This window comes from Cellulomonas terrae, assembly GCF_007990265.1.
GTDB classification, from domain to species: Bacteria; Actinomycetota; Actinomycetes; order Actinomycetales; family Cellulomonadaceae; genus Cellulomonas; species Cellulomonas terrae.
Window position 1 is genome coordinate 1 of the sequence record NZ_BJWH01000004.1, and the last position, 115,343, is coordinate 115,343.

The following is a 115,343-nucleotide window of genomic DNA, read 5'->3' on the forward strand; positions in this document are numbered from 1 at the left end:
CCGCGACCGTGGTCGCGGCGGGACTGCAGGCTCACGCGGGCGAGACCGTCGACGTGTAGACGTCGTTCGCCTCCGGATCGGCGCGGGTGTGCGCCACGGTCATGTGCAGCAGGTCGGTGTCGTACCCCGCCACCGAGACGCGCACGAGGTCGCGGGCGGTCGTCGAGCTCGTCGACGGCCGGAACGCGAACTTGTCACCGGGCGAGACCCGGGGCGTCGTCGCCGAGTGGGCGGGGACGTCCCCGAAGAAGGCTCCCGAGATCGTGAACGAGCTCTGCCACGGGGAGTTCACGCCGTTGCTGCGGACGAGGGTGCCGTTGAGCCCCTCGACCAGCAGGCTCAGCTGGTTGGCGTCCAGCGGGCCCGAGTTGGCCACCTGGATGCGGAAGAGGACCTCTTCGAGCGTGTTGATCACGGACCCGGGCGGGTCCACCTGGACGATCTGGACGTCCAGGAAGTCCCTCGGGTAGGTCTCGAACTCGTTGGCGAGGTCGGTGAGGATGGTCATGATGGTTCCCCCTGCTGTGCGGTGCGGACCGGCTCTCGGTCCGACCCCCCGAACGTAGGTCGGCAGGGGTGCGGCCCTACAGCGGGGAAACCCCTGACGACACCCCAGACCGCGCCACCCGGCGCGACAGCTCGGCGCGGTTGCGCAGCCCGAGCTTGCGGTAGGTCCGGGTCAGGTGCGCCTCCACGGTCGACTCGCTGACGAACAGCCGTGCGGCGATCTCCCGGTTGCGCAGACCGTCGGCCACGAGGGCTGCGATCTCGCTCTCGGTCGGCGTCAGCTCGTCGTCCGTCGTGCCCCGGACCCGGTCGAGGAGCTCGACGACCACCGCGTCCCAACCCCGCACGCCCGCGTCCAGGAAGGTGGCGAGGTACCGCTCGCCGTGCTCGCGCGCCCACTGCCGCCGACCTGTCCGCAGCGCCGCGGCCAGCGCGAACGAGCCGGTGCGGGCGGCGTCCAGCCCGTACCCGAGGCCCGCGAGACGGTCCTGGGCCCGCTGGAGGGCGTCGAAGGCCTCCGGCTGGTCCCGCAGGAGCAGCAGCTGCCCCGTGGCGGCCAGCACCTGGGCGTCCGCCCAGGGGGACGCCAGGGCGGCGCACTGGTCCCGCAACCGGTGCGTCAGCTGCTCGACGAGGTCGGTCGCGCCCGCGAGGCTCGCCACCTGGATCGCCTGCGGGAGCACAGGCACGGGCCCGGGGTGCGCGTAGCCGAGGGTGTCGAGCACGCCGAGCGCACCCTGCAGCGTGTCGAGCGCCGCGGGCCAGTCGCGTCGGGCGGCCGCCGCGACCCCCCGCACGTGTCCCGCCATCGCCAGCCGCGGTCGCTCCCCGACGCGCGCCGCCCACGCGTCGAGCCGGTCCGCGTGCGCGTGGGCCGCGTCCGTGTTCCCCCGGAGACCGGCGAGCAGGCCCGCGGGATAGGCCAGCCACGCGAGGGCCCGGTCGTCCGCGCAGTCCCGTGCCGCCTCGGACCCGTCCTCGAGGTGGTGCGCGGCGACGTCGAGCTCGCCCGCGGCCAGCGCCACCTGCGCCAGGTCGTACAGCCGGTACGACCGCTGGAACTCCGCGCCGTTGCTCCGTGCGCTGCGGTGCATGGACTCGAGGTTCGTCCGCGCCCAGGCGAGGTGGCCGTCCCAGAGCTGCTGGCGACCCTGCAGGACCCGCGGCCACAGGGCGAGCTGCGACTGGACCACCTCGCTCCCGACGGCCACGGCCTCCTCGATCAGCCCGTCGGTCCGCCGGCCGAGCAGCAGTGACGTCGTGGACACGGCGGACGCCGCCTGCGCGATCAGCACCGCGTCGTCGAGAGACCGACCGGTCTCGAGCGCTGCCTGTGCACACGCCAGCCCTTCGTCCAGGCGACCGAGGTGGATGCCGAGGAGCCACCCGAGCAGCCCGAGCACCCGGCCGCGCAGGCTCGCGTGCGCGACCGACCCGTCCTCCGGGACCTCCTCCAACGCCGTCCGCAGCACAGCCTCCGCGTCCGTGAAGTCGAGCACGACGCGGCCGGTGACGACGGACGCGCGCAGCGGCCCCGGCTCGAGCCGTTCCAGCAGGCCGTCCGCGAGCCGCAGTGCCGTCGGGAGGTCCCCGGCGGTGGCGCACTGCATCATCCGGGCCAGGGTGCGTCGCACGGAGGCGTCCTCGTCGTCGGGCGGGGTCAGCCGGGCGCTGTCGCCGAGCAGGTCGGCCGCGAGCCGGGGGGCGCCCCGGCGCGCGAGCCGCAGGGCCGCCGACTCGATCTCGTCCGCGGCGGCGGCATCGGTCCCGTCGACGGCACGGGCCAGGTGCACCGCCCGGGCGTCGGGATCCTCGAGGGTGCGTGCCAGCGCCGCGTGCAGGCCCCGACGGTCCAGGGCGTGCATCCCGGCGAGCACCGCTGTGGAGATCAGCGGGTGCGTGAACCGCAGGCCGAAGTCGTGCTCGAGCACGACCACCTCGGCATCCAGGGCCGGGCGGACGGCGTCGTCGACGCTCCGGAGCCCGGCGGCCGACGCGAGGCCCCGCAGCGGCGACGGTCCCGCGAGCGCGAGCAGCCGCACGAGCCGCAGCGTGTCCGCGGGCAGCTCGGCGACGCGGTGACCGAGCGCGGCCAGCGGGGACCCGTCGGGCGGGCACCCGGTCCCGAGCTGGTGGGCGCGGGCGAGCTCGAGCGCGAAGAAGGGGTTCCCGTGCGCCAGCTCGCCCACCTGCGAGACCGCCGGGAGGCTCAGCGTGGGGACCGCGGCGGACACGATGCGTCGCAGGCTCAGGCGTTCCAGCCCGGGCAGGTCGAGCCGCTCGACGCCGCCGTCGAGGCCGGGTGCGGGGATGGCGAGCTCCTCGGGGCTCCAGGTCCGGGCGGTGGCCAGCAGGGAGACGGGCTCGTCGCCGAGCCGGCGCAGCGCGAAGCGCAGGGTGTGCCGAGTGATGTCGTCCAGCCACGGCAGGTCGTCGACGGCGACCACGACGGGAGCCTCGGCAGCCAGGGCGCGGAGCTGGTCGAGCAGCCAGCGGGACCGTTCGACGGCCGGCAGGTCGGCCGCCAGCTCGGTGGACGCCGGGAGACGGTCGAACAGGTCGTGCAGGCCCTGCGCAGGGTTGTCGCGGTCCTCCTCGCTGGGCCGAGCCACCAGCACGAGCGCCTGCGCCGCCCGGCAGCACTCGACCCCGTGCTCCCACAGGGTCGTCTTGCCGATGCCCGCCTCGCCGACCAGGACGAGGGAGCGCCCGCGCGCGGCGAGCCGGACGTCGTCGGCGAACGACTCCACCCGCCGGAGCTCGGCGTCGCGTCCGACGATCCGCGGGAGCCTGCGGCCGGAGACGTGCAGGGAGGGGCCCCGCGGCTGTGCCGTACCGAGGAGATCCACCACGAGGATCAGGAGCGGTGCCCCCCGCGGGCTGATACGGCCGCGGGTGCGCGCTCCGCGACGCCCGGCGGCAGCGGTTCGCCCGGCGAGGTGAGATGGCGGGGCCGGCGCGGCACCGGGACGTCGGTGAGCAGCGGGGCGGGGAGCGCCTTGGCCAGCTCTCCGACGAGCGCGCGCCAGGACTGCTCGGCAGCCCGCAGGTGCGTCGCCACGTGCTCGGGGGCGACGTGACCGATCGCGCCGATGCCGTCGGCTGCGTCGAGCGCGTCCAGACCGCGCTCGATCGCGGCCCGGGACGTCCGGTAGTTCGCCGTGTCCCGTGCCGTCGGCGGGGTCAGCACCTCCAGGACCGCGGCCGCGTCGTCGAACATCGAGCGCAGGAGCGCCACCGCGTGGGGCCTGTCGCCCATGGAGAGGCGGTCCGCAGAGTCCGTGACGGCCGCGACGATCGTCGAGTGGGAGAGCCGGTCGACGGTCGCCGACAGCACACCGGGCGCGATCTGGATCTGCAGCAGGAGCGCGACGGTCCGCCCGAGGACCCGTTCCGAGCGCTCCCGCCGCACCCGCCGCCGCTCGGCCGCCCGTCGCGCTTCGTCCTCCGCGCGCAGCTCCAGGGCGAGCGCCTCGCGCTCGCGGCGCTCGGCCTCCTGCCGGGCCGCGTTCGCACGTCGGGACACCTGCTCCGTGGCCGCGCGCACGTGGTGCTCGGACTCGGTCTGGGCGCGGTGCACGAGCTCGACCGCGACCGGGTTGGCGGGGCTCGCGTAGCCGGTGTCGGTGTAGCCGAAGAGGGCGATGTGGTGCTCCTCCGCCCACAGGACGGCGGTCTTGGTGAAACCGGAGCGCGAGTAGAAGACGGCGACGAACGAGCCGGCCGCGACGCGGAGGTCCTCGAGGTCGCTGCGTCCGACGGGGCTGCGGCGGTGCTCGACGCGACCGGCGAAGTCGATGCCGACGAGGTCCAGCTCCGTGGCGGATCCCGGTCCCGTGACGCGGACGTCGGTGCGGGCGAGGACCGTGCGGGCGTGCCGTTCGGCGAACCGCTCGGCGTCCCGCCACTGCGGGTCCTTGCCCGTCGCGCTCACGTCCACCTCCTCCACCGCAGCTGGGCCGGTCAGGCACGCCTTGACGGTAGTGACCACGCACCAGCGCGGAGTCGACCGTCCGGGTGACCCGAGCGGCGCAACCCGACACCCCGGACGATTCGACCGGGTGAAACCGGGGCGCCCACGGGGCGGGCGGTGGCAGGGTGGGCGTCATGACGGCACGGTGGCCGGCGTTCGCCCCGGCGCTCGACCGCGCGGTGCACCATGCGCGCGACTGGCTGACGTCCCTGGCGGAGCGACCCGTGCACCCGCGGGCCCGACCGGACGACCTCGCGGCCGTCCTCGGCGGGCCTCTCCCGGACGGGCCGACCGCACCCGAGACCGTCGTCGACGAGCTCGCCGCCGGCGTCGAGCCCGGGCTGATGGGGATGCCGTCGGGACGCTTCTTCGGCTGGGTGATCGGAGGGACGCACCCGGCCGCGCTCGCGGCGGACTGGCTCACGAGCGCATGGGACCAGAACACGGCGATGCGCCACTCGACGCCGGGCGTCGTGGCGGTGGAGGACGCGGCGGCGGCGTGGGCGCTCGACCTCCTCGGCCTGCCGCCCGACGCCGACGTCGGGTTCGTCACCGGCGCCACGATGGCGAACTTCACGGGGCTCGCGGCCGCCCGGCAGCACGTCCTGGCCGACGCGGGCTGGGACGTCGGCCGCGACGGGCTCGCGGGCGGCCCGCGGGTCCGGGTGCTGGTCGGGGCGGAGCGGCACGAGACTCTCGACCTCGCGCTGCGCTACCTCGGGCTCGGCACGCCGACGGTCGTCGCCGCCGACGACCAGGGCCGGCTCGTCGTCGCCGACCTCGACCGCGCTCTGGCGCAGGGCGGTGGCCCGACGATCGTCTGCCTCCAGGCGGGCAACCTGCACTCCGGCGCGTTCGACCCGATGGCCCAGGCCGTCGACCTCGCGCACCGGCACGGCGCGTGGGTCCACGTCGACGGCGCCTTCGGTCTGTGGGCGGCCGCGTCTCCTCGGTTGCGGGGCCTCCTCGCCGGCGTCGAGCACGCCGACTCGTGGGCCACCGACGCGCACAAGACCCTCAACGTGCCCTACGACTGCGGTCTGGCGATCGTCGCGCACCCCGAGCCGCTGCGCCGCGCCTTCGGCATGCACGCCGACTACTTCGCGACGTTCAGCGGGTCGGGCGACCCGCTGGAGAAGGTGCCCGAGCTCTCCCGTCGTGCACGCGGCGTGCCGGTGTGGGCGGTCCTGCGGTCGCTCGGGCGCAGCGGGGTCGAGGACCTGGTCGACGGGCTCGTGGCGAACGCCAGGGCCATCGCCGACGGGATCGCGACGATCGACGGCGCCGAGATCCTCAACGACGTCGTGTTCACCCAGGTCTGCGTCGGGTTCGGCTCCGACGAGCGCACCCGTGCCGTCACCGCACGCGTGCTGGCCGACGGGGTGACGTGGATGTCGGGATCGCGGTGGCAGGGTCGCGACGTGCTGCGCGTGTCGGTGAGCAACTGGTCGACGGACGCCGAGGACGTCGCCCGCTCGGTCGACGCCGTCCGGCGGGCGGCGTCGACCGGCTGACGTCAGCGGCTGGTGCTGGTGGGGGTCGACGGGCGGCGAGGGCCGCATCGTGACCGCGCCGCGCTCGTGCTGCTCAGAGGGCGTACGCGGCCGAGGTCCAGAGGTGCACGGCCGCGTAGGCGCGCAGAGGGCGCCAACGCTCGGCCAGTCGCGTGACGTCCGCCGCGGACCCCACCCCGAGAGCGCGGCGCAGCACGAGGTCGCCGACGGGCATCGCGTCGCGGTCGCCCAGCACGCGCAGGGCGAGGTAGTCCGCGGTCCACGGACCGATCCCGGGGAGGGCGACGAGGTGCTCCCGCGTGCCCGGCCCTCGCAGGTCGAGCCCGTCGGCGCACGCCCGCGCGAGGGCGTGCAGGGTGCGCGCACGGGAGTGCGTGATGCGCACGACGCTCTGCAGCTCCACCGGGTCCACCGCCGCGAGCCGCTCCGGCGTCGGGTAGGCGGTCAGCCCACCGGGTCCGGGCTCGCCGTACGCGGCGGCGAGCCGTCCGCCGAACGTGCGGGCCGCGGCCAGCGAGACCTGCTGGCCGAGCACCGTCGTGACCGCTGCCTCGAAGCCGTCGGGGTGGCCGAGGATCCGCAGCCGCGGGCGGGCCCGGACCAGCGGCCCGAGGACCTCGTCGTCCGCGAAGGCGCCCACGACGGCATCGAGGTCGTCGGCGAGGCCGAACCACGCGACGGCGAGCGCGCTCAGGTCCGCCTCCGACCCGGCGCTCGCGCGGAGGGCGACCCGGTCCGGTCCGAGCGTCGCGGCGACGAGGGCCGGTCGGTCGCCCAGCAGCACGACACGTGTCACCGTGCCGGCGTCCACGACCTCCACCCCGGGCACCGCGTGCGCGACCAGCGAGGCGAGCGCCGGCGCCGGGTCGAACGGCTGCCGCAGGATGAGGGAGGCGCTCACGCGACGACGGTAACGTGCTGGACGCTTTACCAAGTCAAGGTATTTCCATGGAGCGGATGCGCCCCTGGCGTGGCAGTGCTAGAACTGTTCTAGCTGATCGCACCGGGAGCCCGGGGCGACCAGCCGGTCGCAAGTTGGGCCGCGTTGCCGAGGGCCACGGCGAGAGCCGGGCCGCCCGTGAGGGTTCAGGGAGTGCGCCAAGCCTCGTGCCGGCGAGACGCCTCTCCGTGGCGCCCCGTCCCCGAGAACAGGGGACGGGGCGCACCTACGTCCGGCACTGCCTACGCTGAGGGGCGTGCGCCCCCACCTGCTCCCCGGCGCCGTCGACGAGTCCGTGGCGGACGATGTCCAGGGCTTCGTCGTGCCGACGGTGTCCCTGCTGGCTGCGATCGTCATCGCCTTCCTCGCGGCAACCCTCATCTCCGTCGTCGTGCGGCGGCTCGCCCGTCGCTCCACCGTCGCCGCCGACCTCACCCGCCGCTCGCGCAAGCCGATGCGCGCGGTCCTGCTCGTCGTCGCGGTCTGGATCGCGCTGCGCCTGAGCACCGACCCGTCCGACTGGACCCGCACCGTCGAGCACGTGCTGCTCATCGCGTTCATCGTCACCGTGGCCTGGCTGATCGGCAGCCTCGCCTTCGTGCTCGAGGACGCCGCCCTCCAGCGGTACCGGATCGACGTCGCCGACAACCGGCACGCCCGCCGCGTCCGCACGCAGGTGCAGGTGCTGCGGAGGATCACGGTCGCGATCCTCGTGCTCTGCGCGATCGCGGCCATCCTGCTGACGTTCCCCTCGGCGCGCGCGCTCGGTGCGAGCCTGCTGGCGTCGGCGGGTCTCATCTCGATCGTGGCCGGCCTGGCCGCGCAGAGCTCCCTGGCCAACGTGTTCGCCGGGCTGCAGCTCGCGTTCACCGACGCGATCCGGGTGGACGACGTGGTCGTCGTCGCCGACGAGTGGGGCCGGATCGAGGAGATCACGCTCACCTACGTCGTCGTGCACGTCTGGGACGACCGTCGCCTGATCCTGCCGTCCACGTACTTCACGACGACGCCGTTCGAGAACTGGACGCGCCGCGCGGCCGACCTGCTGGGCACCGTCGAGCTCGACGTCGACTGGGAGGTCCCCGTCGAGGCGATGCGCACCGAGCTGACGCGGCTGCTCCAGGACACCGACCTGTGGGACCGCCGCGTCGGCATCCTGCAGGTCACGGATGCGGTCGGCGGGCTGGTCCGCGTCCGCGCGCTGGCCAGCGCCGTCGACGCCCCCACCCTGTTCGACCTGCGGTGCTACGTCCGCGAGGGGCTGGTCGGCTGGCTGCAGCGCGAAGCGCCGGAGAGCCTGCCGAAGACGAGGTTCGAGGGCGGAGCGCCCGTGTCGGGCCGCCGGGCGGCCACGCGCCCCGACTCGGCACCGACGCCCGTGCTCCCGGTCCCGGGGGCGTGGTCCCCGGACGACACGCAGACCATCACCACCGGCGGCCAGGACGCCCGGCTCTTCACCGGCAGCATCGAGGCACTGGAGCGGTCGCGGAACTTCTCCGGGCCGGGTCAGGACGTCATCGACGAGCGCGAGCAGACCGCGGACGACCACGGTGAGGGGCGGCAGCCCTGATCGAGCCGGTCACGCCCGACCTGCTGGTCGACCGGCTGGTGCGACTGGTCGCCTCACACGACGGCAGGGTCCGCGTCCTCGTCGACGGTGCCCCGCCGACGCGGCCCGCCGACCTCGCGGACGCCCTCGTCGACCCGCTGCGAGCGCTCGGCAGACCGGTGTCCCGGGTGCACGCCGACGACTTCCTGCGGCCGGCCTCCGTGCGGTTCGAGCACGGGCGGCACGACCCGGACGCCTACCTGGAGGACCGGCTCGATGCGGGTGCGCTGGGGCGGGAGGTCCTCGACCTCTTCGCCTCGCGCGGCCGCTTCCTGCCGACGCTCTGGGACGCCGTGGCCGACCGGTCGACCCGCGCCGCGTACGTGGACGTGCCCGGACGAGCGGTCCTGGTGCTCGACGGGAGCCTGCTGCTCGGGCGCTGGCTCGACGCGGACCTCACCGTGCACCTGACCGTCCGCGCGGCGACCCTCGCGCGCCGGACACCTGAGCAGGACCGGTGGACCCTCCCGGCGTTCGCCCGCTACGACGCGGAGACGACGCCGACGCAGGTGGCGGACGTCGTGGTCCACGTCGACGACCCCCGCCACCCCGCGCTGGCGTCCGGCGGGTGGTGAACCCGGCCTGGGGTGACGGTTCGACCGCTCACTCAGGGACCGCTGCCGTCAGGCGGGCCGCCAGGCGGTGCATCGCGTCAGCCAGCTCGGGAGGACCGACGACGCGCAGCGGCACGCCGAACATCGCGAACCGCGCGGCGACACCGTCCCACGACCAGGCGCTGAGGACCGCACGGCAGCTGTGGTCGCCGAGGGGCTCGACGAGGGCGTCCCGGCCGGCCCACTGCGCGACCTCGGACGCCGCCATGTCGACCTCGGCCTCGCCCCGGCAGGGCCAGGGGTTCACGGTGCTGAAGCGCTCGGCGACGAACGCGGCGACGTCGGCGGCGGGCAGCGGCCGGGGTGCGAACCGCGGCCCGGACCCGGTCTTCGGGGTGATGCGGTCGACCCGGTACGTGCGCCAGTCGGCGCGGTCGAGGTCGTAGCCGACGAGGTACCAGCGCCCGCCCCACGTCACCAGGTGGTGCGCCTCGGCGCGGCGGGGGAGCCGGGTGTCGCTGCCGCCCTCGTAGTCGAACCGGAGCACCTCGTGCGCGCGCACGGCCGAGCCGACGGCCATCAGCACCTGCTGGTCGACCTGGGGACGCGTGCTGCCCCCGCGCGCCACGGCGGTGACCTGCAGGGCGTCGGCCGCGGCGCGCAGCCGCGCGGGCATGACCTGGCGGAGGGTCGCGAGCGCGCGCACGGCGGCCTCGTCGACCCCCGCCACGCCCGTGGACGCGGTCTGCAGGGCGACGACGAGGGCGACCGCCTGCTCGTCGTCGAGCAGGAGCGGGGGCATCTGGGTGCCGGCGTCGAGCCGGTACCCGCCGTCGGGTCCCTTGCTCGCGTGCACGGGGTAGCCGAGCTCGCGCAGCCGGTCGACGTCGCGGCGCACGGTCCGCGGGCTGACGCCGAGCCGGTCCGCGAGCACCTCGCCCGGCCAGTCGCGGCGGGCCTGCAGCAGCGACAGGAGCGCGAGGAGGCGGGAGGACGGCGTGGACACGTCCTCAGGATGCCACGCAGTAGAGGACAGGGCCTGACCGCTATCCCCGACAGGCTGGCTCTTGTACCCACTCGACGAGGGAGAGACATGATCCAGACCCGAGGACTCACCAAGGACTTCGTGGTGAGCAGCTCCGAGACCGTGCACGCCGTGCGCGGCATCGACCTCGACATCGCCCCGGGCGAGCTCGTCGCCGTGCTCGGGCCGAACGGCGCCGGCAAGTCGACGACGATGCGCATGCTCACCACCCTGGTCCGCCCGACCTCCGGGTCCGCGACGGTCGCGGGCGTGGACGTCGTCGCGGACCCGGCGGCGGTCCGGCGGAACATCGGCTACGTCGGCCAGGGCAACGGCGCCGGGCACCAGCAGCGTGCCGGCGACGAGCTGACCCTGCAGGGCCGGGTCTACGGGCTCGACCGCGCGGCGGCCCAGCGGCGCACGGCCGAGCTGCTCGACGCGCTCGACCTGACCGCCCTGGCCAGGCGCAAGGTGTCGGACCTGTCCGGCGGCCAGCGGCGGCGGTTGGACGTCGCGCTCGGCCTGGTGCACGCGCCGCGCCTGCTGTTCCTGGACGAGCCGACCACCGGCCTCGACCCGCACAACCGCGCCAACCTGTGGGAGCACATCTCCCGGCTGCGCACCGAGCACGACATGACGATCGTGCTCACCACGCACTACCTCGACGAGGCGGACACCATGGCCGAGCGCGTCGTGGTCGTCGACCACGGGCAGATCATCGCCGACGACACCGCGGACGGCCTCAAGCGCACGCTCGCCGGCGACCGCGTGGTGCTCACCGTCGCAGTCGGGGGGACCGCGTCGCGGGTCGCGTCGATCGTCGAGGCGCTCCCCGGCGCGCGGGACGTGACCATTGCGGGCGACCGGGTGGAGGCCAGGGTGGCCGACGCCGGTGCGGCCGTGCCCGAGCTGGTCCTGGCCGCGTCCGGCGCCGGGGCGCCCCTGCTCGAGGCGCTCGCGGTGCGGCCCACGCTCGACGACGTCTTCCTGGCCCTCACGGGCCGCAGCCTGCGCGACGGCGCCGACACCACGACCACCGAGGAGGCCGCAGCATGAGCACCGCCACGATCGACGCACCGACCCGCACCCTGACCCCTGTCCGCCGCTCGTGGCTCTCGGACGTCTGGCTCGTCATGACCCGAGAGCTGCGGCCCGTGGTCCGCGAGCCGTTCTCCGTCGTGTTCGGCCTGATCCAGCCGCTCGTCTTCCTGGGTCTGTTCGGGCCGCTGCTCGTCGGCTCCGTCGGGGAGACCGGGGGCCTGAGCTCCACGGACGTCTGGCAGTGGTTCGTGCCGTCGATCCTGGTCATGACCACGCTCTTCGGGACGTCCACGACCGGCTCCAACCTGCAGTTCGAGATGCAGACCGGGGCGCACGAGCGGTTGCTGGTCACCCCGCTGTCCCGGTCCTCGCAGCTCGTCGGCCGGTCGCTGAAGGAGATGGTGCCGCTGGTCGCGCAGGCGGTCATCCTCGTCCTCGTCATGCTCCCGTTCGGCTTCCGTGCCGACCCCGTCGGTGCCCCGATCGGGCTCGCGATGCTCGCGGTGCTCGGCGTCGGGCTGGGGTCGCTCAGCTACGCGCTGGCGATCGCGGTGCGCAAGCAGGAGTGGATGTTCTGGGCGGTGCAGCAGACCGTGCTGTTCCCGCTGCTGATCCTGTCCGGGATGCTCCTGCCGCTGGAGACCGGTCCGCACTGGATGAAGGTCGCCTCCGCGTTCGACCCGCTGCGGTGGGTCGTCGAGGCCGAGCGGGCGCTGTTCGCCGGCGACCTGACCAGCAGCGCCGTGGCGGCAGGCTGGCTCGCGGCCGTCCTCACGGCGGTCGTCGGTCTGGCGGTCGGGGTGCGGACCCTGCTGCGCAGCACCGACTGAGCACCTCACGCCGAACCGCCGTCGCGCGTCTTCTCCTCGAGGGCGCGCGACGGGCGGGCCGTGTCAGTGGGTGGGGGAATGATGACGGTCATGACCGTCCTGGAAGAGGTCCGTGTGGTGCACACGGTGGTCCCGTCGCCGCTCGGCCCGATCACGCTCGTCTCCCACGACGGGGGCCTGTCCGCGCTGCTGCTGCAGAGCTCGAAGTACGAGGCCGTCCAGGGCCCGTTCGGCGAGCGGGCCGACGACGAGTTCGACGAGGTGCAGACGCAGCTCCACGAGTACTTCGCCGGGACTCGCACGCAGTTCGACCTCCCCCTGCACCTCGTGGGGACCACGTTCCAGCGCCGCGTGTGGGAGGGGCTGCTGCGGATCCCGTACGGGCAGACGCGGTCCTACGGTGAGCTCGCCGCGGAGATCGGTCTGGACCCGCGCACGTCGTCGCGCGCCGTCGGGGCGGCCAACGGGCGCAACCGGATCGCGATCGTCGTCCCCTGCCACCGCGTCATCGGTGCGGACGGCACGCTGACCGGGTTCGCCGCCGGGCTGGAGCGCAAGCGGTTCCTGCTCGGGCACGAGGCCAAGGGCCGGCCGCGCGAGCACCTGCTGTTCTGAGATCACCGTGGGGTCTGCCCCACCACGGCTCGGGGGAGTGCTCCATGGTGGGCGGCGGCTGCGCGTCGACAGGCTGAGATCACCCGACATCGAGGAGATCTCATGACGAGACGACACAGCAGGGCCCGTACGGCTGTCACGATCGCCGCCGTCTGCACGGTCGCGGTCGGTGCCGTGATCACCGGCACCCCGGCGTACTCCGAGGGCCGCGCGCCCCGGGACGTCGTCCAGCGCGAGCTCGACGGCCTCGTCCGTGACGCAGGCTTCCCCGCCGCGCTGGCCACCTACCAGGACCCACGCGGACGCAGCCGCGACTACACCGCGGGCGTCGGCGACCTGGAGACGGGCGCCCGGGTGCCGCTCGACGGGCAGGTCCGCATCGGCAGCAACACCAAGACGTTCGTCGCCGTCACGCTCCTGCAGCTGGTCGACGAGGGGGAGGTCGAGCTCGACGCCCCGGTCGAGACGTACCTGCCCGGGCTGGTGCACGGCGACGGCGTCGACGGCACCCGCATCACCGTCCGGCAGGTGCTCCAGCACACGAGCGGTGTGCCCAACTACACCGCGGTGATCGACCCCGACTTCTTCGCGACGCGCCACCAGTACGTCGAGCCGCACGAGCTGCTCGACCTGGCGCTGACCCAGCCGGGCACGCCGCCGGGGACCGGGTGGTCGTACAGCAACACCAACTACGTCATCGCCGGGCTGATCGTGCAGAAGGTCACCGGACGTCCGCTGGCCGAGGTCGTCACCGACCGTGTCATCGAGCCGCTGCACCTGCGGGACACCTACGTCCCGGACCGCGGCGAAGAGGAGCTCCGCGGACGCCACCCCCTCGGGTACCACGCGACGGAGCCCGGCGGTGAGCTGCGCGACATCACCGTGCTGGACCCGGGCTGGGCCTGGGGCGCGGGAGACATCGTGTCGACCCCGAGCGACCTGAACGCGTTCTTCGTCGCCCTGCTCGACGGGGAGCTGCTGCCCCCGGCGCTCCTTGCGGAGATGCAGACGACCGTCGAGACGGCGCCGGAGCTGGACGGCATGCGCTACGGGCTGGCCCTCTTCAGCACGCCGCTGAGCTGCGGCGGGGTCGCCTGGGGCCACGGCGGCAGCATCCCCGGGTACGAGACCGGCGGCGGCGTCGGCCCGGACGGCCGGTCGGTGACCGTCGCGGTGACCGCGCTCCCGGCGGCCACGGCGGACCCCGAGGGGGCGTGGCACCGGATGACCGAGGCGGTCGACGCGGTGCTCTGCGCGTAGCCCTCACGTCGCCGGGTGCAGGTCCGGGCGCTGCGACGGGCGGCCCGGCAGGTCGGGGGAGATCTGCCGGTAGCCGTCGCGCAGCCGGACCGCGCCCGGCTCGACGGCCGCCACGTCCTGCCAGTGCACGAGGAACGTCCCGCGGTGCCGCCACCGCAACCAGCGCGCCACGAGCGCAGGGGACCGCACCCCCGTCCGCTCGTAGCCGAGGAACGACGTCCCGGTCCGCGGGCTGACCAGCAGCCCGTGCAGGCGCGGTGCGGCGAGCGGTCCGACGAGCGGGCCGTCGAGCACCAGCCGCACGTCCACCACGTAGCCGAGACGCTCGTCGGCGGGGCCCCGCACGGGGGTGTCGAGCAGGTCACCCAGGATCATGGCGACCTCCCGGCAGGCGTCCGATCACCCGGTCGCGGACCCAGCGCTCGGTCCACGTCACGTCCAGCGTGTCGCCGCGCACGCCGAGCGCCACGGTGGTGCCGACGTCGGCGACGTGGGACCAGCGGATGCGGTGCCAGCTGGACGACGGCGGCCGGCCGCCGAAGACCCGGGTGGCCAGCACGGCGCCGCTGAGCAGCGACGTCACGACGGCCGTCTGGGTGCCGTCCGGCCGGTCGCTGCCGTCCATGCCGTGCACCTCCAGGTCGTCGACGGTGCAGACGGGGACGCCGTCGACGTCGAGGACCTGGCGGTCGAGCAGGTGCAGCCGGGCGTCGAGCACGAGCCCGGGCAGCCGCTCGTCGGGGGGAAGGGTCATGAGCCCGCTCCGGTCGCGATCATCAGGGGGATCGCGGCGACGGATGCCGTCACGATGATGACGAGGTATACGAGCGCGAGGGCGTTGGTGGCCCGTCCGTTGACGTGCTCGCCCATGTACTCCGGGTCGTTGGCGACGATCAGGATGGGCAGGTACGTCAAGGGCAGCGCGATCGCGGAGAACACCACCGAGAACTCCGTGATCTTGATGGGGTCGACGCTGGTCATGAGCACCGCGCCCGCCACCAGGATGCAGACGATCATCGTCAGGTGGAACCGGGCGGCCTGCGCGGGGCGGCGGAACTTCCCCCACGACCAGCCCATGAACTGGGCGAGCGTGTACCCGCTGGACAGGGACGTCTCCAGCGCGGCGCCGAAGGTCGCGGCGACGATCCCGACGATGACGACCGCGAGCGCGAGCTTGCCGCCCGCGAGCGCGACGGGGAGCACGATCTGGGACAGCGACGACACCTCGATGCCGGCGGGCAGGAACACGATCGCGGCGCACGCGGCGATCGCGACGGACAGGATCCCGCCGAGCGGGAAGCCGACCAGCACGTTCATCCGGGACTGCGCCAGGTCCTTGACGGTCCACCGCTCCTCGACCGCCCCGGAGGAGAAGAAGAAGACCTCGTAGGGCGTCATCGCGGCACCGAACAGGGCGATCGCGTAGTACCAGTAGACGGCGTGCCCCTCGGCGGCGGGCACGGTGGGGGAGAGTGCCTGGTCGGCGAGCTCGTTCCAGTCGGGGCCGAGCAGGAACACCGCGACCGCGAACACGACGAGGGTGAGCCCGACCAGCCCGGTGACGTTCTCCATGATCGAGAACTTCGCGCGCCACACGACGAGCCACAGGGCGAGCGCGGCGACGGGGATCCAGAGGCGCGGCTCGACGCTGCTGGCCAGCTGCAGCGCGAGCGCGATGCCGCCGACCTCGGCGGTCAGGGTCAGCAGGTTGATGAGGAACGAGGCCGTGAGGTTGGCACCCGCCGCGCGGGGTCCGAGGCGCTCCCGGATGATCTCGAACGTCGCCCGGCCGCTGACCGCCGCGACCCGACCGGACATGCTGGCGAACAGGCAGATGCCGATCACGCCGACGACCACGACCCATGCGAGCGAGAGCCCGAACCGGCTGCCGACGACCGCGTTGGTGACCATGTCCCCGATGTCGAGGAACCCGCCGATCGCCGTGAGGATGCCGAGCGCGACACCGAGGACCCGCTTCACTCGCCCGTCACCTCGTCGAGCGTGGCGGTGAGGTCGTCCAGCGCGGTCGCGCTCGCGTCGAGGGCGGCGACGACGGTCCCCTCGTCGGAACCGGCACCGTTAGCCCAGCCGCGGGCAGCCGCGACCGCGACCTGCGCGTCCCGGACCGTGGTCAGGGCGTCGGCCTGCCACGCCGCTCCCGTGCGGTCCGCGGGGACGAACGTCGCGACGGCGTCGGCGGCCTCCTGCAGCACGTGCACCTGGTCGAGCAGCGCGGTGTCCGTCACGGCGGCCGTGCTGCGGCCGTCCCCGAGGAGCTCGGCGGCCAGCGTCGCGGTCCCGACCGCCGACGACGCCTGCTCCAGGGGCGACGTCAGCGCGCGTGCCTCGTCGACCGGCGTCGCGTCCAGGCCCACGGCGCACCCGGCCGCGGCCGCGACCGCGGCGAGCCCCAGGAGCGCCCGAACGACCCGCATGGACGCATCGTGGCTCGCGGCACGCGACGGCGCGCGTCGAGCAGGGATGCGGGCTGCCGCATCTGGTGCGAGCGTGGGTCCATGAGGGTCGTCGTGGTCGGTGCCAGCGGAAACGTCGGCACGGCACTGCTGCGGCGGTTCTCCGACGACGAGACCGTGACCTCGGTGGTGGGCGTCGCCCGCCGCGTGCCCCGCGGGACCCCGCCCGCTCCGTACCGCGTGGCGTCGTGGGTCGGGTGCGACGTGACCGACCCGGGTGCGGTCGACACCTTGGCCGCGGCGTTCGCCGGTGCCGACGCGGTGGTCCACCTCGCGTGGGCGATCCAGCCCAGCCACGACCGGCGCCGGCTGCGCGACGTGAACGTCGCCGGGACGCGCCGGGTCCTCGACGCGGCGCGTCGGGCGGGGGTGCCGCACGTGGTGGTCGCGTCGAGCGTCGGCGCGTACTCGCCCGCCCCGGACGATGTCCCGCGGGGGGAGGGCTGGGCGACCGACGGGGTGCGGTCGTCGTCGTACAGCCTCGACAAGGCCTCCGTCGAGCGGGTGCTCGACGAGGTCGAGGACGCCAGCCCCGGCCTGGCCGTCGCCCGGCTGCGGCCCGCGCTGGTGTTCCAGCGCTCCGCCGGGCACGAGATCTCGCGGTACTTCCTGGGCCCGTGGGTGCCGAAGCGGGCCGTCAGCGGGTACCTCTCGGTGCTGCCGTGGCCGGAGGGTCTGCGGCTGCAGGCGGTGCACGCCGACGACGTCGCGGCGGCGTTCCGGGAGGCCGTGGTGCGCCGGGTGCGCGGCCCGTTCAACGTCGCCGCCCCCGACGTGCTGCGGGGGCAGGACCTGGCAGACGTCGTGTCCCGCGGGCGGCTGCTGGAGGTGCCGGTGGCGCAGGCGCGAGCGGCCGTCGCGGTCGGCTGGCACGCGCGTGCGGTCCCGGTCGGCCCGGGGTGGCTCGACATGGCACTGGCCGCGCCGCTGCTCGACACGTCGCGCGCCGAGCGGGAGCTCGACTGGCGGCCCACCCGGTCCGGCATCGACGCCGTGCGGGACGTGGTCGCGGGGATCGCGTCCGGCGCGGGGACCGCGAGCCCGCCGCTGCGGCCACGGCGCCGCTGAGCCTGGCATCCTCGACGCATGACCGATCCTGAGCGGCACGTCTACGGCCGGCCCGACGCTCCCGTCACCGTGCTGGAGTTCGGTGACCTCGAGTGCCCGTACTGCCGCGCGACGGCACCGGTGCTGCGCGAGCTGGTCGACACGTCCGACGGGCGGGTCCGGCTGGTCTGGCGGCACTTCCCGCTCTTCGAGGTGCACCCCTACGCGCTCGCGGCAGCGCTGGCCGCGGAGGCGGCCGGGGCGCACGGGAAGTTCTGGGAGATGCACGACGAGCTGCTGAGCCACCAGGACCGGTTGGCGGACCAGGACCTGCGGGCGGCCGCGCTGGCCCTCGGGCTCGACCCCGACGAGGTCGCCGGGGACGGGGCCCAGGGGTACGCGCCCGGGATCTCCGACGACTACACCGCGGGCATCGAGCTGGGCGTGCGGGGGACGCCGACACTCTTCGTCGACGGGGTCCGGTTCCACGGCAAGCCCACGCTGGAGCGGCTGCGCGAGGCCGTGGCGGTGGTCGCGTGAGGACCGCCCTGGTGACCGGGGCCGGGCGGGGGATCGGGCGCGGGATCGCGCTCGGGCTGGCGCAGGCGGGGTACGCGGTCGGCCTGGTGGGCCGGACCCGGGCGCACCTCGACTCCGTCGCCGAGGAGATCGGTCGCGACGTGTGCGTCGCTGCCGCCGACCTCGTGGACGCCACCGCGGTGCTCGACGCCGTCGCCCGCGTGGAGGAGGAGCTCGGCGGGATCGGGCTCCTGGTGAACAACGCCGGCGTCATCGAGCGCGCCGAGGTGCCGTTCGTCGAGGACGACGTCGAGGACTCGTGGCGCGTGATCGAGGCGAACGTGCGCGGTCCGCTGCTCGTCACCCATGCCGTGCTGCCCGGGATGCTCGCACGGGGTGACGGCCGGGTGCTGAACATGAACTCCGGTGCGGGGCACCGCGCGATGACCGCGTACACGGGCTACGCGATGAGCAAGGGCGCGCTCGCCCGGTTCACCACCCAGCTGCACACGCAGTACCGCGACCAGGGGATCCGCGTGCTCGACCTGGCCCCCGGGCACGTCGAGACGGCGATGACGACGTCGATGGCCATGCACGACGGCAGGACCGAGTGGACGCCCGTCGAGGCCGTCGCCGAGCTGGTCCGGGCGTTCGGCGACGGGGAGCTCGACGCGCTCTCGGGCCGGTTCGTGCGCGCGGGGACGGACACGGTGGAGTCCCTGCTCGCTGCCCTGCCCCAGATCCTCGCCACCGACGCCCGCACCCTGCGGCTCTCCGCGTACGGCGACGAGGACCCGGTCGCCTGATGGGACCGACCCGCCACCAGCTCGTCGTCGCACGATGACCGGGGTCGCGGTGGCGGTGGCTCCCGACCCCGGGTCGACCGGGGTCGAGGTGACCCCCGCGCCCACCGAGACACCCCCGGAGCCGACCCCGACCCCGACCCCGACGGACGCACCGACCACACCCGCACCCGAGACGCCCGTCGCCCCGACGGAGACGACGCCGGCGGAGCCCGTGCCGACCGTGACGGTCACGCAGGAGCCGCCGTCGCCGGAGCCGGTGCCCACGGAGACGGTCGTCGTGCATGTGCCGTGGACGCGCGAGCCCGCGGCCGCGACGTCTACGATCCCGCTCGGTGCGGTCGTCACCGCCCTGCTCGTGCTGGTGGTCGCGGCGACCGCGCTGGTCCTCGCCCTCCGGCGCACCCGCGGAGCGCGGCCGACGGGGGTGGTCGCGGCGTCGGCGCTCGAGCCCGCCGCGTCGACGACCGAGATCGGCATCCTGGACGACCGGCACGCCGTCGCGATGCCGGGGGACGTCCCGGCCGACACCGCGCGCAGCACGGAGACCGTCCGGTTCCTCATGGTGCTGGGCGAGGCGATGATCGACTCCAGCGCTCCCGTGGTCCAGGTGACCCGGACGCTCGAACGGGTCGCGGCGATCAACGGGGCCGCGGACGTCGAGGTGATCGCGCTGCCCACCGCGCTGCTCGTGTCGGTGCCGGGCCGGACGACGACCCAGACGGCGGCGTCGTCGGCGGGCTGGCGGCAGCTCCGCCTGCACCAGGTGCAGGACGTGCTGGGCGTCGCCGACGACGCCGAGGCCGGCCGGGTCGGTGCCGTCGAGGGCGCGCAGCGGATCGAGACGGCCGTCGCCGCGCCCCCGCTGTACGGCGGCCCGGCCCGCGTCCTCGGCTACGTCGGCGTCTCCGCGGGCCTGGCGATGATCCTGGGCGGGGGGCTGGTCGACGTGCTCGTCGCCGCCGTGCTCGGAGCCGCGATCGCGTGCCTGCAGGTCGCCACGGTGCGGTTGCCCGCCGCATACCAGGCGCTCGTGGTGCTCAGCTGCGCGTTCGTGGTGTCCGCCGCGGTGTTCTTGCTGTCGCGCACCGGGATCGACGTCGGGATGCTCGCGCCGCTGGTCGCACCGCTGGTCACGTTCCTGCCGGGCGCGCTGCTCACCACCGCGGCGATCGACCTGGCCACCCGGCAGATGATCGCGGGGTCGGCGCGGCTGGCCGCGGGCGTGATGCAGCTCGTCCTGCTCGCCCTCGGCATCGTCGGCGCCGCCGCCCTCGTCGGCGTCCCCGCGTCCGAGGTCGGCTCCGCGGCGGTCCAGCCGCTGGGCTGGGCGGGGCCGTGGATCGGGGTGCTCGTCTACGGCACGGGCGTCGTGTTCCACAACTGCGCCCGCCGTCCGGCGCTGCCGTGGATCCTCCTCGTCCTCGTCGTGGCGTACGCCGGCCAGGTGGTGGGCGGGCTGTTCTTCGGCGGGGTGTTCTCGGCGTTCATCGGCGCGCTGCTGATGACCCCGGTCGCGATGTTCGCTGCGACCCGCCCGACCGGACCGCCCGCGCTCGTCGGGTTCCTGCCGGGGTTCTGGCTCCTGGTGCCCGGTGCGCTCGGCCTGGTGGGCGTGACCTCGATCCTCGGCGACGAGGCGCAGGCGCTCGGCACGGTCGTCACCGCCGGGACGACGATGGTCGCGATCTCGCTCGGTGTGCTCGCGGGCATCGCGCTCGGCTCGGCGGTCGGGCGCCGCGCGGGCCTGGCGGTCACGCGGTTCTAGGGGCGCGACCCTGGTCGAGCCGGAACACGGGCCAGCCGATCTCCGTGCGCCACCGGTGTGGGTCAGGTGTGTCGCGGGCACCGACGAGGTACGTCTCGCGCACCGGCCCGCGACCGTGGTGACCCACCGTCTGGAGGGCGACTTCCCCGGTGGCGTCGTCGTGCTCGACTGCCGCTTCACCCTGGCCGACGAGGTCATGGTCTCGCTCGTCATCGCTCCCTGAGGCTCAGGCGTGCACGACCGACCCGTCGGCGGTGATCTCGTCCGCGTCGGCGTCGTCGAACCAGCGGCCCTGCTCGCCGAGGTAGCGGAACCGGACGGTCTCGCCCACCGGCACGGTCACCGACGTGCTCGCCGTCCCGTTGGAGCGTCGACGCAGCGGGTGCAGCCCGGGCGTCCAGTCGTTGAAGGAGCCGACGACGCTGACCGTTCCGTCGAGCGCGGTCGTCGGCAGGAAGAACGTGAGCGTGCAGGTGGCGGAGGAGGCGGAGCGGGACTTCTTGAGCACGGGCGGGGCCACACTTTCCCTCGAACGGGTGAGACACCGGGCATCGTGGCGCACCCATGTTCCGGGCGGGCTACGGCGACGTGATCACGACGTGACGGTCCGGTGCGTCTGCCCGAACGCGCGGCGGTGCTGGTCCTGCGCCCGGTTCGTCCGCAAAGATCCAGGTGAACGCGCTGTGCTCCGCTCACCTCGTCGGAAGGAACCCGATCGTGACTGAACAACGCAGCAGCCTTGCCGTCGGCATGACCGTCTTCGCGGCGACGATGCTCATCGTCATCGGCGTCCTGCACGCCCTCCAAGGGCTGGTGGCCGTCATCAACGACACCTTCTACGTGGTCGGCGCCGAGTGGGTGTTCGAGTTCGACGTGACGACGTGGGGCTGGATCCACATCCTCGTCGGCCTGCTCGTGGCCGTGGCCGGCTTCTTCGTGCTCAGCGGCGCCGTGTGGGCACGGACCGTCGGTGTGATCGTGGCGAGCCTCAGCCTCATCCTCAACTTCGTCTGGCTGCCCTACTACCCGGTCTGGGCGGTCGTCATCATCGCGCTCGACGTCTTCGTGATCTGGGCGCTGACGCTGCACGGGCGGGACATCGTCGCGGAGTGAGCCGACACCGACGCGCCCTCACCCGTCGCCGACCGGCGCCCGCCAGGGCAGCGGGGGCAGGGGTGGGGGCGCGTCGCTGAGCGGGGAGCACAGCGGCAGCTTCTCGCCGAGCCAGCGCAGCAGGACCGAGCCGAGCACGGCCGCGGTGAGGGACCCGGCGAGGATGCCGATCTTGGCGTTCTCCAGGTGCTGCGGGTCGTCGAACGCGAGCTCGGCGATGAACAGGGAGATCGTGAACCCGATGCCGGCGAGGACGGCTCCGCCGAGCAGGTGCCCCCAGCGCACGCGCCCGGGCAGCTCTCCGAGGCCGAGCCGCAGCGCCAGCGTGGCGGCGCCGGTGATGCCGATCGCGTTGCCGAGCACGAGGGCGACCGCGACGCCGATGGCCAGGCGCGACTGCGCAGCCGCCTGCAGGGACTCGAGGTCCAGCTGGATCCCGGCGTTGGCGAGGCCGAACAGGGGCACGACGACGAACGCGCTCCACGGGTGCAGCAGGCGCTGCAGCCGGTCGTTCGTCGGGACCGCCGCACGCGCGGCCAGCTCGGCGAGGTGCTCGCGCTCGGCGGTCGCGTCGGCGATCAGCTTGCGGCCGTACCCCGCGACCTCCTCGATCGTCTCCCGGGACGCCGGGCGGGCCGGGACGAGCAGACCGACGATCACGCCCGCGAGCGTCGCGTGCACGCCGGAGGCCTGCACGGCGAACCACAGGGCGATCCCCGCGACCACGTACGGCGCGAGCTGCCACACCTTGAGCCACCGCAGCATGAGGATCCCGGCGACGATCCCCGCCGCGAGGGCGAGCGCGGCCATGTCGACCTCGTCGGTGTAGAAGATCGACATCACGGTGATCGCGCCGATGTCGTCGACGATCGCGAGGGTGAGCAGGAACAGCCGCAGCCGGTCGGGGCACTTGGGGCCGAACAGGGCGAGGATCCCCACGAGGAACGCGGTGTCCGTCGACATCACGACACCCCACCCGTGCGCGGCGTCGGTCCCGCCGTTGAACGCCAGGAAGATCAGCACGGGGACCAGCAGGCCGCCGAGGGCGCCGAGCGCGGGGACCGCGACCGTCCGCTTGTCGCGCAGGTCTCCCGTGGTGGCCTCGCGGCTGATCTCGAGGCCGACGACGGTGAAGAAGATCGCCATCGCCGCGTCGTTGACCCAGTGGTGCAGGTCGAGGTCGATGCCCCACGTCCCGATGTGGAACCCCGCCGTCGTGTGCCAGAGCGCCTCGTACGAGTCCGCGAACGGCGAGTTGACCCAGACCAGGGCGACGACCGTGGCGGCCAGCAGGTAGACGGCGCTGCCGGCCTCGTTGGTGAGGAAGTTCTTGACGGAGGGCTGCAGGCCGGGCAGTGACACCCGCAGGTTGGGTCCGGGGCTGGTGGACGTGGCCGACATGCCGCTCAAGGTCGCAGGTGATCGACCGTCGTGCAACGCCCGTCCGCCAGGGGACGTCAGATGTACTCCTCCGGGTCCCCGAGCAGCTTCGCCACGTGGTTGGGGACGTACGTCGACCGGTCGCGGGAGGGACGCTGGTACCCGGTGCTCGCGGCCGGCCGGTCCGGGAGCGTGACCTTCTCGTGGGGCACGTCCACGTACGGGAGGGTGGAGAGCAGGTGGCTGATCATGTTGAGCCGCGCGTGCTTCTTGACGTCCGACTCGACGACGAACCACGGGCTGCCCGCGGTGTCGGTGTGGACCATCATGTCGTCCTTCGCCTTCGAGTAGTCCTCCCAGCGGCTGATCGACTCCAGGTCCATCGGGCTCAGCTTCCACTGCCGCAGCGGGTCGTTCAGGCGGGACCGGAACCTCTTGAGCTGCTCCTTGTCCGACACGGAGAACCAGTACTTGCGCAGCAGGATCCCGTCCTCGATGAGCATCTGCTCGAAGGCCGGGGTCTGGCGCATGAACCGGTCGTACTCCTCGTCGGTGCAGAAGCCCATGACCTTCTCGACGCCCGCGCGGTTGTACCAGGAGCGGTCGAACAGGACGATCTCGCCGGCCGTGGGCAGCTGGGCGACGTAGCGCTGGTAGTACCACTGCCCCTTCTCGCGCTCCGTCGGCGTCGGCAGCGCCGCGATGCGCACGATGCGGGGGCTGAGGTACTCGGCGATCCGCTTGATCGTGCCGCCCTTGCCGGCCGCGTCGCGGCCCTCGAAGATCACGACCACCCGCGCACCGGTCTCCTTGGCCCACAGCTGCACGCGCACCAGCTCGGCCTGGAGGCGGGACAGCTCCGCGTCGTAGACGTCGTTGGGGATCTTCTTCTTGAGCTTCTTGCCGGACTTCGTCGCCATGCCCGGACGCTACCGCCCGGATCGGTGCGCCGCCCGACATCCGCATCCGCGGATCGCACACGCTCGTTGCACCGCGTCTGCGGCACTATTGTCGCCTGTGTGACGACTTATCGGATCAGCGAGGCAGCCGAGCTCCTGGGCGTGAGCGACGACACCGTGCGCCGGTGGGTGGACTCGGGGGTCCTGGCCGCCTCCGACGACGACGCGGGCAGGAGCGTGATCGCGGGAACCGACCTGGCAGCGTTGGCCGTCGAGCGCGCGCGGACCCCCGACGACCCCGCCGCGGGCTCCAGCTCCGCGCGCAACCGGCTGCCCGGCCTGGTCACGGGGATCCTGTCGGACACGGTGATGTCGCAGGTCGAGCTCCAGGCCGGACCGTTCCGGCTGGTGTCGCTCATGTCCACGGAGGCCGTCCGTGAGCTCGGGCTCGAGGTCGGCTCGCGTGCCGTCGCCGTCGTCAAGGCCACCACGGTCCTGGTCGAGACGCCGCGGGCCCAGCGATGAGGGTCCGCGCGGTCGCCGGAGGTGCCGCCGCGGTCCTCGCGCTCGCCGGCTGCACGGCCGCCCCGCCGCCGGCCGAGGGTCTCGCCGGTGAGCTGACGGTGTTCGCCGCGGCCTCGCTCCAGGGTGCGTTCGACGCGCTCGGCGCGGAGTTCTCGGCGCAGCACCCGGGCGTCACGGTGCACCCGACGACCTACGACGGGTCCGCCACGCTGGCCACCCAGCTGGTCGGCGGGGCGACGGCCGACGTCTTCGCCGCGGCGGACCTCGAGACCATGGGCACGGTGACGGACGCGGGCCTCGCCGACGGCACCCCGACGGTGTTCACGACGAACACGCTCGAGATCGTCGTCGCACCGGGCAACCCGCTGGGGATCGACTCGCTCGCCGACCTCGCGACGCTGTCGACGTCCGGCGGCAAGGTCGTGCTCTGCGCGGCGCAGGTTCCCTGCGGGTCCGCCGCCGGGGCGGTCCTCGACGGGCTCACCCTGAGCCCGGTCAGCGAGGAGCAGAACGTCAAGGCCGTGCTCACCAAGGTGCAGACCGGGGACGCCGACGCGGGGCTGGTGTACTGGACCGACGTGCTCGCGGCGGGCGCCACGGTCGAGGGCGTGGAGTTCCCGGAGGCAGCCACGGCCGTCAACGAGTACCCGGTCGTGGTGCTCGAGGACACCGCGGTGGCGCGGGCGTTCGTGGACCTCGTGCTCTCCGCCGAGGGGCAGCGGCTCCTGACGGACCTGGGGTTCACCGCCCCGTGAGGCCGACCGGCGTCCCGCGTCTCCTGTGGCCGCCCGCGGCGTTGGCGGCCGGGCTCCTGGTCCTGCCGGTCGTCGCCCTGGTGCTCCGTGCGGACTGGTCGACGCTGCCGGCGGACATCACGACGCCCGCGGCGCTCGACGCGCTGCGGCTGTCGCTGTCGACGTCGGTGCTCGCGACCGGTGTCTGCCTGGTGCTCGGGGTGCCGCTCGCCGTCGTCCTCGCGCGCGCCGACGGCTGGCCCGCCGACGTGCTGCGCGCCCTGGTCACGCTGCCGCTCGTCCTGCCCCCGACGGTCGGCGGCATCGCGCTCCTCTACCTGCTGGGTCGGCGCGGTCTCGTCGGCGAGTCGCTCGACGCCTGGTTCGGCATCACGATCCCGTTCACCACGGCGGCGGTCGTCATCGCGCAGGCGTTCGTCGCGATGCCGTTCCTCGTCCTGAGCGTCGAGGGGTCGCTGCGTACGGCGGGCACCCGGTTCGACGTGGTCGCCGCCAGCCTCGGCGCCGGACGCTGGACGGTCCTGCGGCGGATCACGCTGCCGCTCGTCCGACCCGGCCTGATCAGCGGGACGGTCCTGTGCTTCGCACGGGCCCTCGGGGAGTTCGGTGCGACCGCCCTGTTCGCCGGCAACTCCCCGGGCGTCACCCAGACGATGCCGCTGGCCATCTACTCGGCCTTCAACGGCGCGGGGGTGACCCAGGGGACCGCGGTCGCCCTGTCGCTGCTGCTCGTGGTCACCGCCGTCGCGGTGCTGCTCGCAGCGCGCGCCTGGCGGCCGGGACGCCCGGCATGACCTCGCTGCACGCGGAGGTCGTCGTCCACCGCACGGGGTCCGACTTCACGCTCGACGTGACGTTCGCGGCCCACCCCGGGGAGATCGTCGCCATCCTCGGACCCAACGGCGCGGGCAAGTCCACCCTGCTCGCGGTGCTCGCCGGGCACCTCCTGCCGTCCTACGGCGTGGTGCGGGTGGGGGAGCGGACGCTGACCGCGGTCCGCGAGGACCGGGTGGAGACGGACGTCCGCCCCGAACGCCGGTCGGTCGGGCTGCTCGGGCAGGACCCGCTGGTGTTCCCGCACCTGAGCGCCCGGCAGAACGTGGCGTTCGGTCCGCGCGCGGCCGGGGTGCCCGCCGCCGAGGCGCGACGGGTGGCGGACGCGTGGCTGACGGCGGTCGGCCTGGACGGGCTGTCCGATCGGCGACCCGACGCGCTGTCCGGTGGGCAGCGCCAACGGGTCGCGCTCGCCCGGGCGCTCGCCGCCGAGCCCACGGTCCTGCTGCTGGACGAGCCGTTCGCGCAGCTGGACGTGCGCACGGCCGCCGAGCTGCGGGACGTGGTCCGCGAGCAGGTCCGCCGGACCCGCACCGCCACCGTCCTGGTCACCCACGACGTGCTCGACGCCGTGACCCTCGCCGACCGGGTGGTCGTGCTGCACGACGGACAGGTCGTGGAGCAGGGGCGCCCGCTCGACGTGCTCACCGACCCCCTGCACCCGTTCACCGCCGCGCTCGCGGGGGTGAACCTCGTCGTCGGACGCCTCGTGGCCCAGCCCGACGGGACGACCGCGCTGGCCGGTCCGGACGGGGTCCTGGTCCCGTGCGGCGCCCAGGACGCCGGTGGCCGGGCGCAGGTGACGTTCCCGCCGGGCGCGGTCGTCGTCGGCGACGGCTGGCCGGCACGCGTGATCGACCTCGAGCCCGGCACCACGGGCGTGCGCGTCCGGACCAGCGGCGACGTGCTCGTCGACCTCCCGCCCGCGCAGGCTGCGGCCCTCGCGCTGCGCGTGGGTGCCGAGCTCCGCCTGAGCGTCCCGTCCGGGCAGGTCAGGGTCCGTCCGCTGCCCTGATCTCACAGGGCCGCGCCACGGCCGGTGCGCGAAATGAACCGTGCACGCAACCGTTCGGACAGCTCCGCCGAAACATCCGCTGCCTAACGTCGGCGTCGACCCAGCACCCCCCCGCCCTCCCGGAGGTCCCCATGGCGCCACAGGTCATCACCGACGCCAGCACTGCCCCCGTCCTCGACGCTGCGCCGCTCACCCGCCGTCCCGGACGCTGGATCGACGGCTGGAACCCGGAGGACGAGGGCCAGTGGGCCTCTGTCGGCCGGGTCATCGCCCGCCGCAACCTGGGCCTGTCGATCTTCGCCGAGTTCCTCGGGTTCGCCGTCTGGGCGCTGTGGAGCATCGTCGTCCCGCGGCTGCCCGACGCCGGCTTCGTCCTGACCGTCGACCAGATGTTCTGGCTGATCGCGCTGCCCACGCTCGTCGGTGCCACCCTGCGGATCCCGTACACCTTCGCGGTGCCGATCTTCGGTGGCCGCAACTGGACCATCGTGTCCGCGCTGCTGCTCCTCGTCCCGACCGTCGCTCTGGGCGTGGCCGTGCAGAACCCGGAGCTCGGTTTCCCGGTCCTGCTCGTGGTCGCCGCGCTCGCCGGAGTCGGCGGGGGCAACTTCGCCTCGTCGATGGCGAACATCTCGTTCTTCTACCCCGAGAAGGAGAAGGGACGCGCGCTCGGCCTGAACGCGGCGGGTGGCAACCTCGGCACCGCCGCGGTGCAGTGGGCCGTGCCGATCGTCGTCGTCGTCGGCGCCGGGATGCAGCTCCAGTGGGCCGGCTTCATGTTCGTGCCGCTCATCCTGATCGCGGCGGTCCTGGCGTGGCGCTCCATGGACAACCTGTCGAACGCGAAGGCGGACCCGCGCGCCTACGCCGTCGCCGCCCGGTCCCGGAACACCTGGATCATCTCGTTCATCTACATCGGCACCTTCGGCTCGTTCATCGGCTTCTCCGGGGCGTTCCCGCTGCTGCTGGCGAACACGTTCCCCGAGGTCACGATCACGATCGCGTTCGCCGGCGCGCTCGTCGGTTCCATCGCCCGACCGTTCGGCGGGATGCTCGCGGACAAGCTGGGTGGCGCCCGCGTCACCATCGGGGCGTTCACGGTCATGGCGATCGGTGTCGTCTGCGCGATCTTCTCCCTGCGCGCCCACGCGTTCTGGCCGTTCCTCGTCTCGTTCCTGGTGCTCTTCATCGCCACCGGTGCGGGCAACGGCTCGGTCTACCGGATGATCCCCGCCGTCTTCCGGTTCGGGGCGACGGACGACGAGGACCGCGCCCGGCGCGCGAAGGCCGCAGCCGGCTGCCTCGGCATCGCCGGTGCCATCGGAGCGTTCGGCGGCTTCCTCATCCCGCGCGGGTTCGCCATCTCCACGACGGCGACGGGCAACATCCAGGCCGCCCTCTGGGTGATCGTGGGCCTGTACCTGGTGATGAGCCTGACCACGTGGGCCGTCTACCAGCGCCGCAGCGGCACCTACGGCTCGACGGTCATCTGATGACCCGGCTCGCGGCGGTGACGACGGAGGGTGCAGCCACGCACTGCCCCTACTGTGCGCTGCAGTGCGCGCAGACGCTCCGCAACTCGGACGAGGGGGCCGTCACCGCCGCGGGCCGGGACTTCCCGACGAACAAGGGCGGCATGTGCCAGAAGGGGTGGACGTCGCCGACCCTCCTGCGCGCGACCGACCGGCTCACCACGCCGCTCCTGCACGGTGAGCCCGTCTCGTGGGACACGGCGCTGTCGTTCGTCGCCACGCGGCTGGCCGCTCTGCGGGCGTCGCACGGGCCGGAGTCGGTCGCCGTGTTCGGCGGTGGCGGGCTCACGAACGAGAAGGCGTACGCGCTGGGCAAGTTCGCCCGGACCGTGCTGGCGACGCCGAACATCGACTACAACGGCCGGTTCTGCATGGCGAGCGCCGCCGCCGGCGCCAACCGGACCCTCGGTCTCGACCGTGGGCTGCCGTTCCCGCTGACCGACCTCGGGGGCGCGCAGGCGGTCCTGCTGCTCGGCTCGAACCTCGCCGAGACGATGCCGCCGTCCGTCCAGCACCTCGCCGGGGTGCGGGCGACCGGCGGCCTGATCGTCGTCGACCCCCGCCGCTCGGCGACCGCGGACCTCACCGCCGACGACGGCGGGCTGCACGTGCAGCCGGTCCCCGGTACCGACCTCGCGCTCCTGCTCGGTCTCGCGCACATCGTGCTCGCGGAGGGGTTCGCCGACGTCGCCTACCTCGACGAGCGGACCACGGGTCTGGACGACATCCGTCGCTCCGTGGCGCTCTGGTGGCCGGAGCGGACGGAGCAGGTGACCGGCGTCCCGGTCGCGACGCTGCGACGCGCGGCATTCCTGCTGGCCAACGCCTCGCCGTCGCGCGGCGGCTCCGGCGCGTACATCCTCACCGGCCGCGGCGTGGAGCAGAGCACGCAGGGCACCGACACCGTCACCGCGGCGATCAACCTCGCGCTCCTGCTCGGCCTGCCCGGCCGGGTCGGCTCCGGCTACGGCGCGATCACCGGGCAGGGCAACGGGCAGGGTGGTCGCGAGCACGGCCAGAAGGCCGACCAGCTCCCCGGCTACCGCTCCATCGAGGACGACGCCGCACGCGCGCACGTCGCGGACGTGTGGGGCGTCGACCCCGCCGACCTGCCGCGGACCGGGCTGCCCGCGATCGAGCTGCTGCGCTCGCTGGGGACGCCCGGCGGACCGAAGGCACTCCTGGTGCACGGCTCGAACGTGCTGGTCAGCGCTCCGGACGCCGACCGCGTCCGGGAACGGCTGGCGTCGCTCGACCTGCTGGTGGTGTGCGACTTCCTGCCGTCGGAGACGGCCCTGCTGGCCGACGTCGTCCTGCCCGTGACGCAGTGGGCGGAGGAGGAGGGCACGATGACGTCGCTCGAGGGCCGCGTCATCCGCCGTCGCCGCGCCCTGCCGCCGCCGCCCGGCGTGCGCAGCGAGCTCGAGATCCTCGCCGACCTCGCCGCGCGGCTAGGGTCGACGGTCCGATTCGACACGTCGCCGGCCGTGGTGTTCGACGAGCTCGCGCGAGCGTCGGCGGGCGGCCGGGCCGACTACAGCGGCCTGAGCCACGCGCGCCTGGACGCCGAGCCGGACCTGTTCTGGCCGGTCCCCGCCGGTCCGACGCCGCACCCCGGCACCCCGCGGATGTTCCTCGACCGCTTCTGGACGCCCGACGGTCGCGCCCGCCTGGTCCCGGTGGACCACCGCGGCCCGTCCGACGACCTGCGCCGGGACGCGCCCCTGTTCCTGATCACCGGCCGCGTCCTCGCGCACTACCAGTCCGGCGCCCAGACCCGTCGCGTGCCCGAGCTCGTGCGCAGCGCGCCCACGCCGTTCGTCGAGCTCCACCCGCTGCTCGCGGACCGGCTCGGCATCGACGAGGGCGACCTGGTGCAGCTCGACACCGAACGCGGCCGGGGCGTCGTGAGGGCCCGGCTGACCGACGCGCTGCGGCCCGACACGGTGTTCATGCCGTTCCACTGGGCAGGCACCGGCAGTGCCAACCGGCTCACCACCGACGCCACGGACCCGATCTCCGGGATGCCCGAGTTCAAGGTCTGCGCCGTCGACGTCCAGCGCTGGCACGGTCCCGTCGAGGTGCTCGAGGACCAGTCCTTGCTGTTCGCGGAAGAGGTCCTTGCATGAGTGTGGGCAACCAGGTCCGGGTGGTCGTGGTCGGTCACGGCATGGTCGGCGCGCGGTTCGTCGACGACCTGCACCAGCGCGACCCGGGTGGCCGCTTCCGCACGACGGTGCTCGGCGCCGAGGAGTACGAGCCCTACAACCGGGTCCTGCTGTCCGAGGTCGTCGCCGGGAAGCTCGACGTCGCGTCGATCACGCTGCCGCGCACCGCCCACCGGACCTCCAGCACCGTGCTGCCCGGGACGCAGGCGGTCACGATCGACCGCCACGCGGGCGTCGTGCACGACCACGCCGGCGAGCGGCACCGGTACGACGTCCTCGTGCTGGCCACTGGGGCGCGGGCGCGGATCCCGGAGCTGTTCGGGCGGCGCGTCGACGACGACCTGCCCGCCGGTGCGCACGCGCTGCGCACCCTCGACGACGCGCGCGAGATCGTCGCCGCCACGGTGAACGCCCACCGCGCGGTCGTCGTCGGCGGCGGCGTGCTCGGGCTCGAGGTGGCGTGCGGTCTCGCGCACCGCGGGGTTCCCGTGACGGTGGTGCACGGCGGCACCAACCTCATGGACCGCCAGCTCGACGGGCCCGCGGCGGCGGCGGCCACGGCCCGGCTCACGTCGCTCGGGATCTCGGTCCGTGTGGGCGCCCGCACCGAGGAGGCGGTCGTCAGTGGCGGACGCGTCACCGGGGTGCGCCTCGAGGGTGGCGAGGTCCTGGCCGCGGACCTGCTGGTGCTCACCGCCGGGACGGTCCCGGAGGTCGGGCTCGCGCAGCGGGCCGGGCTGGACGTGGCGCGCGGCATCGTCGTCGGGACCGACCTGGCCTCGCCGGCCGACGCGCGCGTCTTCGCCATCGGCGACTGCGCCGAACCTCCCGAGGGCGGTTCCGGACTCATCGCCCAGGGCTGGGACCAGGCGCGACGCCTCGCGACCCTGCTCACCGAACCGTCCGCGGCGCGCGACGACGTCCCCCTGCCGACCGCCGGGACCGACGTCGTCAAGGTCAAGGGCGTCGGGCTCGACGTCGTCGCGATGGGGGTCTGCGGGCCGCTGACCGGCGGTCGCCGCGTGCGGCTGAGCGACCCCGAGGGCGGCCGGCACATCGAGGTCGTCGTCGCGGACGGTCGTGTCATCGGTGCCACCTGCGTGGGCGCCGGTCCGGTCGCCGCCGACCTCGTCGCGGCCTACACGCGCGGCACCCCCGCACCCACCGACCCCGCCCAGCTGCTGGTCCGGCCCGTCGCCGGGACGGCTGTCCCCGCAGCGAGCCCGACGATGATGCCCGACCGCGCGGTCGTGTGCCGGTGCAACGGGGTCACCAAGGGCGACATCGTGGGCTGCTGGCGGCACGGTGCGCGGTCGGTCGAGGACGTGGCGGCGTCGACGCGCGCGACCACCGGCTGCGGCGGCTGCAAGGACGCCGTCTGCGGCATCGTCGACTGGCTCCGCCGCTCCGACCCGGACCAGCCGGCGCCGGCGCGGCCCGCGACCGACACCGCCGACGACCCGACCCCGGTCACGGCCCGCTGACGCCGACGGGACACGGCCGAGGTGACCCTGCTGGGGCGGTCACGTGTGTCTCAGGGCGTGATCGACGACGGGCTGACCGTGTCGGACCCGTCGATCAGGTCACCCTGACGCGGACCGTGTCGTAGCCCGTCGCGCCGTCCGGGATGACGTCGGCGCGGGCGCCCGTCTGGTAGCCCTGCGGGTCGGACGCGCGGACGTAGAGCTGGTACTCGCCCGGCTCGGCGTCCCACGTCCACGACCACTGCCGCCACGAGTCGATGCCGCCGTCGTCGGCCAGCGTGGCGTCGCTCCAGCTGCCCTGCTCGACGCGCACCTGCACGCCGGTGACGCCGCGGTGCTGCGCCCAGGCGGTCCCCGCCACGACGACCGGGCCGGCGGGGACCGACGCGCCGGGTCTCGGCACCTCGATGCGGGACTGGGTCTTGATCGGCCCCTGCGGCGACCAGCCGCGGTCGGTCCAGTACGCCGTCTCGTCGGCGAACCGGGTGAGCTTGAGTTCGGTGACCCACTTCGTCGCCGACACGTACCCGTACAGCCCCGGCACGACCATGCGCACGGGGAACCCGTGCTCGACGGGCAGCGGCTCGCCGTCCATCGCGATGGCCAGGAGCGCGTCCCGGCCGTCCGTCAGCGCGGCCAGCGGCGTCGACGCCGTGAACCCGTCGACGCTGCGGGAGAGCACCATGTCGGCGTCGTCCGTCGGCCGCGCCCGCGCGAGGAGGTCCGCGAGGGGCAGGCCGAGCCACTTCTGGTTGCCGATGAGGTCGCCCCCCACGGGGTTGGAGACGCACGCGAGCGTCACCCACGCCTCGACGAGGTCGCTGCCCAGCAGCTCGTCCCAGGTGAGCGTGACCTCCTCGGCGACCATGCCGTGCACGCGCAGGGTCCACGTCTCCGGGTCGACCTGCGGGACCACGAGGGCGGTGTCGATCCGGTAGAACTCGTCGGCCGGCGTCTGCCAGGGCACGACACCGTCGACGTCGACCTGCACACCGGCGGGGACCGGGGGCGCGGTGACGGCCGGGCGGGGGATCCGGATCGCGGCCCGCGCGGTCTGGGCGCCACGCGCGGTCGCCCCGACGGCGCGGCCGACGAGGACGCCGACGACCCCGAGGGCTCCCGCCGCGGCCGTGACCTGCAGGAACGCGCGCCGCTGGACGCCCTCGGGACGCGGCCGTGCGGGCGCTCCCGGTAGCCGACGGATCAGCTCGCGCAGCGTCAGCAGGCCCGCGATCGCGCCGGCGACTGCCGGCACCGCGGCGAGCGTCCCCGCGTCCGGACGACCCATCGCGGCCAGCCCGGCGACCGCGCCCAGCACGACCACGAGCGTCGCGCCCCACGCCCAGCGCCGCGCCGCGAGGACTCCGGCGAGCGCGGCGAGCGCGAGCACCACGACCACCTCGCCGATCCCGAGCACCACCTTGTCCGCGGTACCGAACGTGGACGCGGCGAAGTCCTTGAGCCACGCGGGGGTCGCGTCGACGAACGCTCCGCCGACCGCGACGAGCGGGTCGGTGGTCGGTCCGGTGAGCAGCGCGACGAGTGACGCCACGCCGAGGGTCACGGCACCCGCAGCGACCCCCGCGAGCGCCGCGAGCCCGGTGTCCTGACGTCCAGCCATCTGCTGCGTGCCTCCTCGATGAACCGTGTGACCCGACTCTGCCCTGCATCATCCGCGATGTCGCCACCCGCACCCCCGACGCCCCCCACGACGTCCGAGCGTGTGGTCGCCCCGACGCTCACTTCCTCGGACGTCCCGCGGTGGGATGCGTCAGCGTCCGAGCACCTGGTCGCTCCAGCGCTCACGGACGTCGACACCGAAGGTGCGGTGTCGGAGGTCGCACGGACGGGTCGATGCGCGCCCCAGGCACGCGGGACGTCCGCACCTCCGGTCGTCGGGACGCTCGAACGTGCGGACGTCGCGGCTGCGTCAGAGGGCGGGGCTGGTCATCGTCGCCGGGACGTGGGCACCGTCGCCCTGGGCGACCAGCGCCTCACGCACCCGGGACGCTGCCGCGTCCAGCTCCGCGGCCGGCACGTCGGTGCGGGCGTTGCGGAACGACAGCTCGGCCTCGCCCCAGGCGGGCAGGACGTGCAGGTGCAGGTGGTCCACCTCGAACCCGGCGACGAGCAGCGCGGCGCGCGGTGCGGACCAGGCCCGCTGCTGCGCCTGCCCGATCGTCCTCGCGACGACCATCAGGTGCGCGAGCACGTCGTCGGGAGCCTCGGTGAGCTGCACGATCTCGGCGCGGGGGACCACGAGCATGTGTCCGTCGGTGATGGGGGCGATGGTGCCGAACGCGACGGCGACGTCGTCGGCCCACACGAACCGGCCGGGGATGTCCCCGGCGATGATCTTGGTGAACAGGGTGCTCATGGCGTCCACGCTAGTCAGGCGCGCTCCCGGGCGAGGCGCTGCAGGGCGAGCACGGTGTTCCAGTTGCGGGCGGTCCCGGACCGGCCGGCCGCCTTCTCGAGCACCGGGAGGGTCAGCTTGGACCGGCCGATGCCGTCGGGGTAGTAGACGTAGGTCTCGTGCCCGGCGAACGCGACCGACTCGCGACCGTACGGTGCCGGGTCGAGGTCGCCGACCGCGGGCGCTCCGTCCCAGCAGTACAGGACCAGGTGGGACGGGTCCGAGGACGCCTCGTCGGGGTAGGGGAGCCGCTCCACGACGGCGTCCCACTGCGCCAGGGACCGGGTGATCACCGGCACGTCGAAACCGAGCTCCGCGACGAGCGCCCCGGCCAGCCCGGGTCCCACGGCGGACATCGGTCCGGAGGGCACCAGGACGATGTTCCCGCTGTTCACGTACGTCGTGACCTGCGTGTGGCCGAGGCCTTCCGCGACCGCGCGGAGCTGGGCGGACCTCACCGTGCGGCCACCGACGTTGACGGCACGCAGGAGGGCGATGACGGGGCTCATGCCCTCACTCTCACACCGGGCACCCACGTCGTGTGCGGGAAAGGTTCCTCCCAGGTAACGGAGCGACGCCATCGGGGAAACAACCGGTTCCTACCGTGGGACGTGCCCCACCCCCCAGCCCGACGGAGCACCCCCATGAACCAGCACCTCGTCGTCGTCGGCGGCGGCATGGTCGCGCAGCGGCTGGTCGAGGCGTTGCGTGACCGCGACACCGCCGGCACCTGGCGCATCACCGTCCTGGCGGAGGAGCCGCGCCGCCCGTACGACCGCGTCGCGCTCACGAGCTACTTCTCCGGCCGCGACGCCGACGACCTGGCGCTCGGCGACCCGGAGCTGTGGTCCGACCCGCTGGTCACCCTGGTCCGCGACGACGCCGTGACGCACCTCGACCGCGACGCGAAGACGGTCACCACGGCGCACGGCCGCACGGAGCACTACGACCACCTCGTCCTGGCGACGGGCTCGTCGGCCTGGGTCCCGCCGATCGAGGGCACGGACCTGCCGGGCGTGTTCGTCTACCGGACGGTCGACGACGTCGCGGAGCTGCGCGGCTACGTCGAGAAGCTCTCGGAGGACCGGGTCGTGAAGGGGGCGGTGCTCGGTGGCGGTCTGCTCGGTCTGGAGGCCGCGGGTGCGCTCCAGGCGATGGGTGCCCGCACGACCGTCCTGCAGGTGGGCACGCACCTCATGTCGACGCAGGTGGACCTCGGCGGTGGTGAGGCGCTGCGGCGGCTCATCAACCAGCTGGGCGTCGGTGTCCGCCTCAATGCGATGACCACGAAGATCCGGGCGCACCGGCGCGGTGGCGTCGGTCGCCTGGACCTGGCCGACGGTGGGCGGGTCGACGCGGACGTCGTCGTCATCGCGGCGGGGATCCGGCCGCGCGACGAGCTGGGCCGCGCGTCCGGCCTCGCGATCGGCGAGCGCGGCGGGGTCGTCGTCGACGACACGTGCCTGACCAGCGACCCGGACGTCTCGGCGGTCGGCGAGGTCGCGTGCATCCAGGGCGCGACCATCGGGCTCGTCGCCCCCGGCTACGCGATGGCGGAGATCGCCGCGGACCGGCTGCTCGGTGGCACCTCGTCCTTCCCGGGTGCCGACACCGCGACCAAGCTCAAGCTCTCCGGCGTCGACGTCGCGAGCTTCGGCGACGCCTTCGGGCAGACGCCCGGCGCCCTCGAGATCGTGTGGGCCGACCCGGTGGGCGGCGTCTACAAGAAGCTCGTCATGTCCGACGACGCGCGCACCCTGCTCGGCGGCGTCCTCGTCGGCGACGCGAGCGCGTACTCGAGCCTGCGGCCGATGCTCGGGCGCGAGCTGCCCGGGGACCCGGCCGCGTTCCTGCTGCCCGAGGGCGGCGGGGCAGGAGCGCCCGAGCTGGAGCTGCCCGACGACGCCGCCGTCTGCTCGTGCAACAACGTCTCGGCGGGCACCATCCGCGGTGCCGTCACCGAGCACGGCTGCACGGACCTGGGTGCGGTCAAGGCGTGCACCAAGGCGGGCACCAGCTGCGGCTCGTGCCTCCCGCTGGTCAAGAAGCTGGTCACCACCGAGCTCACGGCGCAGGGCATCGAGGTCAGCACCGCGCTGTGCGAGCACTTCGCCCTGTCCCGTGCGCAGCTCTACGACGCCGTCCGGGTCAGTGGCGTCTCGTCGTTCACGCAGGTCATCGAGCGGTTCGGCACCCGCGCGGAAGGGCGAGGCTGCGACATCTGCCGGCCGACGGTCGCGTCCATCCTGGCGACGACGTCGCCGGCGCACGTGCTCGAGGGCGAGCGGGCCACGCTGCAGGACACCAACGACCACGTCATGGCGAACCTGCAGAAGGACGGCTCCTACTCGGTCGTCCCGCGCATCGCGGGCGGCGAGGTGACCCCCGAGGGACTCATCGCCATCGGCGAGGTGGCCAAGGACTTCGGCCTGTACACGAAGATCACGGGCGGCCAGCGGATCGACATGTTCGGCGCCCGCATCGACCAGCTGCCCCTCATCTGGCAGCGCCTGGTCGACGCCGGGTTCGAGTCCGGCCACGCGTACGGCAAGTCGCTGCGCACCGTGAAGTCCTGCGTCGGCTCCACGTGGTGCCGGTTCGGCGTGCAGGACTCGGTGGCGCTCGCGGTCATGCTCGAGCTGCGGTACCGCGGGCTGCGCTCGCCGCACAAGATCAAGCTCGGCGTCTCGGGTTGTGCGCGCGAGTGCGCGGAGGCCCGCGGCAAGGACGTCGGCGTCATCGCGACCGACAAGGGCTGGAACGTGTACGTCGGCGGCAACGGCGGCTTCACCCCGCGGCACGCGCAGCTGCTGGCGGAGGACCTGGACACCGAGACCCTCGTCCGCACCATCGACCGCTTCCTCCTCTACTACGTGCGCACCGCGGACCGGCTGCAGCGCACGGCGCCGTGGATCGACGACGTCGAGGGCGGCCTCGACGGTGTCCGCGCGGTCGTCCTGGAGGACTCGCTGGGGATCGCGGCGGACCTCGACGAGCAGATGGCCCAGCACGTCGTCGAGTACGAGGACGAGTGGCGCGCGACGCTGGAGGACCCGGAGAAGCTCCGCCGGTTCGCGTCCTTCGTCAACGCCCCCGACACGCCGGACCCCTCGCTCGCGTACGTCCCCGAGCGCGGCCAGTCCCGCCCGGCCACGGCGGACGAGCGGGGCGACGCCCGCCCGACGCCCCACCACGAACCCGTCCTCGTCGCCGGAGCCCGACTGGAGGTGCGCTCATGACCGCGCTGGAGACGCTCGTGTGGACCACGGTCTGCCGGATCGACGACCTCGCCCCCGAACGGGGAGCGGCCGCCCTGCTCGGGGCCGACCAGGTCGCGCTCTTCCGCCTCCTCGACGGTCGCGTGCTCGCCGTCCAGCAGCACGACCCGTTCAGCGACGCGTACGTGATCTCCCGCGGCATCGTCGGCTCCCGGAAGGTCGACGACGTCGAGGTGCCGACGGTGGCCTCCCCGATGTACAAGCAGGTCTTCGACCTGACGACGGGCCGCTGTCTGGACGTCGCCGGGAAGACACCGGCACGGGACCTGCCGACCGACCTGCGGACCTGGCCGGTCCGGGTGCGCGACGGGATCGTGGAGGTGGGCTCGTGACCACGATGCTCGGCCTGCAGCTCACCGGGCGCCGGGTGCTCGTGGTCGGCGGTGGACCGGTCGCCGCGCGTCGCGTGCAGTCGCTGCTCGCCGACGCCGCACGCGTCGTGGTCGTCGCGCCGCAGCTGTGCGAGGTGCTCCTCGACCTGCACCGCTGGGGCCTGATCGAGTGGCGCGCCCGCGAGGTGCAGGAGCCCGACCTCGACGGTGCGTGGCTCGTGCACACCGCCACGGGGGACCGGTCGACGGACGCCGCCGTGCTCGCCTGGGCCGACGAGCGCCAGACGTTCTGCGTCGACGCCGGGTCCGGCACCGCCGGCTCGGCCCGCACGCCCGCGACGACCCAGCAGGGCGACGTCCTGGTCGGCGTGGTCTCGGCGGGCGCGGCCGACCCGCGGCGCACGATCGCCGTCCGCGACGCGTTCGCGTCCCAGCTGCGCGAGGGACGCGTGGACCTGCGCCACCGCCGCGACCACCCGGGCCGCGTCGTGCTCGTCGGGGGCGGACCGGGAGACGTCGGGCTCCTCACGCTGGCGGGCCGTCGCGCGCTCGCCGAGGCGGACGTCGTGGTCACGGACCGCCTCGGACCGGTCGCCGTGCTCGACGAGCTGGCACCGGGCGTCGAGGTCATCGACGTCGGCAAGACACCGGGCCACCACCCGGTGCCGCAGCACGAGATCGGCCGCATCCTCGTCGAGCAGGCCCAGCGTGGCCGGGTCGTGGTCCGGCTCAAGGGCGGGGACCCGTTCGTCTACGGCCGGGGTGGCGAGGAGGTGCTCGCCTGCCGGGAGGCGGACGTGCCCGTCGAGGTCATCCCCGGGGTGAGCAGCGCGTTCGCCGCACCCGCCGCCGCCGGCATCCCGCTCACGCACCGCGGCACGGTGGGCGCCGTGCACGTCATGAACGGGCACGACGGCTGGTCGTCGGCCGCCCTGACGGGCCTGCGCGACGGGTCGTGCACGGTCGTCGTCCTCATGGGCGTGAGCGCGCTGGCGACGCTGGCCACCCAGGCGCTCGACGCCGGCGCCGACCCGGCGACGCCGGTCGCCCTGGTCGAGGAGGGGACGCTGCCCGGCCAGCGCGTCACCCGGGCTCGCCTGGACGACGTCGTCGACGTCGCCGCGGCCGCCGGCGTGAAGGCCCCCGCCGTCATCGTCCTGGGCGCCGTGGCCGCCGCGGGGCTGCTGGAACCGGACCATGGTGACGCCGCTCACACGACCGCGTCACCGGACGCATCGGCCCCCGCGGCCGTCACAATGGCCACGTGAGCGAACCCATCGACCAGACCCTCGCGGGACTCGTCGTGCTCATCACCGCCGACCGCCGGTCGGCCGAGCTCGCCGCCGCACTGGGTCGCCGAGGTGCCGCCGTCCGGCACGCCCCGGCCCTGAGCATGGTTCCTCACACGGACGACGCCCGGCTGCTCGAGGGCACCCGGTCGCTGCTGGCCCACCCGCCGGACACCGTCGTGGTGACCACCGGCATCGGGTTCCGCGGCTGGATCGAGGCGGCGGACGCGGCCGGGCTGGACGAGCCCCTCGTGCAGATGCTCAAGGGCACCCGGATCGTCGCGCGCGGACCCAAGGCGCGCGGCGCGATCCAGGCCGCCGGGCTCACCGCCGACTGGGTCGCGGAGTCCGAGACCAGCGCCGAGATCGCAGAGGTGCTCCTCGACGAGGGGGTCGCCGGTCGGGACATCGCGGTCCAGCACCACGGCGCGGGCGCGGACGGTCTCGACGAGGCGTTCGCCGCCGCCGGTGCGCGGGTGCGCAGCCTCGTCGTCTACCGGTGGGGTCCGCCCCCGGACCCGGCCGTCGTGACGGCCTCGGTACGCGCGGTCGCCGCCGGGGAGATCGACGCGGTCGTCTTCACGTCGGCGCCCGGCGCGCACGCCTGGCTCGAGGCGGCCGACGAGGAGGGTGTCACTGACGACATCGTGATGCTCGCACAGCGCGGCAGCGTCGTGATGGCGGCCGTCGGACCCATCACGGCCAGGCCGCTGCTCGACCGGGGCATCGCACCGCTCGTGCCCGAACGGGGACGTCTGGGTGCGCTGGTCCGGTCGCTCGTCGGTCACTACGGCGGGCTCCAGGCGTTGCAGACCGTGGCAGGCCCGCTGCAGGTGCACCGCGGGACCGCGGTGCTCGACGGCCACGTGCTCGCCCTCACGCCGACGGGACTGGAGGTCCTCCGGCTGCTGGCCGCGGCAGGAGGGGCCGTGGTGCCGCGCGACCAGGTGCTGGCCGCGCTGCCGGGCGACTCGCAGGACCCGCACGCCGCCGAGGTGGCCATCGCGCGCCTGCGTGACGCGACGGGGAGCCGCCAGCTGATCCGCACGGTGGTCAAGAGGGGCTACCGTCTCCAGCTGGAGGAGGTCTGATGACGAACGCCCTGCACGCCCGCGGCACGACCCCCGGAGACCTCGACGGCCCTGTGCTCGTCGGGTGCTCCCACGGCACCGACGACGCCGACGGTCGTGCTGCCGTCCGCTCGATCCTCACGGGCATCGCCGCGTACCGCCCCCACCTCGACGTGCGCGAGGCGTTCGTGGACGTCCAGGAGCCGGAGGTCGCGGACGTCGTCTCGCACGCCCTCGACAGCGACGCGTCGGGCGCCGTCGTCGTGCCGCTGCTGCTGTCCGTCGGCTTCCACGTCAAGGTCGACATCGCCGCCGCCGTCGACCAGCCCGGTGCGACGGCCGCCGCACCCCTCGGCCCCGACCCGCGCCTGGTCGACATCCTCGTGGACCGCCTGGAGACCGCCGGCCTCGGCCCCGACGACTCGGTCGTGCTCGCAGCCGCCGGCTCCACCGACCCGGCGGCCGCGCTCGCCGTCGAGTCCGTCGCGGCCGGGCTGGCCGACCGGCTCGAGCAGCCCGTGACCATCGGCTACGGGGCCGGCGCCGAGCCGCGCGTCCCCGCAGCGGTCGCCGCGGCCCGCGCCGACGCGCCGCCCGGAGGCCGGGTCGTCGTCGCCTCGTACCTGCTCGCGCCCGGGTACTTCTACGACCGCGTGCGGGAGGCGGGGGCCGACGTGGTCGCCGCCCCTCTGGCGCCGGACGAGCGCCTCGTGCACATCGTCCTCGACCGGTACGACGCCGCCACCTGACGTGAGACGCGGGTTGCCCCGAACCGTTCCGTACCTCTAGGAACGGGGGATGCCCAGCGCCGCGCGTCTCCTGCTCCCCGCCCTCGCCGTCCTCTCCCTCGCCGCGTGCACGTCCTCCGGGGGCACCGACGACACCGCACCGGAGCCGACCTCCTCGCAGCCCGCGCCCGCCGGCATCTCCGCCTCCCTCACCCCCGCGGAGACCCCGCCCTGCCTGCCCGAGGGCACCGCCACGGTCACCACCGGGCCGCAGGACGACCCGACGCTCGTGTCGTTCACCGGGTCCGGGACCAAGGGCGTCCTCCTGGCCCCGCAGAACCAGGGCGACGCGTGCCAGTGGGCGGACGAGCTCGGGCGGCTGGCGGGGGAGGGCTACCTCGTCGCCTCGTTCGGCTGGGCGGCCGACGGTGCGTCGTCGTTCATCGGTGCGGTCGACGTGCTGCGCAGCCTCGGCGCCACGGACGTCGCTCTCGTCGGCGCCTCCAAGGGCGGCGCGTACGCGGCCGCGTTCGCCGACGACGTCGACGCGGTCTCGGTGGTCGCGCTCGGGCCGCCCGCGGTCTTCGACGGCCAGGACGCGCAGTCCGAGTCGAGCCGCTACACCGGTCCGCTGCTCGTGATCGCCTCGACCGACGACTCGAGCGTCGGCGTCGACTCCTCCCGGGACGTCTCACGCGCCGACGACCCGAGCACGTTCCTGGAGCTCAGCGGCTCCGCGCACGGCGTCGCGCTCCTCGACTCCGAGCACCGGCAGCAGGTGCAGGACGCGATCGACCAGCAGCTCGCCGTCGGCTTCGGTGGCTGACGGGCCGATGCCGGAGCGACCGACGAGGCCAGGCGCACCGCCGGCGGGCCACCCAGGGGTGACCCGCCGGCGGTGGTCGATCAGACGAAGCGGCGTCGCGCCAGCGTGGCCAGGCCGATCCCACCGGCGAACAGGACGATCGCCAGGATGAGGCGCCCGACCGAGCTGGCCCCGGTGCCGTCGACGCCGGCGATCTCGATCGAGTAGGCCGTGGCGCCCGTCGCACCGTCCGGTGCGCCGTACGCCATGCCCTCGGTCTGGGCCCGCTCGGCACCGGCGCTGAGCACCGCGTACTTCACGCCGAAGTCCTCCGCGGTGCCCTGCCCGCTGACGACGACCTGCGACGTGCCCTCGTCGGAGAGCTGCTGCGTCCCGTCGACGAGCTTCGGCGCACCCTCGGCCGCCGTGGCGAGCCCGTCGGAGAGCTCCGTGGACCCGTCGGCCGCGGTCCGGAGGCCCTCGGACAGCGACTCTGCTCCGGCGTTGAGCTGGCCGGCTCCCGCATTCAGCTGCCGCAGCCCGTCGACCAGTGCGCCGCCGCCGGCGCCGAGCTTGTCGGTCCCTGCCTGCAGGGAGTGCACGCCACCGCGCAGGGTGCCGTTCGCGGCCGTGTCGTTCGGGCCGCCGACGCCCTTCTGGACGTTGGTGACCACCGTCGCGAGAAGCAGGCTGACGCCCGCGTCGACACTGGTGAGCCCTTCGAGCAGGCCCGGCCTGGTGGCGTCGCACCCAGCGAACGACGCCGAGCTCAGACCGCACTGGATCTTCGTCAGGCCCGGTCCCGCGATGTTGGCGAGCCTGCCCTGCAGGTAGGTGAGGCCCTGCTGCAGCGTCGGGTCGGCGACCGGCGCCGCCCCGTAGAACGCTGCCGACGTCGGGTCGCCGAGGTTGGCCGGGTCGGCGAGATCGGCCTGACCAGCCGTGAGCTGCGCGATGAGGCTCGACAGGATGAAGGCGTGCGTCGGGTCGACGGTCGCGGCGATCGGCGGTCGCCCGCCACCCGGGTAGCAGGCGTCCGCACCCGTGGTGGCGCCGTTCTTCAGGTGGCCGAGAACCGTGATCGCGCAGCCGAGCTTCTGGTACGCGCCGGGCTCGGTCGCACTCGGGTTGTACACGCCGGCGGCCATCGTCGCGAGCGCCGCCGGAGCGCCGGTGCCCACCTGCTGACGCAGCTGGTCGATGCCCGCGAGCAGGGTGTCGGGCGTCGTCGTCGACCCGATGCCGGCACGCAGCTTCGCGATCCCGGCCTGGAGCTCCTTGACGCGAGGGTCGGACGGCAGCTGGCCGATGTCGCCGTAGAGCTTGGCGAGGCCACCGTCGACCTGGGCCAGGCCGGCGTCCACCTGGTTGAGCCCGGCGATGAGCTGCGGCGCCGAGGAGCTCGCCTGGGAGAGCCCGTCCTGGAGCCTGCCGGCGCCGGCGGCCAGCTGCGCGGCGCCCGGCGCGGCGGACTCGTTCAGACCGGTCGAGAGCTGCGCGGCGCCGTCGCGGAGCTGGAGGAGGCCCGCGAGCAGCTGGGCGGAGCCGTCGTGCAGGCGCAGCACGCTCTCGTCGAGCTTGAGCCCGGCGCCGGTGAGGTCCACGCCCTTCTGCGCACCGGCCTCGTAGCTGGCGGCGCCTCCCTTGAACGAGGGGTACTCGAGCGGGGACACGGGCATGGACGTGAGCGTGGCCTTCGGGATGACCGCGCGGCTGACCTGGGCGGTGTAGCCGAACTCGGCGGTCGCGGACCCGATGGGCGGGAACAGGGTCATCTGGAACTGCATGCGGGTGCCGCCGCGACCGTCGCCGGCCATGCCGGCCTCGTCGGAGCGCACGTCGGTGAACGTGGACGGCAGGACGGTGACGAGCTGGCCGATCATCGGGATCACGGTCTCGGCGGACGCGGTGGCCATGGTGCCGGTGCCGTCGTCGTAGGTGACGTCCTGGGTCTTCCCGGTCGTGTTGGTGACCTTGTAGTGCACGCCGAGGGTGCCGGCCTTGCCGATGACCGCGCCGGGCTGCACCGTCTCGCCGTCGAACGTGTAGGTGACCTCGACGGTGAGCGGCAGGTCCTTGTCGTAGGTGCTCAGGGAGCGTTCGCGCCGTTCGCCGTCGACCTCCAGGGTGCTGACGAGCTTGCCGTCGACGACCTCGTACCCGCCGAAGCCGTCGAGGTTGCGCAGACCGTCGGTGGAGACGGGGTTCGCGATGGTCGCGGTGCCGTGGCCGGTCAGGGCGAGCTGCTCGTACACGCGGGCGCCCTGGAACGCCCCGGTGGCGGACAGGCGCGCCTGGACGGTCTCGGTGTTGGTGACCGTGACGTCGCCGGAGTCGGCAGCGAGCGCGGGGGAGGCCGCCGTGCCGACGACGAGCGGAAGGAGGATGACGGCGGCGGTCGCGGTGGTGGTCGTGCGGCGCACGTCAGGCCTCCGGCTGGGGGTCGAGGGGACGGGTGGCGGGCAAGCCCCGACGGGGGCCCCCGGCGGTGGTCGCTGTGTACGGGCGGGCCGGGGCGTGGTTGCCCGCGCCCTCGTACTCGCCGACGGGCGGGTCGGCCGGGGCGAAGAGGGGTGCCTCGGCGGCCCGCTCCTCCTCGCGGTCCTGCATCACGACGACGCCGAGCACGGACGTCGCCAGGAAGCCGGCTCCGGCGGCGAGCAGGATGGACGTCGCGGTGGTGGCCGACGAGGTGAGGAACGAGGACGGGTCGGCGGCGTAGGTGGCCTCGTACGCGCCGGCCATCGCGGCGGCGCCCAGCAGAGCGGACCACAGCGGGAGCCTGCCGCGCGTGAGGGCCGCGACCCCCAGGCAGACGAGGACGACGACGAGCACGGCGATCGCGCGGCCCGCGGCGGCGTCGGGCAGGACCGCGGCGCGCAGGGCGTACCCCAGCCAGGCGGCGACGAAGCCGACCCCGAAGCCGGCGGCGCGCTGCGCGGGGGTCCGGTCGGGCACGAGGCCCAGGGCGCCGCCGAGCGCGGCGCCGAGCAGGGCGACGCCCTGCAGCTCGGGTCCCGAGAACAGGACGATCGCCGTCGTCAGGAGCGCGAGGACGAGCCCCGCCAGGATGTGACGCTTCATGACCACCTCGTCGTGGTGACTGGTCCGCACGGGTGACCGTCCGGGCAGTGCGGCTGGTGAGTGGCACACCCGAGAGGCTGCTGACCTGCGCCGTCGCCGTTGACGAAGCAGGTCAGCAGCCCTCTCGGGCGGGACCAGCGCACTGTCTACCAGCGCACGAAGCATCTGAGCCACGCGGTACTAGGTAAAACCGCACCGGTAGCAGGTACATCGTTATCCCGTCGTGACCTGGGTCACGCGAGAGGTCCTCAGAGGTAGCGCAGCGGGTCGAACTCGTCGAGCGGGATGATCCGCAGGCGCGGCAGCTGCACGTTGAACGCGGCGACGTCGCTCTCGAGGTCGAACGTCTCCAGACCCTTCGCGACGAGGGCCGACAGCTGGGTGCTGGTGAACTCACGGAACGCCAGGAGGCCGACCCGCCGGTCCTCGTCGTCGACGAGCGTCTCCAGCTCGGGCGCGAAGTCGCCGTCGTGGCTGGCGAGGAGCACGTCGCCCCCGCGCCCCGCGATCGCGTCGAGGGTGCGCTTGATGCCGATGTCGACGACCTTCTCGTACGACTCGCCCGACAGCGGGATCGGCTGGAAGCCGATGGCCAGCAGCGCCTGCACGAAGGACATGGGCAGCGTGCCGTTGGAGGCGTTGAGGAAGAACAGCGCCTTGACGGGCTGGTCCCACGTCTGCTGCGCGAACGTCAGCACGCGCTCCCACCGCGGGCGCTGCTCCGGGGTGGGGCGGCCGCCGAGGATGGACGAGCCGAGGGTCGCGTCGATGTTCTCGCCGTCGACCAGGAGGTACGTGGTGCGGGGTGCCGCCTCGGTGGTCATCGCGTCAGCGTATCCGCAGGTGGCACAGGCCGGCCCGGGACCCGTGCGGGGTCCCGGGCCGGTGCGGTTCAGCCCTTCGAGCAGGCCGTGCCGTTGAGCGCGAACGACGACGGTGCGCCGTTGGTGCCGTTGTGCGAGCCGTTGAACCCGAACTGCGTGCTGCCCCCCGCGGGGATCGAGCCGTTCCAGGCCGCGTTCCTGACGGTGACGGCCGAGCCGGACTGCGTGGTCACCGAGCTCCATGCCTGGGTGACGGCCTGGCCGTTCGGGAAGCTGAACGTCAGGGTCCAGCCGTTGATCGCGCTCGACGACGTGTTCTTCACCGTGACGTTCGCGGTGAACCCGGTGTTCCACTGGTTGACGACGTAGGTCACCTGGCAGGCGCCGGGCGGCGTCGTCGGGGTCACCGTGGGTGTCGGCGTGACGGTCGGGGTCGGCGTGACCGTCGGGGTCGGCGTGACGGTGGGTGTCGGCGTGGCCGTGGGCGTGATGCCGCCGAAGGCCGAGGCGATCGCGTCGTAGGCGGGCTTCTTGTTGTAGTTGTCGTCCCACACCAGCGCGGCACCCTGCCCGGAGAACACGCCGGGCACCCAGGAGTACTTGTCGGTGATGCCCCAGATGGTGACGCCCTGGCAGCGGCTCACCGCGAGGCAGATCTGGAACACCTTCTTGTAGTCGGCCGCCTGCGTGGCCAGCTTGGCGGAGTCCGAGGGCATCGTCATGCGGATGTCGAGCTCGGTGATCCGCACGTCCACGCCGAGGTCGGCGAACCGCTGCAGGTTCTGCTGCATGGACGAGGGGACCTGGCCGATGATCAGGTGCGACTGGAACCCGACGCAGTCGATGGGCACGCCGCGGGCCTTGAAGTCCCGCACGAGGTTGTAGATCGCGGTGCTCTTGGAGTTGATGGCGTCGGTGTTGTAGTCGTTGATGCAGAGCTTGGCGGTCGGGTCCGCGGCCCGCGCCGCCCGGAACGCCGTCTCGATGTACCCGTCGCCGAGCTTCTGCTGGAGCGGCGAGTCGGAGCGGCGCTCGCCGTTCTCACCGAACGCCTCGTTGACCACGTCCCACGACGCGACCTTGCCCCTGAAGTGCGTCGCGACGTTGGTGACGTGGTTCTTCATCGCCGACTCGAGCGCCGACCCGGACAGGTTGTTGGTCCAGCCCGGCATCTGCGAGTGCCACACGAGGGTGTGGCCGTACAGCTCCTTGCCGGTGCTGGCGGCGTAGCTGGCCACCTGGTCGCCCTGGCCGTAGCTGAACGAGTTCTGCGACGGCTCGGTGGCGTCCCACTTCATCGCGTTCTCGGCCACGACGAGGTTGAACTCGCTGTCGGCGATCGACTTGTAGGCCGACTCCGAGAGCCGGTTGGGGTCGAGCGCGAAGCCGATGTCCTTGCCGGCGGCGGTCGCCAGGTCCTTCAGGCTGGTCGCCGCCTGGGCGGCGGGGATGGCGACGGCGGCGGCGCCGACGACGATCGTGGCCGCGAGCGCGACGGCGACCGTGCGGGCCGCTGCTCGGCGTCGTGGTGCGTGGGGGCGGATGACGGACATGGGTGTTCCTCCTCGTTGAGCCAGGTGCCGGATCGCAGAGTGGTCGTCGCGGGCCGTCGCCGCGAGGTACCGAAACATTTCAGGCACCGGCGCCCGACAGTTTCGATAGCGGCGCCGTGGAACACACCGGCCGGTCGCGCGGTTGAGCAAGATCGATACGTATGCATGAACCTGGGTCGGGAGCCGCAGGTCGAGCAGAGAGCGGGTCGATGACGGAGAGTGCCAGAGAGCTGCCCGGCACGCGGGAGGCCGCGGAGGCATGGGAGTCGCTCTTCCGTGCGCAGGTGGCGCTCATGCGGCGCTTCCAGCGCGACGACGTCTGGGGTGACCTGACGATCCGCGAGTACGACGTGCTGTTCACGCTGTCCGGCTGCCCGGACGGCACCGCGCGTCTGCGTGACCTGGGGGAGAACAGCCTCCTGACCCAGCCCAGCCTGTCCCGGATGGTCGAGCGGCTCGAGCTGGCCGGCCTGGTCCGGCGCGGGCCGGTCGAGGGTGACGCGCGGGGCGTGGCGGTCGCGCTGACCGAGGACGGCTGGCGGGTGCAGCGGGAGATCGGGCGACGCCACGTGCGCACCATCCGGCGCCTCGTCGGCGGTGCGCTCGACACCCACGAGCTGGCGACCCTGCGAGCCCTCACCGACAAGCTGCGTGCGGCCCAGGCGAGCATCCCCGACGCGGGCTCAGACCCGTAGCACCCGCAGCTCCGCCGCGACGGCGGCCGGTGCCGGACGCGCCGCGGGGTCGTCGGCGGTCATCGCCAGGAGCAGCCGGGTCCAGTCCCGACCGAACCGCGCGGGCACCTCGACCGGGTCGAGGAGCCGAGCGAGCGAGCTCGACAGCGGGTCCCCCGGGTACGCGCGCTCACCGGTCAGGCACTCGAGCAGCACCAGGCCGAGGGAGTAGACGTCGCTGGGCGGACCCGCAGGATGGCCCAGGGCCTGCTCCGGGCTCTGGTACCCGGCCGTCCCGGACGTGCCGCGGGGTGCCTCCGGGGCGCTCGCCGTGGTCACCGCGATGCCGAAGTCGGCGAGCACGACGGGCATCCGGGGAGCGTCGAGGCGTCCGCTGTCGTACCGGTCGGCGGCCACCAGGACGTTGGACGGCTTGACGTCGCGGTGCACGACGCCGGCTCCGTGCGCGTGGCCGAGCGCGAGCGCGAGCTGACGGCCGACGTCCGCCGTGACCGACGGCGGCAGAGGGCCGTCGGCGATCGTGTCCCGCAGGGTCCGACCGTCGACCAGCTCCATGACGAGGAACGCCACCGGGCCGCCGCCGTCCGGGAGGACGTCGGCGCCGACGTCGAGCAGCGCGACGAGGCTGGGGTGCGTGAGCGACGACAGCACGCGGGCCTCGTGCGCGTAGCGTCGGATGTCCTGCGGGGTCGCGGCACCGATCGAGAAGAGCTTGAGGGCGACCGCCCGCTGCAGCCGGACGTCGGTGGCGCGGAAGACCTCGCCCGACCCGCCGCGCCCGAGCTGCTGCTCCAGCTGGTAGCGCCGGCCCAGGGCCGCGCGCTCCGGGGTGCGGAACTCGGTCGGGGGCACGGCAGGCCTGTCTGTGCGGTGGCATCGGGGCGGTACGACGGTAGAAGCCTGCGGGCGCGACCGCACCTCGGGCGAACCGAGGGTACGGCGAACGGGTGACGGCACCAGGTGAAACTGCTTGCAGCCTCCTGCAAGCCACTTGCAGCGTCGAGCAGTACGCTGACACCCATGTCCAGGCGACTCGCAGAGGTAGCACGCAAGGTCGGCGTCTCCGAGGCGACCGTGAGCCGGGTGCTCAACGGCAAGCCCGGTGTCGCCGAGTCGACGCGGGAGGCGGTGCTGACCGCACTCGACGTGCTCGGGTACGAGCGACCCACCAAGCTGCGCGGCGAGCGCGCGCGGCTGGTCGGCCTCGTGCTCCCCGAGCTCCAGAACCCGATCTTCCCCGCGTTCGCGGAGGTGGTCGGCGGGGCGCTGGCCCAGCAGGGCTTCACCCCGGTCCTGTGCACGCAGACCGCCGGCGGCGTGTCGGAGGCCGACTACGTCGAGCTCCTGCTCGGGCAGCAGGTCTCGGGCATCGTCTTCGCGGGCGGCCACTACGCGCAGCGGGACGCGACGCACGGTCACTACGAGCGGCTCGCCGGGCGCAACCTGCCCGTCGTGCTGATCAACGCCTCGATCGAGGAGCTGCCCTTCCCGCGGGTCTCGTGCGACGACGAGGTCGCCATCGAGCAGGCGATCGGTCACCTCGCCTCGCTCGGCCACACGAGGGTCGGCCTGGTCCTCGGACCGGTCGACCACGTGCCGTCCGAGCGCAAGCTGCGGGCGGCGCAGGCCCTCATGCAGCGCCTCGGGCTGGAGCTGGGCGAGGGGCAGGTGGTCCGCAGCGCCTACTCCCTCGAGAGCGGGCAGGCCGCGGGGAACCGGCTCCTGAAGGAGGGTGTCACGGGCATCGTGTGCGCGAGCGACCCGCTGGCGCTCGGGGTGATCCGGGCGGCTCGACGGGCCGGGCTGCGGGTCCCGGACGACATCTCGGTCGTCGGCTACGACGACTCCGCGTTCATGAGCTGCACCGAACCGCCCCTGACCACCGTGCGCCAGCCGATCGAGCCGATGGGCCGCGCCGCGATCGACCTGCTCGTCAGCCAGATCCACGGCGGTGTCGTGCCCCAGGACGAGCTGCTGTTCGAGCCGGAGCTCGTGGTCCGCGGCTCCACCGGTCCTGCGCCGGCACAGCCGGTGACCCCCGCCGACTGAGCCCGGCGCCCTCCAGGCCCCGCACCGCCGTCCCTCGGCGGTACGGGGCCTGTGTCGTGTCCGACCCTCCATACGGTCACGCTTCGATAACTCCTCTGTCGTGTTCTTGCGTTGATCCAGTCGCGTCCTTTAGCGTCTGGAGCGCGACGCCGACGTCTGGAGGGCGTCGCCGCGTGACAGCAAGATCACCCGGCCCCGGCGACGTGGCCCACGAGAGACGAGACGCGAGTGGCGCAGGCGCAGCCCGAGACCGACCCGCAGTGGTGGCGCGGTGCGGTGATCTACCAGGTCTACCCGCGCAGCTTCGCGGACGGGAACGGCGACGGCACCGGTGACCTGGCAGGCCTGCGCTCGCGGCTGCCGTACCTGCGCGACCTCGGCGTCGACGCCATCTGGGTGACCCCGTGGTACGTCTCCCCGCTCGCCGACGGCGGCTACGACGTCGCCGACTACCGGGCCATCGACCCCGCGTTCGGCACCCTCCAGGAGGCCGAGCTGCTCATCACCGAGGCGCTGCAGGTGGGGATCCGGACGATCATCGACGTCGTCCCCAACCACGTCTCGGACCAGCACGAGTGGTTCCAGGCGGCCCTCGCCGCCGGGCCCGGCTCCCCGGAGCGGGCGCGGTTCTGGTTCCACCCCGGCAAGGGCGAGCACGGCGAGCAGATCCCGACCGGCTGGGTGTCCGACTTCCAGGGCAGCACGTGGACGCGCACCACGAACCCCGACGGCACCCCCGGCGAGTGGTACCTGCACCTGTTCGCGCCCCAGCAGCCCGACCTCAACTGGTCGCACCCCGACGTCGTCGCCGAGTTCGAGTCGGTGCTCCGCTTCTGGTTCGACCGGGGCGTCGCCGGCATCCGGATCGACTCGGCCGCGCTGCTGGTCAAGGACGCGAGCCTGCCGGAGGTGCCGGTCCACGCCGGGCCGGGGGAGCACCCGCACGTCGACCGCGACGAGCTGCACGACGTGTACCGCGGCTGGCGCGCGGTCGCGGACTCCTACGAGGGCACCCGCGTCCTCGTCGGCGAGGTCTGGCTCCAGGACAAGGCGCGCTTCGCGCAGTACCTGCGTCCCGACGAGATGCACACCGCGTTCAACTTCGACTTCATGGCCCGGCCGTGGGACGCCAAGCAGCTGCGGGAGTCGATCGACATCACGCTCGCCGCCCACGGTCCCGTCGGTGCCCCCGCCACCTGGGTGCTGTCCAACCACGACGTCACGCGGCCGGTCACGCGGTACGGCCGCGAGGACACGTCGTTCGCGTTCACGGCCAAGCGCTTCGGCACCCCCACCGACCTGGCCGTCGGCCTGCGCCGGGCGCGGGCCGCAGCACTGCTCACCGCAGCCCTGCCGGGCTCGCTGTACATCTACCAGGGCGACGAGCTGGGCCTGCCCGAGGTCGAGGACCTGCCGCTGGACGTGCTGCAGGACCCGATGCACTTCCGCTCCGAGGGCGTCGACCCCGGTCGCGACGGGTGCCGGGTGCCGCTGCCCTGGTCCGGCACGTCCGCCCCCTACGGGTTCGGGGACGGCGGGTCGTGGCTCCCGCAGCCGGCCGGCTGGGCGGAGCTGACCGTCACCGCCCAGGAGGACGACCCCGCCTCCACCCTGCACCTCTACCGCGACCTCCTGGCGGTCCGCCGGGCCGAGCCCACCCTGGGCGACGGGCCGATGACGTGGATCGACAGCTCCGACGACGTGCTCGCGTTCGCCCGTGGCGACCTCGTGTGCGTCGTCAACCTGGGCGACGAGCCCGCCACCCTGCCCGCCCACACCGACGTCCTGCTCTCGAGCGCCCCGCTCGAGGCAGGCCTGCTGCCGCGCGACACCGCCGCGTGGCTGCGCACCCCCGCCTGATCCGCACCACCCCGACCGCAGCACCCGATCGCGACCTGGCACCCCGTCCGGCGCGTTCCCTCACGAAGGAGTGACGATGAGGTCCTCACGCACCACCGCGCTCGCCATGGCCGGTGTGCTCTCGCTCGGCCTGCTGGCCGCGTGCAGCACGGACGACGAGCCGTCGGGCGAGGAGTCCGACGGCAAGGTCACCATCACGGTCGCCGGCCTGCAGCCCGGCGCCGAGACGGAGGCCGTCGACGCGCTCAACGCGCGCGTCGAGGAGTTCGAGAAGGCGAACCCGGACATCGACGTCGAGCCGGAGGAGTACAACTGGCTCGCGTCCACGTTCTCCGCGCAGCTCGCGGGCGGCACGCTGCCGAACGTGTTCGAGATCCCGCTGACCGACGCGAAGACGCTCATCGAGAACGGCCAGCTGGCCGACATCTCCGCGCAGTTCGACTCCCTGTCCTACGCCGACGACTTCAACCCGAACCTGCTCGAGGCCGGCACCGGCTCCGACGGCAAGGTCTACGCGATCCCGGCGAAGTCCATCTACGGTGTCGCGCTGCACTACAACCGCAACCTCTTCGAGCAGGCGGGCCTCGACCCCGACCAGCCGCCGACGACGTGGGACGAGGTCCGCGAGTACGCCAAGACCATCCACGACGCGACCGGTGTCGCGGGCTACGCGACGATGGCGCTCGACAACGCCGGCGGGTGGCAGCTGGCTGCCGCGGCGAACTCGCGCGGCGGGGTCATCCAGGAGCAGGACGGTGACTCGTACACCGCCACGCTCGACGACCCGGCGGTCAAGGAGCACCTGCAGTGGCTGCACGACCTGCGCTTCACGGACGGCTCGATCCTGCCGCGCACGGACCTCGGCTGGGGTGAGATCAACGAGGCGTTCGCCGGTGGCCAGCTGGCCATGTACACGTCCGGCTCGGACGTCTACAACGCGCTCGTCGAGAACAACGGGCTCACCGAGGACTGGGGCTACGGCCTCACGGCGATCCCGTCGTCGGACGGTGGCGGCGCGCTCACCGGCGGCACGCTCGCCGCCGTCACCCAGGAGTCGACCGACGCGCAGAAGGACGCGGCGGTCAAGTGGATCGACTTCTGGTACCTGTCCAAGATGCTCGACCAGGACCAGGCGGTGGCCGACGCCAAGCTCCGCAACGAGAACGGTCAGGCCGTGGGCACCCCGGTGCTCCCGATCTTCAGCGAGGAGCAGTACGCCACGTCCCTCGAGTGGGTCAAGGACTACATCAACGTCCCGCTGGAGAACATGAAGGGCTACACGGACGTCATGTTCACGCAGCCCAGCATCGGGGAGATCAGCGCGTCCACCCAGGACACCTATGCGCTGCTCTTCCCGATCGTCCAGGCGGTCCTGACCGACGAGAACGCCGACATCGACGCCCTGCTCGAGACGGCGAACACCCAGGGTCAGGCTCTGCTCGACCAGTGAGACCGCGCGGTGCCCGGCCGGGGAGCGTCCCGACCGGGCACCGTCGCTCGACCGTCCGCACCCCCGAGGAAGGCCCGAGATGACCACGGACGACGTCGTCCTGCGCAGACGCACCGGCACCCCGCTCACCTGGGTGCGCGGCGGCGGGCTGAGTGCGCTGGTCTTCGCCCTGCCCCTGCTCGTGATCTTCGGCGTGTTCTCGTGGCTGCCGATCGTCCGCGCGGTCGTGATGAGCTTCCAGAAGACGAACCTCATCACGACGTCGTGGGTGGGGCTGCAGAACTTCCAGAACGTGTTCGCGGACCCGCTGCTGCCGGTCGCGACGCGCAACACGCTCTGGTTCGCGCTGCTCGCGCTCGTGTTCGGCTACCCGATCCCGCTCGTCGCCGCGGTCCTCATGCGCGAGGTCCGCCGGGCGAAGGGTCTCTACTCGGCCCTGGCGTACCTGCCGGTCGTCGTGCCGCCGGTGGTCGCCGTCCTGCTGTGGAAGTTCTTCTACGACCCACGGCCCGAGGGCGTGTTCAACACGATCCTCGGCTGGGTCGGCATCCCGCCCCAACCGTGGCTGCAGAGCATGACGATGGCGATGCCGTCGCTCGTGCTCGAAGCCACGTGGGCGGCGGCCGGCGGCACCGTGATCATCTACCTCGCCGCGCTCACGGCCGTCCCGCCCGAGCTGTACGACGCGGCCGAGGTCGACGGCGCCGGCGTCTGGCGCAAGGTCTGGCACGTGCTGGTGCCGCAGCTGCGCGGGGTCCTGTTCGTCACGCTGATCCTGCAGGTCATCGGGACCGCACAGGTCTTCCTCGAGCCCTACCTGTTCACCGGCGGCGGCCCGGCCAACGCGACGGTGACGATCCTGCTGCTCATCTACCGCTACGCGTTCGGCAACAGCCTGGGCGGCAACTACGGCGAGGCCACCGCGCTCAGCCTGCTCCTCGCCGTGTTCCTCGCCGTCATGTCCCTCGTGTACTTCCGCCTGACTCGCCGTTGGAGCACCTCGTGACGACGACCTCGCGCCTCGGGCCCGCCAGCCCGCCGACCGTGCTCGACGCCGCAGCCGGCGAGGCGCCGGAAGCCACCCGTTCCGTCACGCGCGCGCGCCGCACCCGGAGGGTCTCGTCCGACGACGGTGACGACCGCAGCGCGGTCTCCGCCTCCGACTGGCGCCGTCCGTCCGTGCGGTGGACCCTCGGCCCGACGCACTGGCTGCTGCTCGTGCTCCTCGTCGTCTGGTGCGTCGGCCCGCTCCTGCTGCTCGCCAAGTTCGCCGTCACCCCGACGCAGGACATCCTGCGCACCCCGATGGCGATCTTCCCGAACGGCATCGCCTGGTCGAACCTCAGCGAGGCGTGGAACGACGTCCAGGTCAGCAAGTACTTCGTGAACACGATCGTGCTCGCCGCCGGTGCCTGGTTCAGCCAGATCCTCGTCGCGACGACCGGCGGCTACCTGCTGTCCGTCCTGCGACCGCGCTACGCCCGCGTGCTGCAGGCGGCCGTCCTGGCCACGCTGTTCGTGCCGGCGGTGGTGCTCCTCGTGCCGCTCTACCTGACCGTCCTGGACACCCCCGTGTTCCACACGTCCCTGGTCAACTCGTTCTGGGGCGTCTGGCTCCCCGCCGGGGCCAGCGCGTTCAACGTCGTGCTCGTCCAGCGCTTCTTCGACAACCTCCCGCGCGAGGTCTTCGAGGCGGCGCGCGTCGACGGCGCCGGTCCCTACCGGCTCTTCTGGTCGATCGTGCTGCCCATGAGCAAGCCGATCCTCGGCGTCGTGTCGATCTTCGCCGTCATCGCGTCGTGGAAGGACTTCCTCTGGCCGCTGCTGGTCCTGCGCAACCCCGACCTGCAGCCCCTGTCCGTCCGCCTGCCGTCCATCGAGGCGACCACCGACAAGGGCGTCCTCATGGCCGCCCTGGCCATCTCGACGCTCATCCCGATCGTGCTGTTCCTCGTGTTCCAGCGCATGTTCCTCCGGGGCGCCGGGCTCGGGGGAGCGGTCAAGGGCTGAGGTTTCTGACAGATCGTCCGGTCAATCTCACGGGCCGGTCGGGCCGCTCGCCGCGAGAGTGTCCGGCGCCCGGTGCGATGATCGTGCGGTGGCCCCCGACTCTGCCGTGCGCACCTCGCTGTCCTCGACCGACCTGAGCCCCGTCGCCCCCTACGACGCGCTGATGCTCTTCTCGTTCGGGGGGCCGAACGGCCCCGACGACGTCCTGCCGTTCCTGCGCAACGTCACGGCCGGGAAGAACATCCCCGACGAGCGGCTCGCGGCCGTGGCGGAGCACTACCACCACTTCGGCGGCGCCAGCCCGATCAACGGGCAGAACCTGGCGCTGCAGAAGGCGCTCGTCGACGAGCTCGCCCGGCGCGGGATCGACCTGCCCGTGGTGTGGGGCAACCGCAACTGGGAGCCGTACACGACCGACGCCCTGTCGGCCGCGTACGCGGACGGCGCCCGCCGGATGGTCGCGCTGGTCACCAGCGCCTACTCGTCGTACTCGGGCTGCCGGCAGTACCGGGAGAACCTCTGGGCGTCGCTCGAGGAGCTCGGCGTCGACGTCGGGGCCGGCGAGGGCGAGCACCCGCTGGCCGTCGACAAGGTGCGGTCGTACTTCAACCACCCGGGCTTCGTGCAGGCGAACGTGGACGCGGTGACGGAGGCCTTCGAGTCGATCGGCCGGGACGCACGCCTCGTGTTCGTCACGCACTCGATCCCCGACACGATGGAGGAGGCCTCGACGGTCTCCGGCGCGTCGTACAGCGCCCAGCACCTCGACGTCGCGGCCACGGTCGCCGCTGCGGTCGGGGAGCGACTCGGCCGCCCGGTGACGTGGGACCTCGCCTACTGCTCGCGCTCGGGCCCGCCCAGCCAGCCGTGGCTGGAGCCGGACGTCAACGACCACCTGACCGCGCTGGCCGCCGACGGTGTCGAGGCGGTCGTGCTCTCGCCGGTCGGGTTCATCTCCGACCACATGGAGGTCGCGTTCGACCTGGACACGGAGGCGCTCGAGACGGCGGCCGAGCTCGGACTCGTCGCGGTGCGCGCGGACACCGTCGGGACGCGGGAACCGTTCGTGCGTGGGCTCGTCGATCTGGTGCTCGAGCGGGCCTCGCTGGCCCGGGCGCTCGACGCGGGCCTCGGCGCGCCAGTCATGGAGCCGGGCGAGACGCCGGTCCCGGAGGCCACCGTCGGCGACCTGCCTGCGTTCCGGTCCCTGTGCGCTCCCGGGTGCTGCCGGATGCGCGCCGGCGAGGCCACCGGTACCCCTGCCGCCTGCTCGTCCGACCCCTGGTCCTGACACCTCTCTCCTGGAGCCCTTCGCGATGACGCACGACGCCGAGACCCTCAACGCCACCGTCCGGTACACGATGTGGACCGTCTTCGCGCTGGAAGAGGTGCTCCCCGAGGACGACGACGAGCGCGCCGAGCTCATCGCCGCAGCCCAGGCGGCCGTCGCCGACGACGGTCTGGTCATCCGGGGCTGGTACGACGTCGCGGGGCTCCGGGCCGACGCGGACCTCATGGTCTGGTGGCACGCCGAGACGATCGAGGAGGTGCAGGGCGCCTACCAGCGGCTCCGGGCCAGCGACCTCGGCCGTCACCTGCTGCCCGTGTGGTCCGTGGTGGGCCTGCACCGGCCCGCGGAGTTCAACCGGTCGCACGTCCCGGCGTTCCTGGCGGGTGAGCCGGCCGGCGACTACATGACGGTGTACCCGTTCGTGCGGTCGTACGACTGGTACGTGCTGCCCGAGGACGACCGCCGCCGGATGCTCGTCGAGCACGGTCAGGCCGCCCGCGGGTACGCCGACGTCCGGGCCAACACCGTGTCGGCGTTCGCGCTCGGCGACTACGAGTGGATCCTCGCGTTCGAGGCACCCGAGCTGCACCGCATCGTCGACCTGATGCGGGACCTGCGCGCCACCGACGCCCGCTTGCACGTGCGCGAGGAGGTGCCGTTCTACACGGGCCCGCGCGTGAGCCTGGAGACCTGGGCGGACCGCCAGCCCCGCGGGTGACATGATCGCCTGATGGTCGATCTGGCGGGGACGTGGCGGTTCACGGCGCTCGAGGGTGCCGACATCGACGGGGCGCTGCGCGCGACCCCGTTCCTGACCTTCGACGGTGACGGCCAGGTGTTCGGCCTCGCCGGCGTCAACCGGGTCCGGGGCACGTGGCGGCTGGACGGCCGGACGCTGTCGTTCGGTCCCGTCGTGTCCACGCTCATGGCCGGACCGCCGGACGCGATGACCCGCGAGCAGCAGGTCCTGCGCCTGCTGGGGGAGCCGTCGACGGTGTCGGCGCCGGACAGCGACACGCTCGAGCTCGACGGGGTCCTGCAGGCGCGCCTCGTCCGGGACCCGCACGCCGGTGACGAGCCGGCCTAGGCCGAGCTCGCGACGAGCACCAGTCGACCGGGGCGACCGGCCGCGCAGCCCGTCAGGCGGCGGCGACGTCCGACGACCAGCGCGCCGCCACCTGCTCCAGCGTGTGCACGCGGGTCGCCACGTCGTAGGCCGTCCCCGTGATCATCAGCTCGTCGGCGCCGGTCCGTTCGACGAGCGCGGCGAGCTCGTCGACCGCCCGGTCCGCGGTCGTCGCCACCTGCGTTCCCGGGACGCGCGCGAAGAAGTCCGCTGCTGCCGCGGGATCGAGGGCGTCGAGCTCGCGCGCGGCGTCCTCGGGGGACACGATCGGCCCGAGGGGCCGGCCGGTCCGCAGCGACAGGGCCATGACGCGGCTGGGTCCGGCCAGGTAGTGGGCCTCGTCGTCGGAGTCCGCGACGAGCACTGACGCCGACACCATGAGGCGCGGGTCGTCGAGGATCGGCGACGGACGGAACGCGCGGCGGTAGGCGTCGGCGGCCTGGAGCGTGTGGCCGGTGTTGAAGTGGTGGGCGTAGCTGAACGGCAGACCCAGCGACCCGGCGAGCTCCGCGCTGAACGTGCTGGACCCGAGCAGCCAGACCTGCGGCGACGACGTCGCGACGGGGGTGGCGGACAGCCGCGAGGCCCGCAGCGATCCGGCCCGGCCGGGCAGCTTCTGACCGAGCAGCGCCAGCACGTCGATGACCTCCGCCGGGAAGTCCTCGGCGCCGAGGCCCTCGACGGTACGGCGGAGGGCTGCGGCGGTCATGGGGTCGGCGCCGGGGGCGCGGCCGATGCCCAGGTCGATCCGCCCGGGGTGCAGCGCCTCGAGCATCGCGAACTGCTCCGCGACGACGAGCGTCGGGTGGTTCGGCAGCATGACTCCACCGGACCCGAGCCGGATGCGCTCCGTCGACGCCGCCAGGTGCGCGAGCAGGACGGCGGGGGACGTCGAGGCCACCGCGGGCATCGCGTGGTGCTCGGCCACCCAGAACCGTTCGTACGCGGCGGCGTCGGCGGTGCGGGCCAGCGCCGTCGTCGCGGCGAGCGCGTCACCGGAGGACTGGCCGACGGCCACGGGGGAGGTGTCGAGCACGGACAGGGGCACAGGGTTGCGACGGGTCACCTCGTCAGCAACACCTGTGCCCCGTCCCGTACTCCCGTACCTCAGGGGTAGAGGCCGCGGATCTGGTGCGCCTCGGCGACGCGCCGCACGCCGATCGTCAGCGCCGCGTCGCGCAACGAGATGCCCTCGGCGGTCGCCACGGCGGCCACGGCCCGGTGTGCGGTGACCATCCGGTGCTCCAGGCGGTCCTCGATCTCGCGCTCGGTCCACCAGTACGCCTGGTTGGCCTGCACCCACTCGAAGTACGACACGACCACACCACCGGCGTTGGCCAGGATGTCGGGCACGACGACCACGCCACGCTCGGCGAGCACCCGGTCGCCCTCGTGCGTCGTCGGGCCGTTGGCGGCCTCGACCACCCACCGCGCCTTGACGCGGCCGGCCGCCTCGGCGTCCAGCACCCCCTCGACCGCGGCCGGGATGAGCAGGTCGACGTCGAGCGCGAGGAGCTCCTTGTTGTCGATCGCCTCGCCGCCGTCGAAGCCGACGACGGTGCCCGTCGTCAGGACGTGCCGCTCCAGGGCCGCGATGTCGAGGCCCTCGCTGCGCATGACGCCGCCCTGCTCGTCGCTGACGGCGACCACCCGCGTGCCGGCGTCGTGCAGGAACCGGGACGCGTGCGACCCGACCTTGCCGAAGCCCTGCACCGCGGCGCTCACCTCGCGCAGCTGCACACCGGCGTCACCGAGGGCGGCGGCGGCCGCGTGCACGACGCCGCGCGACGTCGCGGTCGCCCGGCCGAGCGAACCACCGACGGCCAGAGGCTTGCCGGTCGTGACGGCGGGGATGGTGTAGCCCTGGTTCACGGAGTAAGTGTCCATGACCCAGGCCATCGTCTGCTCGTTGGTGCCGATGTCCGGCGCCATGATGTCGCGCTCGGGTCCGATGATCGGCATGATCTCGCTGGTGTAGCGCCGGGTGACCCGCTCGAGCTCCGCCTGGCTGTAGAGCCGCGGGTCGATGGTGACGCCACCCTTGGCGCCCCCGTACGGCACGTCGACGACGGCGCACTTCCACGTCATCCACATGGCCAGCGCCCGGACTTCGTCGACGTCGACGCCAGCCGAGTACCGCAGCCCGCCCTTCGCCGGTCCGCGGGAGATGTTGTGCTGCACGCGGTACCCGGTGAAGAGCTCGATCTGGCCGTCGTCCCGACGCAGGGGGACGGCGACGTTCATCTCGCGCCGGGGTGTGGCGAGCATGCGGTGGAGCCCCTCGGTGTAGCCGAGGATCTCGACTGCACCGGCAAGCTGTGCCTTGGCGGTGGCGAGGGGCGTGGTCTGCTGCGGGGTCTCCGCTGTGAGGTCCGTCACGTGCTCACTGTGGCACCACGCGCCCTCCGAGCACGTGAGGACCGACAGGCGAGCCGCGCGTGTCCGACCAGCGGGCAGGGGTCAGCAGATCTGCGCGTCGTCGATCGGCTTCACGACCGAGCCCCCGAGATGCCGCGAGTGGCGCGCGGGGACCAGCACGCAGGTGCCGAAGGTGCCGTTGAGGTACACGGCCTTGACGAAGATGTCCGTGTGCCGGCAGTTGTAGACGCGCACCGTGTAGTAGGTGGGGTGGTTGACGTAGACGCCGGTCAGCCACTTGCAGAAGGCCTCTTCGTTCTCGATCGTGGCGAAGGGCTGGACGACGCCGCCCGAGCCCCTCTGCACCTCGAGGAGCGCGGGGTCGAGCCGGTCGGCCGCGACCGCGGGCGTGCCGGCGACGACGCCACCGGCGAGGAGGGCCAGGGCGCTCAGACCGGAGAGCAGGGCGCGGCGGGTGCGTGCAGGTGTCGGCATGGGGTCTTCCCTCGGGGTCGACGTCGGCGTCGGCGTGCGGTGTGCGCTCACCCTGGCGACTGTCGTCACGGTGGTCAACCGGCATCCGAGCGACGGACGTCGCACGGACGGCGCTTGACAGCCAGACTGGGCGCAGGCCGGACCCGGCCCACGTGCACAGCGAGGTTCGGCCGCGACCCGGCCGGCAGGCGAAGGAGCAGCATGTCGACGACTGACGACGTCACCGAGGACGCCACCCGGCTGGCCCGGTCCTGGCTCTCGGCGACGGCGGAGGGCCAGACGGCCAAGGAACGACGCACCACGGGACGGCTGGCGGCCCTCGTCGCAGACCCGGCGGGCCTCGAGCTCGCGGTGCGGTTCGTGGACCGGGTGGCCCGTCCCCAGGACGTGCGGGTGGCGGCGCGCGAGCTCGCCCGCCTCACGTCGGGCGCCGCAGCGGGCTTCCTGGGTCCGCTCGACAGGGCGATGCTGGGCGCCGGCGCCCTCGTCGCCCCCGTGCTCCCCGACGTCGTCGTGCCGGCAGCCCGGGCGCGGCTGCGCAGCCTCGTCGGCCACCTCGTCGCCGACGACGGCCCCGGCCTGGCCGGGCACCTCGCCGCGACGCGGGCCGAGGGCTTCCGGCTCAACCTCAACCTGCTGGGTGAGGCCGTGCTGGGCGAGCGGGAGGCCACCGCCCGGCTCGCGCGCGTCACGGCACTGGTCGAGCGGCCGGACGTGGACTACGTCTCGGTCAAGGTCTCGGCCGTCGCCAGCCAGCTCTCCACGTGGGACACCGACGGCAGCGTCGACCGCGTGGTCGACCGGTTGCGTCCGCTGTACCTGACCGCGGCCCGGCACGGGACGTTCCTCAACCTCGACATGGAGGAGTACCGCGACCTCGCCCTCACGGTGCGGGTGTTCGAGCGACTCGTGTCGGACCCGGACCTCCTGGGCGCCGAGGCGGGCATCGTGCTGCAGGCCTACCTGCCGGACGCGGCCGACGCCCTGGACGAGCTGACGGCCATCGCGCACGCACGTCGCGCCGCCGGTGGCGCCCGCCTCAAGGTCCGCCTGGTCAAGGGCGCCAACCTCGCCATGGAGCAGGTCGAGGCCGAGCTGCACGGGTGGGCGCAGGCGCCGTACGGCTCCAAGGCGGAGGTCGATGCGGCCTACCTCCGGCTCGTCGACCGCTCCCTGGACCCCGCCCGGACGGCCGCGCTGCGGGTCGGCGTCGCCAGCCACAACCTGTTCCACGTCGCCGCGGCGCACCTGCTCGCGCAGCGCCGGGGGGTCGGCGAGGCGCTCGACGTCGAGATGCTCCAGGGCATGGCGCCGGCCCAGGCGCGTGCGGTGCGGGACGAGGTCGGCGCGGTGCTCCTGTACACGCCGGTGGTCGCCCGGCACGACTTCGACGTCGCGATCTCCTACCTCGTGCGCCGCCTGGAGGAGAACTCCGCGAGCCAGAACTTCCTGCACGCGCTCTTCGCGGAGGACGCCGCGATGGACGCCCAGGAGGAGGCGTTCCGCGTCGCCTTCCGCGACCGGGACGAGCCGTCGACCGCAGCGCGACGTGCGGCGCGACCGCCTGCCGACGCGGCCGGGTCGATCCCGTTCGCCAACACCCCCGACACCGATCCGGCCGTCGGGGTCGCCCGTGCCTGGGCTCGTGGCCTCGTGGCGCGGGACGTGCCGGTGCCGGACGGAGCGGTGACGGTGTCCACGACGGACGAGGTCGACGCGGTCGTCGCGCGAGCGGCCTCGGCGCTCCCCGGCTGGGCCGCGACACCGCCCGCGGACCGCGCCCGAGCACTCCACGCGGTCGCCGTCGCGCTGGAGGACGCGCGCGCGGACCTCGTCGCGACGATGGTCCACGAGACCGGCAAGACCGTCGCGGAGGCCGACCCGGAGGTCAGCGAGGCCGTCGACTTCGCCCGCTACTACGCCGACCGAGCGGCCGAGCTCGCCGACGGCACCGTCCCCGGCGCGGTGCACCGCCCCGCCGGCCTCACCGTCGTCACCCCGCCGTGGAACTTCCCGGTGGCGATCCCGGTCGGCTCGGTCCTGGCCTCGCTCGCCGCCGGGAGCCCGGTGCTGGTCAAGCCGGCGCCCCAGGCGCCGCGGTGCGGACAGGTCGCGATGGCCGCGATCCGGCGTGGGCTCGACGAGGCCGGGGCGCCCGGCGGCATCCTCACGGTCGTGCTGAGCCCCGAGGGAGACGTCGGGCGACGGCTGGTCACCCACCCCGACGTCGCCCGCGTCATCCTCACCGGCTCCATCGAGACCGCGCAGCTGTTCGCCGGCTGGCGGTCCGACCTCGACGTCCTCGCCGAGACCTCCGGCAAGAACGCGCTGGTCATCACGCCGTCCGCCGACGTGGACCTCGCCGTCGCCGACCTGGTGCGGTCCGCGTTCGGGCACGCCGGGCAGAAGTGCTCCGCGGCGTCCCTGGCGATCCTCGTCGGCTCGGCGGGCCGCTCCGACAGGTTGCGCCGCCAGCTCGCCGACGCCGTGGCGTCCCTGCGCGTCGGCCCGGCAACGGACCTCGGCACCTCCGTCGGCCCCCTGACCGAGCCCGCGTCCGGCAAGCTCCTGCGCGCCCTCACCACGCTCGACCCGGGGGAGTCGTGGCTGGTCGCCCCGCGGCAGCTGGACGAGGAGGGCCGCCTGTGGAGCCCCGGGGTGAAGCACGGCGTCGCACCCGGGTCGTGGTTCCACACCACGGAGTGCTTCGGTCCCGTGCTCGGCATCATGCGCGTCCAGACCCTCGACGAGGCGATCGACCTGCAGAACGCCGTCGCGTTCGGCCTCACCGGTGGGCTGCACTCCCTCGACGAGGGCGAGATCGAGCACTGGCTGGACCGCGTCGAGGTGGGCAACGCGTACGTCAACCGGCACATCACCGGGGCGATCGTGCAGCGCCAGCCGTTCGGTGGGTGGAAGGCGTCGACCGTCGGTCCCGGTGCCAAGGCCGGCGGACCGCACTACGTCGCGCAGATCGGAGACTGGCAGGACTCCGCCGACGTCCCGCAGGACGACGCCGCCTGGCTGGCCTGGGCCCAGGCAGACGACGCCCGCGTCTGGGCAGACGAGCTCTCGCGGGAGCACGACCCGTCCGGGCTGCGCGTCGAGTCCAACGTCCTGCGCTATCGGCGCGTCCCGCAGCTGACCGTCCGCACCGGCTCCGACGCTCCCGCCCGGGAGGTCGACCGCGTCTGCCATGCGGCACGGACCGCCGGGGTCCACGTGACGGTCAGCGATGTGTCCGGCGAGTCCCACGAGGCGTTCGCCGCGCGGGTCCGGTCCGGTGCGGTGACCGGCCGTATCCGGGTCGTCGGCTCGGCACCCGGCCTGCGCGACGCCGCGGCGACCCGCGTCGGCGAGGTCACCGTGCTCGACGGGCCCGTGCTCGCCAGCGGAGCGCGGGAGCTGCTCACGGTCGTGCGGGAGCAGGCCGTGAGCCGCACGCTGCACCGCTTCGGGCACGTGCCGCCCCCGACGGACTGAGACGTGCAGGAGGGCCCGGCGGGATGTCCCGCCGGGCCCTCCTGGGTCCCGCTACGCCGAGGCGCGGATGACGAGCTCCGGCGCGAAGATCAGTGGCGGCGACGGCGGCGCACCGTTCAGCTGGTCCAGGAGACGGGCGCCGGCAGCGCGAGCCATCGCGACGACCGGCTGGATCACGCTGGTCAGCGGGGGAGTGGTCGACGCCGCGACCCCGAGGTTGTCGTACCCGACGACGGCAACGTCCCCCGGGACGTCCTTGCCGTGCTCGGCCAGCACGCTGAGCGCACCGGCCGCCATCAGGTCGGACGCGATGAAGATCCCGTCGACGTCGGGGAACCGCGCGAGCAGCTCGCGGACGGCGATCGTGCCCGAGGCCATCGTGAAGTCCCCGCGCACCACCGCGTCGTCCGACATCCCCGCGGCCCGGATCGCGGTGCGCCAGCCGGTGAGCCGGTCGATGCCGGCAGACATGTCCGCCGGACCGGCGATCGTCGCGATGCGCCGGCAGCCCCGGTCGATGAGGCGCTGGGTGGCCAGCCGGCCACCCTCGACGTTGTCCGTGTCGACGTACTGGACGTCCCGCTCGTCCGCGGACAGCGGCCGCCCGACGAACACGTTCGGCACGCGACTGATCTGCAGCGCGCGGTCGAGCTCGTCGTTCGCGTGGTGCGACACGACGATCGCACCGTCGACGTGCCCGTTGCGCAGGTAGCGGACCGTGCGCTCGCTCTCGCCCGGACGGGCGATGACCAGCACGACCTGCATGTCCGAGTCCGCGAGCGAGCTGCTCAGCCCGTTCAGGGTGCCCGCGAAGAACGGGTCGGACAGAACCCGCTCGTCGGGCTCGGGCACCACGAGAGCGATCGAGTCCGTGCGCTTGGTGACCAGCGAGCGGGCAGCGCGGTTCGGGGTGTACCCGAGGTCGGTCACCGCGGCCTCGACCGAGGCGAGAGCCTCGGGAGACACACGCAGACCGCCGTTGATGGCGCGGGAGGCTGTTGAGCGTGAGACACCGGCGCGCTCGGCGACCTGCTCGAGCGTCGGCGCGGCGGGCCGCGCGGGGTCCACGTGGACCGGGATGTTGTCGACCACCGTTGGTCTTCCCTCCTGTGGCTGCCGAGGCAGCGATGACTAGCTGGTGATGGGAAAGGCGGGGTGCTGGGGTAGCACCCCGCCCTTCCCATCCGCCGGGCTCACGCCCGGGGCGTGCCACGAACAGTGTGCGCGGATCAGCCCTTGACGGCACCCTGCATGATGCCGGCGACGAGCTGACGCCCGGCGATGAAGAACAGGATGATGAGCGGGATCGTGGAGACGGTGACGCCCGCCATGATCAGCGACATGTCCTTGAAGTACGACGCCTGCAGCAGCTGGATGGCCACGGGCAGGGTCGGGTTCTGGTTGCCCAGGACGATGAACGGCCAGAAGAAGTTCGTCCACGAGGCGACGAACGTGAACAGGCCGAGCATGACGGCCGCGGGACGCGCCGCCGGCAGGGCGATGTGCCAGAACGTCCGGATCATCGACGCACCGTCGACGCGTGCGGCCTCGACGAGTTCGTAGGGCAGCGCCGACTCGAGGTACTGCGTCATCCAGAAGACACCGAACGCGGTGACCAGACCCGGGACGATGACCGCGATGAGCTTGCCGGTCCACCCGAACTCGGACATCAGGATGAACAGCGGGACGATGCCCAGCTGCGTCGGCACGGCGGTCGTGGCGATGACGAACACGAGCAGGGCGTTGCGCCCACGGAAGCGCAGCTTGGAGAAGGAGAACCCGGCGAGCGTCGAGAACAGCACCACGGACAGCGAGGTGACGACGCCCACGATGATCGAGTTCGACAGCGCCTTCCAGAACTGGATGTCGCCGTTGAGGACCTTGCCGACGTTGGTGAAGAACTCGCCCTGCGGGATGAGCGACGGGATCGGGTTCTGCGCGATGTAGACCGAGTTCGACGACGCCAGCAGGAAGGCGTAGTACAGCGGAGCGATCGCCAGGACCACCGCGATGCCCAGCAGGGTGTACGTGACCCAGCCCGGGCGGCGATCGGAGCCCGCCGCCGTCGAGCGGCTGCGGCCGGCGGCACGAGCGGCACCGCGGCCGGCGGTCTGCCGGATGACCGGCAGCGAGGGGGCGCTCATCGGGAAACCTTCTTCCGCTTGGTCGTCGACGAGTCGGACGAGATCTTGCGCGTGATCGAGAAGTTGATGATGCCGATGATCACGATGATGAGGAACAGGATCCATGCGACCGCGGACGCACGTCCGAAGCTCTTCTGGTTACCCCAGCCGAGCTCGTAGATGTACATGGTCGCCGTCATCCACTGGCGGCTCGGGCCACCCTGGCCGGTCTGGTCGAACAGACGCGGCTCGTCGAAGATCTGCAGGCCACCGATGGTCGACGTGATGACCACGAAGATGATCGTGGGGCGCAGCATCGGGATGGTGACGGAGAAGAACTGCCTCACGCGCGTGGCACCGTCCAGGACGGCCGCCTCGTACAGGTCCTTCGGGATCGCCTGCATCGCGGCGAGCAGGATCAGCGTGTTGTAGCCGGTCCAGCGGAAGTCGACCATCGTCGCGATCGCGATGTGGCTGGGCAGGACCTGCGCGTGCCAGCCGATCGGGTCGATCCCGACGTAGCCGAGGACCGTGTTGATGAGGCCGGACTTGTCGGCGAAGAGCTTGCCGAAGATGAGGCTGACCGCGACGGGCGCGACGACGTAGGGCAGCAGCACGCCCATGCGCCAGAAGGTGCGTGCACGCAGGTTCGCGTCGAGGAGCGCCGCGAGCACGATCGCGATGGTCAGCTGCGGGACGGTCGACAGGAAGAAGATGCTGAAGGTGTTGCGCAGGCTCTTCCAGAAGTTGGGCTCCTGGACGACGAAGAGGTAGTTCTCGAAGCCGACGAAGGCACCCTTGCCCCCGATCAGGTTCCAGTCGTGGACGGACACGTAGGCCGTGTACACGAGGGGGAACAGACCCGTCAGGGCGAAGAGGATGAAGAACGGCGAGATGTAGAGGTACGGCGAGACCTTGACGTCCCAGCGACCGAGGGTCTGGCTGAAGCCGACCCGACGCGGGGCGCGCTCGGGGTCGCGCAGGCGACCGCTGTCGAGCTGAGGTGGGGTGGTGGAGGTGGCCATCAGGTGTCCTTCGTGGCGGTGGTCAGGAGCCTACGCTGGCAGGGCCGGGCCGATGGATTGACCCATCGGCCCGGCCCTGTGGCGTGCGTCAGCCGAGCGCGTTGACCGCGGCGACGAAGGTGTCCCACTGTGCGGCGGGGTCACCGCCGTTGACGTCGACCTCGGTCAGGGCCGACTGCATCGCGTCGTTGACGGCGAAGTAGTTCGGGCCCTTGAACGGGGCGATGATGCCCTTGGCGCGGTTGGCCAGGATCTGGCCGGCCGGGGCGTTGTTGAAGAACGCGTTCGTGGAGCTGAGCAGCTCGTCCGAGGCGAGCGCCTCGACCTGGCTCGGGAACGTGCCCTTGTTCTTGTACGCCTGGATCTGCTGCTCCGGGGCGGTGAGCCACGCGGCGAGCTTCTTGGCCTCCTCGGCGTGCTTGCTCTGCGCGGGGACGGTCAGGAACGAGCCGCCCCAGTTGCCGGCGCCGCCGGGGAAGACGTCCGCGATGTCCCAGCCGGTCACGCCGGCCGAGTTGCCCTCGATGACACCGAGCATCCAGCCCGGGGCCAGCATGGTCGCGAAGCCGTCCGTCTGGAACGAGGCGGTCCAGTCGTCGCTCCACTGGCCGAGGTGCGCCGACAGGTTGTCGGTGACGGAGGCGGTGGTGACGGCGTCGTAGATCGCCTTCACCTCGGGGTTCTCGGCGGCGATGATCGTGCCGTCGTTCTCCTCGTAGGCGTTCTCGACCTGGTTGATCATGCCCTGGTAGATGGCACCGGCAGCGTCGAAGAACGGCTTGCCCGTGGCCTCGGTGTAGCGCTTGCCGAACGCGAAGTAGTCCTCCCACGTGGCGTCGGCGCCACCGAGCTCGGCAGCGACCTCCTCACGGGTGGAGGGCAGGCCGGCCGCGGCGAGCAGGTCGCCGCGGAACGCGATGGCCTCCGGGCCGATGTCCGTGCCGTAGCCGAGCAGGATGCCGTCGGGCGTCGTGGCCTGCGCGACCTTCCAGTCGAGCCAGCGGCCCTCGAGGGCCGGGTCCGTCAGGTCGGTGAACTTCTCCGGGTACTGCATGAGCTCGGGGAGCCAGTCGATCTCGATCATCTCGATGTCCGAGGCGCCCGAACCCGACGCGAGACGCGTGTTCAGGTTGTCGCGGGCCTCGTTCGAGGTCGCGGCCTTCTTGTTCTCGATCGTGATGCCGGGGTTCTCGGCCTCGTACGCGGCGAACATCTCGTCCGTGTAGCCGGGCTCGTTGAACGTGCCGAGCGTCAGGGTGATGTTCTCGGATCCGCCGTCGGAACCGTCGTCGCTGGGCGTCTCCGCGTTGCCGGAGCAAGCGGTGGCGAGGAGGGCGATGCCCGTGACCCCCGCCGCGGCCGCCCACATCTTGCTGGTGGTCTTGCGCACTGTGACTCCCTTGTCAGTCGGACGGCGTCCTCGCCGTACCCCTAGGGCACCCGTCGTCCGCCCGCGGAAAGGGGGCGTGCGAACATCGGGTTGGGCCGTGTGGACCCGGCGCGGTCACGTTCCCTTCCGCAGTGATTGCGGGAGCGTTCCCACGCGCTGCGGAGTACTGTCGTCGGCGCCTCACCGAGTGTCAAGGACGGTGAGTGGGGGAAATGCCGTGGTAGCGATCCCACACCAGCGTTTCTGCAGGTCAGAGCAATATGGACATCGGTCCGTGTTACCGAATCGTTACGGCTGCGGAGCCTGTCCGTAACCATCGCCCGAGCCGCCGCCCCGACCGTCGATCCACTCGCGCGCGACGCCCTGCTCGACCTCCAGCGCGGACCGGATCGCGCCGGCCGCCGCCTGCTCGATCGCGGACGCGAAGAGCGGCACCGTGGCGCGGAGCTCGCCGTCGTAGGTGACCGTCGTCGAACCGGCGCCGGTCGGGGTCAGGGCGGTGCGCCCGCTGAGCCGGACAGGGGCGCCGGCGATCTCCACGACGACGGTCCCGACGCGTGACCCGTCGGGCGCGGGCGCCTCCCACGCCTCGACCTGCCGCACGTCGATCCGGGTGCCGACGAAGCCCCGCAGGTGGGCGGGGATCTGGTCGGTGGGCAGCGCGCGCCGGGTCGTCACCGTGAACGCGTCGTCCGCCGACCCGGTGATGTCCACGTGCTGCTCGAGAGCGCCGCTCGCGCGGACCTTCTGGTGCACGTACTCCGGGTCTGCCAGGAGCGACGCCGCGGCGTGCGCATCCGTCGGGAGGTCGAGAGTCACGCTCAGTCGCACGGTGGGTCCTTCGGTGATCGAGTCGGTGGGTCAGAGGCTATCCGCCCACGTCCTGACCGTCCTGCTCATCACCGGTCCGCCGCCACCTACCCTGGTGCCCGTGTCCACGCTGAGCACCCTCGCCGCTCGATACGCCGCGCTCGATGCTCAGGACCTGGAGTGGCTGCACCTCCTGGTCGGGGACTGGCAGGTGCTGTCCGACCTCGCGTTCGCCGACCTCGTGCTGTGGCTGCCCACGACGGACGGCGACTTCGTCGCGATCGCCCAGGCCCGCCCCTCGACCGGCGCGACCGTCCACTACGACGACGTCGTCGGGTCGAGCGCCCCGGAGGGCCAGCGGCCTCAGCTGCAGCGGTCGCTGGACGAGCGCGCCGCGCAACGCTCCCGCGAGCCGCGCTGGTTCGGGTCGTACGCGGTGCGCGAGGAGGCCGTGCCCGTGGTGCGCAGCGGCAAGGCGATCGCGGTGCTCGCGCGCCAGACCAACCTCGGTGGCGCGCGCACGCCCAGCCGGCTCGAGCTCAACTACGTCGAGGCGGCTGACGACGTCTTCGCGATGGTCGGTCGTGGGGAGTACCCGGCGCCCGACGCCCCCACCGGACCACGCCGCGGAGCCCCCCGTGTCGGGGACGGGCTGGTCCGTCTCAACTCCGAGGGCGAGGTCCTCTACGCGAGCCCCAACGCCCTGTCCTGCTTCCACCGGCTCGGTGTCGTCGGCGACCTCGTCGGGCGGTCGCTGGTCGAGGTGACCGCCGAGCTGATCGAGCAGCACGACACCGTCGACGAGTCGATGCCGCTCGTGCTGATGGGGCGGGCGCCCTGGCGTGTCGACGTCGAGGCCCGCGGCGTCGCGCTGTCGCTGCGCGCGGTCCCGCTGACCGAGCACGGCCAGCGGGTCGGCGCCGTGCTGCTGTGCCGCGACGTCTCGGAGCTGCGGCGCCGGGAGCGCGAGCTCATCACCAAGGACGCCACGATCCGCGAGATCCATCACCGGGTGAAGAACAACCTCCAGACCGTCGCGGCCCTGCTGCGGCTCCAGTCCCGGCGCGTGGCGTCCCCCGAGGCCAAGGAGGCGCTCGGCGAGGCGATGCGCCGGGTCGCCACGATCGCGCTCGTGCACGAGACCCTGTCGCAGACGCTCGACGAGAGCGTGCCGTTCGACGATCTCGTCGGCCGCAGCCTGCGGCTCGCCGCGGACGTGGCGACCGAGGGTGCGCACGTGCGCACCCTCGTCCGGGGCTCGTTCGGCTCGATCCCCGCGGAGGACGCCACGGCGCTCGCGCTCATCCTGACCGAGCTGGTGACCAACGCGGTCGAGCACGGGTTCGAGGGGCGGGAGTCGGGGACGGTCGAGGTGATCGTCGAGCGGCAGGACGACGCGCTGCGGGTCGAGGTGGCCGACGACGGCTCCGGGCTGCCGACCGAGCGCGGGGCCGGGACCGGGCTCGGGACGCAGATCGTGTCGACCCTGGTGACCAACGAGATGCGCGGCACGATCGAGTGGGCGAGCCGGGAGGGCGGCGGGACGTCCGTGGTCATCGAGGCCCGGTTGCGTGGGCCCCGGGACGCCGCGGCTCTGATCTGAGCCTGCCGTCCCGTCGCCGGACGCGACTCGGCCCCGCGGCGCGGTGCGCGGCGGGGCCGGGTACGGGGTGGAGCGAGGTCAGCCGGCGCGACGCTGGCGCGCGGTCCGACGCTTGAGCGCGCGGCGCTCGTCCTCGGAGAGACCGCCCCAGACGCCCGCGTCCTGACCGGTCTCGATGGCCCACTTCAGGCACGTGTCGACGACGGGGCAGCGTCGGCAGACGGCCTTCGCCTCGTCGATCTGCAGCAGGGCGGGGCCGGTGTTCCCGATGGGGAAGAACAGCTCCGGGTCCTCGTCGAGACACGCTGCGCGGTGGCGCCAATCCATGAGTTCTCTCCTAGGCACACGTCGAGGGGCGCCCGGGGTCAGGGCGCGCGAGTCTGGACGCGAGATCGGGGGTGGGGGACGTACTGCATCAAGGCTCGCACCGGTCCGGGAACTCCACAAGGGTTACGGGGAGGTTTCGTATCAGTAACGACTGAGGCGTTCGTCACACCTGTGGACGCGCTGTGCCTCGACGAGTCCCGCATGTTGCCGCAGGTGAGGGGGATAGTCGGACAAACATCCACGAGCCGACGTCGTCGCCGGGCGGTGATGAACGACACGGGGTGGCGTCAGTCACCCCGGATCCGTGGTATCGGAGAGTGAGCGTCCGTGCAGGTCAACGGTGACGGCGACGCGTCGTGCGGCGCAGCCTAGGCTCGCTCCTGTGACCGGACGCCCGCCTCCCGTGCTGCTCGTCGTCTGCCTCCTGGTGACCCTCGAGGCCGCCGCCTTCCTCGGGCTCGCCGTCGCGTGGGCAGCGGACGTCGTGCGGGGTGCCGCCACGATGCCGGCCGCGTCCCTGTTCCTCGTCGCCTTCGCCGCCGGGGTCGCGCTCCTGCTCCTGCTCGCAGCACGCGGGCTCTGGCGCGGCCGTCGGTGGGCGCGCTCGCCGGTCATCATGTGGCAGATCCTGCTCGCGGTGCTCGCGATCGGCTGGCTCGGGGCGGACCCGGCGGTGTGGCCCGTCGTGGTGCTGGTCGTCGCGGTGCTGATCGGTGGCGGGCTGCTGCTGCCCTCGGCGGTGGCCGCGACGGCGCGTCGTCAGGATCCGCCGGCGTAGACCTGCACGACGACGGAGTCCCGACCGGCCAGCAGGACGCCTCGTCCGGGAGGTCGGGCGGACGGTTCGACGCACCACGCCGCGCGTGCGCCCACCAGCTCGGCGGACGCGTGGTCGTGCACGTCGAGGACGAGCATGCGTCGTCGGCGGACGAGCGCTGCGACCGTGCCCCGGAACGCCTGGGCGGCGGACGCCGACGTCACGCCGGCGACGAGGCTGACGGACGCGGGCAGCAGGTCGTCGAGCTCGGGGCGGGTGCGCAGCAGGTCGTCCAGGTCGTCGACGAGGAGCACAGCCGCGTCGCCGGCGCTCGCCACCGCCAGGTCCTCCGGCCCCACGTCCTGCACCCCGACCAGCGTGCTGACCGGCGTCCCGGCAGGGTCGACCAGCCGGAGGACGCGCGCACCCGCCCGGGCCAGGGTGCGAGCCACCACGTCCAGCGCCGTGGAGCGGCCGGAACCCGGAGGTCCGGCGACCAGCAGCCCGGGACGCACGTCGACGCGCACGACGCCTGCGTCGTCGCCACCGAGCCCCAGGGGAACCTCGAGGCTGCCCGGCCGGGCGCTCCACCCTCGCGGCGGCTCCGCGCGGTGGGGGAGGGGCCGCACCAGCGTCACCGCCGGGTCCGAGCCGGCCGCCGCGATCGTCGGGGCCCGCACGGGCAGCACCACCTGGCACAGGTCCGCGCCCGTCGCGTGCAGGTGCACGGCCCGGCCGGCGGTCGTCCGCCGACCGGCCAGGGCGGTGGGCACCCCCGCGAGCGCGTCGAGCGCGGCGTCCGCCAGCGGGAGCACCAGGCGCTGGGCGAACGCGCCCGCGTGCTGCACCGCGGACGCTCCGGCGTCCGCTCCGGCCGCGAGCGCCGTGCCCCCGGTGCCCCCGCGCCAGAGGGCGGTCAGCCGGTCGGCGCCCTCGCCCCGCGCGAGCCGTCCGAGCGAGTCGAGGAGCAGGTCGAGGCGATCGACGAGGAGGAGCGCGCGCGGCTGCCGCGTGCCGGCCAGGAGCTCGAGGAGACGAGCCACCGCGCGGGCGTCGTCCGTGTCGAGGACGCTGCCCAGGAGGCCGCGCCCGTCGCCTGCCCGCAGCCGGTCGACGGCCGCCGGGGGAAGGCCGACGGCGTGCACCGACCACCCCCGGTCGAGCGCCTCGAGGCCCGCGACGACCAGCGTCGTGGTGCGGCCGGAGCGAGGGCCGCCCAGGACCAGGAGCGGACCGTCGGAGGGGTCCCACCGCACCGGACCGCGCCGCTGCTCCTCGGGCAGGTCCGCGACGGCGATGCCGAGGCCCGGCCCGACCGGCACGTCGGCGGCCCGGACGACCGCCGGCAGCGCGGGTAGCCAGGGGCAGCCCTCGCCCCGGGGCCGGTCGGCCGTCGCCTGTGCCGCGGCCCGTAGCCACGCCGCGCGCAGGCCGTCGACCTGGGGGACGTCCTGCACCGCCGGCGACCAGGGAGCGCCGTCGTCCGTCCACCCGCGGGCGAGCCGCGCGGCCGGCGCGGCGGACACCTGGACGGGCCGCGCGACCTGGACCGGCTCGAGCGGCCGGGTCCCGCGCCGCACCCAGGCGCGACCAGGGGTCGCCGGGTCGAGGAGCGCGGCGTCCGGGGCGTCCAGCACGTCGGTCGAGTCGGCCGGGTCGGTCACCCGCAGGGCGATGCGCAGGGCGACGTTCGCGCGCAGGTCGGCGCCGACCGCTCCCGCGGGACGCTGCGTGGCGAGCACGAGGTGCACGCCGAGCGCACGGCCCTGCGCGGCGATCCGGGTGAGGGCCGGGGCCGCGTCCGGGACGTCCTCCGTCAGAGCCCTCAGCTCGTCGACCACCACCAGCAGGCGGGGCGGGGTCATGGGGTCGGCGGGGTCGAGCTCCAGGAGGTCGCGAGCGCCCACCGCGGCGAGGATCCCCTCGCGTCGGCGGAGCTCCGCGCGCAGCGAGGCCAGGACCCGACGGGCGTGCGCGGCGTCGAGGTCGGTGACGTGCTCCAGCACGTGGGGGAGCCCGGCCACCGCTCCGAGTCCCGTCCCGCCCTTGAAGTCGACGAGCAGGATCGCCAGCCGGTCCGGCGGGTGGGTCAGCGCGAGCGCGAGGACCAGGGTGGTGAGCAGCTCCGACTTCCCGGCGCCCGTCGTCCCCGCGACCAGCGCGTGCGGTCCGTGGGCGACGAGGTCGACGGAGACGGTCCGTCCGCCGGGGCCCAGCCCGAGCGCCGCGACGAGCCCGCTGCGGATGGTCGACCAGGTCTCGGCCACCTGCCCCGGTGCGGGGACCCCGTCGAGCGCGGCCAGCGACGCCTGCGCGGGGAGGGCGGACTCGTCGCCCGCGCCGGAGGAAGTCATCGCGCGTGCCGCCGCCGCCGCGCGGACCTGCGCCAGGGCGAGCTCGGCGCCGGCCGCCTGCCGGGGGACGTCGTGCACGCTGCCGTCCGCCCCGTGCAGCCGGACCGTGCGCGGTCCCACCTCGAGCCGCGCCCGGCACCATGCGGGAACCGCTGCCGAGGACTCGGCGAGCAGGAGCAGCCGCTGCGACGCGGGCGCCGAGGACCTCCAGCGTGCCAGCGCCGCGGGGTCGGGCGGGTCGTCTGCGACCACGAGCGCCGCACCCGCACCCGGCGGTAGCGGTGCGTCGGGCGTGGTCGCCCAGACGCACCACGACCAGTCCAGCGGCTGGCGGGTCCGGACCGCGAGCGCGGCGGACAGGTGGGTGCCGAGGGCGCCCAGGGCGACGCCGCGGGCGACCGGGAGCGCCAGGGCGCGCGGGCCGACGACCGCCAGGCTGCCCCCGGGGTCCCAGGGCGGGTCGAGCACGACCGGGTCCGTCGCCGTGACCGACGCACGCGTCGTGGCGGCGACCAGCCCGGCGAGGTCGTGCACGGTCGGGTCCTCGCGGACGTCGCGACGTCGCCGCCACCGGGTGCCGGCAGCCGTGCCGACGAGGACGAGGGGCACGGCGAGGCCGGCCAGGAGCAGGACGGGTTGGCGCAGGGCGACGGCGAGGGCGGCCGACCCGACGAGCGGTGCCAGCCACGTGGCTGGTCGGGTGTCGAGGCTCGGCCCGGACGAGTCCTCCTGCGGTGCCGGGTCACGGATCGCACCCCGCAGCGCGAGCGTGGTCGTGCCGAGGCGGAGCGGGCGGTGAGGACGCCAGCGCCGCCACAGCCCGCCCGCACCGAGTCGCACGTGCACGCGGTCACCGCGTCGCCTGACCTGCACCAGGGGGAGCCCGGCATCGTCGACGGCGAGCACAGGGTGGTGCCGCGCGACGCCCGCGGGCGGGCCGATGGTCAGGTGCCCCGTCGTGGGGACCGCCGCCAGGCCGCCGCAGTCCGGACCGGCGACCACGGCGACGAACCAGTCCGCGCCGACGGCGAGCTCCGCGCCCGGTCGGGCTCCCGGCTCGGCACGCAGGACGCAGGCCTCGACGAGCGGCGGCTGGCCGACGACGTGGTGGTCGTCGAGCACGGCGTCCGCGACCGCGGCACGGACACCGGCGCTCGCCCATCCCGCGTACCCGCTGACCCGGGCGAGCGCCGGACGCAGGGCGGTCAGGGCGGTGCCCGGGTCCGCCTCCACGTCGGTCGGGACCAGGCCGTGGCCGCGGGCCGGGTCGGGGTGGAGCACCGTGAAACGCACGGTCCGACCCTGCCGTGGGCACGACGCAGGACCGGCCCGTCCCGGGGTGCTCCGGGGACGAGCCGGTCCGTCCACAGGGCCACCGGTCGGCTGGGCGGCCCAGCGGTGTCAGTCGACCGCGAGCGCCGCGACAGGTGACGTGCGAGCGGCGGCCCGGCCCGGCAGCACCGAGGCGAGCAGGCCGGCGGCCAGCGCGACGACGAGCAGGACGCCCAGGTCGGCCCACGGGACGACGAGGATGACGTCCCCGATCTCCCCGAACGTGATCACCGCTCCGGCCCAGCCGTACAGGAGCCCGAGCCCCGCGCCGAGGACGGCCCCGACGCCGGCGATGAGCATCCCCTCGACCGCGAGCATCACGCGCAGCTGCCGGCGGGAGAGCCCGATCGCCCGCAGCGTCGCCGACTCACGGCGCCGCTCGAGCACCGACAACGACAGCGTGTTGGCCACGCCGATCAGCGCGATCACCACGGCGACGCCGAGCAGACCGACGACGATCGCGAGGAGCGTGTCGATCACGCGCTCGTTGGTCGCGCGCTCCGCTCCGGCGCTGCTCACCTCCGCCGGCGTGTCAGGCAGTGCGGAGCGGACGTCCTGGAGCACGAGTGCCGCGTCGGCACCGGGGTCCAGGGCGACCCACAGCATCGACACGGGGGCCTCCGGGGCGAGCTTCTCGAGGGTCGCCGGGGTCACGAGGCCGTAGAAGCCACCCAGGTCGCTCGAGACCGCCTGCAGGTCGACGGTCGCCCCGCCCGGCACCGGCTCGGGGCCGTCCGCCGTCGAGGAGTACGCACTGACCGGGGTGGTCCCGGCGGTCGCCATGTCTTCCCGCGGCTTCGGCAGCAGCAGCGTGCCGTCGCTCAGCGCGTCAGCGGTGCGCGGGTCGCGCAGGACGGACGTCGTGGAGCCGTCAGCAGGTGCGGCCACGAGGATCCCGTCGCCGTCGATCCACACGGACGCGGTCCGCATCTCGAGCACCGTGGCGACGCCGGTGACCGCGGCGACAGCGTCCGAGACGTCGGCCGGCAGGGCCGCGGTCTCGCCGTACACCGAGCCGTCGACCATGAGGTCCACCGGGTAGTGCTCGTCGAGCTCCTGTGCCAGGGACACCCGGGCGCTCGCGGCGCCGGTGCTCATCATGGCGACGAGCGTCGCGCCGATGAGCAGCGCGGCACTGGTCGCGGCGGTCCTGCGCGGGTTGCGCACGGTGTTCGCCGCGGCGAGCCGGGCGCTGGTGCCGGTGCTCGCCAGCGCGCGCCCCACCCAGGACACGACCTTCGGCACCCAGAACACCGCACCGACCAGCACGCCGACGAACGACAGCCCGCCGGCGAGCGCTCCGACGCCCAGGAGGAGCGTGGGGTCGGCCCGACCGCTGCTGGACAGCACGGTGGCGAGGAGCATGACCCCGACACCCCCGAGCGTGAGCAGCAGCGACAGCGCCAGCCGGACCCGGCCGGCGCGGGCGCCGACCGCCGGGGCCTCCGCCGGGCGCAGCGCCGCGATCGGGGACACCCGCGTCGCCTCCCGGGCGGGCACCAGCGACGCGAGCACGGTGACGACGGTGCCGACGAGGAGCGGGAGCAGCACGACCGGCGGGGTCACCTGGATGGTGGACGGCAGCGGCACACCGAGGTCGAGACGGCCCAGCACCATCAACGCCGACTGGCCGAGCACGAGGCCGAGGACCAGTCCGGCGACCGACGCGGCGACCCCGAGGATCGTCGCCTCCAGCAGCACGGAGCGCCGCAGCTGTCCCTTGCCGGCGCCGACGCAGCGCAGGAGGGCGAGCGTGCGGGTGCGCTGCGCGACCAGCACCTGGAACGTGTTCGCGATGACCAGGGCGGCGACGAGCAGCGCCACCGCGGCGAACCCGAGGACGACCGTGACGAGCACGTTCCCGCCGTCGGAGAACTCCGAGACGGCCTCCTGGGCGGCCTCGTCCCTGGTGAGGGCCTCGGCGCCGGGCGCGAGCGGGCCGACGGCGTCCAGCAGGGCCGTGGCAGCGACACCCGGGGCGGCGGCGACGAGGGTCGTCGAGCCGAGCTCGGTCAGCGACTCGACACCGCTCCAGCGCAGGGCGTCGGCAGGGGTCACGAGACCCGCGCCGCCGCTCTGCGACCAGGCAGAACCCGGGTCGGAGGCGATTCCCGTCACGACCACGTCCTCGTCGACCGTCCGCCAGACCTCCTCGCCGTCCTCGCGGGGCGGCGTGGGTTCGGCCGTCGCGTCGTCGGCGGGCTCGGACGTGGTCCAGCGGACCTGCACGCGGTCACCGACACCGACCCCGAGGGCCTCCGCGGTCGCGATCGGCAGGGCGATCTCGCCGCTGGCGGCGGGTACGGCGCCGTCCTCGACCACCAGCGAGCTCAGCCGCGGCTCGTCGGAGGTGGGCAGCATCAGCTGCCAGCGGCTCGTGCCGCCCTTGCGGACCTCGATGCCGGTGGGGGCCAGGACGTCCGCGGCCAGGACGTCCGGCAGGGCGCGCACCGCGTCGAGCTCGTCGTCGGTCACGTCGCCGCTCAGGACCACGTCGGCGTCGGCGAGCGTCGCGGTGACGGCGTCGTAGCCGGTCCGGGTCATCACGTTCCCGGCGATCAGGGTGGTCGCGACGAACGCCGTGCCGATCGCGATGGCGACGGCCGCGGCGGTCAGCCGGCCGAGGCTGAGGCGCATCTGCGCCCAGGTGAGCCGCAGCATCAGAGGGCCGCCTGGTCGAGCGTGCGGAGGGCCTCGAGGCCGGTGAGGACGGACTCCGGGGTCGGGTCGGCGATGTCGCCGGCGATCCGCCCGTCCGCCAGCAGCACCACGCGGTCCGCGTACGCCGCGGCCGTCGGGTCGTGCGTGACCATGATGATCGTGCGCCCCAGCTCGCGCACGGACCGGCGCAGGAAGCTCAGCACCTCGGCACCCGACCGGGAGTCCAGGTTGCCGGTGGGCTCGTCGGCGAAGACGACCTCGGGCTTCGCGATGAGCGCGCGCGCGATCGCCACCCGCTGCTGCTGGCCACCGGACAGCTCCGACGGCCGGTGCGTCAGGCGCTGGCCGAGCCCGAGGGTGGACACGAGGGTGTCGAACCACGCGCGGTCCACCGTGGTGCCGGCGAGCTCGAGCGGCAGCAGGATGTTCTGCTCGGCCGTGAACATGGGCAGCAGGTTGAAGCTCTGGAAAACGAACCCGACGCGGTCGCGGCGCAGGCGGGTCAGCGCGGTGTCGTCGAGCGCCGTGATCTCGGTGGCGCCGAGCCGCGCGGTGCCCGCCGTGGCCCCGTCGAGACCCGCCAGGACGTGCATCAGGGTCGACTTGCCGGAGCCGGACGGACCCATGATCGCGGTGAACGCGCCGGCCGCGAAGTCGACGTCGACCCCGTCGAGCGCACGGACCTCGGCGGCACCCTGGCCGTAGACCTTGGTGAGCGACCGGGCGCTCACGGCGACCGGTGACCCGCCCGGCACGCGCGGCTGGTCCTCGTCGAGCGGGCGGAAGACGGTGGTGTCCACGGAGGGGCTCCTTCGGGTGCGGTGATGACGTGCTCGACGCTACGGACGCACGCCGGGGCCGCACATCAGGCCCCGGACGGGTCGTCGGTCATCCCGTGGTCCGACTAGGACCCCGGCCGCACCAGACCGGTCTCGTACGCCATCACGACGGCCTGCACCCGGTCCCGGACGTGCAGCTTGGCGAGGATGCGGCCCACGTGCGTCTTGACCGTGGCCTCGGCGACGAAGAGGTCGGCGCCGATCTCCGTGTTCGAGCGACCCCGCGCCATCAGCACGAGCACCTCGCGCTCGCGGTCGGTGAGGTCCGCGACGGCGAGACGCGCGGGGTCGGTCGGGCCGCCGGGCTCGTCGGGCGGGAGGGCGGTGACGAGGTGCTCCAGGAGCCGCTTGGTGCTCGACGGCGCGATGACGGCGTCGCCCTGGTGCACGGTCCGGATGGCGGCGAGCATCTCCTCCGGGGGCGCGTCCTTGAGCAGGAACCCGCTCGCGCCCGCCCGGATGGCGGCCAGGACGTACTCGTCGAGGTCGAACGTGGTCAGCACGATCACGCGGGGGGCCGGGATCTCGTCGGTCGACCGCGCGGTGATCTGCGCGGTCGCGGTCAACCCGTCCATCGTGGGCATGCGGACGTCCATGAGCACGACGTCGACCGGCCCGGTGGCGGTCCGCGCCGCCGGCGCCAGGGCGCGCACGGCCTGGGCCCCGTCGCCCGCCTCGAGCACGACCTCGAGGTCCGCCTGCGAGTCGATGACCATGCGGAACCCGGCCCGGACCAGCTGCTGGTCGTCGACCAGGGCGACGCGGATCGTCTCGCCGCTCATCGGGACGCCTCGTCCGGGGTGCTCGGCACGGGTGTGGTCCTCTCGTCGGTGGATGTGCTGGGGGATGCTGCTTCGGTCGGGGTGGGCAGCTCGGCGCGGACGCGGAAGCCACCGCCCGGGCGAGGGCCGGCGCTGATCGTGCCCCCGAACATCGTGGTGCGCTCGCGCATGCCGACGAGCCCCTGACCGAGCCCGTCGGAGTCCGCCGACGCGCCTCGCCCGTCGTCGCTGACCTCGAGCACGATGGCGTCGGGGAGCCACTGGACGAGCACGGTGACCTTGGGATCGGGACCGGCGTGCTTGAGCACGTTGGTCAGGGACTCCTGGGCGATCCGGTAGACCGTCAGGCCCGCGCCGGGAGGCAGGTTCCGCGGCTCGCCCATGCGCACCAGGGAGGCGCGCAGCCCGCTGGCCCGGACCTGCTCGACCAGCGCGCCGACGTCGGACTCGGCAGGCTGCGGGGCGAAGCCCTGGCTCGTGGCGTGGCTCAGCCCGCCCGGGCCGGGGAGCACGGGGACGGCGCCCGTCGAGGGGGGAGGCTCGGAGCCGCCCCGCAGCACGCCGAGCAGCCGCCGCATGTCGGTGAGAGCGGCTCGGCCGGTCTCGGCGATCGTGCTGAGCGCCCTCGTCGCGGCCGCGGGGTCGGCGTCGGCCGCGTACCGGCCACCGTCCGCCTGGGCGATCATGACGGTGAGCGAGTGGGCGACGATGTCGTGCATCTCCCGGGCGATCCGGGCCCGTTCGGCCGCGGTCGCGATCTGGGACTGCTGGTCGCGCTCGACCTCGAGCCGCTCGGCCCGGTCGACCAGCGCCTCGATGGTCTCCCGGCGCGAGCGCCGGACGAGCCCGAACGCCCACACCGTGAGGGCGAGGACACCGGTGAAGATCGCGGTCGACGCGGCTCCCGGGGCGTCGAACCACCCGTTCATCGCGATGCCGAGCAGGACCGAGCCGACAAGCGTGCTGACCATCGCGACGCGGTGCGCCCACCGCGGGCCGTGCACCGTGACGGAGTACAGCGAGAGCAGGACGGCCAGGTCGGCGGGGACGACGAGCGGGGCGAAGAACGCCAGCTGGAGCAGGGCGGCCGAGTAGACGGCGACCGCGGAGGCGGTCGGCCGGACCCGCCGCCAGGCCAGGGGAGCGACCACCAGCATGGAGATCAGCGGGGTGGCGAGGGTGCGGGTGGCGTTCGCCGCGGCGCTGTTGATGTCCGTCGACGTCGCCGCCATGAGCAGCAGCAGGAACCCGGTGCCGGTCGCGTCGACCGCGAACCGGTGCGCCTCCTCCCACCGCAGCAGGCGTTCCCATCTCGTCACCCCACGAGGGTAGGCGCGCGGCCGTGCCACGACGTGCCCCCGCAGGACGACCCCGCTCCCGTCATGGTCCGTCTGGAGGGGCACCCGGTTCACGGGAACATGTGGGCGCGCCCCCCTGGCGGTCAAGACCGTCCCATGACCTAGCATGGGCGAATGACCCAGGTGCTGCTGGCCGAGGACGATCCCGCGATTGCCGAGCCTTTGGCCCGCGCCCTCGGGCGTGAAGGTTACGACGTGCGCGTGCAAGGTACTGGTCAAGGTGCGATCGACGGCGCCGCGGCGGCTGACCTGGTCGTCCTCGACCTGGGCCTGCCCGACATGGACGGCCTCGACGTCGCGCGCGCGATCCGCAACCTCGGCCTGACCACCCCCCTGCTCGTGCTGACGGCCCGCGCCGACGAGGTCGACCTCGTGGTCGGGCTCGACGCCGGTGCCGACGACTACGTGACCAAGCCGTTCCGGCTCGCCGAGCTGCTGGCGCGCGTCCGGGCGCTGCTGCGCCGCAGCGTCGGGGACCCGGGCGACGAGGACGAGCTGCACGCGCAGAACGTCCGCGTCGACGTCGCCGCGCACCGCGCGTTCCAGGGCGAGCGGGAGCTGCACCTGACCGCCAAGGAGTTCGACCTGCTGCGGGTGCTCGTCGGGGCGGCCGGCACCGTCGTCGCGCGCGAGACCCTCATGCGCGAGGTCTGGGGCTCGGACCCGACGGGCTCGACCAAGACGCTCGACATGCACGTCTCCTGGCTGCGCCGCAAGCTCGGCGACGACGCCAACGCCCCGCGCTACGTCACGACGGTGCGCGGCATGGGCTTCCGGTTCGAGACGGGCGGCGCGAGCGCCGAGCGGGGCTGAGCCTTGCGTCGTCGCGTCCTGCAGGCGACGATCGCCGCGGTCACCGTCGCGGTGGTCCTGCTCGGCTTCCCGCTCGCGTTCCTCGGCGCCCAGCTGGTCCGGGAGAACGAGATGCAGGCGCTGTCCGCGCGCGCCGAGTCGGCCGCTCGGGCCGTCGACTTCCGCGTCGAGCAGGACGTCGACCTCACGGACCGGATGCTCGAGAACTACACCGGCGACGTGGGGGAGATCCCGGCCTCCGTGATCGTCCGCACCCCCGACGGCGAGATCTACCAGGCGGGAGACCGGATCCAGGGCCGCTCGCTGTCGGTGGAGGAGGCGTCCGACACCGGCGCGACGGTCACGCTGTACGTGTCGTGGTGGGACGTCTTCTGGCTCAGCGCCCGCGTGATCGCGCTCGTGGTGGTCGCGGCCGTCGTCGCGTTCGCCGCCGGTATCGCGATGGCGATCTGGCAGGCCAACCGCCTGACCGCGCCGCTCGTCTACCTGGCGGCGTCCGCGGAGCAGCTCGGCGCCGGCCAGGTGCGGCCACGCCTCGAGCCGTCCGGCGTCGAGGAGATCGACCTCGTCGCCGCCGAGCTCGCGCGCAGCGCGGACCGGATGGCCGCGCGGCTGGCGGCCGAGCGACAGTTCGCCTCCGACGCCTCCCACCAGCTGCGCACCCCGCTCACGGCGCTGTCCATGCGGCTCGAGGAGATCATGGTCGCCACGGACGACCCCGACGTGAGCGAGGAGGCCCGGATCTCGCTCGAGCAGGTCGAGCGGCTCGTGCGGGTCGTCGACGACCTGCTGGCCAGCTCCCGCAGGCTGCAGGGCGGCACGACCGAGGCCGTGCGCCTGCTGGAGGTCGTCCACCAGCAGGAGGAGGAGTGGCAGCCGACGTTCCTCGCGTCGGGACGGCGTCTGGTCGTCGACGTCGACCGCTCGACCCAGGTGCTCGCGACGCCGGGGGCGCTCGCCCAGGTGATCGCGACGCTCATCGAGAACTCCCTGCGGCACGGTGCCGGCACCACGACCGTGCGCTCCCGGCCGAGCGGGCCGTCGGGCGCGGTGGTCGTCGAGGTGGCCGACGAGGGTGCCGGCGTGCCGGACGACCTGGCCCCGCGGATCTTCGAGCGCGAGGTGACGTCCGGGAAGGGCACCGGCCTCGGCCTCGCGCTCGCCCGCGACCTGGCGTCCGCCGACGGGGGGCGGCTCGAGCTGGCCCAGCGTCGGCCGGCCGTGTTCGCGCTGTTCCTCTCGGGCGTGCCGGCCTCGATGCGGCCCGACGTCGTGCTCCCGCTGGGTGCGGTGGTCTCGGCGCGGATGGACCGGCGCCGACGATGACCGATCCGGGCGGTATCACCCGGACCGTCGCCCAGGGACGGGCGACCGCCCAGTAATCTGGGACGCCACCTGGCCGACGAGCACCGCAGGAGAGCACAGCCGTGTACCGCATCACACCCGCGACGCAGGACTACGCGTGGGGCTCGACGACGGCCATCCCGGACGCGCTCGCGAGGATCCCGGACGGTCGCCCGGTGGCGGAGGCGTGGTTCGGCGCCCACACGCGCGCGCCCGCCGTCGCGGAGACGGCCGACGGCCCGGTGCCGCTCGACCAGCTCATCGCCGCGGACCCCGACCTCCACCTGGGCGCCGACGTCGCCTCCCGGTTCCGCTCGCAGCTGCCCTACCTGCTCAAGATCATCGCCGCGGACGCCCCGCTGTCGCTGCAGGTGCACCCCGCCATCGAGCGCGCCCGCGCCGGCTTCGCGCGCGAGGAGGCCGCGGGCGTCCCCGTCGACGCGCCCGAGCGCAGCTACCGCGACGCGAACCACAAGCCGGAGCTGGTGTACGCACTGACCCGGCTCGACGCGATGGTCGGCTTCCGGGCGCCTCGCCGGGCCGCCGAGCTCCTCGCCGAGCTGGACGCGCCCCTCGCGGCCGACCTGCACGCGCTGCTGGTGGACGACCCGACGTCCACCGGCGTGCGCGGGGCGTTCGAGTGGCTCCTGCTCCCCGACACGCGCCCGTCGGCGGCCGACGTCGCCAAGTTCGCCGACGCCTGCGCCCGGCGGCTCGCGGAGGGGTCGCCGTCGCCGCGCACCGACCGCACGGTCATCCGCCTCGCGGCCGCCTACCCGGGCGACCCCGGCGCGGTCACGTCCGTGCTCCTCAACCCGGTGACGCTCCGCCCCGGGGAGGCGCTGTTCATCCCGGCCGGCGCGGTGCACGCCTACCTGCGCGGCGTCGGGGTCGAGATCATGGCCAACTCGGACAACGTGCTCCGCGCGGGCCTGACCACGAAGCACGTCGACGTCGCCGAGCTGCTGAGCAACGTGGACTGCGTCGCCGCACCGCCGATCCGGATCGCCCCCGAGCGCGTCTTCACGTCGACCCGCATCTACTACGCGCCGGTCGACGACTTCGAGCTGTCCGTGACGCGTCTGACCGACGAGGGGCCCATCCGCATCCCCGGCCGCGGACCCCGGATCATGCTCTGCCTCGAGGGCGAGGCCGAGCTCTCGACCGGGTCCGGCCAGTCGTTCTCGCTCACCCGGGGGCAGTCGGCGTTCGTGCTGGCGACGGACGGGCACGTGACCGCCGCGGGCGACGCCCTGGTCGTGCAGGCCGACGTCCCCTGAGCTCGGCGCAGGACCGCGCGTGGCCGGTCGCGCCCGGCGGCGTGGGTAGAGTTGACCAGGTGTCGTCGCCGCGTGCCCTCCCTTCCCGGACGGAGCGCACGACCCCTCCACGCCGGCGCTCCCCGGCCGTGCACCCCTCGACGCAGCCGTCCGACGGACGCTGTCGCGTGCCGTCCACGGCGGCGGGCGTCCCCTCGGTGCGTGGGAGACTCTGACGCAGTTTTTTGATCGCCACACCATCCGACCCACATTCCTAGATTGGCTGCCACGATGAAGAAGGCACTCGTCACCGGTATCACCGGGCAGGACGGTTCGTACCTGGCCGAGCTCCTGCTTCAGAAGGGCTACGAGGTGCACGGGATCGTGCGCCGGTCGAGCACGTTCGGCACGGACCGCATCGAGCACCTGTACAAGGACCCGCACGACCCCGAGGCGCGGCTGTTCATCCACTACGGCGACCTCGCCGACGGCACCGGTCTGCGCCAGATCGTCGAGAAGGTGCAGCCCGTCGAGGTGTACAACCTCGGGGCCCAGTCGCACGTCGGGGTGTCCTTCTTCCAGTCCGAGTACACGGCCGACGTGGACGGGCTCGGCACGCTGCGGCTGCTCGAGGCGATCCGGGACTACTCGCAGCGCACCGACCGCCAGGTCCGGTACTACCAGGCGGGCACCTCGGAGCAGTTCGGGGCCACGCCGCCGCCGCAGTCCGAGACCTCGGTGATGCACCCCCGCAGCCCGTACGCGGTGGCCAAGCTGTACGCCTACTGGCAGACCATCAACTACCGCGAGTCCTACGGGCTCTTCGCCTCGAACGGCATCCTGTTCAACCACGAGTCGGAGCGCCGCGGCGAGACCTTCGTCACGCGCAAGATCACGCGTGCGGCCACGCGCATCTCCCTCGGTCTGCAGGAGAAGCTCTATCTCGGCAACCTCGACGCCAAGCGCGACTGGGGCCACGCCCGGGACTACGTCGAGGCGATGTGGCTGATCCTCCAGCACGACACTCCGGACGACTTCGTGATCGCGACGGGCCAGATGTACTCCGTCCGGGAGTTCGTCGAGAAGGTCTTCGGACGCCTCGGCCTCGACTGGGAGCAGTACGTCGAGGTCGACCCCCGCTACTTCCGGCCCGCCGAGGTCGAGGCGCTGCAGGGCGACGCGACGAAGGCGCGGACGGTGCTCGGCTGGCAGCCGAAGGTCGGCATCGACGAGCTCGTGCAGCTCATGGTGGACAACGACCTGGAGCTCGCCCGCCAGGAGCGCACGCTGCGCGACGCCGGACACGTCGTCGCGGCGCGGTCCGGGGCCAACGATTGACGCGCCGGATCTACGTCGCGGGCCACACGGGGCTCGTCGGGTCGGCCCTGGGTCGGGCCGTGCGCTCCCGTGGGGACGTCTGTGCCCAGGGCGAGGAGCGGGTCGACTTCCGGGACCGTGAGGCGACGTTCGCCGCCATCGCGGCCGGCCGGCCGGACGTGGTCGTCCTCGGGGCCGGGCGGGTGGGCGGTCTCGGTGCCAACCTGGCGCGCCCGGTCGAGTTCCTCGACGAGAACCTGCGCATCCAGGGCAACGTGCTCGCGGCGAGCCTCGCGGCAGGCGTCGAGCGGCTCCTGTTCGTCGGCAGCGCCAACGCGTACCCGGCGGCCGCGCCGCAGCCGATCTCGGAGGACGCCCTCGAGACCGCGGAGCTGGACCCGTCGACCCGGCCGTACGGCCTGGCCAAGCTGGTGGGGGCGCGGCTGTGCGAGGCGTACAGCGCCCAGCACGGCGTCACGTACCACTCCGTGATGCCGTGCAACCTGTACGGCCCGGGCGACCGGTTCGACCTCGCGACGGCCCACGTCGTGGCCGCGACGCTGCGCCGGTTCGGGGATGCGGTCGCCGACGGCCGCGAGCAGGTCGTCGTGTGGGGCTCGGGCAGTCAGCGGCGGCAGCTGATGCACGCGGACGACCTCGCGGCGGCGTGCCTGGTGCTCCTGGACCAGGAGCACCCCCCGTCGGTCGTGAACGCGGGACCGCGGGGCGACACGTCCGTCCGCGAGATCGCCGAGCTCGCAGCGGGCATCGTCGGATTCGACGGTGAGATAGCCTTCGATGCCACCAAGCCCGAGGGTGTCCTGCGGCGCGAGCTCGACACGAGCCGGATCCATGACCTCGGCTGGACTCCTCAGCACTCGCTCGAGGACGGCATGCGCTCGACGTGGCAGTGGTACGTGGAGCAGGAACGACGAGCCCCGATGACGGAGACCTTTGCATGACGGCGTCACCCCGAGACATCCGCTATTCCCTGTCGCAGTCGTCCTGGGACGACGCCGAGTACGCCGCTCTGCAGCGCGTCATCGCCAGCGGCCAGTTCACGATGGCGAACGAGACCCTCGAGTACGAGCGGGTGTTCGCCGAGTACCTGGGCACGCCCTACTGCGTGGCCGTGAACTCCGGCAGCACCGCGAACCTCCTCATGGCCGCCGCCCTGCGCTACCGCAAGGTGAACCCCCTCCAGCCGGGCGACGAGGTGATCGTCCCCGCGGTGTCGTGGCCGACCACCTACTACCCGCTGAGCCAGTACGGGCTGCACCTGAAGTTCGTGGACATCGACGCCGAGACGCTGAACTACGACCTGGACGCGCTCGAGGCCGCCATCAGCGACCGCACGCGGCTGGTCATGGTGGTGAACCTCCTCGGCAACGCGAACGACTTCGACCGCATCCGCGCCATCTGCGAGCCGCGCGGCATCGAGTTCATCGAGGACAACTGCGAGTCGCTCGGTGCGACCTTCGGTGACCGCCAGTGCGGGACCCACGGTGTGATGGGCAGCTTCAGCGGCTTCTTCTCGCACCACATCTCCACCATGGAGGGCGGCGTCATCTGCACCGCCGACGAGGAGCTGTACCACATCCTCCTCACGCTGCGGGCGCACGGCTGGACGCGCAACCTGCCCAAGTTCAACCACGTGACGGGCGAGAAGAGCGACGACCCCTTCGAGGAGTCGTTCAAGTTCGTGCTGCCCGGGTACAGCGTCCGGCCGCTCGAGATGAGCGCCGCCGTCGGGATCGAGCAGATCGCCAAGCTGCCCGGGTTCGTGGCGGACCGCCGGCGCAACGCCACCCAGTACCTCGAGCTCATGTCCCGCTACCCGCAGTTCATCGTGCAGCGGGAGATCGGCGAGTCGAGCTGGTTCGGCTTCAGCATGGTGGTGCGTCCCGACGCGCCGTTCGGCCGAGCCGACGTGGTCCGGGCGCTGCAGGCCGCCGGCGTGGAGTGCCGTCCGATCGTCGCCGGCAACTTCGCGAAGAACCCGGTCATGCGGTGGCTCGACCACTCGGTGCACGGCGAGCTCAGCAACGCGGACCTCATCGACACGAACGGCCTGTTCGTCGGCAACCGGGAGGGCGAGCTCGGCGCCGAGCTGTCCCTGCTGGCGACGGTGCTGGACGAGCTGGTCGGGGCGTGACCGCCACGGCGCGCCCGAACGTCCTGGTCGACATGCTGTTCTGGACCGGGACGAAGGGCGGGATCGAGACCTACGCGCGCGAGCTCTACTCCGCGCTGCGGGACACCGACCGGTACACGTTCACGGCCCTCGGCAGCACCGAGTTCGTCGCGTCGGACCCGGACTGGTTCCCGGGCCGCGTGGTCGACTCGGGCATCAGCGGCAACATCCTCGGCCTCAACCGCTTCCGGTGGTCCTGGGCCGAGCTCCAGGGCGTGTCGCGCTGGGCCGACCGGCTGGGTGCGGACCTGATCCACTGCCCGTCGCTGCTGGGCCCCCGCCGCTCGTCGGTCCCGACGGTGGTGTCGATGCACGACCTGCTCTACTGGACGAACCCGGAGCACATGCCGTCGCAGCTCTTCGTGAAGCCTGCGCAGTGGATGGAGTCCATGGTCGCGAAGAACGCGACCCGGATGATCACGATCAGCGAGTCCTCGGCCCGCGACATCGACAAGCACCTGCACTACCCCCGGGAGCGGCTCGACGTGATCCCGCTCGCGGGATCCGTCCGCGAGGCCGCCGCACGGCTGCGGACCAGCACGCCGGAGAACGTCATCCTGGCGACCGGGAACCGGCTGGGGCACAAGAACTGGGGCTCGCTCATCCGGGCGCTGCCCCTGGTGCCCGAGGACGTCCGGCCGCGCCTCGTGATCACCGGCAGCAAGGGCGACGACCCGCTCATCCCGATCGTCGACGAGGTGGGGATGCAGGACTGGGTGGACCTGCGCGGCTGGGTCACGACCGAGGAGATGGACCACCTGCTCGCCAGCGCGGCGGCGCTCGCGATCCCCTCGTTCCACGACGGCTTCTGCCTCCCGGCGCTCGACGCGATGCTCATCGGGCTGCCGGTCCTGCTCAGCGACATCCCGGTGTACCGCGAGGTCGGGGGCGACGCCGCGATCTACGTCGACCCGCACTCGCTGCAGTCCATCGCGGACGGCATGACGATCGTCGCCACCGACCCGGACCGCATGCGCCGGGCGGCGGAGCTCGGGCGGGACCAGGCGGCACGGTTCTCGTGGGAGTCCACGGCGGCCCGCACGCTCGACGTCTTCGACAAGGCCCTGGCTCCGACCGCATGAGCGAGGTCGTGCAGTCGGCGCCGCTCCGCCGGCTGTCCGTGCTGTCCCTGCTCGGGGGTGCTGCCTCCGGCGCCGGGATGTTCGCGCTCACGATCGTCGTCGCCCGGTCGCTGAGCCCGAGCGGGTTCGCGGACTTCGGGTTCTTCCTGGCGCTGTCCCAGGTGTGGTTCATCCTTGCCGTCGCGGGCCTGGAGCTCGCGGCGCCCCGGCTCCTCGCGCGGCAGCCCGCGGACCAGCGCGGGGTCGTCGTCGGCAGCGTCCTGACCGTGGCGTCGGTCCTGGCGGTCGTCGGGCTCGTCGTCGCCGTGGTCGCCTCGGAGCCGATCGCGCAGCTGACCCGGTCCACGCAGCTGCTCGTGCTGCTGGCCGCCGCGTTCGGGATGGCCACCGGGTGGCGGGCGGTGGTGGAGCGGCTGACGGCCGCCCTCGGCAGGGTCGGCGCCGTCGCGGTGGTCAAGGTCGTCGAGGCTGGCCTCATCGTCGTCGGCGCCCTCGTGGCCGTGCTGGTCCTGGGCACGCCGGCCTGGAGCACGTTCTCGATCCTCGTCGTCGTCGCGGCACTGCTCGCGGTCGGTGCGTACGTCGCGCTCGTCCGCCACCAGACCGCTCCGTGGCACACGACCTCGCAGACCCGCCGGCAGCTGATCTCGTTCGCCCGGTACGCCGCGCCGACCACCGTCTTCGCGGTCGCGATCATGTACATCGACAAGTTCACCCTGCGGATCGGCGGGACCGACCTGGAGTACGCGCAGTACTCGGCGTACTTCTCGGGCACGGTCCTCATCGCGGTGCAGGCGGTGTTCGTGCTGCAGAGCATCGTGCTGCCGGCCACCGTGCGGGCCGCGTCCGGAGTGACGGTCCGCCGGCAGATCATGCGGCTCCTGCCGGCGCTCGTCCTCGGGCTCCCGGTCCTCTACCTGTGCTCGGGCTGGGTCGTGCTCCAGGTCCTGGGCCCCAACTACGACTACGTGCTCGCCCAGGGCGCCCTCTTCGCCGGGTGGGCGACGCTCTACACGATCAACATCCTGTGCATGACCGCGTGCGTCGGCCGGGCGTCCCGTGCGATGCGCCGCGAGTCGATGGTGCTGGTGGCCCGGGTGGTCCTCGCCGTCCTGGCGCTGGGCGGCCTGGTCCTCACCGACCAGATCAGCATCACGACGGTCGTGACCGTGATGGTGCTGCTCGAGCTGCTCGAGACCGTCAACGTCATGACGATGATGCGGCGCTACCTCGTCTGAGGCGTGCCGTCCGACGGGGGACTAGCGGTCGGGATGTCCGGCGGCGCCCGTGAACACCCAGCGCTTGTACCCCGCGTACCGCAGCACGGTGCCGATGCCGATCCCGATCACCGTCGCGACGTTGTCCGCGAGCGGGGTGGTCAGCGTCAGCACGTAGTGCGAGAACGCGAGCGTGAGGACGGGGATCGCCGCGCAGCCGATGTTGATCGCTGCGAACACGAGGAGCTCGCGGGTCCGGCGGTCCGTGCGGTGCCGGGAGAACGTCCAGTGCCGGTTGCCCAGCCAGGACACCAGGGTGGCGGCGACGAGCGAGATGATCTTGGCCGTGAGCGGCTTGTGCTCGAGCACCTGGCCCGGTCCGAACCGCAGCAGGTTGAACAGGCCGAGGTCGACGACGAACGCGACCCCGCCGACCGACAGGAACCGCGCGAGCTCGTACGCGCGTGCCCGGAGCGCGGCGGCGCGCAGGGCGGGTGCGACAGGGACCAGCGGGCTCGCCGAGACCGGCGGGCTGTCGGTCAGCTCGTCGCTCGAGCTCATGGAAACGCCTCCGGTGCTGTCGTTCGGTCACGAGAGGATAGCCCGCGAGCCTGGGACCACCGCGACCGGGGTCCGGGGCGAAGCGTTTCGGCGCGCTGGCGTGGCTCGGCTAGTGTCGTCGCCCGTGACAGCACCCGTGGTGGCCGTGGTCGGTGGTGGGCAGCTCGCCCGCATGATGGCGTCGCCGGCAGCGGCGCTCGGCGTGCACCTGCGGGTCCTCGTCGAGAGCCCGACGTCGTCCGCGGCGCAGGTGGTCGTCGACGCCCCCGTCGGCGCAGCGTCCGACGAGGCGGCGATCGCTCGCCTGGTGGAGGGTGCCGACGCGCTGACCTTCGAGCACGAGCACGTCCCGAACGCGCTGCTCGACCGGCTCGAGGGTGCCGGGGTCGCGGTGCGGCCCGACGCCGCGGCGCTCGTGCACGCCCAGGACAAGATCGTCATGCGGTCGCGGCTGGCCGCGCTCGGCCTGCCGGTCCCGCGCTGGACCGCCCTGGGCTCGGCCTCCGACCTCGCCGACTTCCTCGGGACGGTCGGCGGTGTCGCGGTGGTCAAGACCGCGCGCGGCGGGTACGACGGCAAGGGCGTGCGCGTCGTCCGCAGCCCCGACGAGGTCGCCGACTGGCTGGCGGCCGCGGCGGACGGGTCGGGAGCGCCCCTGCTCGCCGAGGAGAAGGTCCCGTTCACGCGCGAGCTCGCGGTGCTCGTGGCGCGTCGACCCTCCGGTGAGGCGCGCGCATGGCCCGTCGTCGAGTCGGTGCAGCGCGACGGTGTCTGCGCCGAGGTCGTGGCTCCCGCGCCCGGTCTGCACGCGGCGACCGAGGCCGAGGCGATCGACGTCGCCACCCGGATCGCCACCGGCCTCGGCGTCACCGGGGTGCTGGCCGTGGAGCTCTTCGAGGTCGAGGGCGCGGACGGCGGCCCGCCCCGGGTGCTGGTGAACGAGCTGGCGATGCGACCGCACAACTCCGGGCACTGGACCATCGACGGGTCCGTGACGAGCCAGTTCGAGCAGCACCTGCGGGCCGTGCTCGACCTCCCGCTCGGCGACACGTCGGCACGCTCCGCGTGGACGGTCATGGCGAACGTGCTGGGCAGCGCCCTGCCGGACCCGACCGCGGCGCTCGGGGACGTCGCCGTCCTGGACGCGGGCGCCAAGGTGCACCTGTACGGCAAGGAGGTGCGCGCGGGACGCAAGCTCGGGCACGTGAACGTGAGCGGCGAGGATCTTGCCGACGTGCGCCGTCGTGCGGTCGCCGCGGCGGCGCTGCTGCGGGGCGAGTCGTCCGCCTGACGCGAACAGGGCTCCCGGGGGCGGCACGGTCCGCTGCGCCTGGGACATGATGGGCGCGCGGCGTCACCGGGACGGCGTCAGGACGGAGACGGTGATGGCAGCGCAGGCCCAGGTGGGGATCGTCATGGGCTCGGACTCGGACTGGCCGGTCATGAAGGCAGCCGCCGAGGTGCTCGCCGAGTTCGACGTCCCCGTCGAGATCGACGTGGTCTCCGCGCACCGCCAGCCCGAGAAGATGATCGCGTACGGCCGCAGCGCCGCGGCTCGGGGCCTGCGGGTGGTGATCGCCGGCGCCGGCGGTGCCGCGCACCTGCCGGGCATGCTCGCCGCGGTCACGACGCTGCCCGTGGTCGGCGTCCCCGTGCCGCTCGCCTACCTGGACGGCATGGACTCCTTGCTCTCGATCGTGCAGATGCCGGCCGGGGTCCCCGTGGCGACCGTCTCGATCGGGGGAGCGCGCAACGCGGGCCTGCTCGCGGTGCGCATCCTCGCCTCGGGCGACGGCGAGCAGGCGGTGCGGCTGCGTGCGGCCATGGAGGCCTTCCAGCAGGACCTGCAGGGTCAGGCCGACGGCAAGGGCGAGCGTCTCCGCGCCCAGACGTCGGCACGGCCGAGCGTGGGGTTCAGCGTCTGAGCGAGCGGCTCAGCGTCTGAGCGAGCGGCTCGGCGTCGGCGACGCCGACTCGCCCACGGACGGTCAGCCGACCGGCATGCCCCCGACGGGGCCGGGCGGGAGGGATCCGTCGCGGATCGCCGCGAAGAAGCCCGGGGTCGCGTCCGGGTCGAGCAGCACTGTCGACCCCGCGCCGTTGCCGGGACGGTAGTCGATGCTCACGATCGGGGGCGTCCCCGTGATGCCGCCCTCGCCGTTCGCGGCCTTGAACGCGAGCGCGAGCTTCGCCAGGTCGACGATCCCCGCGTCGTCGTCGACGGTGAGCGCCCCGGTGCCCGCGTCGATGAGCGCCACCTGCTTCCCGGGGTTGAGCACCAGCGACGCCGGCTCGACCTTGCCCATCACGGCGCCGATCAGCTGACGCTGGCGCTCCGCCCGACCGACGTCGCCGGTGAGGTCCGCCTTGCGCATCCGGGCGAACGCCAGTGCCTGGGTGCCGTCGACGTCGTGGCAGCCCGCCACCCAGACCATGCCGGAGTCGGCGTCGTTCACGTCGGCGTCGTGGCACAGGTTCACGCCGCCCACCGCGTCGACGATCTGCTCGACCCCCGCCATCCCGATCTCGGCGTAGTGGTCGACGGTGAGTCCGGTGAGACCTTCCACCGTCTGGACGAGCAGAGGCGCCTGTCCCCAGGAGAACGCCGCGTTGAGCTTCGCCGCGCCGTTCCCGGGGATCTCCACGTAGGTGTCCCGGGGCAGCGAGATCAGGGCCGTCGGGCCGCTGTCCGGCACGTGCAGCAGCAGGATGGTGTCGGTGCGGGAACCTTCGGTCCCGTCCTGCGCGATGCCACCGTCGGCGCGCGAGTCCGAGCCGGTGAGCAGGTACGTGGTGCCCGGGGTGTTCGCGGCCCCGCTGAGCGCCGGAGTGTGCTGGACCTTGCCGTTGGCCCACACCGCGAGACCGATCGGCCAGGCGAGCAGGGCGACCACGACCAGGGCCGCGACACCGCCGACGAGAGCCTTCCGGCTGCGCCGCGACCCGGGTTGCGCGGTCGGTGCCGGTGGCCGGGGGCCGGTCGGCCCGGCGGGCGGACGCCCACCGGCGGGCCGGACCGGCTGCGCCGGGCGACTCGTCGCCGGCCGTGACGACATGGACCGGGGCGCGGTGGCCGGCGCGGCAGCGGGGGTCGCCTGCTGACCGGAGCGTCCCGGGACCGGGACGCGCTCGGAGGCTCGAGCCGGCCGTGCGCCCTGCCCCGCGGGGGCGATGGTCGGCGGGCGGCCCGCCGATGGCCGGGCGTCGGTGGAGCCGGCTGAAGGTCGGGGCGTCCGCCCCTCACCTGCGGCCGGAGCGCGGGTTGCCCGGTGCGGCGTCGCCGGACGAGACGGCCGGCCGACCACGATCGGCTCGGCGTCGGCCGGACGTGCCGGACGGGCCGAGGCACCGGGCGCGAAGCTCGGCGGGGGTGTGCGCGAGGTCCGCTCGTCGGAAGCCATGCGTCAGCAGACGTCCGTCGTGTCGTCGACGCTGAACGCCTCGTGCCCGGCCTTCTTCGTCTCCACCGGGGTCGGCTGCACCGGCGTCGCCGGGACCTCCGGGGCGGCGGTGGCGTCCGGGGCCGCGGGAGGGGCCGTCGTGGCAGGTGCCGTCGGGGCCTCGCCGAGAGCCGGCACGTCGTTGGCCATGTTCGCCCACACGGCGTCGGCCGCGGACGTCCACTCGACCCGGTTGGGGTCCGACTTCGCGGGGGCGAACGGGATCGTCATGAAGGTGATGTTGCCACTGCTGATGTTGCGAAGGTTGTAGGCGAGGCCGGTCATGTTGCCGATCGACATCCCGTTGTCCGTCGTCAGCGAGCCCGTCGCAGCGCTCAGGAACGAGATCAGCTTCTGCGGGTTGGTCAGGACGTCCCGGGAGAGGACCTCGCGGACCATCGCGGCGATGAGCTTCTGCTGGTTCCCGATGCGGTTCGTGTCCGAGCCGTCGCCCACCCCGGGACCCTTGCGCGCCCGGGCGTAGGCGAGGGCCGTCGGGCCGTCGAGCGTCTGGAAGCCAGGCTGGAGCGACAGCCCCGCCAGCTGGGACTCCATCTTCGTCGGGATGCACATGGGCACCCCGCCGATGGACGTGACCATCTGCTGGAAGCCGGCGAAGTCGACGACGACGAAGTGGTCGATGGTGAGGCCGGTGTTGAGCTGCACCGTGTTGATCGTGCAGGCGGCGGCCGACGTCATGTCGCCGCCGTTGTCCCAGCCCGTCGCGAAGGCCGAGTTGAACATGCCGTGGGTCGCGCGGGTGGTCTTCCCGTTCGTCATCGTGCACGACGGGATGTCCACCAGGGAGTCGCGCGGGATGGACACGAGCTCGACCCGCGACCGGTCGGCGGAGATGTGCAGGACCATCGTCGTGTCGGAGCGCATGCCCGCGGCCTCGCCACCGATCTCGGCGTTCACACCGTCGCGCTGGTCGGAGCCGAGGATCAGGATGTTCACGGCCTGGCCGGCGTTCGGGTCGTCGGGGTCGGGCTCCGTGGTCGCCGAGGGCATCGGGTTCACGAGCGCCGAGACGTCGACCTTCTCCATGTTGCCGTTCAGCTTGGCTGCGACCGCGGCCACCCCGCTCGCGCCGAAGACGACGACGGCGACGACGCCGAGCGCGATCCCACGGACGACGCCGTGGGTGCGCACACGACGGGAGTGCCGGGCGGCACGAGGGCGCTGAACAGCAGCGTGGCGGGAGGTCACCGGACGATCGTAGGAGCGCCACCCGTCTCTCCGGGGGAGCGCACGCACGGGCGTCGTGGAGGATCTGTGCAGATCAGCGACCCAGCTGGGCGTACTTGGCCTCGGTGGCGTCCTTCTGCGGCCGCCACCACGCCTCGTTCGCCTGGTACCAGGCCACCGTCGCCTCGAGCCCGGCCCGGAAGTTCGGGTACCGCGGCTCCCAGCCGAGGTCGTCGCGGAGCTTCGTGGAGTCGATCGCGTAGCGCAGGTCGTGCCCCGGCCGGTCGCTCACGAGGTCGTACGCGTCGGCCGGCTGCCCCATGATCTCGAGGATGTCCTCGACGACGGTCTTGTTGTTCTCCTCGCCGTCCGCCCCGATGAGGTACGTCTCGCCGAGACGGCCGCGCTCGATGATCGCCCAGACGGCGCTGTTGTGGTCCTCGACGTGGATCCAGTCGCGCACGTTCTCGCCCGAGCCGTAGAGCTTGGGGCGCACCCCGTCGATGACGTTGGTGATCTGCCGCGGGATGAACTTCTCCACGTGCTGGTAGGGCCCGTAGTTGTTCGAGCAGTTGGAGATCGTCGCGCGGACCCCGAAGCTGCGGGCCCAGGCCCGGACCAGGAGGTCCGACGCGGCCTTCGTCGACGAGTAGGGGCTCGAGGGGTTGTACGGGGTGTCCGGCGTGAACTTCGCCGGGTCGTCCAGCTCGAGGTCGCCGTAGACCTCGTCCGTCGAGATGTGGTGGAACCGCACGTCGTGGCGCCGCACCGCCTCGAGCAGCTGGTAGGTGCCGATGATGTTCGTGCGCAGGAACGGCCACGGGTCGTGCAGGGAGTTGTCGTTGTGCGACTCGGCGGCGAAGTGGACCACCAGGTCGACGTCCTTGACGAGGCTGTCGACGACGTCCGGGTCGGCGACGTCACCCTTGGCGAACACGATCTTCCCGTCGACCGGGTCCAGGCTCCGCTCGTCGCCCGCGTACGTCAGCGCGTCGAGCACGGTGACCTGCACGTCGGGACGCTCGCGCACGGTCTGGTGGACGAAGTTGGAGCCGATGAAGCCGGCTCCGCCGGTGACGAGCAGGTGCACGAGAGGAACCTCCGGGTACGCGGGAAAGGCCACCACAGCGTAGCCGAGCGGGTTTCGGCGCAGGCACGAGCCCGGTCGCGGCCGTCGGACGAGTCGCTGGTAGCGTTTCGCGTTGCACGCTCCACCGCGACGCCGTCCGGCGCCTGTGACGTGCACACACGAGACCGTCGACCGACGGACGGCCCCGCGACGGCGCCGGGCAGCACAGCAGCCCCGCGACGTCACGCAGAGGAGTGAGTGATGCTCGACCGAACCACCATCGCCCGGGTCCTGTACTCGGTCTCGAGGAGCGATCCCGCCCACGCCCTCCAGATCCTGGGGGAGACGGACGGGATCCCCGAGTCGCAGCGGGCCCGGCTGACCGAGGTGCTCGAGTCGGGCGAGTCGTCGGTCGAGACGGCGCGGCTCCTCGGCGATGCGCTCGCCGACGAGGGCGCCGAGAAGGACATCATCAACGAGTGCTACCGAGCGGCCTTCTACCTGGGTGACCGCTGGGCCGAGCTGGCGGAGAACCCGCTCTACTCCTACTTCCTCGCCAACCGCGCGGGCGGGGTCCTGCACAAGTGGCCGCACTACTTCCCGATCTACCACCGCCACCTCGAGCGCTACCGCGGACGCCCTGTCCGTGTGCTCGAGATCGGCGTGTACCGCGGCGGCGGGCTCACCATGTGGCAGCGGTACTTCGGCAAGGACGCGGTCATCGTCGGGGCCGACATCGACGAGGCCGCGGTGCGGGCCGTCGACGGGCGGTTCGTCGTCGAGCTGGGCGACCAGGCGGACCCCGCGTTCCTCCGGCGCCTGCACGACACCTACGGCCCGTTCGACGTCGTCATCGACGACGGCGGTCACACGATGCAGCAGCAGATCGTGACGGCGGAGACGCTCTTCCCGCTCATCGCCGAGGACGGGCTGCTCATCGTCGAGGACACCCACACCTCGTACTGGCCGGCCTTCGGCGGCGGGCTGGACGAGCCCGGGTCGTTCGTCGCCTGGGCACGGGCACGGACCGACGACCTGAACTCGCAGCACCACCGCGACCTCGACCGCTCGTCGGTGTGGGCGCGTCAGCTCGGTGGCGTGCACTTCTACGACTCCGTCGTCGTGTTCGACCGCGAGCCCCGCTTCCGCGCCTTCGACGAGGTCGCCGGAGGATCGTCGTACATCCTGGCCGACCAGGTCTCCGAGAGGTTCGCCGTGGAGTCCTCCGCGGAACGGGAGCGGGTGCGTGAGGAGCTGGCCGCGGTGCGCGAGCAGCGAGCCCGGCTGACGGCCCAGCTCGCCCGCGTCGAGTCCGGTCAGGGCGCCGACGCGCTCGAGCCCGAGCGCGCCGAGCTCGAGGATGCTCTCCGGCACGCTCGCGGCGAGCGCGCCGACATCCAGAGCCGCCTCGCCTCGGCCGACCAGCGGGACGCGGAGCAGACGGCAGCGCTGGCGGCCGTGCACGAGCGGCTCGCGGCCAGCGAGGAGCGGCTGCGGCTGCTCGAGGGATCCGTGTCGTGGCGGGTCACCCGTCCGTTGCGTGCGGTGCGGCGGAACGTGGGGCGCGGATGAGCGCGCGGGTCGTGCGGAACGGCGCGTCGTCGTGACTGCCTCCATCGAGGTCGACCACGTCGCCAAGCGCTTCCGCATCTACCACGAGCGCAACCAGACGCTGAAGTCCGCGGTGATGCGGCGCCGGCGAGCGGTGTTCGAGGAGTTCTGGGCCCTCGACGACGTGTCCTTCGAGATCCCGCAGGGCGGCACGTTCGGGCTGATCGGCGACAACGGGTCGGGCAAGTCGACGCTCCTGAAGACGATCGCGAAGATCCTGACCCCCGACCGCGGGTCGATCCGTGTCAACGGTCGCGTCGCGGCGCTCCTCGAGGTCGGCTCCGGCTTCCACCCCGAGCTCTCGGGGCGGGAGAACGTGCGGCTCAACGGCGCGATCCTGGGCATGTCCCGGAGCGAGATCGACCGGAAGTTCGACGAGATCGTCGACTTCGCCGGCGTCGAGCAGTTCATCGACCAGCCGGTGAAGAACTACTCCTCGGGGATGTACGTCCGGCTCGGGTTCGCCATCGCCATCAACGTCGACCCGGAGATCCTGCTGGTCGACGAGGTGCTGGCCGTGGGCGACGCCGCCTTCCAGGAGAAGTGCGCAGAGAAGTTCCTCGACTTCAAGCGCGACGGCCGGACGGTGGTGGTCGTGAGCCACTCGCTCCCCTCGCTGCAGAACATGTGCGACGACGTCGCGTGGCTGTCGCACGGGAAGCTCGTCGAGACGGGACCGGCGCCGGGCATCCTCGACCGCTACCAGGAGTCCACGCGGGCGGACGCTCACCACGGCGCCGACGGGTCGAGCCACTGGGGCAGCGGCGAGGCGCAGATCCACTCCGTCGAGCTGCTGTCCGGGCGCGAGCCTGTCTCCCGTCCCCTGAACACCGGCGACGAGCTCACGATCCGCGTCCACTTCACGGCGCACCAGCGCGTCGACCGCCCGGTCTTCGGTCTGGCGATGGAGTCGCACGACGGCGTCCACCTCTGGGCGAACAACACCCGCGACACGAACCGGCCCCTCGACCACATCGAGGGGCCCGGGACCATCGACTGCACCGTGCCGTCCCTCGCGCTGCAGGCGGGCTCGTTCCGCGTCGACGCGGCCATCACGGACTCGTCGACCACGCACGTGTTCGACTACCTGCGCGACGGTGCGGAGTTCAGCGTGGCCAGGCGCCCGCACGAGGAGATGGGAGGGCTGGTGTCGCTGCGCGGGGCGTGGGGCGAACCGGCCCCGTCGGCGCCCTACGCGGCACCGGTCGTGACGGCCGCCCGCGCCGAGGGGGAGACCGAACCCGCCTGAACGGGGGATCACTGGAACGTTTCGGCGTTGCGCGCTTGACCTCCTCACCTCCCCCTGCTTCCCTCGGCAGGGGTTCTTCGGAGGGGGCAAGGATGCGCGCACGGTCCAGGACGACCAGGGGGATGGCGATGCTCGCCGTCGGTGCGTCCGCGATGCTGGCCGTGCCGGTGACGGGCGTCGCTGCCGCGCAGGCCGGCCCGACTGCGTCGGCGTCGACGCGGACAGCGCCCGCTGCTCCTCCGATCACACCCCCGGCCGACACGTCCGAGCTCGTCGTGGACCAGGTCCCGGTCGACATCGCGGCGCAGGTGCCCGCGAGCCCCACGGACGACACGGTGGCGACCAGGAGCGAGTCGGGCGGTGACCGGATCGTGAGCGAGACCGTGGCCGCCGACGGCTACAAGAGCGTCGGGGTCACGTGGGAGGCCGAGCCGTCCGACCCCGGGGTCGAGGTCTCCGTGCGGACCCTGACGGACGGCACGTGGTCGGAGTGGATGGAGTTCGAGGGCGACTCGTCGGCGCCCGACACCGGGACGCTCGAGGCGTCCCGGGACATCCGGGCGGGCACGGGTTCGCTCTGGATCGACGGCGCGAGCCACCTGCAGCTGTCGTTCGACGGCGCGGCCCGCAGCGTGGACGACGTCCGCGTCGCGCTGGTGGGCGACGCGACGACGGACGACGCGACGACGGACGACGCGACGACGGACGACGCGGACGACGCGACGACGAGCGACGCGACGACGGACGACGCGACGACGGACGTGGTCCGGCGGTCGGAGGCCGGCGGCTCCGCCTCACGGTCGACGCTCGGTCGTGTCGAGTCCGTCGCCGTGTCCGCCGCCGCTCCGGCACCGGCGATCATCACCCGCGCCGGGTGGGGTGCGGCTCCGCAACGCTGCGCGTTCGACGTCGCGTCGACGCTCCTCGCGTCGGCGGTGCACCACACCGCGGGTCCCAACACGTACAGCACGGTCGCGCAGGCCATGGAGCAGCTGCGTGCCGACCAGCGGTACCACCAGGACGCCCGGGGATGGTGCGACCTCGGCTACAACTACGTCGTCGACAAGTGGGGCAACGTCTACGAAGGCCGCGCGGGATCGGGCGAGCAGCCCGTCATCGGCGTGCACGCGGGGGGCTTCAACACCGCGACCGTCGGCATCTCCATGCTCGGCGACTACAGCGCGACGGCCCCGTCGGCCGCGCAGCGGGAGAGCGTCGCGCGGCTCATCGCGTGGCGGATGGCCTCGTACCACCGTGACCCGGGCAGCACCGTCGGCTACACGACCCTGGGCGGGGACAACTCCCGCTACGCGGCGGGGACGTCGCTCGCGCTGCCGGTCGTCTTCGGGCACCGGGACGTGGCGTTCACGGCGTGCCCGGGCGAGGCGGGGTACGCGGTCCTGGGCGCGATCAAGCAGCGTGCCCGCGAGCTCGTCGGCGCCGCCTTCGTGAACCCGTCGCTGTCCACCTCCACCGTCCAGTACGGCGGTGGGCTCAGCGTGGTCGCGGGCGTCAACTCCGCCATCAACTGGACGATGACCATCACCGACCAGCGCACGGGTGTCCAGCTCGTGAGCTCGACGGGGACCGCAGGCTCCAGCGGCGGGGGCACCGTCGTCGCCTGGGACGGCCGGTCGAACGCGGGCGTGCGGCTCGGTGCCGGCCCGTACCGCCTCGACCTCGTCGGGACGGAGGCGGGCACGGGCGCGAGCGTCATCCCGTGGTCCCGGCCGTTCACGGTGCAGGGCAGCCAGAACCCGCCGACGGTGGCCGGCCGACCCCTCGGGACCGACCTCCACTTCGTGCCCATCTCTCCGACCCGCCTGGTGGACACCCGGCTCACGGGGGCCTCGCTCGGTCCGGCGTCACGCATGGACGTCACCGTCGCCGGCGTGGCAGGGGTCCCGGCCGACGCAGCCGCCGTGGCGCTGAACGTGACGTCCGTGGGGTCGTCGGGCGTGACGTTCCTGCGCACCTGGCCCGCCGGCGCCCCGATGCCCGACACGTCGAACCTGAACACGGACGAGCGCTCGACCACGGCGTCGGGCGCCTTCGTGGGGGTGGGCGGCGAGGGAAAGGTCAGCATCTACAACAACGCCGGCTCGACCCACGCCATCGTCGACGTCACGGGCTACTTCACGACCGACGCCAGCGCGCCGGCGTACCGACCTCTCGCCACGGGTGTCCGCGTCCTCGACTCCCGCTCCGACGGTGGCCAGCTGACGTCCACCGCGACCCGGCGCGTCCAGGTCGCCGGACGACAGGGCATCCCTGCCGACGCGCGAGCGGTCATGATGAACATCACGTCGGTCCTGCCGGGCGGGGTCGGCAACATCGTCGCCTATCCCAGCGGGGGCGCCCGGCCCGTCGTGTCGAGCGTCAACCACCTGCCGGGCAACAACGTCAGCAACCGCCAGGTCATCGTGCTCGGCTCCGACGGCGCCCTGGACCTCGCCCTGCAGGGTTCGTCGGCGCACGTCGTCCTCGACGTCGTCGGGTGGTTCGGCCCCGGGGGCACCGACGGCTACAACCCGATGGTCCCGGTGCGGGCGGTGGACACGCGCGTGACGGGCGGGCCGCTGGGCCCGCAGGGGGTCCGGAGCGTCCCGCTGCGGCCGGCCGGTCTGCCGTCGAGCGCCACCGCCGGGATCGTCGTGGTCACCGCGACCCAGCAGTCCGCGGGGATGACCTTCCTCACGGCGTGGCGCTCGGGCGCCGCCCGTCCTCTGGCGTCCGACATGAACACCGGGTGGGGTCGGGACCAGGCGAACGTGGCGGTCGTCGGAACCGGTGCCGACGGTGTGATCCAGGTGTACAACGACGCGGGGAGCGTGCAGGCGATCGTCGACCTGCAGGGGTGGTTCGGACCCTGACCGGTGAGGGTGCCGGTGGTCTGGGAGGTATCGTGTGCGGCTGTCGATGTATGACGTCCGGCCAGTCGAGATCACGCCCGCCGTCACCAATCCACCCTGCACGGAGGCGTTGTGAGTCTGGTCGCTGACATCCGGACGTCCCGCGAGCTCCTCGTCAACCTCACGCGTCGTGAGGTCAAGGGGAAGTACAAGCGGACCGTGCTGGGTCAGCTCTGGTCGCTGGCGAACCCGCTCGCGCAGATGCTCGTGTACACCCTCGTCTTCTCGGTGATCATCCGGATCGACCCCGGCCCGGGCGTGCCCAGCGGGCTCGACATCTTCGCGCTGTGGCTGATGTGCGCCCTGCTGCCGTGGTCGTTCTTCACGGCCGTCGTCACCGGGGGGATGTCCTCGCTGGTGGGGAGCGAGAACCTCATCAAGAAGGTGTACTTCCCGCGGTCGGCGCTGGTCGTGGCCAACACCCTGGCGTCCAGCTACACGTGGTCGATCGAGATGGTCGTCCTCGTCATCGCGATCCTCCTCGCCGGTGCGAACGTCCTGCCGTTCGTGCCCCTGGTCGTCGTGGCGATGGCGGTCCTGCTGGTGTTCTCGCTCGGTGTGGCGCTGATGCTGTCGATCGCGAACGCCTACTTCCGCGACACCCAGCACCTGGTGACGATCCTGTTCATGGTCTGGTTCTACCTCACGCCGATCCTGTACCCGATCTCGGAGGTCGCGAAGCAGTCCGCCCGGGTCGGGCCCCTGATCGGTGACATCACCGTGCTGGACATCTACCAGCTGAACCCGATGGAGAGCTTCACGGAGGTCTTCCGGAACCTGCTGTACGACAACCGCCTCCCGTCGGCGGGGTCGGCCATGGAGTGCGTGGTCTGGGCGCTCGTGGCGATCGTCGTGGGCGGCTGGGTCTTCGACCGGCACCAGCGTCGTCTGGCCGAGGTGCTGTGAGGCACCGCGTCCTGGTGGTGACGCTGGACCGCGTCGCCGACCAGATGGCCGGGCCCGCCATCCGCGCGTGGGAGATCGCCCAGCACCTGTCGGCGGAGCACGACGTCCGGCTCGTGACGTTCGGCGAGTGCTCGCGCAGGTCGGACGCCTTCGACGCCGTGCACATCGGCGTGGAGGACTTCCGCGCGGCCGTGGACTCGGCGGACGTGGTGGTCCTGCAGGGGTACGTCGCCGCCACCTTCCCCTGGTTGCGGCAGGCGGACGTGGTGCTCGTGGTGGACCTGTACGACCCGTTCCACATCGAGAGCCTCGAGGTCGGGCGGCACCAGCCGCTCGCGCAGCGGGACGCCTCCCTGGCGTCGGCGCTGCGTGAGCTCGACGCGCAGATCGGTCGGGGTGACGTCTTCCTGTGCGCGTCGGACCGCCAGCGGGACCTGTGGGTCGGGCACCTCGCCGCAGCCGGCCGCCTCAACCCGCTCACGTACGACGCCGACCCGGGCCTGCGTGACCTCGTCCGCATCGTGCCGTTCGGGATCTCGCCGGACGCGCCGGTCCGCCGGTCCGTGGCGATCAAGGGTGTCGTGCCCGGCATCGGCCCGGACGACCTGGTCGTGCTCTGGGGCGGGGGCGTCTACAACTGGTTCGACCCGCTGACGCTGGTGCGCGCCGTCGATGCGCTGCGGCACACCGTGCCCGAGGTCCGGCTCTACTTCCTCGGCATGAAGCACCCGAACCCGGACGTGCCCGAGATGCGGATGGCCCGGTCGGTGCGGGAGCTGTCGGCGGAGCTGGGCCTCACGGGAACCTTCGTCTTCTTCAACGAGGACTGGGTGCCGTACGAGCGTCGGGCCGACTACCTGCTCGACGCGGACCTGGGCGTCTCGTGCCACTACCCGGGCATCGAGACGGAGTTCTCCTTCCGGACCCGCATCCTCGACTACCTCTGGGCCGGTCTGCCGATCGTGAGCACGGACGGTGACGCCTTCGCGGGCCTCATCGAGCGCGAGGGCCTCGGTGTCGCGGTGCCGCCCGAGGACGTCGACGCGCTCGCCGACGCGCTCGGCGGCCTCCTGCGGGACCCGCTCGCACGCGCTGCGACGGCGGCCAACGTGCGCCGCGTCGCGGAGGACTTCACGTGGCCCCGTGTCCTCGCGCCCGTCTCGGCAGTGTGCGCCGACCCGCGGCGCGCCGCCGACGCCGCGCGCCTGGCCGACACGCCCGCGGGCGGACCCGTGCGGGCGCGTCGGTCCGTGCGCGACGACGTGTCCGCTCTCGGCCGGCACCTGCGGCAGGGCGGTCTGCGGCACGCAGCGAGCAAGGTGGCCCACCGGCTCAAGGCCCTCGGGCAGCGCTGACCCGCTCCCGCGGCGCGAGCGGGATCAGTGCACGCTGCGGGTGTTCTCCCACGGGTCGGCCCACGCCAGCCACGCCCACCGCTGCTGGAGCAGGTCGACCTCGGCGGTGAGGATCTCCGCGTCCCTGGTCGACGACTCGTAGTGGTGCAGACGTGCTGCCGGGGTCACCACGACGCGTCGACCCGAGCGCACGACCTTGTGGCACAGGTCGACGTCGTTGTAGTTGAGCGGCAGGTCCTCGGGAAGCCCGCCGAGCTCCAGGAAGTCCGCGCGGGACAGGAGCAGGCAGGCACCCGTCGCCGCGACGAAGTCCGTGTCCAGGAGGCCGAGCCCGAAGTGCGTGAAGCCGTCGGGGTTCCCCTGCAGCGCGTGCCACGGCAGCCAGCGGTCGGAGTAGACGACACCGACGTGCTGGAGCCTGCCGTCCTCGTGCACCAGGCGGGCGCCCACGGCGCCGATGGACGGGTCGTGCAGCACGGAGACCATCCGGCTCAACCAGTCGGCGTCGATGGACTCGATGTCGTCGTTCAGCAGCAGGACGTGGTCGCCCGTGGCGGCCGCGGCGCCGATGTTGACGGAGCGCGAGAAGTTGAACTCGCCGGGGGCGGGCGCGACCACGAGCCGGTCGCCGACGATCTGCCGCACCTGGTCGACGACGGCGGGTGACGTGCCCTCGGAGGGGACGAGGACGAGCTCCCAGTGCTCGTAGTCGGTCCGCTCCACGAGCGAGCGCGCGCACAGCTCGACGAGGAGCTCGTCGCGGCCTCGTACCGTGCGTCGACCGCCTCCTGTGGGGACGACGATCGAGACCAGGGGCTGGTCGTCGGACTCGCGCCAGACCGTGATCCCGCCGGGGTACGGCCCCCGTCCCGTGCGTACCTGCTGCCCCGCACGGGCGAAGTGACGCGCCACCGCGTGCTCGCCCGCGTCCCAGGTGTCGTCCGTGACAGAGGGGGCCGCCGGACGGCTGACCCCGATGAACGGCAGGTGCGCGATCCGGTCCGTGCGCTCGACCACGCGCAGGTGCGCGTCCCACTCCTCGGCGCCGGCCGACTCGGCGGTGAACCCGCCGACGGCCAGGAGGAGCGTGCGACGCAGGAGGCAGATCCGGCCCAGGTAGTCGAGCCCGCGCTCGTACTCGGGCGCCCACGCGGGCTTGGTGAAGATGCCCTCGGCCCCGGCTCCGGGCCACTGCTCGTCGGTGTAGAGGACGTCGAGCTCCGGCGCGCTCCGGAGGCGGCTGTGCACGGCCTCCAGCGCGCCGGGCTCGAGGCGGTCGCCGGCGCCCAGGACCGCCACCCAGGTGCCGCGGGCCGCGGCGAGGGCTGCGGTGAGCTGTCCGCTCAGCGTGGCGTCCGGCACGACCAGCTCGCGCAGCCAGGGGTGGTGCACCCCCGTCGGCGTCGCGGTGACGAGGACCAGCTCCCAGGCGGCCGCGGCCTCCCGGACGAGCGCGGCGGCCCCGACGGTGGCGAGCGCGCCGTCGTGGTCGTGGCCGGCAGCGACGAGGAGCGAGAAGACGGGCGCGGTCATCGACCGGCGACGCGGGTGGCGGACCGCACGATCCTGCCGGGGACGCGGGCGGCCCGCTGGACGAGGTGGGCGACGAGCGTGGCGGCGGGGGTGTGGGACGGCGCACCCGTGCCCGAGTGCAGGAGGGTCTCGATGCGGACGTCGCGCTCCGCGATGGCCACCTGGTGGTCCCGGAGCAGCTCGTCGCGCACCCGGACCGCGCCACGCAGGCCGTCGACCTGGGCGTGCAGCGCGGCGACGCGGAGGTGGAGCCCCGCGATCTCGCGGGCGGCGACCTCGGCGTCGAGCGCCTCGTGGATGTCACGGTCTGCGATGCGCAGGCCGGTGAGCCAGGCTGCTCGCTCGTCGTCGATCGGCATGTCAGCAATGTAGGGCATCCGGCGTCCTGGGCCGACGTCCAACTGGAGGTGACCTGAGGGCGCCTACGATGGGCCAGGTGCGCATCCTGGTCGTCTCCGCTCACTACCCTCCGAATCTCACGAGCGGCGGCACCCTCGTGCCGCAGCGGCTCGCCCGGGGCCTCGCCGCGCGTGGTCACGAGGTGCGGGTGTACGCGGGCCACCTCGGCGGCGAGCACGAGCCGTTGTCGGTGTGGGACGAGACGGACGAGACCGGTCTGGACGTCCGCTGGATCTCCGTCACGCCGTTCACCGCGTGGTCGGACCCGCTCAACAGCCTGAACCCCGGCGCCGAGGAGGACTTCGCGCGGTACCTCGACGAGCACCCCGTCGACGTCGTCCACCTGCACTCGCTGCAGACGATCGGCGCGGGTCTCGTGTCGGTGGCCAAGCGCTCGGGCGCCGCGGTCGTCGTGACGATGCACGACTTCTGGTGGACGTGCGCGCGGCAGTTCCTGGTCGCCCCGGACATGGCGCCCTGCTCCCTCGTGGTCTCGTGCGGGGCGTGCCCGTGCGCCGTCGACCACGCGTGGCTGCTCGACCGCAACCGTGCGCTCGCGACACACCTGCAGGACGCCGACGTGGTGCTCGCCCCGTCGCGCAGCGCGGCGGACGTGATGATCGCCAACGGCGTCGACGAGCACCGGGTCCGGGTGGACGAGAACGGTCTGCCGCCCCGTCCGGCGTCCGACGTCGAGCGCAGCACGTCGGACGAGCTGCGGTTCCTGTTCGCCGGTGGACCCGACCCGATGAAGGGCCTGCCCGTCCTGCTCGACGCCCTCGCGGAGGTCCCCGCAGGGGGGTGGTCCATCGACCTGTACGGGGTGGAGCCCCAGCCACGACGTGTGCTCGGCGACCACGTCCGACCGCGACCGTCGTACGCGCCCGACGAGCTGGACGCCGTCCTCGCGGAGCACGACGTGCTCGTCCTGCCGTCCGTGATGCGGGAGTCGCACTCGATCCTGACGAGGGAGGCGCTGGGCGCCGGCCTCGCGGTCGTGTGCACCGACACGCTCGGTCCCGAGGAGGTCGTGCGCGACGGGATCAACGGGCTGGTCGTGCCCGCCGCCGACCCCCAGGCCCTCGGCCTCGCCCTGCGCTCGCTGGTCGGGGACCGTGAGGCCGTCCGCGCGATGCAGCGCACCGCCGTCGACGTCCGCATCCGTGCCCTGGACGACCAGGTGACGGGCCTGGAGGACCTCTACGCGGAGCTGCTCGACACCGCGGGCGCGCTGCCCGCGGAGCCGGACCCGCTGATCCGCCGGGTGCTCTTCGTCGTCGGCATCCAGGGCGCGCCGTTGCGGTACCGCGCGCAGCTGCCTGCGGAGTCCCTCCGGGAGCTCGGCGTCTTCACCGACGTGCGCCACTACCGCGATCCCGAGCTGCCCGCCCTCGCCGCCGTGGCCGACGCCGTGGTCGTCTACCGGGTGCCGGCCACCTACGAGGTGCTCGACCTGATCGACCAGGTGCGCGCGCGCGATCGGCGGGTGCCCGTCCTGTTCGACGTCGACGACCTCATCGTCGACCCGGGCCTGCGCGGTTCCGTGCACGGTCTCGAAGGGATGAGCGAGGCCGAGCTGGACCTCTGGTGGCGTGGTGTCGCCCGCTACCGGACGACCCTCGAGGCGTGCGACGCGTACATCGGCAGCACGGCCGAGCTGTGCGCGGAGGTCGGCGAGCTCACCGGGATGCCCGTCTTCCGGTTCGCCAACGGCGTCGGTGCCGCCCTCGCCCAGCTCAGCGAGCGGGCGCTGGCCCGCCCGCGTCGCCCCGGCCCGCTGCGGATCGGCTACTTCTCCGGCACGACCACGCACGACGCGGACTGGGCGCTGGTCGAGCCGGCCGTGGTCGAGGTGATGCAGCGGCACCCCGACGTGGAGCTGTGGCTCGGCGGGCACCTCGGCACGGGCCCGGCGCTGGAGGCGGTGGCGGCCCGGGTCCGTCGGCTCCCGATGCTCCCGTGGACCGAGCTGCCCCACCGCCTCCGCGACGTCGACGTGAACCTGGCTCCGCTGGTGCTCGACAGCGTGTTCAACGAGGCGAAGTCCGCGATCAAGTGGCTCGAGGCCGCACTCGTCGCCACGCCGACGGTCGCCTCCCCGACGCAGCCGTTCCGCGAGAGCATCGACGACGGGGTCACGGGGCACCTCGCGGACGCCCACGGCGACTGGGTGGAGGCGCTCGAGCGACTGATCACCGACGAGCACCACCGCACGCTCGTCGGTACCAGGGCGCGCCGCGCCGCGCTCCTGCGCTGGTCGCCTGCCCACCAGGGCCACCGCTACCGCGAGATCCTCGTGGCCGCGCACCGCACGGTGACGTCCGGCGCGGGCGAGCGCACGAGTGACTGGACCCCGGTCGCCACCCACGAGCCCCTGAGCGCCGCCGACGCGTGGGTGGAGACCTACCCCCCGCGTGCCGGCCGGCCCGTGCCGGCGTGGCGGCTCAAGGCCGTCGCCGCGCGACGCGTCTACCGTGCCGGGGGCGTGTCGGCTGTCGTGAGGCGGGTCACCGGGCGGGTGCGGGCGCGCTGACGGCCGGTCAGCTCCCGGGCATGGGGCCGGAACGGCCGAGGGCACCGTCCCGCAGACCGCGCAGCAGCAGCGGGACGCGCCGCCGACGCGGTGCGACGGCCAGCACGTAGTAGACGGTGTACTTGCTGATCCACCACAGGTAGCCCCACCGCCACGCCGTCGGCAGCAGCGACGAGCGCACGAGCAGCAGCGTGTTGCGGGTCATGTAGTAGTTGCGGCCGACGGACTGCACGTGGACGGTGCGGTCGCGGCCGGGCACGGGCCGCGGGTCGTCGCCGAGCTCGTGCCGCAGGTCCGCACCGACGACGGCGTACAGCACCCAGCCCGCGCGCCGCGCGCGCACCCCCCACTCCAGGTCGACGTGGTCGATGAAGAAGTCCTCGCGCATGGGGCCCACCGACTCCAGCGCGCGGAGGTCGACCAGGCAGCCGGACGCGATGAGGAAGGCGACCTCGACGCGCGCGCCCGGCTCGGTCGGCAGCTCGACGCGACGCGGACCGAAGCGCTGGGCGGCGTACACGAACGGCGGCTCACCGTCACGGTCGTCCCGCGCGACGGCCCCCACGGCGCCGACCGGCCGGCCGTCGGGGGCGGGGGTCGCGAGCGCCCGCTCGAGGACCGCCACCATGTCCGGGGCCGGGACGGAGTCCTGGTCGAGCAGCAGGACGGCGGTGGCGCCACCCGCCGTCGCCCGCTCGACCCCCCGGTTCTGCGCTGTCGCGATCCCGAGGTTCTCGCCGAGCGCGACGACCTCGCCGTCCACCGCGGCGACGACGGTGCGCAGGGCCGCGAGCGTCTCCGGCGTGCTGCCGTTGTCGACGACGACGACCATGCCCACCTGCGGCGCGACCGCGTCGAGCAGCTCGCTCAGCGCCGCGACGTCCGGGTGGTACGTGACGACGACCGCGGTGACGCGGTCCGGCGCGGGCGTGCGCGCCTCAGGCACCGAGCGTCGCGACGAACGACCGGACCGCGTCCCACGTCGGCAGCAGGCCCGCAGCCTCGGCCTCCGCCAGGGTCGGCGCCTCGGCGTCCTTCGGCGAGAGCAGGGGCGTCAGCGGGGAGCCGTCGCGGGCGACCGTCGGCCAGTCGATGCCCAGCGCGGGGTCCAGCGGGTGGATGCCGTGCTCGCGGCCCGGGGCGTACGGCGCGGAGCACAGGTAGACGACGGTCGAGTCGTCCTCCAGCGAGATGAAGGCGTGCCCCAGTCCCTCGGCCAGGTAGATGGCACGACGGTCCGTGTCGTCGAGCAGCACCGAGTCCCACCGGCCGAACGTCGCCGATCCCACGCGGATGTCGACGACGACGTCCAGCACGGCGCCGCGGACGCAGGTGACGTACTTCGCCTGCCCCGGGGGAACGTCCGCGAAGTGGATGCCGCGCACCACGCCGGCGGCCGAGACCGACGCGTTGGCCTGCGCGAGGTCGAGCCGGTGACCGACCGCCTCCTCGAACGCCGCCCCGGCGAACCACTCGAGGAAGACGCCTCGGTCGTCGCCGAACTGGCGGGGGGTCAGCTCCAGCGCACCCGGAACGGTGAGCTCACGCACCTGCATGGAATCTCCTTCGTCGTCATGATCCGCAGGCCAGGGTACGGGAAGCCGGGGTCGCGACGACGAGCGGGGGTCGGTGCGACGGCTAGGGTTGGCCGATGCGATTCGTTGTGGTGGGCGCCTCCGGCATGCTCGGTCAAGACCTCGTCCCGTTGCTCGAGCGGTCCGGTGAGGACGTCGTCGCGCTCGGCCGCACGGACCTCGACATCACCGACCTCGGTGCCGTCCGTGCCGCCGTCCAGGGGGCCGACGTCGTCGTCAACTGCGCGGCGTACACGGCGGTCGACGCGGCCGAGACCGCCGAGGCCGCGGCGTTCGCCGTGAACGCGACGGGTGCCGCGAACGTGGCCCGGGCCGCCCACGAGCACGGCGCTCGCACCGTCCAGGTCTCGACCGACTACGTCTTCGACGGCGTCGCCTCCGAGCCGTACGCGGAGGATGCACCCGCGGCGCCCGCGTCGGCCTACGGGCGCACCAAGGCGGCGGGGGAGTGGGCGGTGCGGGCAGAGGCGCCCGACCACCTCGTCGTGCGCACGGCGTGGCTCTACGGTGCCCACGGCCCGTGCTTCCCGCGCACGATCGCGCGTGTGGCCGCCGAGCGTGGCGGTCTCGACGTGGTCGACGACCAGGTGGGGCAGCCGACGTGGACCGTCGACCTCGCGGACCTCGTGCTGCGGCTCGTGCGCGCCGGCGCGCCGGCCGGGACGTATCACGGGACCGCGTCGGGCCGGACGTCCTGGCACGGGTTCGCGGGCGCCGTCGTCGGCGCCGCGGGCCTCGACCCCGCGATCGTGCGCCCCACGACGAGCGACGCCTACGTGCGGCCCGCACCGCGTCCGGCGTTCTCGGTCCTCGGGCACTCCGCGCTGCACGCGATCGGCATCGAGCCCATCGGCGACTGGCGGGCGCGGTGGGACGTCGCGTCGGCGGGGGTCCTCGGCGCCTGACCCCGGTCAGAGCAGGCGGCGCGCGACCCGCCAGTAGGCCTGCAGCACCTTCTCGATGACGGCGCCGCCCGGCGGCAGAGGGAGCTGTGCGGCGTCGAAGGAGTCGGTCCACAGCGGTGCGAGGTCGCGGTCGCCCACCACGCGCGCGGCCTGCACGTCGCGCCGTCGCGCGCGCAGCCAGCCGACGTGGCCGAGCACCCACCACCGTGCCCGCCACCACTGCCGGCCCCAGCCCTGCGCGACCGCGACGGCCAGCAGCGCCACGTCGAACGCCAGCAGGGGCAGGGCGAGCAGGACCAGCGTCCGCGTCCCGTAGCAGGTCAGGACGAATGCGAGCCGGTTGCGGTCCACCAGGTACATCTTCAGGGGGCTGCGGCTGAACTCGTAGTGGTGGTCGGACACCGCGGTCGGGACGAAGCAGACCCGCAGCCCGCGCTGCCACGCGCGCCAGCTCAGCTCGAGGTCCTCGAGGTAGGCGAAGTACTCGTCGGGGAAGCCCCCGAGCGCGTCCCACACGGACCGGCGCACGGCCATGGTCGCGCCGGTGACGGAGGCCACGGTCGTGGGCTCGGTGTGCTCGGCCACGGGTTCGCCCATGTGGCCCGCCCAGGACAGCCCGAGGAGGTGGACCGGGTTGCCCACGGTGTTGACCAGGTCCGGGGTGGCCGCGAGGCGGACGAGGCCGGACACCAGGCCGACACCCGGGTCGTCGAGGGCGCGGGCCAGCTCCACCAGCGCGTCCGGCTGGACGATCGCGTCGGAGTTGACGAGGGCCACCACCGGCGCGGTCGTGCCGCGCACGCCGAGGTCGACGCCGCCGGTGAAGCCCAGGTTGTGGCTCGGGGTCAGCACCCGCACCCGCGGGTCGGCCAGGGCACGGACCGCGTCGACCGAGCGGCCCGTCGCGCCGTTGTCCACCAGCACGAGCTCGAGCTCCACGCCCGTGGACGCCAGGACGGCGCGGACCGCCTCCTCGAGGTAGGGCTCCGCGCCGTACGCCAGCATGACGACCGAGAGCTCCCGGCGGTCGGGTGCGTCGGCCGGTCGGTCAGGCCTCATCGTCGCCGGGCCGGGGTGCTCCGTCGGCCGCGTCCTCGAGCCGCGTCAGGCGTTCTCCGAGGATCGCCGTCTGCTCCGCGATGGTCCGCGTCTCCTCCTCGAGCGCCGAGATCTCCGTGCTCAGCTGGATCGCGACGAGCAGCAGGACCGCCAGGCTCGAGGCGAACAGCAGGTTCGACGGGGTCTCGACGCCGACGAGGTCCGACAGGCGGATCGCGAGCTGCGGGAACGCTGCGAGCACGATGATCGCCAGGGAGACGACGAGCCAGATGCCGGCGTACTTCTCGCGGAGCTGGCGACGTCGCAGGAGGTGCACGACGAACAGGAGCGTGACGACCGACATCACGACCGCGAACAGGTAGCCGCTCATGATGCCGGCGCCAGGTGGTCGGGGGTCGCGAAGCGCGGGGCGGGCCGGGAGAGCGCGACGGCGAGCGCCAGGCCGGCGCGGCCGAGGAAGATCCCCGCCCGCCAGGGGCTGTGGGAAGGCTCGCCGCCCGCACGGGGGCGCATCTCGACCGGGAGCTGGCGCACCGTCAGGCCCGCCCGGTGCGCGATGACGAGGGACTCGATCGTGTCGCCGAGGTACTCCGCCGGGTACTCGCGTGCGAAGAGCGAGACCGCGCGGGGGCCGGAGAGCTTGAACCCGGAGGTCGTGTCCGTGAGCCTCGTGCCGACGAGCCGCGACAGCACCGTCGAGAGCAGGCGCATCGCCCACCGGCGCGGTCCGCGCGCTTCGTACGCGCCCGCGCCGGCGAAGCGGGCTCCGATGACCACGTCGGCCTCGGTGGCCTCGGCCGCAGCGACCAGGCGGGGGATGTCCCGCGGGTCGTGCTGCCCGTCGGCGTCGCACTGCACGACCGAGTCGTAGCCGTTGACGAGCGCGAACTTGAAGCCGGCGCGCATCGCACCGCCGACGCCCAGGTTGATCGGGAGGTCGAGCACGCGGACACCGGACTGGCGGGCGACCTTGACGGTGCGGTCGGTCGAGCCGTCCGAGACGACGAGAACGTCGATCTCCGGCACGGCGTCACGCAGCTCCGCGAGCACCAGCGGGAGGGCGATCTCCTCGTTCCACGCGGGCAGCACGGCGAGAACTCGGTGGGGCGTGGGCACGGCCCAGACTCTATCCGACCGCCCGTGACGCTCGGGCGGGGCGTCCTGGGCAGCGTGGACCATGTGGGAGAATTGGTGCCCGTTCGCCGGTCGTGCTACCGGTCGCCGACGAAGGGACGCGCGTTGCGCGAGATCGCTGAGGACGTCACCGCCCCGGAACCCGCAGCAGTGGGCGACCGGCTCGACGTCGACCCGAGCGATCCTCCCCGCGGTCCTCGGCGACGTCGCGCGTGGGCCTGGGCGTGGGCCCTGCTCGCCGTGGTGGTCGTCGTCGGAGGTGTCGTCGCCGGCCTGGCCCAGCCCATGGGCGCCGTCCGTGCGGACGTCACCGAGCACTTCGACCTGGCCACGCCGTCGGAGCCGGTCATGCCGGGCGAGCCGCAGACCTTCGAGATCCGTGCGGAGGAGGACCGGCTCAGCGAGGTCCGCGCCATCCTCGCGACGTACATGGGCACCATCAGCTGTCAGCTGGAGGCGACGCTCGACGACGGAGACCGCCAGATCGCGACCAGCACGATCGAATGCGGCGCGATCCCGGACAACGAGCCGGTCACCCTGCTGCAGTTCGACCCGGTGGAGGACTCGGCCGGGACGACGTACGACCTCACGCTCGCGGTGACGTCGTCGAGCGCGAACGGTCCGTCGGTGTGGGAGTCCACGCACGGCGTCGACTCCCTGATGACCTACTACGACCTCGACCGCCAGGGCGTGGACCGGGTCGGTCTGGTGCTGGACCGCATCGCCGACTACGCCCCGGCGTGGGGCACGCCCGTCGGGCTGGCCGTGCTGCTGGTCGTCGGCCTCGGCGCGATCGCGCTCCTGGTGGCGCGCCCGTCGTGGGGGCTCGTCGCGCTCGTGGTGCTCGTCGTGCTGCGGGGGCTCTTCTGGTCCGCGCTCGTGCCGCCCCTGCAGGGGATGGACGAGGGCGCGCACTTCGCCAACGTGC

The 115,343-nt window shown here is 73.3% G+C and carries 100 protein-coding genes (1 of these 100 running past the window's edge); 55 read left to right on the plus strand and 45 right to left on the minus strand.

The window, feature by feature from the left end; all coding sequences use genetic code 11:
* Nucleotides 1–31: 31 nt before the first annotated feature.
* The 3 genes from CTE05_RS05570 to CTE05_RS20160 form a co-directional block, all read right to left on the minus strand.
* The gene (locus tag CTE05_RS05570) at nt 32–508 is read right to left on the minus strand and encodes a hypothetical protein (RefSeq protein WP_146845136.1); all 477 of its coding nucleotides are present in this window, start codon (nt 506–508) and stop codon (nt 32–34) included.
* Between the two features lie 76 nt (nt 509–584).
* The gene (locus tag CTE05_RS05575) at nt 585–3,356 is read right to left on the minus strand and encodes a LuxR C-terminal-related transcriptional regulator (RefSeq protein WP_186814750.1); all 2,772 of its coding nucleotides are present in this window, start codon (nt 3,354–3,356) and stop codon (nt 585–587) included.
* 8 nt (nt 3,357–3,364) lie between these two features.
* Nucleotides 3,365–4,441 carry a hypothetical protein gene (locus CTE05_RS20160; protein ID WP_186814751.1) on the minus strand — a complete coding sequence of 359 codons (1,077 nt, stop codon included), beginning with the start codon at nt 4,439–4,441 and terminating at the stop codon, nt 3,365–3,367.
* 173 nt (nt 4,442–4,614) lie between these two features.
* Here CTE05_RS20160 and CTE05_RS05580 point away from each other — a divergent pair, with 173 nt between their 5' ends.
* Nucleotides 4,615–5,994 (plus strand): pyridoxal phosphate-dependent decarboxylase family protein, encoded by a 1,380-nt coding sequence (locus CTE05_RS05580; protein WP_146845138.1) that lies wholly within the window; start codon nt 4,615–4,617, stop codon nt 5,992–5,994.
* A 73-nt stretch (nt 5,995–6,067) separates the two neighbouring features.
* On the opposite strand, the gene CTE05_RS05585 is transcribed toward CTE05_RS05580, so the two are convergent.
* On the minus strand, nt 6,068–6,895 hold the full coding sequence (locus tag CTE05_RS05585; RefSeq protein WP_146845139.1) for a DNA-3-methyladenine glycosylase family protein: 828 nt from the start codon (nt 6,893–6,895) through the stop codon (nt 6,068–6,070).
* A 295-nt stretch (nt 6,896–7,190) separates the two neighbouring features.
* On the opposite strand from CTE05_RS05585, the gene CTE05_RS05590 reads away from it, so the two are divergent.
* On the plus strand, nt 7,191–8,504 hold the full coding sequence (locus CTE05_RS05590; protein ID WP_246123306.1) for a mechanosensitive ion channel family protein: 1,314 nt from the start codon (nt 7,191–7,193) through the stop codon (nt 8,502–8,504).
* Between the two features lie 38 nt (nt 8,505–8,542).
* Entirely contained in the window at nt 8,543–9,118 is a 576-nt protein-coding gene (locus CTE05_RS05595) for a nucleoside/nucleotide kinase family protein (protein ID WP_246123308.1), read from the plus strand.
* Between the two features lie 28 nt (nt 9,119–9,146).
* Here the strand turns inward: CTE05_RS05595 and CTE05_RS05600 are convergent, their stop codons facing one another.
* Complete coding sequence (locus CTE05_RS05600; protein ID WP_146845141.1) at nt 9,147–10,103, minus strand: helix-turn-helix transcriptional regulator; 957 nt, start codon at nt 10,101–10,103, stop codon at nt 9,147–9,149.
* A gap of 87 nt (nt 10,104–10,190) precedes the next feature.
* On the opposite strand from CTE05_RS05600, the gene CTE05_RS05605 reads away from it, so the two are divergent.
* The 4 genes from CTE05_RS05605 to CTE05_RS05620 all read left to right on the plus strand — a co-directional run bounded on the left by CTE05_RS05605 (nt 10,191) and on the right by CTE05_RS05620 (nt 13,867).
* The gene (locus tag CTE05_RS05605) at nt 10,191–11,177 is read left to right on the plus strand and encodes an ATP-binding cassette domain-containing protein (RefSeq protein ID WP_146845142.1); all 987 of its coding nucleotides are present in this window, start codon (nt 10,191–10,193) and stop codon (nt 11,175–11,177) included.
* Nucleotides 11,174–11,992: an ABC transporter permease gene (locus tag CTE05_RS05610; protein ID WP_146845143.1), complete on the plus strand. Its 819-nt coding sequence runs from the start codon at nt 11,174–11,176 to the stop codon at nt 11,990–11,992. Before CTE05_RS05605 ends, CTE05_RS05610 begins: the two co-directional genes overlap by 4 nt.
* A 90-nt stretch (nt 11,993–12,082) precedes the next feature.
* Nucleotides 12,083–12,607, plus strand: coding sequence for a methylated-DNA--[protein]-cysteine S-methyltransferase (locus tag CTE05_RS05615; RefSeq protein WP_146845144.1), 525 nt, complete (start codon nt 12,083–12,085; stop codon nt 12,605–12,607).
* A 102-nt stretch (nt 12,608–12,709) separates the two neighbouring features.
* The gene (locus CTE05_RS05620) at nt 12,710–13,867 is read left to right on the plus strand and encodes a serine hydrolase domain-containing protein (RefSeq protein ID WP_146845145.1); all 1,158 of its coding nucleotides are present in this window, start codon (nt 12,710–12,712) and stop codon (nt 13,865–13,867) included.
* Nucleotides 13,868–13,870: 3 nt separating this feature from the next.
* Here the strand turns inward: CTE05_RS05620 and CTE05_RS05625 are convergent, their stop codons facing one another.
* From CTE05_RS05625 to CTE05_RS05640, 4 genes are read right to left on the minus strand one after another with little or no spacing between them, the layout of a single operon-like run.
* Nucleotides 13,871–14,242, minus strand: a complete 372-nt coding sequence (locus CTE05_RS05625; protein WP_146845146.1) for a PRC-barrel domain containing protein — start codon at nt 14,240–14,242, stop codon at nt 13,871–13,873.
* Complete coding sequence (locus tag CTE05_RS05630; RefSeq protein WP_146845147.1) at nt 14,229–14,621, minus strand: hypothetical protein; 393 nt, start codon at nt 14,619–14,621, stop codon at nt 14,229–14,231. The genes CTE05_RS05625 and CTE05_RS05630 overlap by 14 nt, the downstream gene beginning before the upstream one ends.
* On the minus strand, nt 14,618–15,847 hold the full coding sequence (locus CTE05_RS05635) for an NRAMP family divalent metal transporter (protein WP_146845148.1): 1,230 nt from the start codon (nt 15,845–15,847) through the stop codon (nt 14,618–14,620). The genes CTE05_RS05630 and CTE05_RS05635 overlap by 4 nt, the downstream gene beginning before the upstream one ends.
* The gene (locus tag CTE05_RS05640; RefSeq protein ID WP_146845149.1) at nt 15,844–16,302 is read right to left on the minus strand and encodes a hypothetical protein; all 459 of its coding nucleotides are present in this window, start codon (nt 16,300–16,302) and stop codon (nt 15,844–15,846) included. Before CTE05_RS05640 ends, CTE05_RS05635 begins: the two co-directional genes overlap by 4 nt.
* Before the next feature lie 81 nt (nt 16,303–16,383).
* On the opposite strand from CTE05_RS05640, the gene CTE05_RS05645 reads away from it, so the two are divergent.
* From CTE05_RS05645 to CTE05_RS20165, 4 genes are read left to right on the plus strand one after another with little or no spacing between them, the layout of a single operon-like run.
* Nucleotides 16,384–17,409 carry an NAD-dependent epimerase/dehydratase family protein gene (locus CTE05_RS05645; RefSeq protein WP_146845150.1) on the plus strand — a complete coding sequence of 342 codons (1,026 nt, stop codon included), beginning with the start codon at nt 16,384–16,386 and terminating at the stop codon, nt 17,407–17,409.
* Nucleotides 17,410–17,427: 18 nt separating this feature from the next.
* Nucleotides 17,428–17,928, plus strand: a complete 501-nt coding sequence (locus CTE05_RS05650; protein WP_146845151.1) for a DsbA family protein — start codon at nt 17,428–17,430, stop codon at nt 17,926–17,928.
* Nucleotides 17,925–18,713 (plus strand): SDR family NAD(P)-dependent oxidoreductase, encoded by a 789-nt coding sequence (locus CTE05_RS05655; protein ID WP_146845152.1) that lies wholly within the window; start codon nt 17,925–17,927, stop codon nt 18,711–18,713. The genes CTE05_RS05650 and CTE05_RS05655 overlap by 4 nt, the downstream gene beginning before the upstream one ends.
* 34 nt (nt 18,714–18,747) lie before the next feature.
* Nucleotides 18,748–20,478, plus strand: coding sequence for a threonine/serine exporter family protein (locus CTE05_RS20165; RefSeq protein WP_186814752.1), 1,731 nt, complete (start codon nt 18,748–18,750; stop codon nt 20,476–20,478).
* 226 nt (nt 20,479–20,704) lie between these two features.
* On the opposite strand, the gene CTE05_RS05670 is transcribed toward CTE05_RS20165, so the two are convergent.
* Nucleotides 20,705–20,986, minus strand: coding sequence for an isoamylase early set domain-containing protein (locus CTE05_RS05670; protein WP_146845153.1), 282 nt, complete (start codon nt 20,984–20,986; stop codon nt 20,705–20,707).
* Between the two features lie 209 nt (nt 20,987–21,195).
* Here CTE05_RS05670 and CTE05_RS05675 point away from each other — a divergent pair, with 209 nt between their 5' ends.
* Nucleotides 21,196–21,591, plus strand: a complete 396-nt coding sequence (locus CTE05_RS05675; protein ID WP_246123310.1) for a DUF7144 family membrane protein — start codon at nt 21,196–21,198, stop codon at nt 21,589–21,591.
* A gap of 18 nt (nt 21,592–21,609) precedes the next feature.
* Here the strand turns inward: CTE05_RS05675 and nhaA are convergent, their stop codons facing one another.
* Together nhaA and ppk2 are read right to left on the minus strand one after the other, a co-directional pair.
* On the minus strand, nt 21,610–22,992 hold the full coding sequence (gene nhaA / locus CTE05_RS05680) for a Na+/H+ antiporter NhaA (protein ID WP_146845154.1): 1,383 nt from the start codon (nt 22,990–22,992) through the stop codon (nt 21,610–21,612).
* A 56-nt stretch (nt 22,993–23,048) separates the two neighbouring features.
* Nucleotides 23,049–23,891 carry a polyphosphate kinase 2 gene (gene ppk2 / locus CTE05_RS05685; protein ID WP_146845155.1) on the minus strand — a complete coding sequence of 281 codons (843 nt, stop codon included), beginning with the start codon at nt 23,889–23,891 and terminating at the stop codon, nt 23,049–23,051.
* Between the two features lie 99 nt (nt 23,892–23,990).
* Here ppk2 and CTE05_RS05690 point away from each other — a divergent pair, with 99 nt between their 5' ends.
* The 7 genes from CTE05_RS05690 (at nt 23,991) to CTE05_RS05720 (ending at nt 32,183) form a co-directional block, all read left to right on the plus strand.
* The gene (locus CTE05_RS05690) at nt 23,991–24,395 is read left to right on the plus strand and encodes a TOBE domain-containing protein (RefSeq protein WP_146845156.1); all 405 of its coding nucleotides are present in this window, start codon (nt 23,991–23,993) and stop codon (nt 24,393–24,395) included.
* Nucleotides 24,392–25,150, plus strand: coding sequence for a molybdate ABC transporter substrate-binding protein (gene modA, locus CTE05_RS05695; RefSeq protein WP_146845157.1), 759 nt, complete (start codon nt 24,392–24,394; stop codon nt 25,148–25,150). The genes CTE05_RS05690 and modA overlap by 4 nt, the downstream gene beginning before the upstream one ends.
* Nucleotides 25,147–25,944 carry an ABC transporter permease gene (locus CTE05_RS05700; RefSeq protein ID WP_146845158.1) on the plus strand — a complete coding sequence of 266 codons (798 nt, stop codon included), beginning with the start codon at nt 25,147–25,149 and terminating at the stop codon, nt 25,942–25,944. The genes modA and CTE05_RS05700 overlap by 4 nt, the downstream gene beginning before the upstream one ends.
* On the plus strand, nt 25,941–26,999 hold the full coding sequence (locus CTE05_RS05705; RefSeq protein WP_146845159.1) for an ABC transporter ATP-binding protein: 1,059 nt from the start codon (nt 25,941–25,943) through the stop codon (nt 26,997–26,999). Before CTE05_RS05700 ends, CTE05_RS05705 begins: the two co-directional genes overlap by 4 nt.
* A 131-nt stretch (nt 27,000–27,130) precedes the next feature.
* Nucleotides 27,131–28,492: an MFS transporter gene (locus tag CTE05_RS05710; protein ID WP_146845160.1), complete on the plus strand. Its 1,362-nt coding sequence runs from the start codon at nt 27,131–27,133 to the stop codon at nt 28,490–28,492.
* The gene (locus tag CTE05_RS05715; protein WP_146845161.1) at nt 28,492–30,660 is read left to right on the plus strand and encodes a molybdopterin oxidoreductase family protein; all 2,169 of its coding nucleotides are present in this window, start codon (nt 28,492–28,494) and stop codon (nt 30,658–30,660) included. The genes CTE05_RS05710 and CTE05_RS05715 overlap by 1 nt, the downstream gene beginning before the upstream one ends.
* Nucleotides 30,657–32,183: an FAD-dependent oxidoreductase gene (locus CTE05_RS05720; RefSeq protein WP_146845162.1), complete on the plus strand. Its 1,527-nt coding sequence runs from the start codon at nt 30,657–30,659 to the stop codon at nt 32,181–32,183. Before CTE05_RS05715 ends, CTE05_RS05720 begins: the two co-directional genes overlap by 4 nt.
* Before the next feature lie 94 nt (nt 32,184–32,277).
* On the opposite strand, the gene CTE05_RS05725 is transcribed toward CTE05_RS05720, so the two are convergent.
* The 3 genes from CTE05_RS05725 to CTE05_RS05735 all read right to left on the minus strand — a co-directional run bounded on the left by CTE05_RS05725 (nt 32,278) and on the right by CTE05_RS05735 (nt 35,108).
* Nucleotides 32,278–33,804 carry a molybdopterin-dependent oxidoreductase gene (locus tag CTE05_RS05725; RefSeq protein ID WP_146845163.1) on the minus strand — a complete coding sequence of 509 codons (1,527 nt, stop codon included), beginning with the start codon at nt 33,802–33,804 and terminating at the stop codon, nt 32,278–32,280.
* A 309-nt stretch (nt 33,805–34,113) separates the two neighbouring features.
* Nucleotides 34,114–34,560, minus strand: a complete 447-nt coding sequence (locus CTE05_RS05730; protein ID WP_146845164.1) for an HIT family protein — start codon at nt 34,558–34,560, stop codon at nt 34,114–34,116.
* A gap of 14 nt (nt 34,561–34,574) precedes the next feature.
* A complete protein-coding gene (locus CTE05_RS05735) occupies nt 34,575–35,108 on the minus strand; it encodes a DUF1697 domain-containing protein (protein ID WP_146845165.1) in 534 nt (177 codons plus the stop codon).
* Between the two features lie 135 nt (nt 35,109–35,243).
* Between CTE05_RS05735 and nirB the strand changes: the two genes are divergently transcribed.
* From nirB to CTE05_RS05765, 6 genes are read left to right on the plus strand one after another with little or no spacing between them, the layout of a single operon-like run.
* Entirely contained in the window at nt 35,244–37,838 is a 2,595-nt protein-coding gene (gene nirB / locus CTE05_RS05740) for a nitrite reductase large subunit NirB (protein WP_146845166.1), read from the plus strand.
* On the plus strand, nt 37,835–38,209 hold the full coding sequence (nirD, locus tag CTE05_RS05745) for a nitrite reductase small subunit NirD (RefSeq protein ID WP_146845167.1): 375 nt from the start codon (nt 37,835–37,837) through the stop codon (nt 38,207–38,209). The genes nirB and nirD overlap by 4 nt, the downstream gene beginning before the upstream one ends.
* Before the next feature lie 5 nt (nt 38,210–38,214).
* A complete protein-coding gene (cobA, locus tag CTE05_RS05750; protein WP_146845319.1) occupies nt 38,215–39,477 on the plus strand; it encodes a uroporphyrinogen-III C-methyltransferase in 1,263 nt (420 codons plus the stop codon).
* Nucleotides 39,474–40,589 carry a uroporphyrinogen-III synthase gene (locus tag CTE05_RS05755; protein WP_146845168.1) on the plus strand — a complete coding sequence of 372 codons (1,116 nt, stop codon included), beginning with the start codon at nt 39,474–39,476 and terminating at the stop codon, nt 40,587–40,589. The genes cobA and CTE05_RS05755 overlap by 4 nt, the downstream gene beginning before the upstream one ends.
* The gene (locus tag CTE05_RS05760) at nt 40,589–41,317 is read left to right on the plus strand and encodes a sirohydrochlorin chelatase (protein ID WP_146845169.1); all 729 of its coding nucleotides are present in this window, start codon (nt 40,589–40,591) and stop codon (nt 41,315–41,317) included. Before CTE05_RS05755 ends, CTE05_RS05760 begins: the two co-directional genes overlap by 1 nt.
* Nucleotides 41,318–41,366: 49 nt before the next feature.
* Nucleotides 41,367–42,122, plus strand: coding sequence for an alpha/beta hydrolase (locus CTE05_RS05765; protein ID WP_146845170.1), 756 nt, complete (start codon nt 41,367–41,369; stop codon nt 42,120–42,122).
* Between the two features lie 80 nt (nt 42,123–42,202).
* Here CTE05_RS05765 and CTE05_RS05770 read toward each other — a convergent pair whose 3' ends face one another.
* The 4 genes from CTE05_RS05770 to CTE05_RS05785 form a co-directional block, all read right to left on the minus strand.
* On the minus strand, nt 42,203–44,524 hold the full coding sequence (locus tag CTE05_RS05770; RefSeq protein ID WP_146845171.1) for a hypothetical protein: 2,322 nt from the start codon (nt 44,522–44,524) through the stop codon (nt 42,203–42,205).
* 1 nt (nt 44,525) lies between these two features.
* On the minus strand, nt 44,526–45,185 hold the full coding sequence (locus CTE05_RS05775; RefSeq protein ID WP_146845172.1) for a hypothetical protein: 660 nt from the start codon (nt 45,183–45,185) through the stop codon (nt 44,526–44,528).
* A gap of 248 nt (nt 45,186–45,433) precedes the next feature.
* Nucleotides 45,434–46,009, minus strand: coding sequence for an NYN domain-containing protein (locus tag CTE05_RS05780; protein ID WP_146845173.1), 576 nt, complete (start codon nt 46,007–46,009; stop codon nt 45,434–45,436).
* Nucleotides 46,010–46,077: 68 nt separating this feature from the next.
* Entirely contained in the window at nt 46,078–47,562 is a 1,485-nt protein-coding gene (locus CTE05_RS05785; RefSeq protein ID WP_146845174.1) for a glycoside hydrolase family 10 protein, read from the minus strand.
* A 209-nt stretch (nt 47,563–47,771) separates the two neighbouring features.
* Here CTE05_RS05785 and CTE05_RS05790 point away from each other — a divergent pair, with 209 nt between their 5' ends.
* Nucleotides 47,772–48,257, plus strand: coding sequence for a MarR family winged helix-turn-helix transcriptional regulator (locus tag CTE05_RS05790; protein ID WP_246123314.1), 486 nt, complete (start codon nt 47,772–47,774; stop codon nt 48,255–48,257).
* On the opposite strand, the gene CTE05_RS05795 is transcribed toward CTE05_RS05790, so the two are convergent.
* Nucleotides 48,246–49,109, minus strand: coding sequence for a serine/threonine-protein kinase (locus tag CTE05_RS05795; RefSeq protein ID WP_146845176.1), 864 nt, complete (start codon nt 49,107–49,109; stop codon nt 48,246–48,248). The genes CTE05_RS05790 and CTE05_RS05795 overlap by 12 nt on opposite strands.
* A 168-nt stretch (nt 49,110–49,277) precedes the next feature.
* Here CTE05_RS05795 and CTE05_RS05800 point away from each other — a divergent pair, with 168 nt between their 5' ends.
* The 8 genes from CTE05_RS05800 (at nt 49,278) to CTE05_RS05835 (ending at nt 58,004) form a co-directional block, all read left to right on the plus strand.
* Nucleotides 49,278–50,306 (plus strand): LacI family DNA-binding transcriptional regulator, encoded by a 1,029-nt coding sequence (locus CTE05_RS05800; protein WP_146845177.1) that lies wholly within the window; start codon nt 49,278–49,280, stop codon nt 50,304–50,306.
* 228 nt (nt 50,307–50,534) lie between these two features.
* Entirely contained in the window at nt 50,535–52,166 is a 1,632-nt protein-coding gene (locus CTE05_RS05805) for a glycoside hydrolase family 13 protein (protein WP_146845178.1), read from the plus strand.
* A 76-nt stretch (nt 52,167–52,242) separates the two neighbouring features.
* Nucleotides 52,243–53,616, plus strand: a complete 1,374-nt coding sequence (locus tag CTE05_RS05810) for an ABC transporter substrate-binding protein (protein ID WP_146845179.1) — start codon at nt 52,243–52,245, stop codon at nt 53,614–53,616.
* Between the two features lie 79 nt (nt 53,617–53,695).
* On the plus strand, nt 53,696–54,622 hold the full coding sequence (locus CTE05_RS05815; protein WP_186814753.1) for a carbohydrate ABC transporter permease: 927 nt from the start codon (nt 53,696–53,698) through the stop codon (nt 54,620–54,622).
* On the plus strand, nt 54,619–55,626 hold the full coding sequence (locus CTE05_RS05820) for a carbohydrate ABC transporter permease (protein WP_371863351.1): 1,008 nt from the start codon (nt 54,619–54,621) through the stop codon (nt 55,624–55,626). Before CTE05_RS05815 ends, CTE05_RS05820 begins: the two co-directional genes overlap by 4 nt.
* A 163-nt stretch (nt 55,627–55,789) precedes the next feature.
* Nucleotides 55,790–56,917, plus strand: coding sequence for a ferrochelatase (locus CTE05_RS05825; RefSeq protein WP_146845322.1), 1,128 nt, complete (start codon nt 55,790–55,792; stop codon nt 56,915–56,917).
* 25 nt (nt 56,918–56,942) lie between these two features.
* Complete coding sequence (gene hemQ / locus CTE05_RS05830) at nt 56,943–57,635, plus strand: hydrogen peroxide-dependent heme synthase (RefSeq protein WP_146845180.1); 693 nt, start codon at nt 56,943–56,945, stop codon at nt 57,633–57,635.
* A 12-nt stretch (nt 57,636–57,647) separates the two neighbouring features.
* Nucleotides 57,648–58,004: an META domain-containing protein gene (locus CTE05_RS05835; RefSeq protein WP_146845181.1), complete on the plus strand. Its 357-nt coding sequence runs from the start codon at nt 57,648–57,650 to the stop codon at nt 58,002–58,004.
* Nucleotides 58,005–58,056: 52 nt separating this feature from the next.
* On the opposite strand, the gene CTE05_RS05840 is transcribed toward CTE05_RS05835, so the two are convergent.
* The 3 genes from CTE05_RS05840 to CTE05_RS05850 all read right to left on the minus strand — a co-directional run bounded on the left by CTE05_RS05840 (nt 58,057) and on the right by CTE05_RS05850 (nt 60,896).
* Nucleotides 58,057–59,109, minus strand: coding sequence for an LLM class flavin-dependent oxidoreductase (locus CTE05_RS05840; protein ID WP_246123321.1), 1,053 nt, complete (start codon nt 59,107–59,109; stop codon nt 58,057–58,059).
* A gap of 41 nt (nt 59,110–59,150) precedes the next feature.
* Nucleotides 59,151–60,422 (minus strand): Glu/Leu/Phe/Val family dehydrogenase, encoded by a 1,272-nt coding sequence (locus CTE05_RS05845; RefSeq protein ID WP_146845182.1) that lies wholly within the window; start codon nt 60,420–60,422, stop codon nt 59,151–59,153.
* Between the two features lie 81 nt (nt 60,423–60,503).
* Nucleotides 60,504–60,896 carry a hypothetical protein gene (locus CTE05_RS05850; RefSeq protein WP_146845183.1) on the minus strand — a complete coding sequence of 131 codons (393 nt, stop codon included), beginning with the start codon at nt 60,894–60,896 and terminating at the stop codon, nt 60,504–60,506.
* Between the two features lie 201 nt (nt 60,897–61,097).
* On the opposite strand from CTE05_RS05850, the gene CTE05_RS05855 reads away from it, so the two are divergent.
* Nucleotides 61,098–64,379: a bifunctional proline dehydrogenase/L-glutamate gamma-semialdehyde dehydrogenase gene (locus tag CTE05_RS05855; RefSeq protein WP_146845184.1), complete on the plus strand. Its 3,282-nt coding sequence runs from the start codon at nt 61,098–61,100 to the stop codon at nt 64,377–64,379.
* A 51-nt stretch (nt 64,380–64,430) separates the two neighbouring features.
* On the opposite strand, the gene CTE05_RS05860 is transcribed toward CTE05_RS05855, so the two are convergent.
* The 5 genes from CTE05_RS05860 to CTE05_RS05880 all read right to left on the minus strand — a co-directional run bounded on the left by CTE05_RS05860 (nt 64,431) and on the right by CTE05_RS05880 (nt 69,748).
* Nucleotides 64,431–65,471: a LacI family DNA-binding transcriptional regulator gene (locus tag CTE05_RS05860; protein ID WP_146845185.1), complete on the minus strand. Its 1,041-nt coding sequence runs from the start codon at nt 65,469–65,471 to the stop codon at nt 64,431–64,433.
* A gap of 137 nt (nt 65,472–65,608) precedes the next feature.
* A complete protein-coding gene (locus CTE05_RS05865) occupies nt 65,609–66,523 on the minus strand; it encodes a carbohydrate ABC transporter permease (RefSeq protein ID WP_146845186.1) in 915 nt (304 codons plus the stop codon).
* On the minus strand, nt 66,520–67,527 hold the full coding sequence (locus CTE05_RS05870) for a carbohydrate ABC transporter permease (RefSeq protein ID WP_146845187.1): 1,008 nt from the start codon (nt 67,525–67,527) through the stop codon (nt 66,520–66,522). The genes CTE05_RS05865 and CTE05_RS05870 overlap by 4 nt, the downstream gene beginning before the upstream one ends.
* An 88-nt stretch (nt 67,528–67,615) precedes the next feature.
* Nucleotides 67,616–68,917, minus strand: coding sequence for an ABC transporter substrate-binding protein (locus CTE05_RS05875; RefSeq protein WP_246123323.1), 1,302 nt, complete (start codon nt 68,915–68,917; stop codon nt 67,616–67,618).
* Between the two features lie 288 nt (nt 68,918–69,205).
* Nucleotides 69,206–69,748, minus strand: coding sequence for a DUF2505 domain-containing protein (locus CTE05_RS05880; RefSeq protein WP_146845188.1), 543 nt, complete (start codon nt 69,746–69,748; stop codon nt 69,206–69,208).
* Between the two features lie 100 nt (nt 69,749–69,848).
* On the opposite strand from CTE05_RS05880, the gene CTE05_RS05885 reads away from it, so the two are divergent.
* On the plus strand, nt 69,849–71,330 hold the full coding sequence (locus CTE05_RS05885; RefSeq protein WP_146845189.1) for a sensor histidine kinase: 1,482 nt from the start codon (nt 69,849–69,851) through the stop codon (nt 71,328–71,330).
* Between the two features lie 78 nt (nt 71,331–71,408).
* Here CTE05_RS05885 and CTE05_RS05890 read toward each other — a convergent pair whose 3' ends face one another.
* Entirely contained in the window at nt 71,409–71,657 is a 249-nt protein-coding gene (locus tag CTE05_RS05890) for a WhiB family transcriptional regulator (protein WP_055912771.1), read from the minus strand.
* 382 nt (nt 71,658–72,039) lie between these two features.
* Here CTE05_RS05890 and CTE05_RS05895 point away from each other — a divergent pair, with 382 nt between their 5' ends.
* The gene (locus CTE05_RS05895) at nt 72,040–72,435 is read left to right on the plus strand and encodes a hypothetical protein (RefSeq protein WP_146845190.1); all 396 of its coding nucleotides are present in this window, start codon (nt 72,040–72,042) and stop codon (nt 72,433–72,435) included.
* On the opposite strand, the gene CTE05_RS05900 is transcribed toward CTE05_RS05895, so the two are convergent.
* From CTE05_RS05900 to CTE05_RS05920, 5 genes are all read right to left on the minus strand, one after another.
* Nucleotides 72,417–76,061 carry an FtsK/SpoIIIE domain-containing protein gene (locus CTE05_RS05900; RefSeq protein ID WP_146845191.1) on the minus strand — a complete coding sequence of 1,215 codons (3,645 nt, stop codon included), beginning with the start codon at nt 76,059–76,061 and terminating at the stop codon, nt 72,417–72,419. The genes CTE05_RS05895 and CTE05_RS05900 overlap by 19 nt on opposite strands.
* Before the next feature lie 108 nt (nt 76,062–76,169).
* On the minus strand, nt 76,170–78,761 hold the full coding sequence (locus CTE05_RS05905) for an ABC transporter permease (protein WP_146845192.1): 2,592 nt from the start codon (nt 78,759–78,761) through the stop codon (nt 76,170–76,172).
* Nucleotides 78,761–79,561, minus strand: coding sequence for an ABC transporter ATP-binding protein (locus tag CTE05_RS05910; protein WP_146845193.1), 801 nt, complete (start codon nt 79,559–79,561; stop codon nt 78,761–78,763). The genes CTE05_RS05905 and CTE05_RS05910 overlap by 1 nt, the downstream gene beginning before the upstream one ends.
* 104 nt (nt 79,562–79,665) lie before the next feature.
* Nucleotides 79,666–80,382: a response regulator gene (locus CTE05_RS05915; RefSeq protein WP_146845194.1), complete on the minus strand. Its 717-nt coding sequence runs from the start codon at nt 80,380–80,382 to the stop codon at nt 79,666–79,668.
* Nucleotides 80,379–81,701, minus strand: coding sequence for a sensor histidine kinase (locus tag CTE05_RS05920; RefSeq protein WP_146845195.1), 1,323 nt, complete (start codon nt 81,699–81,701; stop codon nt 80,379–80,381). The genes CTE05_RS05915 and CTE05_RS05920 overlap by 4 nt, the downstream gene beginning before the upstream one ends.
* Before the next feature lie 153 nt (nt 81,702–81,854).
* On the opposite strand from CTE05_RS05920, the gene CTE05_RS05925 reads away from it, so the two are divergent.
* The 8 genes from CTE05_RS05925 (at nt 81,855) to CTE05_RS05960 (ending at nt 90,987) form a co-directional block, all read left to right on the plus strand.
* The gene (locus CTE05_RS05925; protein WP_056585365.1) at nt 81,855–82,553 is read left to right on the plus strand and encodes a response regulator transcription factor; all 699 of its coding nucleotides are present in this window, start codon (nt 81,855–81,857) and stop codon (nt 82,551–82,553) included.
* Nucleotides 82,554–82,556: 3 nt separating this feature from the next.
* Entirely contained in the window at nt 82,557–83,879 is a 1,323-nt protein-coding gene (locus tag CTE05_RS05930) for a sensor histidine kinase (RefSeq protein WP_146845196.1), read from the plus strand.
* 101 nt (nt 83,880–83,980) lie between these two features.
* Nucleotides 83,981–85,177 (plus strand): mannose-6-phosphate isomerase, class I, encoded by a 1,197-nt coding sequence (gene manA, locus CTE05_RS05935; protein ID WP_146845197.1) that lies wholly within the window; start codon nt 83,981–83,983, stop codon nt 85,175–85,177.
* A gap of 270 nt (nt 85,178–85,447) precedes the next feature.
* A complete protein-coding gene (gene gmd / locus CTE05_RS05940; RefSeq protein ID WP_146845198.1) occupies nt 85,448–86,494 on the plus strand; it encodes a GDP-mannose 4,6-dehydratase in 1,047 nt (348 codons plus the stop codon).
* A complete protein-coding gene (locus tag CTE05_RS05945) occupies nt 86,491–87,435 on the plus strand; it encodes a GDP-L-fucose synthase family protein (protein WP_146845199.1) in 945 nt (314 codons plus the stop codon). Before gmd ends, CTE05_RS05945 begins: the two co-directional genes overlap by 4 nt.
* Nucleotides 87,432–88,628 carry a DegT/DnrJ/EryC1/StrS family aminotransferase gene (locus CTE05_RS05950; RefSeq protein WP_146845200.1) on the plus strand — a complete coding sequence of 399 codons (1,197 nt, stop codon included), beginning with the start codon at nt 87,432–87,434 and terminating at the stop codon, nt 88,626–88,628. Before CTE05_RS05945 ends, CTE05_RS05950 begins: the two co-directional genes overlap by 4 nt.
* The gene (locus CTE05_RS05955; protein ID WP_146845201.1) at nt 88,625–89,749 is read left to right on the plus strand and encodes a glycosyltransferase family 4 protein; all 1,125 of its coding nucleotides are present in this window, start codon (nt 88,625–88,627) and stop codon (nt 89,747–89,749) included. The genes CTE05_RS05950 and CTE05_RS05955 overlap by 4 nt, the downstream gene beginning before the upstream one ends.
* Nucleotides 89,746–90,987 carry an oligosaccharide flippase family protein gene (locus CTE05_RS05960; protein WP_146845202.1) on the plus strand — a complete coding sequence of 414 codons (1,242 nt, stop codon included), beginning with the start codon at nt 89,746–89,748 and terminating at the stop codon, nt 90,985–90,987. The genes CTE05_RS05955 and CTE05_RS05960 overlap by 4 nt, the downstream gene beginning before the upstream one ends.
* 21 nt (nt 90,988–91,008) lie before the next feature.
* Here CTE05_RS05960 and CTE05_RS05965 read toward each other — a convergent pair whose 3' ends face one another.
* A complete protein-coding gene (locus tag CTE05_RS05965) occupies nt 91,009–91,527 on the minus strand; it encodes a GtrA family protein (protein ID WP_146845203.1) in 519 nt (172 codons plus the stop codon).
* Nucleotides 91,528–91,651: 124 nt separating this feature from the next.
* Here CTE05_RS05965 and CTE05_RS05970 point away from each other — a divergent pair, with 124 nt between their 5' ends.
* The gene (locus CTE05_RS05970; RefSeq protein WP_246123325.1) at nt 91,652–92,818 is read left to right on the plus strand and encodes a 5-(carboxyamino)imidazole ribonucleotide synthase; all 1,167 of its coding nucleotides are present in this window, start codon (nt 91,652–91,654) and stop codon (nt 92,816–92,818) included.
* A gap of 94 nt (nt 92,819–92,912) precedes the next feature.
* Complete coding sequence (purE, locus tag CTE05_RS05975) at nt 92,913–93,452, plus strand: 5-(carboxyamino)imidazole ribonucleotide mutase (RefSeq protein WP_146845205.1); 540 nt, start codon at nt 92,913–92,915, stop codon at nt 93,450–93,452.
* A 63-nt stretch (nt 93,453–93,515) separates the two neighbouring features.
* Here purE and CTE05_RS05980 read toward each other — a convergent pair whose 3' ends face one another.
* From CTE05_RS05980 to rfbB, 3 genes are all read right to left on the minus strand, one after another.
* A complete protein-coding gene (locus CTE05_RS05980; RefSeq protein ID WP_307724279.1) occupies nt 93,516–94,421 on the minus strand; it encodes an LCP family protein in 906 nt (301 codons plus the stop codon).
* Nucleotides 94,422–94,931: 510 nt separating this feature from the next.
* Nucleotides 94,932–96,176: an LCP family protein gene (locus CTE05_RS05985; RefSeq protein WP_246123327.1), complete on the minus strand. Its 1,245-nt coding sequence runs from the start codon at nt 96,174–96,176 to the stop codon at nt 94,932–94,934.
* Between the two features lie 73 nt (nt 96,177–96,249).
* On the minus strand, nt 96,250–97,245 hold the full coding sequence (gene rfbB / locus CTE05_RS05990; RefSeq protein WP_146845326.1) for a dTDP-glucose 4,6-dehydratase: 996 nt from the start codon (nt 97,243–97,245) through the stop codon (nt 96,250–96,252).
* Nucleotides 97,246–97,485: 240 nt separating this feature from the next.
* Between rfbB and CTE05_RS05995 the strand changes: the two genes are divergently transcribed.
* From CTE05_RS05995 to CTE05_RS06015, 5 genes are all read left to right on the plus strand, one after another.
* Nucleotides 97,486–98,796: a class I SAM-dependent methyltransferase gene (locus CTE05_RS05995; protein WP_146845207.1), complete on the plus strand. Its 1,311-nt coding sequence runs from the start codon at nt 97,486–97,488 to the stop codon at nt 98,794–98,796.
* A gap of 31 nt (nt 98,797–98,827) precedes the next feature.
* Complete coding sequence (locus tag CTE05_RS06000) at nt 98,828–100,084, plus strand: ABC transporter ATP-binding protein (RefSeq protein ID WP_246123329.1); 1,257 nt, start codon at nt 98,828–98,830, stop codon at nt 100,082–100,084.
* A gap of 122 nt (nt 100,085–100,206) precedes the next feature.
* A complete protein-coding gene (locus CTE05_RS06005; protein WP_146845208.1) occupies nt 100,207–102,957 on the plus strand; it encodes a peptidoglycan recognition protein family protein in 2,751 nt (916 codons plus the stop codon).
* Nucleotides 102,958–103,068: 111 nt separating this feature from the next.
* The gene (locus tag CTE05_RS06010) at nt 103,069–103,902 is read left to right on the plus strand and encodes an ABC transporter permease (protein ID WP_146845209.1); all 834 of its coding nucleotides are present in this window, start codon (nt 103,069–103,071) and stop codon (nt 103,900–103,902) included.
* A complete protein-coding gene (locus CTE05_RS06015) occupies nt 103,899–105,257 on the plus strand; it encodes a glycosyltransferase family 4 protein (protein WP_246123331.1) in 1,359 nt (452 codons plus the stop codon). The genes CTE05_RS06010 and CTE05_RS06015 overlap by 4 nt, the downstream gene beginning before the upstream one ends.
* A gap of 24 nt (nt 105,258–105,281) precedes the next feature.
* Here the strand turns inward: CTE05_RS06015 and CTE05_RS06020 are convergent, their stop codons facing one another.
* Entirely contained in the window at nt 105,282–106,790 is a 1,509-nt protein-coding gene (locus tag CTE05_RS06020) for a glycosyltransferase family 2 protein (RefSeq protein ID WP_146845210.1), read from the minus strand.
* On the minus strand, nt 106,787–107,149 hold the full coding sequence (locus CTE05_RS06025) for a hypothetical protein (RefSeq protein ID WP_146845211.1): 363 nt from the start codon (nt 107,147–107,149) through the stop codon (nt 106,787–106,789). Before CTE05_RS06025 ends, CTE05_RS06020 begins: the two co-directional genes overlap by 4 nt.
* A gap of 77 nt (nt 107,150–107,226) precedes the next feature.
* On the opposite strand from CTE05_RS06025, the gene CTE05_RS06030 reads away from it, so the two are divergent.
* Nucleotides 107,227–109,722, plus strand: a complete 2,496-nt coding sequence (locus CTE05_RS06030; protein ID WP_246123333.1) for a glycosyltransferase — start codon at nt 107,227–107,229, stop codon at nt 109,720–109,722.
* A gap of 7 nt (nt 109,723–109,729) precedes the next feature.
* On the opposite strand, the gene CTE05_RS06035 is transcribed toward CTE05_RS06030, so the two are convergent.
* Nucleotides 109,730–110,668: a glycosyltransferase family 2 protein gene (locus CTE05_RS06035; RefSeq protein WP_146845213.1), complete on the minus strand. Its 939-nt coding sequence runs from the start codon at nt 110,666–110,668 to the stop codon at nt 109,730–109,732.
* Complete coding sequence (gene rfbC, locus CTE05_RS06040) at nt 110,661–111,278, minus strand: dTDP-4-dehydrorhamnose 3,5-epimerase (protein ID WP_146845214.1); 618 nt, start codon at nt 111,276–111,278, stop codon at nt 110,661–110,663. Before rfbC ends, CTE05_RS06035 begins: the two co-directional genes overlap by 8 nt.
* 95 nt (nt 111,279–111,373) lie before the next feature.
* Here rfbC and rfbD point away from each other — a divergent pair, with 95 nt between their 5' ends.
* Nucleotides 111,374–112,222, plus strand: coding sequence for a dTDP-4-dehydrorhamnose reductase (gene rfbD / locus CTE05_RS06045; protein WP_146845215.1), 849 nt, complete (start codon nt 111,374–111,376; stop codon nt 112,220–112,222).
* A 6-nt stretch (nt 112,223–112,228) separates the two neighbouring features.
* Here the strand turns inward: rfbD and CTE05_RS06050 are convergent, their stop codons facing one another.
* The 3 genes from CTE05_RS06050 to CTE05_RS06060 are packed head-to-tail and all read right to left on the minus strand — an operon-like array spanning nt 112,229 to nt 114,397.
* Nucleotides 112,229–113,281, minus strand: coding sequence for a glycosyltransferase family 2 protein (locus tag CTE05_RS06050; RefSeq protein WP_146845216.1), 1,053 nt, complete (start codon nt 113,279–113,281; stop codon nt 112,229–112,231).
* Nucleotides 113,271–113,651: a DUF2304 domain-containing protein gene (locus tag CTE05_RS06055; protein ID WP_146845217.1), complete on the minus strand. Its 381-nt coding sequence runs from the start codon at nt 113,649–113,651 to the stop codon at nt 113,271–113,273. The genes CTE05_RS06050 and CTE05_RS06055 overlap by 11 nt, the downstream gene beginning before the upstream one ends.
* Nucleotides 113,648–114,397, minus strand: coding sequence for a glycosyltransferase family 2 protein (locus CTE05_RS06060; protein ID WP_371863352.1), 750 nt, complete (start codon nt 114,395–114,397; stop codon nt 113,648–113,650). The genes CTE05_RS06055 and CTE05_RS06060 overlap by 4 nt, the downstream gene beginning before the upstream one ends.
* A gap of 123 nt (nt 114,398–114,520) precedes the next feature.
* Between CTE05_RS06060 and CTE05_RS06065 the strand changes: the two genes are divergently transcribed.
* Nucleotides 114,521–115,343, plus strand: partial view of a DUF2142 domain-containing protein gene (locus CTE05_RS06065; RefSeq protein ID WP_146845219.1) — the beginning only. 1,301 nt of this gene lie beyond the right edge of the window; 823 of the gene's 2,124 nt are visible here — the first part of the coding sequence; it begins with the start codon at nt 114,521–114,523; the stop codon falls past the right edge of the window.

Bases quoted from the DNA above. Each gene is read 5' to 3' on its own strand.
- hemQ (WP_146845180.1), top strand. From the start codon at position 56,943: ATGACGCACGACGCCGAGACCCTCAACGCCACCGTCCGGTACACGATG.
- CTE05_RS05710 (WP_146845160.1), top strand. From the start codon at position 27,131: ATGGCGCCACAGGTCATCACCGACGCCAGCACTGCCCCCGTCCTCGAC.
- CTE05_RS05950 (WP_146845200.1), top strand. From the start codon at position 87,432: ATGACGGCGTCACCCCGAGACATCCGCTATTCCCTGTCGCAGTCGTCC.
- nirD (WP_146845167.1), top strand. From the start codon at position 37,835: ATGACCGCGCTGGAGACGCTCGTGTGGACCACGGTCTGCCGGATCGAC.
- CTE05_RS06050 (WP_146845216.1), bottom strand. From the start codon at position 113,281: ATGAGGCCTGACCGACCGGCCGACGCACCCGACCGCCGGGAGCTCTCG.
- CTE05_RS05960 (WP_146845202.1), top strand. From the start codon at position 89,746: ATGAGCGAGGTCGTGCAGTCGGCGCCGCTCCGCCGGCTGTCCGTGCTG.
- CTE05_RS05915 (WP_146845194.1), bottom strand. From the start codon at position 80,382: ATGAGCGGCGAGACGATCCGCGTCGCCCTGGTCGACGACCAGCAGCTG.
- nirB (WP_146845166.1), top strand. From the start codon at position 35,244: ATGAACCAGCACCTCGTCGTCGTCGGCGGCGGCATGGTCGCGCAGCGG.
- CTE05_RS05785 (WP_146845174.1), bottom strand. From the start codon at position 47,562: ATGTCCGTCATCCGCCCCCACGCACCACGACGCCGAGCAGCGGCCCGC.
- CTE05_RS05730 (WP_146845164.1), bottom strand. From the start codon at position 34,560: ATGAGCACCCTGTTCACCAAGATCATCGCCGGGGACATCCCCGGCCGG.
- CTE05_RS05775 (WP_146845172.1), bottom strand. From the start codon at position 45,185: ATGAAGCGTCACATCCTGGCGGGGCTCGTCCTCGCGCTCCTGACGACG.
- CTE05_RS05815 (WP_186814753.1), top strand. From the start codon at position 53,696: ATGACCACGGACGACGTCGTCCTGCGCAGACGCACCGGCACCCCGCTC.
- CTE05_RS05765 (WP_146845170.1), top strand. From the start codon at position 41,367: ATGCCCAGCGCCGCGCGTCTCCTGCTCCCCGCCCTCGCCGTCCTCTCC.
- CTE05_RS05925 (WP_056585365.1), top strand. From the start codon at position 81,855: ATGACCCAGGTGCTGCTGGCCGAGGACGATCCCGCGATTGCCGAGCCT.
- CTE05_RS05645 (WP_146845150.1), top strand. From the start codon at position 16,384: ATGAGGGTCGTCGTGGTCGGTGCCAGCGGAAACGTCGGCACGGCACTG.
- CTE05_RS05890 (WP_055912771.1), bottom strand. From the start codon at position 71,657: ATGGATTGGCGCCACCGCGCAGCGTGTCTCGACGAGGACCCGGAGCTG.
- CTE05_RS05825 (WP_146845322.1), top strand. From the start codon at position 55,790: ATGCTCTTCTCGTTCGGGGGGCCGAACGGCCCCGACGACGTCCTGCCG.
- rfbD (WP_146845215.1), top strand. From the start codon at position 111,374: ATGCGATTCGTTGTGGTGGGCGCCTCCGGCATGCTCGGTCAAGACCTC.
- CTE05_RS05780 (WP_146845173.1), bottom strand. From the start codon at position 46,009: ATGACCACCGAGGCGGCACCCCGCACCACGTACCTCCTGGTCGACGGC.
- CTE05_RS05800 (WP_146845177.1), top strand. From the start codon at position 49,278: ATGTCCAGGCGACTCGCAGAGGTAGCACGCAAGGTCGGCGTCTCCGAG.
- CTE05_RS05580 (WP_146845138.1), top strand. From the start codon at position 4,615: ATGACGGCACGGTGGCCGGCGTTCGCCCCGGCGCTCGACCGCGCGGTG.
- CTE05_RS05835 (WP_146845181.1), top strand. From the start codon at position 57,648: ATGGTCGATCTGGCGGGGACGTGGCGGTTCACGGCGCTCGAGGGTGCC.
- CTE05_RS05715 (WP_146845161.1), top strand. From the start codon at position 28,492: ATGACCCGGCTCGCGGCGGTGACGACGGAGGGTGCAGCCACGCACTGC.
- cobA (WP_146845319.1), top strand. From the start codon at position 38,215: ATGCTCGGCCTGCAGCTCACCGGGCGCCGGGTGCTCGTGGTCGGCGGT.
- CTE05_RS05720 (WP_146845162.1), top strand. From the start codon at position 30,657: ATGAGTGTGGGCAACCAGGTCCGGGTGGTCGTGGTCGGTCACGGCATG.
- CTE05_RS05995 (WP_146845207.1), top strand. From the start codon at position 97,486: ATGCTCGACCGAACCACCATCGCCCGGGTCCTGTACTCGGTCTCGAGG.
- CTE05_RS05865 (WP_146845186.1), bottom strand. From the start codon at position 66,523: ATGAGCGCCCCCTCGCTGCCGGTCATCCGGCAGACCGCCGGCCGCGGT.
- CTE05_RS05640 (WP_146845149.1), bottom strand. From the start codon at position 16,302: ATGCGGGTCGTTCGGGCGCTCCTGGGGCTCGCCGCGGTCGCGGCCGCG.
- CTE05_RS05810 (WP_146845179.1), top strand. From the start codon at position 52,243: ATGAGGTCCTCACGCACCACCGCGCTCGCCATGGCCGGTGTGCTCTCG.
- CTE05_RS06055 (WP_146845217.1), bottom strand. From the start codon at position 113,651: ATGAGCGGCTACCTGTTCGCGGTCGTGATGTCGGTCGTCACGCTCCTG.
- CTE05_RS05760 (WP_146845169.1), top strand. From the start codon at position 40,589: ATGACGAACGCCCTGCACGCCCGCGGCACGACCCCCGGAGACCTCGAC.
- CTE05_RS05790 (WP_246123314.1), top strand. From the start codon at position 47,772: ATGACGGAGAGTGCCAGAGAGCTGCCCGGCACGCGGGAGGCCGCGGAG.
- purE (WP_146845205.1), top strand. From the start codon at position 92,913: ATGGCAGCGCAGGCCCAGGTGGGGATCGTCATGGGCTCGGACTCGGAC.
- CTE05_RS05725 (WP_146845163.1), bottom strand. From the start codon at position 33,804: ATGGCTGGACGTCAGGACACCGGGCTCGCGGCGCTCGCGGGGGTCGCT.
- CTE05_RS06005 (WP_146845208.1), top strand. From the start codon at position 100,207: ATGGCGATGCTCGCCGTCGGTGCGTCCGCGATGCTGGCCGTGCCGGTG.
- CTE05_RS05705 (WP_146845159.1), top strand. From the start codon at position 25,941: ATGACCTCGCTGCACGCGGAGGTCGTCGTCCACCGCACGGGGTCCGAC.
- CTE05_RS05905 (WP_146845192.1), bottom strand. From the start codon at position 78,761: ATGCTGCGGCTCACCTGGGCGCAGATGCGCCTCAGCCTCGGCCGGCTG.
- rfbC (WP_146845214.1), bottom strand. From the start codon at position 111,278: ATGCAGGTGCGTGAGCTCACCGTTCCGGGTGCGCTGGAGCTGACCCCC.
- CTE05_RS05850 (WP_146845183.1), bottom strand. From the start codon at position 60,896: ATGCCGACACCTGCACGCACCCGCCGCGCCCTGCTCTCCGGTCTGAGC.
- CTE05_RS05735 (WP_146845165.1), bottom strand. From the start codon at position 35,108: ATGAGCCCCGTCATCGCCCTCCTGCGTGCCGTCAACGTCGGTGGCCGC.
- CTE05_RS05650 (WP_146845151.1), top strand. From the start codon at position 17,428: ATGACCGATCCTGAGCGGCACGTCTACGGCCGGCCCGACGCTCCCGTC.
- CTE05_RS06025 (WP_146845211.1), bottom strand. From the start codon at position 107,149: ATGCCGATCGACGACGAGCGAGCAGCCTGGCTCACCGGCCTGCGCATC.
- CTE05_RS05855 (WP_146845184.1), top strand. From the start codon at position 61,098: ATGTCGACGACTGACGACGTCACCGAGGACGCCACCCGGCTGGCCCGG.
- CTE05_RS05625 (WP_146845146.1), bottom strand. From the start codon at position 14,242: ATGATCCTGGGTGACCTGCTCGACACCCCCGTGCGGGGCCCCGCCGAC.
- nhaA (WP_146845154.1), bottom strand. From the start codon at position 22,992: ATGTCGGCCACGTCCACCAGCCCCGGACCCAACCTGCGGGTGTCACTG.
- CTE05_RS05630 (WP_146845147.1), bottom strand. From the start codon at position 14,621: ATGACCCTTCCCCCCGACGAGCGGCTGCCCGGGCTCGTGCTCGACGCC.
- CTE05_RS05615 (WP_146845144.1), top strand. From the start codon at position 12,083: ATGACCGTCCTGGAAGAGGTCCGTGTGGTGCACACGGTGGTCCCGTCG.
- gmd (WP_146845198.1), top strand. From the start codon at position 85,448: ATGAAGAAGGCACTCGTCACCGGTATCACCGGGCAGGACGGTTCGTAC.
- CTE05_RS05965 (WP_146845203.1), bottom strand. From the start codon at position 91,527: ATGAGCTCGAGCGACGAGCTGACCGACAGCCCGCCGGTCTCGGCGAGC.
- CTE05_RS05610 (WP_146845143.1), top strand. From the start codon at position 11,174: ATGAGCACCGCCACGATCGACGCACCGACCCGCACCCTGACCCCTGTC.
- CTE05_RS20165 (WP_186814752.1), top strand. From the start codon at position 18,748: ATGACCGGGGTCGCGGTGGCGGTGGCTCCCGACCCCGGGTCGACCGGG.
- CTE05_RS05620 (WP_146845145.1), top strand. From the start codon at position 12,710: ATGACGAGACGACACAGCAGGGCCCGTACGGCTGTCACGATCGCCGCC.
- CTE05_RS05605 (WP_146845142.1), top strand. From the start codon at position 10,191: ATGATCCAGACCCGAGGACTCACCAAGGACTTCGTGGTGAGCAGCTCC.
- ppk2 (WP_146845155.1), bottom strand. From the start codon at position 23,891: ATGGCGACGAAGTCCGGCAAGAAGCTCAAGAAGAAGATCCCCAACGAC.
- modA (WP_146845157.1), top strand. From the start codon at position 24,392: ATGAGGGTCCGCGCGGTCGCCGGAGGTGCCGCCGCGGTCCTCGCGCTC.
- CTE05_RS06020 (WP_146845210.1), bottom strand. From the start codon at position 106,790: ATGACCGCGCCCGTCTTCTCGCTCCTCGTCGCTGCCGGCCACGACCAC.
- CTE05_RS05870 (WP_146845187.1), bottom strand. From the start codon at position 67,527: ATGGCCACCTCCACCACCCCACCTCAGCTCGACAGCGGTCGCCTGCGC.
- CTE05_RS05570 (WP_146845136.1), bottom strand. From the start codon at position 508: ATGACCATCCTCACCGACCTCGCCAACGAGTTCGAGACCTACCCGAGG.